This window comes from Halopseudomonas pelagia CL-AP6 (assembly GCF_000410875.1).
GTDB lineage: Bacteria > Pseudomonadota > Gammaproteobacteria > Pseudomonadales > Pseudomonadaceae > Halopseudomonas > Halopseudomonas pelagia.
Genome location: NZ_AROI01000009.1, coordinates 173,015 through 288,357, shown reverse-complemented (window position 1 = coordinate 288,357; position 115,343 = coordinate 173,015). Strand labels below are relative to the sequence as shown.

The window sequence follows — 115,343 nt, the reverse complement described above, 5'->3', positions numbered from 1 at the left end:
GATCGCCACATCAGCCTTGATCACACCCCACCAGTCCAGAATCAGGGCATTGGTTATCAGGGTGTCCGGGGTCTCCGCGCGTACCCGCTGGCTTTGCCCCATACCGTCACGAATCACTTTGCCGCCGCCGAACTTGACCTCTTCACCGTAACGGGTCAGATCTTTCTCGACGCTGATCCACAGCTCGGTGTCACCCAGGCGTACGCGATCGCCCGTGGTTGGGCCGTACATCTCGGCGTAGGCTTCTCTGCTGATCTCCATCTAGCGCTCCTTATTCACTGTTCGCACTTCACAGGCTGCCCATTACCAGGCCGCGAAAACCATAGACCTTGCGCTCGCCGGCCAGGGCTACCAGTTCGATCTCGCGGCTCTGGCCGGGCTCGAAACGCACGGCGGTGCCAGCGGCAATATTCAGGCGAAAGCCGCACGCAGCGTCGCGATCGAAGTGCAAGGCGGCGTTGGTTTCCGCGAAGTGGTAATGCGAGCCGACCTGGATCGGCCGGTCGCCACTGTTGGCCACGCTGATGGTGATAGTCTCGCGCCCTTCGTTGAGCGTCAGGCTACCGGGGCGAGTCTGGATTTCTCCGGGAATCATGGTCAGCTCCTGTCAGGGAATCGGGTTGTGAACGGTGACCAGCTTGGTACCGTCCGGAAAGGTCGCTTCCACCTGCACTTCGGCGACCATTTCCGGTACGCCGGGCATTACCTGTTCACGGGTCAGCAGCGTGCGGCCATAGCTCATCATCTCCGCCACGCTGCGACCGTCACGGGCGCCCTCCATGATCGCGGCACTGATATAGGCCACTGCTTCGGGGTAGTTCAGTATTACCCCTCGGGCCAGCCGCCGTTCGGCCACAAGGGCTGCGGTAAACAGCAGCAGCTTGTCTTTTTCGCGGGGAGTCAACTCCATGCAAACACTCCTGTCAGGTAGTCCAGATACGCGGCAAGCAGGTTTCCCGACCGTTGATCAACGGTCGCAGCTGCTGCCACAGACGAATGAAACTGTTACGCGCATGTTCCGCGTGCTGTCCCAGATAGCGCGCAATCAGCAGACCATGGCGCTGGGTAAAAGCCAGTTGCGGGTAATCGGCAAAGTCTTCGCGCAGCCGGTCGAGTTGATCGCGATCCAACGTCAGCGTGGCTAGCCAGGTACCGCTGACACCCGCGTTGCCAAGACCCCAGCGTGCCGTGAGCAACGGGTCACCGCCTTCGAAGCGGTTACGCTCGATATACAACGGCCGGCCATCGCGCCAGACATCCAGATGCTGATCGACGCGACCACGCTCGAAGCCCTCACCGGACGCAGGACGGCCCAGACAGAGCAAATCCCAGGCGCAAAACCGAGCGCCCGTGACCATATCGATGCGGGTAATCATGCGCGCGTTGCAGCCCTCGAAAGCGATGGTGTCCTGGGGAAGATATTCCAGGCTAGCGCGAGCCGCGACGCTGAAGCGGTTGTGCTGCACCTGCAGGGTGCCGTTGTTCCGAGCTCGGTAGAACTTGCCGGAAGAAGGCGTGGTCAGCAGTACACTGCTGCCCTCTCCCACTGATACCTGGAGGCGCAACGAATCGCCACTGACCATGCCTCCAGGGGGATGCAGGATGTAAAAATGGGGGCATTCTGCCCCTTCAGGGAGCAGCGGCCGCTGGATGCGCAGCGGGCCCCGGTGACTGACATGCTCAAGCACAGAGCGGCCACCCCGGCTGACGATGCCGAGGTTCAGACCTGCCTGCCAGTTAATGGCGCTGTCGTGCTGTTCAAGATGCCAAGCGGCAGTCATGCTCTGCCCTGTCCTTTACCAATGTATCTGGTAAAGCCTGAGCAAAGGACGTGCCAGCCTGAGGGGAACGAGGTTACGGGGATGCACCGCAATCGAGCGCCCCATTTCAGGGCGACGACCGACATCAATCAGATATACGCACCTTTATGGTGCATGCATACTGCAAATATGCCGCAGAGGTAACGCAAAGATCGCCTTTAGCGTGCTTGCAAAGATCCTGCGGCCCTCAGCGATCTTCAGCGGGCACATCGGCTTGATCGCCGCGTTCGTGCCCTAACTCCAGGGCTGCGCGATCGGTCCAGTCTTCGCTTAACTCAGCCTTAACAGACACACCTAACTCTTTGAAATCAGTGATCTGTTTAACCAGATTTCCGCGCCCGTTAACCAGTTGATCGCGGGCCTTCTGATAAGCATCGGTGGCCTTCTCCAGACTCTTTTCAATGCCGTCCATGCTACCCAGAAAAGTGCGCAGCTTGTCATAAACCTTGCCTGCTCGTTCGGCCAGTTCGGCGGTGTGCTTATTCTGATCTTCGAAACGCCAGAGCTGGCGTACGATGTTCAGGCTGGTCAGCAGGGTGGTCGGCGTGGCGACCAGCACGTTCTGTTCGATGGCCTTCTGAAACAGGCTCTCGTCTGCCTTCAAGGCCTCGACGAAGGCGGACTCAATAGGAATAAACATAAAGACCATTTCCGGTGCATTGAGTCCGGGCAATTCGAAGTAGTTGCGATCCGAAAGTTCACGTATGCGCTGACTGATGGCCTGCACATGCTCAGCCAATGCCACCCGGCGCTCGGTCTCATCTTCACTATTGATATAGCGGGTGTAGGCATTTAGCGAGACTTTGGCATCGATGATCAGGTGTTTCTCCTGTGGCAGGTAGACCAGCACGTCCGGACGCTGGCGTTGGCCGTCGGCGTTGGTCATGCTGACTTCGCGCTTGAAGTCTTTGCCGGCGATCAGGCCCGAGCGCTCCAGCACGTTCTCTAGAATCAGTTCGCCCCAGTTGCCCTGGGTTTTCTTCTGCCCGCGCAGGGCGGTACTCAGATCGTGGGCCTCCTGGGTGATCTGCCTATTCAGCTCCTTGAGATGATTAAGCTCGCTGGCCAACGTCGCCTGCTGCTGGGTATCCTTATGGTGAATGTCCTCAACCTTGAGGCGGAACTGATCGATCTGTTCGCGGAAGGGTTTCAGCAGGCTGTCCAGCGACTGCTGGCTCTGCTGGGAAAACGCCTGGCCTTTGGCTTCGAAGATCTTGCCCGCCAACTGTTCGAACTCCATTTTTAACTGGTCACGGCTGTCCTTCAGCAGTTGCTGCTGCTCGGTGAAATGCTGCTGGCGGTGCTCCAGCGTATTTTTCAGGGTGCTGTGTTCCAGCCCTAGCTGTTCGTGAGTTCCCTGCAGGCTGAGTAGGCGCTCATTCAACACCTGGCGTTCCAGGCGCAGTTCGTCGATCTGCCGCGCCTGCTCCTGGCTCAGCGTCTGTGCGCGTTCGGCCCTAAGCTGCCAGTCATGGCTCTGCTGTTCCAGTTGCGTCAACTGTACACTGCGCTGCTCGAGCTGCTGACGCAGCATCTCCAGACTTTCCTGCTGATGCTCCATGCGCACGTCCAGGCCGGCGTGGCGTGCCTGCTGTTGGTGCATCTCCTGCTGCAACTGCTGTGTTTCACCACGCTGCAGCTCGAGCTGCTGGCGCGTCAAATTCAATTCCTTCTGCGCTTGGCTGCCACGGCGCACCGCCAACCAGGCAGTTACGGCCCAACCCAGCAAGAGCGCCAGCGTAATACCAGCCAACAGGGTTTGAGGGTCAGATACGAGCATCGAATTTCTCCATTTAGTGGCCGGGCATTATCGCTTTGTTGCCCGCCCTTTGTAACCCGTGCAACGTCAGCACAGACCCTGGCATCTCCGTTCTAGCACGCATCTCCCCCATTAGGGGGGTGCATCATTTGCCGGCAGGGGAATAGTGTCGATTGGGCTGCAATGGTGGCCGTCTGCACCAGCCAAGGATTCCCAATAACAACAAGCGCTCGGCGCGCGAGGAATACCATGTCCAGAACAACAAAAATCCCGTCACTCAACACCCTGCTCACGCCATTGGCTGTCGCCATCGCTGTGCTGGCAAGTCTTCCCGCAAATGCCGCACGCTTCGATATAGGTGAAATCGAAGGCCAATTCGACTCACAATTGTCTGTCGGCGCCAGCTTCGGCACCAGCAGCATCGACAAGGATCTCATCTGGGTCAATAACGGCGGCACCAACAACGCGGCCAACTCGGATGATGGCCGGCTGAATTTCGAGAAAGGCGACATGTTCTCGCAAATTTTCAAAGGCACTCATGATCTGTCATTCAAGTACGGCAATACCGGCGTATTTCTACGCGGCAAGTACTGGTATGACTTTGAGCTGAAAGACGGCAGCCGCGAGCTGTACGATATTGACGATAGCGGACGCCGTACTGCAGCCAAGACCTCAGGCGCCCAATTACTTGATGCCTTTATCTACCACAACTACAACATCGGCAACCTCCCAGGTTCGGTACGGGTCGGGCGCCAGGTGGTCAGTTGGGGGGAAAGTACCTTTATTCAGAACAGCATCAACAGTATCAACCCGATCGACGTTGCCGCCTTTCGACGCCCGGGCGCGGAGATCAAGGAGGGATTGATTCCGGTCAACATGGTGTTCGTGTCCCAGAGCCTGACCGATAACCTGGGTATGGAAGCTTTCTATCAACTGGAGTGGGACCCTACCGTACTGGATAACTGTGGCACCTTTTTCTCCTTCACTGACTCGGTCGCGAAGGGATGCAATCAGGTAGGTGTTGGCGGTTCGCAGCTCAACAGCCCGGCGGACCCAACCAATCCCTTCGCTTACGTACCGCGTTCCGGTAACCGTGAGGCCAGCGACAGCGGCCAATATGGTGTGGCATTCCGGCTGTTTGTCGATGCCTTGAACCAGACCGAATTCGGTTTTTTTGCGATGAATTACCACAGCCGCACACCCATATTCAGTACCACCGCAGGGACTGGCGCGCCCACAGGCTTCAGTTTCAACGACAATACTGGTGTATTTGAAGTGCCATTGGACGCCAATTACTTTATCGAGTATCCCGAGGATATCCGTCTGTACGGCATGAGTTTCCAGACCAATATTGCCGGTGTCGCGGTGTCTGGCGAAGTGAGCTACCGGCCGAACCAGCCGTTGCAAATCAGCACCAATGACCTGGTTGGGGCCGCGCTTGGCGCTGCTGGCAACCCAGTGTCGCCGGTTAACGCGACCGGCATTGGCGGCACTGTCTTTGGTGTGCCGGCAGCGCCGGGTACCGACCTGAAAGGCTACAAACGCATGCCTGTCACGCAGGCGCAAATGACCGTGATCAACTTCTTTGACAACGTCATGGGCGCCGAGCGTCTGACCCTGATTGGCGAGGTGGGTTACAACCATATCAGCGGCATCAAGGATAGCCCGACCGAACTGCGCTTTGGCCGCGACTCGATGTACGGTTCAGGCCCTCTAGCAGTACCTGGACTGTGCGAAACAGTCGTGAACGCCGCCCAACCCAAATACTGCACCAACGACGGTTTCTATACCCAGCATTCCTGGGGCTTGCGCACCGTTGCCTCACTTGAATACCGTGGTTTCGCCGGCGTCGCTTTGACGCCCAACGCGGCCTTCGCCTGGGACGTCGAGGGTTACGGCCCGAACTTCAACGAAGGCTCCAAAGCCGCCAGCTTGGGCTTGAACGCCGTATACAACAATAAATACAACGCCAGCATCAACTACACCAACTTCTTCGACGGCGATTTCAATACCAACGTTGATCGGGATTTTGTGGCAGTCAGTGTTGGCGTGAACTTCTGATCAGGACGGAGACGACTATATGAAAACAATAACCAATCTGGGCCGTCGCACGCTAAGTGTTTTAGCCCTTAGCAGCCTCGCCTTATCCGTATCGGCCGCGGTTTCCCCTGAGGAGGCAGCCACCCTGCAAACCACCCTGACACCCATCGGCGCCGAGCGCGCCGGCAATGCCGCCGGCACCATCCCGCAATGGACTGGTGGGTTGGCCCGTGACGCCGCCGCAGTGGATGCCAATGGCTTCTATGCTGATCCATTTGCGGCAGATCAGGAGCTGTTTACCGTGACAGCGGCCAACATAGAGCAATACAAGGACCAGCTTAGCCCCGGCCAACAGGCGATGTTTGCCCGTTACCCGGAGACATACCGGATGCGCGTCTACCCTAGCCGCCGCAGCAATACCGTACCCCAAGAAGTGTTCGATGCGGTGGCACGCAACGCGGTCAACACAGTCACCGCCGAGGGCGGCAATGGCCTGGAAAACTTTGATACCGCCTACCCTTTCCCGATCCCCAAGAGCGGCGTTGAGGCGGTTTGGAACCACATCGCCCGTTACCGTGGCGGCAGTTTCGCGCGGACCATTGCCCAGGCCACGCCACAGGCCAACGGCTCAAACACCATGGCTGTACTACAGGATGAGTTCACCTTTGCCACGGCGCTGAATGACTATGGCCCGGCGATCTCCGATAATCTGATGTTCTATTTTACCCAGCGCATTCTTTCACCCTCGCGCCTGGCGGGGGACGTACTGCTGGTGCACGAATTCATCAATCAGGTTCGCGAGCCACGGCTTGCATGGATCTACAACGCCGGTCAACGCCGTGTTCGCCGTGCACCTCAGGTCGCCTATGACGGGCCTGCCTTTGGCTCGGACGGTACCCGCACATCGGACAACTACGACTTTTACAATGGCTCTCCAGACCGTTATGAGTGGAAACTGATTGGCAAGCGCGAGATGTTGATTCCGTATAACAACTACCGCATTGCTTCTAAGGATGTGAAGTACAGCGAAATCGTTCAGGCAGGCCATATCAACCAGGATCTGGTGCGCTACGAGCTGCATCGGGTGTGGGAAGTTGAAGCTGTGCTGCGCGAGGGGCAGCGCCATGTCTATGCCAAGCGCCATCTGTTTATCAATGAGGATAACTGGCAGGCCTCCGCCGTTGATCACTACGATGGTCGCGGCGGACTCTGGCGGGTAGCTGAATCGATTGCCATGCAGCGCTTTGACCATATGGTACCGAGCTACGCGATTGAGACCTTGTATGACCTGCAGAACGGGCGCTATGTGGCGCTGGGAATGACCAACGAAGAGCGCAGGAACTACGACTTCAACTTCAGTGGTGCTTCGGCAGACTTCACCCCCAACGCTCTGCGCGCTTCGGGCATCCGCTAACATCGGGCAGCACGTAAAACCACCATTGGCTATGGCCAGTGGTGGTTTTTTTATGCACGTGATAGCGCCTGCAGCGTTTGTCCATTCTGCAGCATGACTGCAGCCTGTGCTCGGCTGTCGACTTTGAGTTTGGCAAAGATACTTTTCATGTGCGACTTGATGGTTTCCGGCGTGACATTCAAATCCCGGGCGATCTGCTTGTTTGACTTACCTTCGCAGACCAGTTGCATTACTTGCCGCTCTTTGACAGTTAACCCCAGTAGCGCTGCATTACACGCCTGAGCAGACTGCCCATGGCGCTGCCCAGTAGCCGCGAACAACGCATCAACCGCATCCCTCCACTGTTCTGTCACACAATCTGCAAGACGCTCACATGACAGGCCCAAGGGCAAATCCTGCAACACGCTGATCGCACCGGAATGCTGAGTACGCAGTAGCACTTCATCCAGCAACGGTTGGCCTAGTTCAGGCTGGCCGCGCAAGCAATAAAGCGCACCGAGCGCCGAGGCCAGTTCGCAATACATCAGATCCAATTGGCGCTGTTGCAGCTCGCGCATTAACACCTGGCTCTGCTCGGCAAGCCCAGGGGCTTCGTCCAGATCACACAGCGCTAGCCAGAGTCTGCTCAGTTGCGCGTACACGCGGGCGTCCAGGTTCACATCAGACCCGGCACCCAGCGTAAGCTCGCTCAGACAATGGCTGCAGGAAATCGCCTCACGTGATTTGTGCTCCTGCAGGTTTAACCACACGCGTTCCAGTAATACTCTAGCCCGCAAGCGCGGCCAACCGTGACGGTTGGCCAGCAGGTCCAGCTGTTCCAGGCTGCGGCGTGCCCGCGCAGGAGCGCCCTGATACCACTGTAAGCGCGCTTGAGTACAGTAGGCGGCTGCCAGACAATCGAGAAAACCGCCCAGCGCAATATACTCCATGCATCGGGCCAGATAGGTTTCCGTTAAAGCATGATCGCCGCGCCGATAATGCAACTGAGCCAGCAAGGCATTTGGCAGTGCGACAAGCGCCGGATTAGGACCCTCCATCCGCGCATGAACGCCGTTATCGACCCGCACTAGCAGGTCTTCCAGACAATCTTGAGCATCCTGCAAGCGGCCCTGAGCACATTCAGCCAGGGCGTGGATCGAGCGTCGATAGTAGTCATGAAATAGCATGCTGGCTGAATGCCGCCGCTCACTAAAGGTAGGCGGTACTGAATAAAAGGCGTCCCAACGGCTGGCGTGGTAATGGCTACAACTCATCAGGTTGCGCAGCACATTGGTAATCCACGGCCGATGTTCCATCGCTTGGGAGCAACGGGTGGCCAGCTCACCGGAGCGCTCATTGTGATCGGCTAAGCCCAGCAACATAGCGCGCAGTGCCTGCATCTCCCAATATACCCGGGAGGTTGGGCCTTCCTGCTGACGGTCGGCAATGTCCCGTTCCAGTTCATCGAGCAATATTTCAGCGGCCTTGACCTCCAGCGCCAGACCCATAGCCCAAACACGGGCCATTTTCAGCGGTAAAGGTGCTTCTTGCGCCTCGAGCTTCCAGCGTTTCTCCAGCATCACCAGCGTATTGAAGTCGCCTTGTTCGAGTAGCTCCAGGGCACACTGATTAATCCACTCGCGCACCTGCTTGCCCTGCTCTGCTTCAAGCCCAAGCTTTATCGCATCAAGCCAATGACGATGTGCTGCAAACCACTGCGCGGCACGGAAGCGTAACCTTTGTACCGCTTCCGGATACTGCTCAAGGCAGCGTCTCTTCAGGTAGCTACGCAACAGCGGGTGCAGGGTAAACCAGTGATCTTGACCCTCCAGATCTTTTATAAACAGCTGCCTGCGTTGCAATTCACTCACCAACTGTCTGGCTGCAACAGCACCAATCAGCTCGGAAGCCAGACCGATACTAAATTTATCCAGCAGACTCAAGTAGCACAGATGCTCATGGCCGGCATCTTCCAGATTGTTCAGCAACTCCTCAAACAACAGGCAAATACTACGGCTGGCAACACGCGGTACGCCGCCAGTATCAAACTGCGGCGTCAGCAGAAAAGCCCGCAGGGCCGCAACCCAGCCGTCGCTCTCCTGCTGGATGGCGCATAAATCCCCTGCATGCTCCAGTTCCAGACTGGCCTTGCGAAACAGATCACGGGTTTCTTCAAGACAAAATCGCAGGTGGCTGGCATCCAGCTCAAGCAGATCATCTGCGTAGTGCTTTTCCAGCAATGCTGCGGGCAACTCCTGCCGACTGATCAACACCAGATACAAATGCTGCGGCGCACGCTGGATAAAAAACCGCAGTGCATTGACCAGCACCGGATTACTGATGCGCTGGCAATCATCAATAAAGAGAACCAGAGGGCGGTCAAACTGAATCAGCTCATTGATCAGCAGGCTGGCAAGCGTTTCCATGCTAAAAAAAGTCAGCTCTGCCCGCAGGCCAAGGCAACCGCGACCCAGTGCCGGATCGGCATGATTCAGCGCTGCGGCCAGATAGAACAAAAGACGTTGTACCGACGCGTCCTGCTCATCCAGTGAAAGCCAGGCGACGGCGTGCCCTTGCGCAGCCAGACTGTCTGCCCAGATACTGGCCAAGGTAGTTTTGCCGAAGCCCGGCGGCGCCTTCAGTACGGTGATGCCATGCTCGGTGATTTGCTCGGCGAGGCGTTCCAACCGCGGGCGCGGCAGGATCCCACGCCCCAGGCGCGGGGGATTAAGTTTGGTGGCCAGGAGTAGCGGGATATCATTGCCGGACGGCGAAATACAGTCGAGCAAGGGCGGGGTCAGAACACGGCCTTTCATGATCATGGAGTCAATCATCCTGATGCACGCGAGCCAGCTTATTGCTGGCCTCTTGTTATTTGCCGGACATCTCGAGGTGTTAACCGCGACCTGCCTTCAAAGGTCAAGGCAGGCTCAAGAGGATATCCGATCTGACTTGAGCCTAGCATAGGATGCAAAAATTAGAGTAATTACTCTTTAATAAATATGTTACCGGCTGCAGGTCATCTGCAGTACCGCCACCGATTCATTGCCCGGCTGCCTGCAGCGCCTGTATGTGGGTATCGTATTCACGCTTTCTGACGTAGAGCAGAATATTATTCACCTCAGCCTCATTCAGGCTGTGGGCGAAACTCGGCATGCCCAATGACTCCAGTGCCCCACCACGCAGGATCGCCTGATAGGCATCGCGAGTCGCTGGCGATGAGTGACGCAGGTCAGGCAGCACGCCACCACCAATCACACCAGCACCGTGACAGACGGCGCAGTACTGACTGTAGAGCTGTAGACCATTGTCAATATCCTCTTCAGCGGCAAGTACCGGTTCAGGCACTCGCTCGCTAGCCAGGGGCTCGGTCAGTTGAGGCAGGGCAGCCGTGGCCCCAAGTTTGAAGACCAATATGCGGCTAATATTACGCACCCCGGTTGCCACTGCAGCATCACCGCCGAACAGAGCCGCAGCACCTCCCCAGCCAGCCATCAGCGCCACGTATTGCTCACCTGCATGCTCATAGCTCATAGGCGCCGCAATCACCCCGGTTTGCGCATCAAAGCGCCAAAGCGGTTGGCCGGCATCAGCGCTATAAGCGACGAAGTGACCGGCAGCCGTACCCTGGAAGACCAGATTCCCAGCCGTGCTCAGAGTGCCGCCATTCCAGTGATTGGGGTGCTCTACACGCCACGCCGCCGCCTGCCTGACAGGATCCCAGGCGATCAACGCACCGGAGGTATACTCGCGGGGCAACTCAAGAATCTCCGATGAGCCAGAACCGGTATTGAAGGCCTCTCGGCGCACAAAGCTATTGCCTTCGTTACTGTAGGTACCGGGAACTTCCTGATACGGGATATACACCAGACCGGTATGCGGATTAAACGACATCGGATGCCAGTTATGCGCCCCGAAAGGGCTCGGCCACATCACCACCTGCTCCGTCTCGTAACGCGCACCGGGGACCTCCACCGGCCGGCCGGTAGCCATGTCGATGCGCTCCGCCCAAGTTACCTTGCCGAACTTCTCCGCCGACAACAGCTCACCCGTTTCCCGATCGAGTACGTAGAAAAACCCATTTTTTGGCGCTTGCATCAACACCTTGCGCTCTTTACCTGCGATTTCCAGCTCGGCAAGAATCATATGTTGGGTGGCAGTGAAATCCCAGGTATCGCCGGGATTGACCTGGTAATACCAGACCAGCTTGCCGGTATCCGGACGTAATGCCAGGATGGAGGACAGAAACAGATTATCGCCCCCGCCGGGGCTGCGTACTTCACGGTTCCAGGGTGAACCATTGCCGGTACCGACATACAACAGATCCAGTTCCGGATCATAGGCCATGCTATCCCAGGCGGTCCCGCCACCCCCGAATGACCAATCCGTCTGTTCGCTCCAGGTCTTCGCCGCTTCAGCCAACTCGGGATGTTCAATCGGCAGGGAGGGATCCGCGGGCACGGTATAAAAACGCCACTTCATCTCACCAGTCTCGGCATCATAGGCGGAGAAATAGCCGCGCACACCAAACTCGGCCCCACCGTTGCCAATCATGACCATACCTTTGACGACCCGGGGCGCTGCGGTAATGGTGTAGGGCTGGCGGTTGTCGGTGGTTTGTTCGCTCCAGACCAGCTTGCCGGTCTTGGCGTCCAACGCAATCAGCCGGCCATCCAGCGTGCCAACATAGACTTTACCCTGCCATAGCGCCACGCCCCTGTTGACCGCATCGCAGCATGCGTGCCGGCCTTTGGCTTTGTTGACCTGAGGGTCGAAGCTCCACAACAGCTTACCGGTGCTGGCATCCACTGCCAGCACTCGACTCCAGGACAAGGACGTATAAAGGACCCCGTCGCTATACAGGGGCGTGGCTTCCAAGCCGCGGTTATTATCCAGATCGATAGACCAGGCCAGACCCAAGTTTTCCACCGTCTCGGCATTAATACCGGTGAGCGGGCTATGGCGCTGCTCCGACCAGGTTCGGCCATGGCTGAGCCATTGGGCTCCCTCAGATGCCGACGCACGCATGGCCGCGGTATCGACGGCGGCGGCCTGACCAACCTGCCAGCTCAACAGGCCACATATCAGGATGCTTGACCACAGCAGCGAAAATTTCATTGTTATTGTTGTCCTTGTAACAGTTGAGATGACGCATTTGACACTGTTTGAACCTTTATCCTAGGGCCGCGCAGTCAGCTCTTTCACCCCCCGCTTGGGGGATAGCACGCAGGGATGGTGGAATGCTGAGCTGCGTTGCAAAATAATTCCAGTTATTGCAATCCCTGCACATCCATGTGCTAGGCTTTTAACAAGCCACGCTTTTACACCCCCAACATAACGGACCAATCTGGGAGCGTGGAGGGAGCGGTGATGCTCGGCAAAATCGACAAGGTGGTAAGAAGGCTTCTGGTGGTGGAAACGTTCGCCGCATGGACCCGACTGCTGGACAATCTGAGCCAAACTGGCTGGCAGATAGAGAACACCAGCTTGAACCACGCTGCGGGCAGAGAATGCGATGTCGGCATCATTCATTTGCTCGACAGCCATCTGCAGCAACAAGAGGTACTCAAGCACATTATCCGTCAGAGCGGCGGAGAGTGGATTGCTATCGTTGACCCCGAAATTAAAAACGAATCGGCAATGCGTGCATTTATCAGCGAATGGTTCTTTGATTTCTACACCCTCCCCTTTGATTTCCACCGTATGCAAGCGGCCCTCGGCCGAGCCTATGGAATGTCCCGCCTGCGCACCCTCAATTTGGACTCAACGCCCAAAGAGGATCATGAATTTCTTGGCACCAGTAAGCAGGCCAAAGCGCTACGCAAGCTGGTTAGCCGTTTTGCGAGCACCGATTCTCCGGTGTTGATTCGTGGCGAAAGCGGCACCGGCAAGGAATTGGTGGCGCGTGCACTGCATTGGACATCCAGGCGAGCAGACAAACCCTTTATCGCCGTAAACTGCGGCGCCATACCCGACCAATTGATCCAGTCGGAAATGTTCGGCCATGAAAAAGGCGCCTTCACCGGCGCCCACCAGCGCAAAATCGGTCGAATAGAAGCTGCTCATGGCGGCACCCTGTTCCTTGACGAAATAGGTGATCTGCCGCTGGAGCTGCAGGCCAACATGCTGCGCTTTCTTCAGGAAATGCAGATAGAACGGGTTGGCAGTAATCAACCCATTCAGGTTGATGTGCGCGTTGTGGCGGCCACTCATATCGATCTTGAAGCGGCCGTTGCCGATGGCAGGTTTCGCGAAGATCTGTATTATCGTCTGAATGTACTAGAAATCCACACCACCCCATTACACGAACGCCATGCCGACATAGCGCTGCTGGCCCAGCATTTCGCCCAGCTATATGCTGGAGAGGTGGGTCGAAAACCCCGCCCCTTCAGCCATGCGGCAATCAAATCCATGCTCCAACACCCCTGGCCTGGCAATGTGCGCGAACTGGCCAATCGGGTACGTCGAGGCATGGCGCTCGCCGAAGGGCGCACGATAGAGCCAGCAGATCTGGGCCTAGCGGTCGTCCAGGACCGGATCAAGATGGCCGACCGACTGGAGAACTACATCTTGCGTGCCGAGAAACAGGCACTCCATGATGCACTAACGCTCCATCCAAGCAATATGTGCCGGGTAGCCGAGACACTTGGCATTTCACGTCCGACGCTCTACCGCATGCTGCACCGCCATCAGATTATCTGATCGCGTTGCAGCATGCGGACGTTGAAGTTAGTAGTAGTAAGGGAATTTGAGGCTGAAACTAAAATCCGGGGCATCCGGGGTCAAGCCGATGGCCAAACTGGGTACCACAGTCAGCCGATCGCTAGCGGCGAAGGTCATGCCCAGATTGAAATAGGCTGCATTAGCATCACTGCCATTGACCGTCTGCCAAGGGCTCCCATCCGGCTTAATGCGACTGGAGCGGCTAATCAGCTCGGAAAATGACATCGACATGCTCATCCTATCGTTGAGCGCAAAGGCCATACCCGCGCCGAACTGAAAATAGTTACCTAACTGGACCTTGCCCGGCACCTTGACTCCGATCTGCGGGCTAATATCGGAGAAGTCGCCCTCCAGATGGTAAGTGTAGGCAAGGTTGCCAAACAGCACCGCAGGATCAACCGTCTTAACCAGCGCTATACCCGGCGTCACAGCCCAGACGCCGTTTCCTGTGGGTAAGTCGTCGGGGACGTTGAGGTTGTCGTTGCCCGAGACGGCGTTCAACTTGATCCCGTAAGGATCTGTACCGGTGGGCATCCGCACCCGCAAGCTGGCAACAGCGTCAGGCCTGCCTGGTGCCTCATCAAGAAATTTGTAGGATACACCCGCGCTGATATCGCCCAGGCGGGGGTCGCCGGTGACCTTTTTCTCACTGTATTGAGCACTGGAACCACCAGCGCCTGCCGACTGGTAGGTGGTTTCCCGGTAGACCAAAGGCAGGTTGACATCAAATTGCCAACGCTGCCGCCAGTTGTAGCGTCCGGTAAGATCAAAGGTGAAGGTGTCGGCATTGATCTCATCAATGCCCAGGTTGCCCAGAAAAATCGCATCCAGAGCCAAGAAGCCGTTGAGAAATAATTGTCGAGTATCGTAATGGCTGTAGGTTATTCCAGGTTCGATACTGAACCTGCCACCGCCAAAAAAACCGCTGGCTTCTTGGTACAACGCCTCAACACTCGGTGCCGGCTCCGACGAGTCCCTCAGCGACTCGCCATAGCCGGATCCTGCGCTAGCCGAGCGCGTTGCGGGTGATGCCGGCGCGCTGCGTTCACCCGCCTGAGCGAGCGCCTCGGCCCTGCGGCCTTCCACCTGGCGGATACGTTGTTCAAGTATCATAAGCGCATTCTGTTGCGCCTCATAGCGCTGCCGTAACGCCTCCAGTTGCCGACGCAGATCGGTTTCCTCTGGCTGCGCGACAGCCACTGAGCTGATACAAATCAATCCCCATACTAAACCACGTCCAGTCTGGTGCATGATACGCTTCCTTGTTTTAATGAACTGTGCAGATCCTTCAATATCCAATTGGCCGTAACGCTCGCAGCTGCTCCCATGTACAGTTGCCTAGCGTGGCATGCAGCGGGCTGTCACGCAGTGCCACATTCAATGCAGCCAGATTGCGCACGCTGTTCAAGCTACCGCTCATGTTGGCTTGTTGAAGCACACTCCCAGCGCCGATCTGTTGTTGAGCCTGCCCCTGCCCAGCCGCTTGCAGCACAACCTGCAGACCACCGCCATGGGCAGAGATCTGGACATTACCTGTCTCGTTAGCGAACTGAGTCGCTCCATTCCAGGGCTGTCCGCTTTGCGCTGGATAGTCCGTGCCGCCACTGCTAATCGAAATACTCACATCGTTCCACGCATCGTTGAAGTCGCCAGCGCTGCGCACACTCTGACTGACACCCTGGATCTGAGCCAAACCGTTACCGCCGATAATCTGGCCTGTGCCGGACACCACCGAGGTATCGCTTCCAGTCTGATCGATATAGCTAACGTAGAGGCTAGGCTGAGCTGTGCCATCAACCCGCAGAGATACCAGTGCGCCGATGCCTTGACCGGCGCTGTTCTGCCAGAAGGTTTCCATGGTCACACCGAAATGAATGATGCGACCGGGTAGCACGTAACGCCCGCGTAACTCGGCGAGTTCCGCATCGCTGACTTCCACTGGTTTAAAAAGACTGGCGCCATTGACTGGCAGGCTGAGACACAGCACGCCAGCTAGCCACCAAGATTTGTTGTTCATATGCCGCTCCCGGAGCCATTGGCTCCCAGCGCTGTGCGCTAAAAGAAATCACTTTGAATAAAACCGAAATCCAGCAAATCGGCATCGCGCACCGGTCGAAACCGATCCAGTCTGTGTCTGGCGGTCAAGGGTTCCGGTGGGGAAAGCAAAGCATTGTTTCTGTCGTAGCCAGGGCCAATCACAGCAAAGACGATACCGTTCCAACCCTTGGCAAACGCCTCAATAGTCATTTTGTTATGACCGAGAACCGGATCACCGATATAGACCCAGCCGTCACTGCTGGTTTGCATGACCACAAAATGCTTGTAGCCACGTACATCAATCAAAACGATGGCTGGTACCTTCACCTGCTCCAACTGCTCGGGTGCTATACGGTAGCCGCGCGCACGGAGACCAATGGTCTCGGCATAGCGTTTCATATCTAGCATCGAGAAACCCTGAGTACGCACCAACTCTATATCCGCCTCAGCAAGCATGCCGTGAATGACGTCTGCTTCGGTTAACTGCAAGCCATAGGCCTGATTCAGGATGGTGGCAAGCGACGCTGCCCCACAGCTAAAATCGGTTTTCTGCTCGACCAGATTGATAAAGCGCCTTTCGCGCATACTGGTAACCGATTTGTATACCAGCGTGCCACCGGGTAGAGCTGCAAAAGGCTGGGACGTAACAGTTTGCGCCTGAACGGTAGTCAGTGGCGCGGCCAATACCATCAGCACAACTGCCAGCCTGAGCCCATTCATACCGCCTCCTTGTACCCAATGGCTAAAACTAGAAAGAAGAGCCCGGACACAGAGTGCCCGGGCCTGACTTACCGTTACAGACTAGGACTAGGGCAAGCGTTACAACCTGCAGCGATGGCCAGCGAATTGCTTTGCTGGTTACCGCTACCCGCAGCAATGTTGACACCCACGTTGCCGGAAACCCCGCCCAGCGAGCCGCTCATGACCGCGTTGTTAACCACCGGCACTCCGGGCTGGTAGCCCCAATGGCCGTGGCTTCCACCAAGGTCGAGATTGGATACACTGTTGTCGGAGGAGTTCTGATGGACCAGTACATTAGCCCCAGCGGTATAAGCAGTGTCCGAAGACGCAACAGCCATATCGTTCTTCTGCTGGTTGCTGTTACCTGCGGCGATGTTGATGCCCAGGTTACCCGATGTGCCACCCGCCGAATCGGTCAGGCTCGCATCATTAGGCACACCGTAGTTGGTCAGATCGTTGTGCTGGTTGTTCTGATACACATCGATGCTGGCCTGAGCAGAACCACCTAGCAGCCCGAAGCCAAACACAAAGGCCGAATCAGCCGTAGCGATAGCGGCAGCGTTGGCTTGCTGGTTGTTGTCACCAGCGGCAACGTTGACACCGACGTTACCAGATGCGCCACCCAGTGAACCTTCTACCTCAGCGGTGTTTTCAACGGTCTTGTTGAACGAAGTGTTATTTTTGTTCTCCTGGATATCGACAACCGTTGCCGACGCGCCGTCGGAGCCTGGATAACCGGTGGCGTGAGCGCCAACGGACAACAGTGCAACCATAGCCATGGCCAGCGGTGTTAGCAGTTTTTGAGTCTTCATGGTAAATCTCCTTTCGATTGATATATCCTTGCGTTTAGGCAGGCAGTATTGGATCAATCCATGATCCGGATGCCGAGACTATTAACCATACGGTTCCCTGCCCCGGCACTCTGGTTCAGCTGCACCACTCCACGACTGTCGGCAAACGCCTGATCGTCAATGCTGATCACGCGTCGGCCACTCTGAGGTGCTTCCGCTCCCGAGTTGATAGATGACGGCGCGACACTTTGTGCCAAACCGCCGTCATCCAGACTTTCCGGCATCGAGCCAAACTCGATTCGAAAAGCGTTGATTTGCTGATTGCCGCTACCGGCGCTCTGATTGACCCCCAAGACGCCATTGCCTTGGCTGAAGGCGTCGCCGCGAATCTGTGCACTGGCGTCCAGTAGCAGATGTTCCTCAGCGATGATGTCGCGCGTTTGCTCGACCTTGATCCGGATTTCAGCACGATCTCCGATGGCCAACGCCCGTGCGTTGACCTGTTGCTGGTCGGTGCCCGCGGCTTGGTTGATCATCACCACACCGCTGTAACCTTTGCCGCTGGATTGGATGTCAGCATTGACGGCCATTTCGCCTAGGGCGGCAGCGGAACCGAGTAGTAAGCCGACGGCGACGGCAATCACCAGATTGGAGGAGTTCATGTTATGGCCTCTGGAGGATGTGCAAAGGGCGCAGGCCTTGCTCAATACTGCGATTAACCTGCCCATCGATACTGCCGAGTGCGCTACCGGAGTGCCCAACTGGATTGTTGCCAGCAATCGAGGAATGGTTAGCCGCGCCTGAGGTGCTGGAATGATGGCCCTGGCTGAGCGGTGTAAGCATTTGCTGAGTCATTCGCGTGCCGCTGGTAACCGCGGCAAAATCGTTGTCATTCAACTCACCTGGCATACTGCGCATCTGCAGGTCTTCACCGATGTAAGTACTGGGTTTAGGGTTAACAACACGCGGATTGGGGTCAGGTACGACGGGAGGACGTGCGGCTGCGCGGGGCTGTACCTGGCGAATCAGGATGATGTCGCCGTCGGCTGCGACTAACTGGCTAGGGGTGGCCATCACGCCTATGGCAGTTATGGCTATACAGCCTAACCATCCTATGTAATTCGCCTGTTTCATGTCCCTTGTCCCTTTAGCGACTGCATCGTACCGATAGTCAACATAAGGCAGGTTCTATGCCGCTTTGCGTGTAGCTTTTAATAACAAGGGGTTAGCGAATCGAGACAGCCGTTGCTGAGAACAGCTGTTTCAGGGGGGTTACATCATAGGCAAGGCAAACAGCGGGGAAGGGTCTAGTACAGAGCTTCAGTCACAGCACAGAGTGTTGCACAAATGATACAAATAGCGCGGAACCGGCTTTTCTGATCAAAACTGTATCAGAGACGTTACAGATAGCTTTTCGGGAATGAAAAAGCCCCTGAAAAGGGGCTTTTTGCGGGTGAATATCAGCCAAACATGGTCAGCCACACTTGCTGTCACCGCAGTTCAGGCAGGTCATGCAACCGTCCATTTGCACCGCAGCCTGGGTATGACACTTGCTACACATTTGCGCACCTGGAGGGTAGGACGCCGTGCTGTCATCACAATCGGCAGCAACCTGCCCCTGCGGCTTGATCGCCTCAAACTCGGCGCGTTTTTGCTCCAGATAAGCGCGCTGATGCTCGTCCATCTCATCAACCATCATGCCAATGCGCTTAAGATGCTGTTCGAGTACATCGCCGATTTCCGCGACCAGCGACGGCATCCAGCGACCGCCGCGTTTCATATAACCGCCCTTGGGATCAAATACGCTGCGCAACTCTTCCACCAGGAAAGTGCAATCGCCGCCCTTACGGAACACAGCGGAAATAATCAGCGTCAGAGCCGAAATCCACTGGTAGTGCTCCATATTCTTTGAATTGATGAAGATTTCAAATGGACGGCGGATTTCATGATCGCTGCCATGGTTGAGAATGACGTCATTGATGGTGACGTAAATCGCATGCTCGGATGTTGGCGTCTTGATCTTGTAGGTAGAGCCTTCTAGAAACTCCGGCCGCTTGAGCTTCTCATGCATTTCTTCCAACTGGATGGCGGCCTCGGCAGGCTCGCTAACCTGGGCTGGCTCATCGGCCTTGACGACGGTGTAGTCGACAATCTTGCTGCTGATTTTCAGTGCCATGGTGCTGTTATCCTCACCCCGCTTAGCGGGGCTTCTTGCTGTTCATGTTATCGGGATGCATCTCAGAATATACTCGGCTCAAAATTTACCGTAGTAGCCTTCTTTCAACGCATCGTAAAGATTGGCAGCGCTGTGCATCTCGCCGTCATACTCGATCTCGTCTCCGCCTTTGGCCTCGACAAAACTGCCATCTTCCAGCTTGAAGCGGTAGGTGGTGTTGGCCAGATCCTGCTCCTTGACCAACACACCCTGGAAGGCTTCAGGGTTGAAACGGAAAGTGGTGCAGCCCTTCAGACCTTTCTCGAACGCATAGCGGTAGATATCCTTGAAATCTTCATAGGGATAGTCAGTCGGTACGTTGGCGGTCTTGGAGATGGAAGAATCTATCCACTTTTGCGCTGCAGCCTGCACATCCACGTGTTCGGTGGGTTTTACATCATCTGCGGCAATGAAGTATTCCGGCAGGTTACGGCTGGCCGCTTCCATGCTCGGCAATGCCTCGGGGTTGACGAAATGACGATAAGCCAGCAACTCGAAGCTGAACACATCAACCTTTTCCTTGGATTTCTTGCCTTCACGAATCACATTGCGGAAATAGTGATGGGCGAAGCTTGGCTCAATGCCGTTGGAGGCATTATTGGCCAGCGACAGAGAAATGGTGCCAGTGGGGGCGATCGAACTGTGGTGGGTAAAACGGCCACCCTTCTCGACCAGCGCCTTGACCAGTTCGGCATCTTCCCCAGCCACCTGCTGCATATAACGGCTGTATTTGGCCCACAGAACCTTGCCCTTGAGCGTGCTACCAACCTTTATACCGTCCTTGCGCATTTCCGGACGTTTGACCAGCATCGCTTCGGTCACCGTGAAATCTTCATCCATGATCGGGGCAGCGCCCTTTTCTTCCGCCAGTTGCAGCGCGGTACGCCAGCCCTGCACGGCCATTTCCTTGGATACCTGCTCGGTGAAATCCAGCGACTTGGCTTCGCCATATTTCATGCACAGCATGGTCATGGTCGAACCCAGGCCCAAAAAGCCCATGCCGTGGCGACGCTTGCGGAAAATCTCGTTACGTTGTTGCTCCAGCGGCAGGCCGTTGATCTCGACCACGTTATCAAGCATGCGGGTGAAAATATCCACAACCTTGCGGTATTCGTCCCAGTCAAATCGCGCCTTCTCGGTAAAGGGATCGCGCACAAACAACGTCAGATTGATCGAGCCCAACAGGCAAGCGCCGTGCGGCGGCAATGGCTGCTCACCACAGGGGTTGGTGGCGCGGATCTCTTCACAGAACCAGTTGTTGTTCATCTGGTTCACACGGTCGATCAGAATAAAGCCCGGCTCGGCAAAGTCGTAGGTCGAGGTCATGATCATGTCCCAGATACGACGGGCCTTGATCACTTTGGACACCCGGCAGGCTACGCGACCGTCTGCGCGGGTCAGGTAACGCTGAGTGGCGGGCAATTCGCGCCAGATCACCTGATCTTCATTATTCAGATCAAGCTGATCGGCATCTATTTCAGCCTGGGTCAGCGGGAAGGACAGTTTCCAGTCCGCATCGGCAGCCACTGCCGCCATAAAATCTTCGGTGATCAGCAGCGACAAATTGAACTGGCGCAGACGGCCGCCCTCACGTTTGGCGCGAATGAAGTCCATGACATCCGGATGGCCGACATCGAAAGTCGCCATCTGCGCACCACGCCGACCACCAGCAGAGGACACGGTAAAGCACATCTTGTCGTAGATATCCATAAACGACAGCGGGCCTGAGGTGTACGCGCCAGCACCGGAGACGTAGGCACCCTTGGGCCGCAAGGTGGAGAATTCATAGCCGATGCCACAGCCCGCCTTCAGCGTCAGACCCGCTTCGTGCAGTTTGGACAAAATGTCGTCCATCGAATCGCCGATAGTCGCACTGACCGTACAGTTGATGGTCGATGTAGCTGGCTTGTGTTCAAGGGCGCCAGCATTGGAAGTAATGCGGCCAGCGGGAATCGCACCATGGCGCAGAGCCCAGAGGAACTGCTCGTACCAATGTTCACGCAGTTCGGGAGCCTCGACATCGGCAATGGCCCGGGCAACACGCTGGTAGCTCTCGTCAACGGTCTTGTCGAGCGCTACACCGTCCTTGGTTTTAAGGCGGTATTTGGTATCCCAGATGTCCAATGACGCTGGCTGCATGGGAATATCGTTTACCACGTTGTGCAAGCGCTGCACCTTGGCTGTCTGGCTCATTCTTGTCTCCTGAAACACCCATCAACACCCCGCAAAACCGACCATGCAGACAAGGGCGCTGTCATGGGTCTTACGGGAGAGAAACACTAGTTATTGTGCATAGAGGGCAATGCTAGACCCAGATATGGTAAAGATCAATATCCAGACAAGCACAAAAAAGAGGTTTTTTTACTTGACTTGCGAGGGACTGGAAGCACGCTCTGGCAGGAGCCCTTGGGCAGCCCGCCAGGTGGGCATGGTAACAAACCTCAGACCGGATGACCGTCTATCGGAAAGAAACAACCCTGACTCCAGACGCCCAGGCAGCTGTTGCCGTTGTGTTCGCGCTCGACCGCCAGCTCCACGAGCTCATAGTAAAGGTTACGGTTGATCAAGGCTTCCAGGTTGGTGCGCACCAGCACATAGGGTGAGGGTTCCTGGGTTTCAGCATCGACGACCACGCGAATGGGATGCTCCTGCCCGGCGCTGAAGATATCCTGCAGATTGGTGGTAAATATCAGCTTCTGCTGCTCACCCTGCCCTTCGACTTTCAACTGTGTCGCCACAAAGGGCGCATCGTTGACCTTAATTGCCCAGCGCTCAACTGGTGTCACCAGGTAGTAGCGACCATCCTCGTCATAGCGCAGGATGCCGGCGAATAATTGCACCAGTGCCTTGCGGCCAATGGGGTCGCCTTCGTGATACCAGGTGCCATCGCGGGCAATCTGCATATCCATCTCGCCACTCAATGGTGGATTCCACAGATGCACTGGTGCCGGCTCGCGCGCCTGGCCTATCACCCCTCCAGGGATGCTGTCGATCAAGGATTGCGGGGGGTGTTGACGCTTGGACATGAATAACTCCTCAGCGGCCGAGCAGGCGACGGGTGTAGTCTTCCAGTGGAGGCCGCAACAGGTCCTCGGGCTCGGCCTGGTAAAATTGCAGAAAGCCGCCACGGGTTTCGACAACGGCAAAGTCCACCAGTTGCCTTGTTGAGGTTTCCATCAACATCATCTGCAGTACCGCCCGATCCAGCCCCACATCCGCGAGGTCGCGTGATTCATTCCAATGTTCGGCATCGCCGACGGCGTCGTCCGCGCGGGCGAAGCGGGTATAGAGCAAATAATCGGAACGGTGCAGATAAGCTTGCTCCAGCGCCTCTTCCAGGCCCAGCGGCTGCTCGGCCCGACGCGGCATTGGGAATACCTGAACCGCCGCTGCAAAGGCTTCTTCCGCGACCACATTGGGCCTGGCGTAGGGATGGCCGACAGGGACAAAATGGCCCTGGGCAATGTATAGGGTCGAGTCTGGCTGCAGGCGCCAGGTGGCATTGCGCTTGATCTGGTAATGGTTCATCAGCCCGGCATCGCCAAGGTAGTAGCGCGCACTTTTCTGCATATCCGATGGCTTCATACAGCCAACCAATACGCTCAGCACAACCAGTAGTCCAATCCAACGCATGGCGATCCCCCTCAGCAACTTGCTATAAACCGCGCATCCATTCCGGTCGCAGTCGGGCCTGCTCCGGGCGGCTGATCGCAGCACGCACTTGGGCTAGCATGCGCTCTTTGTCAGCGCCCAGCACACCCTTTAATACCAACGCATTGGAAGCATGGTCGCTGCGGAACACGCTGTTGTCCAGCTCAAGCCTGTCGATCAAGCTCGCCAGCTCACGGAACAGACTGGGCTGATCCAGCGGTTCAAAATCCGGAAAGCGCTCACGGTAGCGTTCCAGCCCCTGCGGAAAGCTCACCACCAGGGTCGAGAGGAACTCTGGCTGGGTCGCATTCATCAGGCGTGCCGAGTTCAGCGCGTGCTGCTCACTCAGGCTCTTGCCACCCAAGCCATTGAGAATCATCACCGAGCGCTGAATCCCCGCTTCCCCAGATTTGCTCAGTGCTTCTTCCGTACTGGCATAGGTTTCACCTTTGTTCACCCGCTCAAGCACCTGGTCATCGCCGGATTCGGCACCCACATACAGCATAGCCAGACCCGCCTCGCGCAACTGCCGAAGCTCCGCTACCGATTTACGTTTGAGGTTGCGCGGCAGGCAATAGGACGTCACACGCTCCACGCTGGGCATATGCTCGCGGATCGCTTCAAGGATGCGCAGCAGGCGCTTGGTCGGCAGAATCATGGCATCGCCGTCGGCCAGAAATACCCGCTGGACGATCAGTTGCTCACCGCATTTGCGAATTTCCTCCAGCACCTGATCTTCATCCCGGGCACGGAATTTTTTCTGCGGCGCGGTGTACATCTTGCAGGTAGTTATTCCAGGAACAGCCATTAGTGACTGGCAAAATCAGTGAATGGGCCTCGCTAGGGGGCCGAAACACCGGTTCAATATAGTCAATCGGAAACGCCGCCATCAGTCCTGCTCCTCTTTGCCTGGCAGCACCGCGAGGAAGTTATCCCGCGCGACCTTATGTGCCACCTCTTCGGGCAAGGCATCAAGGAACGGGATAAAGGCATTCAGATACTGGTCCATATTCTTGAAGCTACCCACCACGTCTGAGCCGAGCATGAAGCGGTCCGGGAAGTCCGTCACCAGCTTCACCCACTCAGCGTCAGCTTCACCATCTTTGTTCAGGAGATAGGGGTCCAGTACCGTCCACGACAGATCAATGTACAGGTTAGGATAGCTTTCCAGCATCCGCTTGACCGTGTCGAACAAAAATTCGAGTTTGTCCTGGTGCCGGTGCAGCTCCTTGCTGGTACCCGCATGCGCCCAGATGAAACGCACATTGGGGAAGTAGCGCAGCGGATCTTCGATCTCTTCCAGATACAGCGGCACACGTTCACGCTTGGAGGTGATATTGCTATGCACCATGACCGGCAGATCAAACTCTTCCGCCAGGGCGTAAATGCGATACATCGCCTCATTATTGGCGCGGGGCACGTCACCGCTGATCAGCGCGGTCAAGTCGTCATGACGGGTGAAGACTTCCCCCAGTCCTTTCCACAACCCAGGATCCATCTCGAGCAGCCGGCGAATATGCGCATCGGCGTTCTTGTCGTTGGGATTGAAGCCTGAAAGAAAGGGATGAAAGCGCTTGCGCTGCTTGGGTGTGAGGTGTTGCAGCGCCCTTAGAATGATGAAATCGGTACCGCTGTACCAATAGGCCGCAGCGTCATCACCAGCATAATAGCGGGGACGCTGCGGCTCGTTTTCATGCCACTTCTTGGCCACTGGAATACCGGAAAACATGATGTGATCGATGTTCGACTCGTCCATCTTTTCCAGCAAAGCCTTGATACCCTCACTTTCCTGGAAAAAGTCTACATAATGAAAATGCGCGTCACTGAAGGCATAATCGCGTGCGTGCGCGGTGCTGGCCAGCAGGCCCAACGCCAAAACCAAGGCTAAACGAATTGATGACACAAGATGCCTCTCTGATGAAACCGCAGAATACAACAGACCCCGAGATCGACGAGGCGTTTCCCGATTCAGAGGATTTCTGGATCTTTTCTGCGTTTCGACTTATTGCCCATACGCACACCAATATCCATCAGAAACTGCATATAGCCTTCCTTGTCTTCAATCACGTCCTGCCAGAATGGCGAGTGGTACATGGCCATCGCCCCATGTACCAAGGCCCAGGCGGCGCAATAGTGAAAATAAGCAGGCACATCTTCCAGCTTGCCTTCATCAATACGCTCCTGAATCACCCCGGTAAGGTGATTAAAATTGGACGCGCGAATCTTATGAAGCTCTTCAAGAAGATCAGGTAGCTGGTTGGATTTAACCAATTTTTCTTCGAGACGATCAAATAACCGGTAACGGTCTGGATCACTCATACGAAAGGCAAAGTAATCGCGTGAGAGGGCCTCACGATCCCTTTCAATACCTTCTGAATTAAGTAGCTCGGCAAGGTCTCGCTCGTAGTCGAGCATCAACCTGAGATAAATCTCGGCTTTGGATTTGAAATGCTTGTATATGGTGCCCTTACCAATGCCGACTTCGTCGGCAATCATCTCCACGGTGACGCTGTCTTCACCCTGCTCTAGAAAAAGGCGCAGCGACGTGTCGAGTATTTCCTGCTCGCGGCGGCGGAACTCGCGAACCTTGCGTGATTCTTTCTGCATGTTGATTGTGCTTTCCGTACCGGCAAAGCAAAGCATTATGCCAACATCATGACCAAATGCCCACGCATTGATGCAAAGCTGACCGTTAGGCCTTTTTTTGAACCCGAATGCTGATCAGCGCCAGCAGCATCGAACCGACCATCAATAACAGCGACACAGCATTGAGTACCGGCGTCGCGCCCTCTCGCAAGCGGCTGAACAGCGTGATGGTGAGTGGCGCGTCCGAGCCGACCAACATCAATGTGGTGTTGAAGTTTTCGAAGGACATCAAAAAGCACACCAAGGCTGCGCCGATAATCGCTGGCGCAAGAAAGGGTAAAGTGACCGTTCTGACGGCGGTCAGCGGGCTCGCGCCGAGATTACAGGCGGCCTCCTCCAGTTGCATATCAAACGTCCGCAGCCTCGCCGAAATGACCAGAGTGGCAATGGTAGTCAGAAAGGCAAACTGCCCGAGCACTACCAGCAACAAGCCGGGCCGGAGCATATCCAGCATGATGTCGTGATTGAAGTCGAAGTAATTGGCAATGCGACTGGCGAAGATCAGGATCGAGATGCCAAGGATGACCCCGGGAATCACCAACGGCAACAGCATCAGGATAAACAGCAGATTCTTGCCTGGAAACACATGCCGCTCGAATAAAAAGGCATTCATGGTGGCCAGACTGACCGATAACACAGTGACACAGCTGGCCACCAACGCGCTGGTGCCCACGCTGCGCAGAATAGCCCGGTCATGAAACAGGCCGGTACGTCCGTCGCCGTCAGCGATAAACCAGTCCAGCGTAAAGCCTTGCCAGGGCAGCGCCGGGAAGCGGCTATCGTTGAAGGCAAACACCCCTACCACCAGCAAGGGTGCTGCCAGATAGACAAAAAAGATCAACACGTAGGCGGCGTAAATCCACTGGAAGCGGCGGCTGAGTGGCAAAGAGGCAATCATTTCATTGTCTCCGCAAAAGATTGGCCGCTGAGTTTCAAACCCAGCCAGACAATCAATGACGAGAGCACCAGCAACAAGACGCCGAATGCCGCGCCCTGCTCCCAGTTAAAGCGAGTAATGAACTGGGTAAAAATCTGCTCGGTAAACCACAGGCTATCTTTGCCACCGAGCAATACCGGGGTCAGATAGTTACCTAGCGAGAGCATGAACACTACAATAGAGCCCGAAACGATGCCGGGCATGGCGTGCGGAATAATGATATCGCGCGTGACGGTGAAATGATTGCCGCCCAGATCATAGGCAGCCTCCACCAGGCTGTTGTCGAGACTGTCCAGCGTAGTCACCAGTGGCACCAGCATGAACAGCATGGAAGCGTAGATCAGCCCGACCATGATCGCTACGTCATTGTAGAGCATCTCTACCGGCGCATCGACCAGCCCGCTCCACTGCAGTACACCGCTGATAACACCACTTTCGCGCAGCAGAATCATCCAGCCATAGGTACGTACCAGCTCACTGACCCAGAACGGAATCAGGCAGCCCATCAACAACAGCGCCCGCAGCCTGCCGCGTACCAGTTTGGCGATATACCAGGCAATCGGCAGCGCGATCAGCAAGGTCAATACCGTGGTCAGGATCGACATCACCGCAGTACGCAAAAAAGTGCGCCAATACAGCGATTCGGTAAAGAACAGTTCAAAGTGCATAAAGCTGAAACGGTGTTCACCGAAGCCAATCCGTTCACGCAAGGCCACGGCAAACATGTCCAGGTGAGGCAATAAAATCAGCAGAAAAAGCCAGAGCAGCAAGGGCAACATCAACAGTACCGTGCTTACGCCGATAAGCCGGCGGGCAGCCACCCTATGCGCTGCCATGTTTATGCCGGCTCCGCAGCAAAGTACAGCGCCTGATCAGCCGTCCAGCCGATCTGCAAGCGGTCGCCCTCGCGCAGGCGTGCGTACTCCGGTGTTTGCGGCAGGCGCACCGTCAACTCAGGGCCGCCTTGCAGACCGCTGACGCTGATGCGGCTATTGGCACCATCAAACAGCAATGTGTCTATCTGCACCTCTAGCAGATTGTCCGCCTGCGCAGACGTGCCCGGGAGAAAAGGCGTTATGCTTTCTGGCCGGACATACAAACTGACCGGCTGATTGGCCGTCGCCAGCACCGAACCTGCCGCCCGTGCCCTGAGCTCCTGCCCAGAATCCGCGCTAGCTGAAAGACCAAGGCGGACCACGCCCTCGCGCACCAAAGTACCTTGCAGGCAATTGGAATCGCCAACAAAACCCGCGACAAAGGGCGTCGCCGGCTGATAATAAAGCGTTTGCGGGCTAGCCACCTGCTCGAATCGGCCCTTGTTCATGACCGCAACCTGATCGGACATCACCAGCGCTTCGGACTGATCGTGAGTGATATAGACAAAGGTGGTGCCGAAGGTTTGCTGTAATTGTTTTAGCTCGACCTTCATCTGTTCACGCAGTTTCAGGTCCAGCGCGCCTAGGGGTTCATCCAGCAGCAGTACAGCCGGCTCCAGAACCAGACAACGGGCAATGGCAATCCGTTGCTTCTGCCCACCGGAGAGCGCATCAGGCTTGCGTTTACCAACATCCGGCAGACCAACCCGCTCGAGCATATCGCCGACGCGGCGGCGAATATCTGCCTTGTCCGCGCCACGGCGCTTGAGACCGTAGGCAATATTGTCCTCTACACTCATCATCGGAAACAGCGCAAGATGCTGAAATACCATGTTCAGCGGGCGTTTGTTGGGCGGTATGCCCAGCATCGACTGGCCCTTGATACAGATATCACCACTGTCTGGCTCCAAAAAACCCGCAAGCATGCGCAGCAAAGTGGTTTTGCCGCACCCGGATGGTCCGAGAATGGAAAAGAACGAGCCTGAGGGAATATTGAAGGATACGCCCGCTACTGCGGGCTGGCCGGCAAACTGCTTGTACAGTGCCCGGCACTCAAGGTCGAGGGGCTTGCTTGAATTCAAAGGCATGGACAGTCCATTACCGGTGCACCGCACAGCCACCATAGCTGCGCGGTGCCAGAAAGGCTAAAACAATTAGCCAAGCTTAAGCGCAGTTGCCGGCATGTCACTTGGCGGCATTGATGCGATCAAGTATGCGCCCTTCCAAGTTCTCAAGCCCCGCAGGTACCGGCGGATACCACTTGATATTGTCCAGCGCCTGCTGATTGAAACTGCTTTCAAAACTGGCTTTAAGCTTCTCATCAACAAACTCTTCTGCGCCCTTGGCCGCCGTGAAGTTACCCGCCGACTGGGTGATCTTGGCAGCCACTTCAGGCTGCATGACAAAATTGATCCACTGGTAGGCCGCTTCGTCATTGCTGCCACGGCGCGGCAAGGCGAAGGTATCGATCCAACCCAGCGCTCCACTGGTGGGTGCAACGAAGCGGATCTGCGGATTCTCTGCCTGCAGCTTCCAGCCACCTGCATCCCAGCCCTTGGCCGCCACCACCTCACCGGACGCGACCAGGTTGATCAACTCATCACCGCCGCTCCAGTAGGCCTTGACGTTGGGTTTGCAGGCAATCAGCTTTTCTTCCACCTTGGCCATGATGCTGGCATAGGCTTGTTCATCGTCATACGCAGCGAAGGGATCCTCGCCCATGGAGAAGGCCATACCAATCAGTATGGGTCGGCGCAGCCGGTATGATACCTTGCCTGCCAGCTCCGGTTTGCACAGGTCGGCAAAATCCTTAACCTCCCCGGCAACGCTGTCGTGCACGATCAACCCGGTCGTACCCCACACGTGGGGAACGGCATAGACATCCTCACCCACGCTGGTGTTGCGGCGGGTGGCCGCCAGCATGGAGTCGATAAACAGCGCCGAATCGATCTTGCTTAGGTCCATCGGCTTGTAAATGCGAAACTCTTGTTGCGCACTGGTGATACGATCCTGGCTGGGCTGCACCAAATCAAATCCTGCGCCGCCAGTGGCGCGCAGCTTGGAAATCATATCCTCGTTGTTCGACAGGGTGACCTGAACCTTGATGCCCGTTTCGTCTTCAAACTGGCTAACCACTTCCTCCGGCGCGTAACCACCCCAGGTCAGCAAGCGCAGCTCCTGCGCCATGGCGGTCAACGGAAGGGTGAGGGTCAACACGGCGGGGAGGAGAATCTGCTTCAAGCGCATGGCGGCAATCCTTTTGATGTCAAAGTCTCAACAGAAAATAGGTCGAACCTTAGGTCGAACCTTAGGTTTCACCCATGACAGTATAGTGACAGCTCGCTCGTTTGCTGCCGGACTCGCGCAAACTTAACAACCGATCACGATAAGTTGCGTCTCGCGTATTCCAAATCAGTTTATAAAACGATCTCAATACGCTGGCAACCTGAGCGTTTTCGGCAATACTCACTATGTCAGGCTAGCGGCGTCCCCCCCAGATGCCGCTCCTGTGGGGATGGGGCGTTAGCACGCCGCTCATCCTTGCAACACTCCTAATGGTCTTGGCCCGAATTCTTCCCCCAGAGTTCGGGTTTTTTTTGCCCCAAACGCCCTGCCTCGCCATTAACGCGCTAGAGGGAAAAGCCGGTGGAAATTATCTGTGGTGTTCTGCCAAAGCAGCTCCAGCGGTTCGCCACGCAAGTCCGCTAGAAAGGCCGCCACATCACACACAAATTGCGGCTCGTTGGGTTTGCCGCGATACGGGACCGGGGCCAAATAGGGGGAGTCGGTTTCAACCAGGAGACGATCCGCAGGGACGCGCCGCGCAACCTCGCGTAAAGCTTCGGCGTTGCGGAATGTGACGATGCCCGACAGCGAAATGTAGTAACCCATATCCATCGCTGCGCGAGCCATATCCCAGTCTTCGGTAAAGCAGTGCAGCACACCGGCATTCGGCAAAGCGGCTTCACGCAACAACCTCAGCGTATCGGCACGCGCCTCGCGCGTATGAATGATCACCGGCTTTCCGGTCTGACGAGCCGCCTGCAGATGACACTGCAACGAAAGCTGCTGCTGCGCGGCCATGTCTGGCTGGTAATGGTAATCAAGCCCGGTTTCGCCGATGGCAACCACCCGTGGGTGGTCCAAGGCGTCGAGCAACCAGGCGAGGTCGGTGGGTGTTTCACGGGTCAGATCCAGCGGGTGGATGCCCACGCTGCAAAACACATCGGCGTGTAGCTCGGCAATCCGTTTAACCGTGGGTGCGTTGGCCGCATCGACACCGATGCATAAAAACTTTCCCACGCCACGCTGTCGCGCTGCATCGAGTGCCGCGTCCAGCGAACCAGCATGGGCAGTTAGATCCAGGCGGTCCAGATGACAATGTGAGTCGATCAGCATAGCTAACCCGATTACATCGTATGAGTAGGACGATCTGACTTGAGCGCGCCGGCCAGATAGGTTTCGATCTTGCTACGGGCGGTATTGTCCTGATCGCTGAACTGCACACCGATACCCGCAGCCCGGTTGCCCTGAGCCCCCTTGGGGGTAACCCAGATAACCTTGCCGGCGACCGGGATTTTTTCCGGCTCGTCCATCAGGTTCAACAGCATAAAGACCTCATCACCCAAGCCGTAGCTTTTATTGGTGGGGATAAACAGCCCGCCGTGTTTGACGAAGGGCATATAAGCGGCATACAGAACCGATTTATCCTTGATGGTCAGGGATAAAATGCCGTTACGCGGGCTTGGTGCTGTCGGGTTACTCATAGCTTACTCATTCTGGTCGTTATGCGGGCAGATTAACGCTTTTCCAGTAGTTTTTTCCACTCAATCAACAGCGCTTCTACAAACAGTCCGCGATTCAGGTTGGCCTTGCCCTGCACCATAGCACGGTGGGCCAATAGCCAGGCCTGCCAATCCATCAATTGTCGGGCGCTGGGGAAGCGCACTACATAGCCAAGCACTTTGTCCATATCCTGATTAGTCGCAGCGTCTTGTGCCTTGGTATGCAGTTTGAGCAGATCCAGCGTCCAGCTGCAGAACCAGTCCAGCAGAAGTTCCAGCGGATACTTGGACCAAGACTCGGATACCTGGCCCGGCGAGCGTTCCTGCTTGATCAATGCCTTGACGTCAGCCACTACCTGCTGACGCATGGCAACGGCGTCCAGTGCATGCAATGCCAAAGCACGCAGCGGAGCGCCTCCGGCCATGATTAATAGCGCCTGATGCTGCTCCACTGGCAATTCTGGCAGCGCCGTGGCCAGCCAATCCAGGGCTTCGGCGTTGGACGGTGCCGGCAGAGTCTGCACCCGGCAACGGCTGCGAATAGTAGCCAGCAGACGACTGGGTTGATCACTGACCAACAACAGGTAAGTGTCGCGGGTTGGCTCTTCCAAGGATTTGAGCAGCGCATTGGCGGCATTTTGATTCATCGCCTCGGCAGGATGCAGGACGATCACCTTGTTGCCGCCCTGCTGTGCCGTCTGACCGATAAAATCCACCAGTTGACGCACGGCATCAACCCGAATAGCTTTGCCCTCCTCCTCGGGCTCGAGCAACAACATATCCGGATGACTGCCGGCTTCACGCAGCTGACAGGCCCGGCAACGGCCACAGGCCATACCATGCTGGGGCTGATCGCAGAGCAGAAAAGCGGCAAAGGCATTGGCAAAACGACGCTTGCCAACGCCTGGCAGGCCACTGAACAAATAGGCGTGGGCGTGCTGGGTTTGCGCCGTCAGGTTGCTCCAGATCGGCGCATGCCAGGGGCAGGCTACCTCAAGCATGCCAGCGCTCCAGCACTTCTGTGATCAAAGGCTGCATGCCCGCCTCGACCTGCTCCAGGTCACCACGGGCGTCGATTACCCGGTAGCGTGTTGGCTCGGCGGCTGCGCGCTGCAAATAGGTTGCGCGCACCGCTTCAAAAAAGGATTGCTGCTCGATTTCAAAGCGGTCCAGTTCGCTGCGCGCGCGCGCGCGGGCCATGCCCACTTCGACCGGCACATCAAAAATGACCGTAAGATCGGGCCGCAGATCGCCCTGGACCCAGGTTTCCAGGCTGGCAATACGTTCAACCGGGATACCCCGTCCACCGCCCTGATAAGCATAAGTAGCATCGGTGAAGCGGTCACTGATAACCACGCGCCCCGCTGCCAGCGCAGGCTTGATCAGGCCGTCCAGGTGTTGCGCCCGCGCAGCAAACATCAACAGCAGCTCAGTATCGGCGCACATGGCTTCTTCATGGTGACTTAGCAGCACTTCGCGGATCCGCTCGGCCACTGGGGTGCCACCCGGCTCGCGGGTCAGCAGCGGCTCACAACCGGCGGCGCGCAGCGCCTTGGCGAACACCTGCAAGTTAGTCGATTTGCCCGCGCCTTCGGGCCCTTCAAAGGTAATAAAAAGTCCACTCACTGGTCAGCTTCCTGGTTCTGGACCGCCGGTGCGGGGCTAGAACGATAATCGGCGGCACGTTGCTCGATCTGAAAACGACGTACAGCGCGATTATGCTCCTGCAGATTATTCGAGAAAATATGGCTGCCATCGCCCCGAGCGACAAAATACAGACTCGTTCCGTCTAGCGGGTTAACTGCTGCCATCAAAGCGTCGCGGCCCGGCATGGCAATCGGCGTTGGCGGCAATCCATCAATAGTGTAAGTGTTGTAGGGCGTAGGTTGGCGAAGATGACGCAAGCGAATCCGACCCTCGTAATCATCACCCATACCGTAGATGACCGTGGGGTCTGTTTGCAGCCGCATACCAATCTGCAGGCGCCGAGTGAATACGCCGGCAATTTCCCCCCGCTCATGAGGCACACCGGTTTCCCGCTCGATAATAGAGGCCAGAATCAAGGCTTCGTAGGGCGTGCTGATCGGCAGATTCTCGGCGCGTGACGCCCAGGCCTCTTCCAGCACGCGCTGCATGCGCTCATAGGCCCTGAGCAGAATGTCCCGATCGCTCATGCCAAAGGTGTACTGGTAGGTATCCGGAAAGAACTGGCCTTCAGCATGCACGCCGTCCAGCCCTAGCGCATCCATGACCTGCTCCATCGACCAGTCTGGTTCCAAGCTCTGCTGCAGGCGTTCGGCACGGCTCAGTTGGTCGCGCACCTGCTTGAAGGTCCAACCCTCCACCAGCGTCACGCTGCGCTGCAATACACTGCCGCTCGCCATGCGTTGCAACAGGTCATTGGCGGTCATGCCCGGCTCCATGACGTATTCACCGACCTGCAAAACAGCGCCGGGCTTTTGCCACTGCCAGTAACGCCGCAACCAAACCGAACTATGCAGAACGCCTTGCTGCTCAAGCTGCGAAAAAATACGCGCAGGGCTACTTCCAGAGGGTACGTCCAGGCTTTGCACCAGCTCCACCTGCAAAGGCTGATCAAGCGCCGACTGCAAGGTAAAATATGCCCATAGCGCACCACTAATCGTCATAATTACTGATAAAACAACGACTAATACGAACAACCTAAGAATTGACTTCACTTCATTACCTGCTCTACCAGTGTCTGGGCGTACTCTGTATGAGGCCCTACAGGCCATGCATGCTGCTCAAGTGCGACGATCGGCCAAATGCCATAAAGGCTGTTACAGCAGAATAGTTCGCTAGCCCTGGTCAACATGGGGTAATCCATCTCGGCCTCTTCAACCTGCTCGCCGTGGGCACGCAGTTGGTCCAGTAAATACTCACGCATCACCCCGCGTACACCGCACTGAGTGAGCGCCGGCGTCAGCCATTTGCCGTCCACCCGGACGAAAAGATTGCTCATGGTACATTCGATGGGCAGTCCTTGCGTATCGCAGACCAGCCCTTCGGCGTATTGCGGATCGGCCCACTCACTGCGCGCCAGCACCTGCTCCAGGCGATTAAGATGTTTGATGCCAGCCAACAGTGGCTGACGGGCCAGGCGGGTAACACATGGAAATAAGCGAATACCCGCTTGGGTACGCTCGGCAGGATAACTCGCAGGCGGAAAACATTGCTGAATCCGCACGGCACGGGCAGGCGCGGGAATAGCATAGCCACGTTGGCCGACCCCACGGGTCAGCGTAAGCTTGATAACCCCCGCCTCCATACGCTTGGCCAGATCGCGCCACTCGCCGGCCACCAACGGTATCTCAGCCTGCAACCTCAAAGCCCGCAGGCCACGCTGCAGGCGTGCCAGGTGATAGTCGATCAGCGGAATTTTCCCCTGGCTCACACGTAGCGTTTCAAACAGGCCATCACCATAACTCAGCCCGCGATCGGCGACCGGCAACTGATCGGCGGGCTGACCGTCAATCAGGCACTCGGGCAAGGTGGCGGTGGTCATACCCATCAGATGCGACGGAATACCAGGCTACCATTGGTGCCGCCAAACCCGAAGGAGTTGGACACAGTGACCTCCAGAGCCCTGGGCTGCGCTTCATGGGCAACATAGTTGAGATCGCAATCCACGTCCGGATTATCCAGATTGATGGTGGGCGGTGCCACTTGATCTCTCAACGCCAGGACACTGAAAATGGCTTCTACGGCACCCGCAGCGCCCAACAAATGGCCGGTCATGGACTTGGTAGAACTGATCGCCAAGATGGCGGCGTGCTCACCGAATACCGACTTGACCGCACGAGTCTCGGCTAGATCGCCAGCCGAAGTGGACGTACCGTGGGCATTGATATAGCCCACCTGATCGGCGTTCAGACCCGCGTCGTTAAGCGCGTTCTGCATGCACTTGGCGCCGCCGCGTCCGTCCTCCGGCGGTGCCGTCATGTGGTAGGCATCGCCGCTCATGCCAAAGCCGATCAACTCTGCGTAAATGGTCGCACCGCGGGCCTTGGCGTGCTCGTACTCTTCCAAGACCAATGCGCCGGAGCCATCGGATAATACAAACCCATCACGGTCTTTATCCCATGGGCGGCTGGCAGCCTGGGGGTCATCGTTGCGTGTAGAGAGCGCGCGGGCCGCACTGAAACCGCCTAGCCCCAAGCCGCTGGTGGCCATTTCCGAGCCACCGGTGACCATCACATCCGCTTCGCCGTAGACGATATTGCGCGCCGCCATGCCAATGCTGTGGGTTCCGGTGGTGCACGCCGTGGTCAGCGCATAGTTGGGGCCCTGCAGGCCGTACTGAATAGAGAAGTACCCGGCCACCATATTGATGATCGAACCAGGCACAAAAAACGGAGAGATGCGCCGCGGACCGCTATTAAGCAACAGCTCGTGGTTTTTCTCGATATTGGTCAGGCCACCGATACCCGAACCCATAGAGACACCAATGCGATCGCGATTGGCATCGGTGACTTCCAGGCCGGAATCAGCCAGAGCCTGCATGCAAGCGGCAATCCCGTACTGGATAAAGAGATCGAGTTTGCGGGCTTCCTTGGCGGCCATGTAGGGCTCGATATCGAAGTCCCGAATGGAGCCTCCAAACCGAGTGCCAAACGCGCTGACATCCATATGCTCTATGGGGCCGATGCCACTTTTGCCCGCCAGGGCGGCCTGCCAACTGCTGTCGACTGAATTACCCAGGGGGGTCAACATACCCAAGCCGGTTACCACGACGCGTCTGCGCGACACAGGATGCTCCTTATTCAACTCTTTAGGGACTTCTGATCAGCTATTACAAGCCAGGGAACGAGACCCCGGTTTGCGTCAATCGCGTATTGTCCGCATAAAGGACCTGCTCGGCAATATAAGCCGGGCAGATTACTCCGCCAACGAACAATCTAGACAAACAAAAAAGCCGCAGATCCATTACGGAACTGCGGCTTTTTCAGTACAGTCAGCTAACTGCGTGATTACTTCTGATGAGTATTCACGTAGTTGATAGCTTCCTGAACGGTGGTGATTTTTTCAGCATCTTCATCCGGAATCTCGGTCTCGAATTCTTCTTCGAGAGCCATGACCAGCTCAACGGTATCAAGCGAGTCAGCGCCAAGGTCTTCAACAAAAGAAGCACTGTTGGTCACTTCTTCTTCTTTGACGCCGAGCTGCTCGGCAACGATTTTCTTGACGCGTTCTTCGATGGTACTCATACCTTGTTCTCACTCCTGGTTGCAGTTCCGGGAAGCCGGACTGCGGGTAGTTTATAGAAACAATTTGCGTCATTTCAAGCACGAATCGTTTCTATCTCAAAGAGGTCAAGGCCACTGGGCCTTCACCGCGTAAAAAATACCCCTGCATTCCGGGCCCTAGAGCCCATTCCAGAGGGGCGTAGCTTAACTCATATACATTCCACCATTCACCGGAATGATTGCTCCAGTGATGTACCCAGCCGGCTCGCTGGCCAGAAACTCGACCACTGCAGCGATTTCTTCTGCCTGCCCAAGACGCCCGAGCGGGATTTGTTCCAGCATTGCAGAGCGCTGCCCTTCATTCAAGGCCTTGGTCATATCGGTGTCAATAAAACCCGGCGCTACCGCATTGACGGTGATCGACCGCGAGCCTACTTCGCGAGCCAGTGCCCGGGTAAAACCTTCCATCCCGGCCTTGGACGCAGCGTAATTGGATTGCCCCGCATTACCCATACCCGCGACCACCGAACTGATGTTGATAATACGCCCCCAGCGAGCTTTGGTCATGCCCCGCAGTACCGCCTTGGACAGGCGGTAAACAGAACCGAGATTGGTATTGATCACCTCGTCCCATTCGTCATCTTTCATGCGCATCAGCAAGTTATCGCCGGTGATGCCTGCATTATTAACCAAAATAGCCGGCGCACCGAACTCCTGAGCAACCTGCTCAAGCACCGCGGCAACCGAGGCCGGGTCACGTACATCCAGCTTCATACCTGTGCCGGAATAACCCGCCTGGGTCAGCTTGGCGGCGATAGCCGCAGCGCCATTGTCACTGGTAGCGGTGCCTATTACAGTGGCACCCTTGGCTGCCAGAGCGTGAGCAATGGCTTGGCCAATACCACGACTTGCGCCGGTGACCAAAGCAACTTTTCCCTCGAGACTCATGTTCAGGCTCCTTGTATAAAGTGATTCAGGGTTGCGGAAAAGCCATCAACCGATTCCAGATGATGAGTATTCACGCCCTTTGCGCAGCGCTTGTTCAGCCCGGAAAGCACCTTGCCCGGCCCACACTCGACCAAATCAGTCACGCCCTGTTCCGCCAGCCAGACGATACTCTCTACCCAGCGCACCGGATTATACAGCTGCTCCACCAATAGGTGACGCAGGCTATCCAGATCGGCTGCAGGACGCGCCGAGACATTCTGCACCAGAATCATCTGCGCAGGCTGCCAATCAAGCCCCGCGAAATCCTTGCCCAGCTGTTCGGCAGCCGATTGCATCAAGGCACAATGTGATGGCACGCTGACCGGCAAAGCGATGGCTCGCTTGGCACCAGCGGCCTTGCACCCAGCTATCGCCCGCTCTACCGCGGCTGCCTGACCAGCAATAACAACTTGCCCTGGCGCATTGAAATTGACCGCACTGACCACGTCGCCCTGGGCCGTCTCTGCGCAGATATCGATAATCTGCTGATCTTCCAGCCCGAGAATCGCCGCCATCCCGCCCTGCCCCTGGGGTACCGCTTGTTGCATCAATTGGCCACGGCGCTCAACCAGACGCAGGGCATCGGCAAAGCCGATTACATTTGCCGCCACCAACGCGGAGTACTCACCCAGGCTGTGTCCAGCGACATAGGCTGGCCGTACATCAGTCTGCGCGCACCAGAGACGCCACAAGGCTACAGAGGCAGCAAGAATAGCGGGCTGGGTAATATCGGTGCGATTAAGTTCGGCTTCTGGCCCCTGCTGACAGATTTTCCACAGATCGTAGCCCAAGGCCTCAGACGCCTCAGCGAAGGTATCGGCAATCAGGCCGTGTTGCTCGGCTTGGCCAGCCAGCATACCAATCGCCTGAGAGCCCTGCCCCGGAAATACGAATGCGAGGGTTTGAGTCATACCATCTTCCTCATTTTATTATCAAAACCAGTGTAACCAGCGTGCATGTCTAGCGCCGTACGAATTGCAGGTTGGATGGTCGCGATGACCAACAGGTCACAATAAGGCTTCATCTCAGCGGCCAACTCAGGCCCTCGAGCCTCGCAGCGAGACGCTGCGGCAGACCGGCACGACTCACCTGCACCGCCTGCTGGATAGCAGTGCAGAAAGCCGTCTCATCGGCATTGCCATGACTTTTGACCACTACGCCGTTCAACCCGAGCAAGCTGGCTCCATTGTAGCAGCCGGGATCATGCCGCCGGACCATCGGTTTCAACGCGCCGCGCAGCACCGGCGCCAAACAGCGCAGCAACAGACTACTGCCCAGAGCATTACGAATTTCACCCTGGAGATAGCCAGCAAGCCCCTCACTGGCCTTGAGCACCACATTGCCAACAAAACCGTCACAGACCACCACATCAGCGTCGCCGCGAAAGAGCGCATCGCCTTCAACATGACCGATGTAATTCACCCGATCACTGTCGCGTAGCAGTTGGGCCGCCTCACGCACATTCTGCGACCCCTTGTTCACCTCACTGCCGATATTCAACAGCCCGACACGAGGCCTGTCGATACCGCAGATTTCGCTGGCTGCCTCCGATCCCATGATGGCGAACTCGAACAACTGCCTGGCGGAGCAGTCCACATTGGCGCCCAAATCGAGAAGAAAACAACAGCGGCCGGCTACCGGCAGTGCCGCCATGATTGCCGGACGCTCGATACCTTGCAGCGTACCCAGCAGCGCCCGCGACAGCACCATCAATGCACCGGTATTACCCGCGCTCAGACAGCCATGTGCGCGCCCATCCCTGACTTGCTCGATGGCCACACGCATGGACGCATCCTTCTTGCCGCGCAAAACACTGGCAGGAGGATCATCGGCGAGAATGACTTCAGTTGTGGGAACAAGCTGGAAACGTTCGGGGGGGAGACGATGTTGTTGGCAAAGCGTGAGGACGGGGTCGGCGGAGCCAACCAAAAGAACATGCAGATCAGGCATCATCTGCAAACTGCGGGCAACCGCAGGAATAATGCAACGGGGACCGAAGTCCCCGCCCATCACATCAATCGCAAGACGGACTGACGTGGACAAGACTTACTCGTCGTTGTCCTTGTTGACTATCTGACGGCCACGGTAAAAGCCATCTGGAGTCATGTGGTGACGAAGATGAGTCTCGCCAGTGGTGCTGTCCACTGACAGAGCCGCTGAAGTCAGTGAATCGTGTGAACGACGCATTCCGCGTGCGGAACGAGACTTTTTGTTCTGCTGTACAGCCATGGCGATAAGCTCCTAAGCTTTTCAGGTATCACGTTTTAACGATGCCAACACACTAAAGGGATTAGGCTTCTCAGTCTTTTCCGCTTCAGGCTCCTCTGGATCGGGTTGATAACCCCGAGGATGCTGACATGTTTCCATTGGATGCATTGGAACTGCAGGCAGAGCCAGGAGCAGTTCATCCTCGATCAGCGCATGCAGATCCAGGGGTTCATCATCCATAACAACCGGTTCATAGTGCCGCGGCAGTTGTTTGGCTGCCTCGTCACTGGTTACAAAACCCACGTCACACTGACTATCAAGCGGTACCACCACCTGTTCCAAGCAGCGCTGACAAATCAGTGCTACCTCGACCTGGTAGTGTCCGTGCAGGGTAGCAATACCCTGCTCGTCCCGCGCAAAAGCGAGTTCAACTTGAACGTCCCCGGCAGGAGCGTCCAACAGGGCACTCAGGCGTGGCATCTTGACGGCAGCAACGGTTCCTTTCAGAACGATTTCGCGGTCAACCAGCTTGCGTGGCTCTATGTGTGCAGGTATGGGTCCAGACATAAGCGCGCAATTCTAGGCATCATGCGCCCCGCTGTCAAAACTATTTGCAGTTTAATCACAACCCCGGGTGCCGGGGTTAGAATGCAGCCTCCACTCCCTAGTCAGGTCAATAGCATGCTGCCCATTGTACTCGCCTCCAGCTCGCCCTATCGACGCGCCCTGCTCGAACGATTGGACCTGCCCTTCAACTGGGCCGCACCTGAGATTGACGAAACGCCGAAGCTCGGCGAAAGCGCAAGACAACTGACCCTGCGCCTAGCCCAAGCCAAAGCGTCGGCGCTGATTCACCAGTATCCACAACACCTGCTAATCGGCTCTGACCAGGTCTTGCTGTTGGATGGCGCCGCCGTTAGCAAGCCGGGCACTCACCAGGCAGCGCGCGAGCAACTACGAGCATGCAGCGGCAGGACGCTGACTTTTCTCACCTCACTGTGCCTACTTAATAGCCAGAGTGGTGAAAGCCAGTGCGTAGTCGAACCCTTCGAAGTGGTATTCAGGACGCTGAACGCAGAGCGCATCGAGCGCTACCTATTAAAGGAGCAGCCCTATGATTGCGCAGGAAGCTTCAAGATGGAGGGGCTAGGCATTACGCTTTTTCATGCACTACACGGCGATGACCCCAACAGCCTGATCGGACTTCCATTGATCAGGCTGTGTGACATGCTTATAAAGGAAGGGGTCGATCTACCCTGAGCAGCACAACCTCAGCGTAGCACTGGCGCACTCAAACCCAGGTGCGTTGCCAGGGTATTGCCGATACTCGTACCCAGCTGGCGCGAGAAGCGCTGGAAGGGCGACTCGCGATGGGTAAAGTCAACCAGCTCCTCCACACCAATAATATCCCGCGCCACCGCCGAGGTACTGGCCAGCCCATCAACCAGGCCCAACTCCACGGCCTGCTCCCCAGACCAGACCAGACCACTGAACATATCCGGATGCTCCTTGAGACGATCCCCTCGGCCGGCTTTTACCTGCGCAATGAACTGCTGATGAGTGGTTTGCAGAACGTCCTGCCAGAACGCGCGCTCTTCCGGCTTTTCTGGTTGGAAGGGATCCAGAAATGCCTTGTGCTCACCCGCCGTATAGGTGCGCCGCTCGACACCGAGCTTCTCCAGGGTATCGACAAAACCGAACCCGGCGGCCGTCACACCAATTGAACCCACCAAACTGGCCTTGTCAGCATAGATCTCGTCTGCAGCGGCAGCGATATAGTAAGCGCCAGAGGCACCCAGATCAGTGATCACCGCATAAACTTTCTTGTCTGGATACAAAGCACGCAGGCGTTTGATTTCATCATATACGTAGCCAGACTGTACTGGGCTACCGCCCGGACTATTGATGCGCAAAATGACGCCACGTGTCTTGTCGTCCTCAAATGCGCTACGCAAGCTGGTGACCAGATTATCTGCACTAGCCTCCTGCTGATCGGCAATAATCCCGCGCAGCTCGATGACAGCGGTGTGCGGCTTGCTAGCCGAGCTGGCCCGATCCAACGAGGAAAATGGAGAAAACAGCATGATCGCGCCGAACAGATAAACAAATGTCAGCGTCTTGAAAAAAATACCCCAACGCCGCGAGCGACGCTGCTCCTGCACCGACGCCAGCAAGCCCTTTTCCAGAAGCTCCCAGGCCTTACGGTCTTCACGGCTTTTCAATGCCGCCTCCCGAGTTTGCTCACGATCCTGCTGCGGACTCTCGGTCCACTTATCCGATGACATGCTCTAACCTCTACTGACGGGGACACAGATAGTTTTGCTGACGGGTGCGGAGTTCGTTGACGACATAACCCAAGGATGGAACTCGCTGAAAGCATCAATACAATGCTCCGGCCGGGTTTGCAACAGATGCTCGCGGGACTGCGCACCGTAACTGACAGCCACCGCACGGACCCGGGCGTTATGCGCCATGCGGATATCATATTCACTGTCACCGAGCATCACAGCCCGGCTGGCAGGGGTTTCCAGATGATTGAGAATTTCTTCGAGCATCCGTGGGTGCGGCTTACTCAGACTCTCATCGGCGCAACGAGTGACATCAAAGAAATTCGTCAGATCATGTGACTTAAGTACCCGATCGAGCCCGCGCCGGCTTTTTCCGGTCGCCACGGCAAGCTGGTAGCCGGCCTGCCGAAAATCCGCCAAAGCTTCCAACACGCCATCAAACAAAGGCGACGGCGTGTGTTCCTGCGCGACAAAAAACTGACTGTACGCCTCGGTAAGGCGGCGCGTCAGCGCAGGATCATCAATACCGGGAAACAGAACAGCTACGGCCTCCGGCAAGCCAAGGCCGATGATATCGCGGACCTGCTGCTCTGCCGGCAACGGCACGTCAATCAGCTCGGCGGCGCCACGCATGCATTCGACAATGCGTGAGATGGAGTCCGACAGCGTGCCATCCCAGTCAAAAATAATTGTTCGAATCTCAGACATTAGCGAGTTTTCTCAGCACGTCATCCCACATTTTGCCTGGCTCTGCAGCCACCTCCAGGCGCGTACCATCCGGCAGCTCAGTTGTCAGCGAGGCGGCATGCAAAAACAACCGCTTACCACCCATCTCGCGGATCTGCTGGGAAAAGTCGTCATCACCGTATTTCGGGTCACCGGCAATCGGGTGGCCTGCATGCCGGGCGTGCACCCTGATCTGATGGGTGCGCCCGGTAATCGGGCGCGCCTCGACCAGGGTGGCAAAATCGCCAAAGCGCTTGACCACGCTGAACTCGGTCAAAGATTCCTTACCCTCTGGATTAACCTCGACCATCCGCTCCCCGGAGCGCAGGTTGTTCTTCTGCAAAGGCGCATGTACGCGCTTGGTGGTGGCGGGCCAGTGCCCGCGCACCAGAGCCAGGTAACGCTTGCGCACCCCATCGCCGCGCAAAGCCGCGTGCAAATGCCGCAACATGCTGCGTTTTTTTGCGATCATCAGGCAACCGGAGGTATCCCGATCGAGGCGATGCACCAGTTCCAGTTGCGGGCAATCGGGACGCAGCTGACGCATGGCTTCGATCACGCCAAAATTCAACCCACTGCCGCCATGTACAGCCAGACCCGCTGGCTTGTTGACCACAATCAGGCCTTTGTCCTCATACACAATATTAGTTTCCAACGCCTGCAAAATGCCCTGCCCGACCAATACTGGCTCGTTCGGCTCGGGCAATCTGACCGGTGGAATGCGTACGTTATCGCCTGCCTGAAGCCGGTATTCGGGTTTAATCCGGCCCTTATTCACCCGCACCTCGCCCTTGCGCAGAATACGGTAGACAAAGGTGCGCGGTGCACCCTTGAGGCGGGTCAGCAGATAGTTGTCGATACGTTGACCGGCCTGGTCTTCGGTAATCAGATCAATCTGGACTTTAGGGGGCATATCGGAGGTACTTGTATTCATCCGCGCATGATACATTTTTTCTTGCAATTGAAGCACTTAAAAAATGCTGTTATATTCGGACGGGCTGCGTAACAAGCAGCCGGGGAAACCGCTAGCACAAAATGATGCCGCAGCCCCCAGAAACACCGATATAGAGGCCTCGCCAGGCTATTATAGAACTTGCCAGGCGGCCTTATTGATCGACACGCTGGTTGCCATGTGGCAGCCAGAATATAAACCCGCTCCCCGCATGACGATGAGCGGCACCCGATTAAGATGGGTTTGTGTTAGGTGGAGATGCACAGCTTCAGGATCATGTGACGAGCGTAGATACGTGCCATTTATGTGTCCCCGTTCCCAGTCCGGCTGATTCCTCCCGAAGGAACCTTTGAACATGCCAGCAGGCGATCTGATCTTCTGCCGGTGGTAAGACACCATCCGATGCCGGCATCTCTGGCCAGGATTATTCACCAGGTCGTGCTGTGACCAGATCACGCCAGCCCGTCTTTGAAGGTTTTCTGAAATAGTTTCTCTGTACTCGCCGTAGACAGACGCGGTTGTCACTGCTCAGGCCGTGATAACCACTCTGAACCAGGGCAAGGTTGGCCCAAGCAGAAACACGCCTGACACCTGACATAAGAGTCGCAGGTGCCGTCATTGTGTAATCCGGGAGCACTGGAAACACAACGGTACTTCATGAAAAGAATGCTGATCAACGCAACTCAACCCGAAGAGTTGCGCGTCGCCCTGGTAGATGGCCAGCGCCTGTACGATCTGGATATTGAATCCGGAGCCCGTGAGCAGAAGAAAGCCAACATCTATAAAGGCCGGATCACCCGGGTCGAGCCCAGCCTCGAAGCCGCGTTCGTCGACTTCGGTTCTGATCGTCACGGTTTTCTTCCTCTCAAGGAAATCTCCCGCGAATACTTCTCCAAGCAGCCTGAAGGCCGCGTCAATATCAAGGAAGTACTACGTGAAGGCCAGGAAGTCATTGTCCAGGTAGACAAGGAAGAGCGTGGCAACAAAGGCGCCGCCCTGACCACCTTTATCAGTCTGGCTGGCCGCTATCTGGTACTGATGCCTAACAACCCGCGCGCCGGTGGTATTTCGCGCCGTATCGAAGGCGATGAGCGCAACGATCTGCGTGAAGCCATCAACAGCCTGAACGTACCCGCCGACATGGGCATGATTGTCCGTACCGCTGGCCTGGGCCGCAGCGCCGAAGAACTGCAATGGGATCTGGATTACCTGCTTCAGCTCTGGGGCGCGATCAAAGGCGCCTCTACCGAACGCCCCTCCCCGTTCCTGATCTATCAGGAAAGCAACGTTATCATTCGGGCAATCCGCGACTACCTGCGCCAGGACATCGGCGAAGTGCTGATCGACAGCGAAACGGTCAAGGAAGAGGCGCTGAACTTTATCAGCCAGGTCATGCCGCAGTACGCGAGCAAGGTCAAACTGTACGAAGACACCGTACCGCTGTTCAACCGTTTCCAGATCGAAAGCCAGATCGAAACCGCTTTCGAACGCGAAGTGAAGCTACCTTCCGGCGGTTCCATCGTCATCGATCACACTGAAGCACTGGTATCGGTAGACATCAACTCCTCGCGCGCCACTAAAGGTGCTGATATCGAGGAAACCGCGCTGCAAACCAACCTGGAAGCGGCTGAAGAAATCGCCCGCCAGTTACGTTTGCGTGATATCGGTGGCCTGATTGTCATCGACTTTATCGACATGACCCCGGCGAAGAACCAACGCGCCGTAGAAGAACGCGTCAAAGAAAGCCTCGAGGCTGACCGTGCTCGTGTGCAAGTGGGCCGCATCTCGCGCTTTGGACTGCTGGAAATGTCTCGTCAGCGTCTGCGTCCGTCCCTGGGTGAAACCAGCGGCATCGTCTGCCCACGTTGTAATGGCCGTGGCACCATCCGCGACGTTGAATCCCTGTCCCTGTCCGTGCTGCGTCTAATTGAAGAGGAAGCCCTCAAGGAACGTACCGCCGAAGTCCGTGCACATGTGCCGATTGCCGTCGCCACCTTCTTGCTCAACGAGAAGCGCGATGCGCTGGCCAAGACTGAAGAGCGTACCAAGGTCCGCCTGCTGATCCTGCCCAGCGAACATATGGAAACACCGCACTTCGACGTGCAACGCCTGCGTGATGATCACGAGTCGGTGCTAAACGGCGAAACCAGCTACACCATGAGCAGTGAGATCGTCGCTGAAGAACCTGCGCCGGTCAGCCAGACCAAAGCCATTGTGCGTCAGGAAGCAGCGGTCAAAACCATTGCCCCTTCGCGCCCTGCGCCCTCTCCAGTGGCCGCAGCAGCCCAGGCTATTCAGGAAGCCCAACCGGGCATTTTCAAGGGTCTGATCAAATCACTAGTGAGCCTGTTTGCCAGCGACGAGCAGCCTGTCAGCACCGAAGCCAGCAAGCCGGAAGCCAAGGCCGAAAGCCGTCCAGCCAACCGCGACAACAAGCGTAACGACGAGCGCCGCAATAGCCGCAATCGCCGCCCACGCAATGAGCGCAGCGACCGTCCCGAGCGCGCGGAAAAGCTTGAGCGTAATGAGCGTGCCGACAAGCCTGAACGCGCCGAGCGCCCCGAGCGCAAAACGCAGGCACCACGCAATGAGCCACAGACCGAGAAACGCGATCTGCCACCCGCTGCAGCCATTGATAGCAGCAGCGCTCCTACTACAGAAGCGCCGACCACCCGTCGCCGTCGACGCGGACCTGTAGAAGCAAGCACCGAAGTACGCCAAGCGGACCAGGAAGCCACTAACCCAGCGCGCAGCGAGGCACCAACCGAACGCCGCCCGCGCCGCACTGAAGAAAAGCTGGCCACCGAGGAGGTCACTGATCTCGAGCAGGTAAGTCAGGATGTCACGGAAGAAGGTAACGAGGGCGAGCGTCCCAAGCGGCGTTCACGCAATAGCCAGCGCCGCCGCAACAACCGTCGCAGCCGTGTCAATCAGGACGAAACCCTGAATGCCGATGGCGAACAAAACAGCGAGCAAGCTGAGCAAGCCGACGCTAATGTCGAGCCAAACCAGGTTGCGATCGCCGCTGTCGCGGCTACCGCTGCACTGCCCGATCTAGAAAGCCAGCAACAGGCTGCCGCAGTTGCGCCTGAAGCCGACGACGGTGAGATCAACGCGCAGGTAGAAGCCGGCTTGACCCAGGCTGCTGCCGAACTCGAAGCATCGATTGAGCATGCGGTGGAAGCCTTCAGCCACTCACAACCCAGCGAGCAGCAGGCTGCCGAGGCCGAGCACGTTGAAACACCCGAAGAGGCAATTACGCCGGAAACCGTCACACCCGTAGCCGTTGAAACAACCGAAACCGTCGCCCCCGTTACCCAGTCTGTTAACGAAACCACTACCGAACTGACCACAGTAGAAACGCCGGTAGCACCTGCACCGGAGCCAGAGACTGTTGTGGAGACTGTTGTAGAAACGGTTGCTGAAGTGACCGTGGAGCCGGTCAGCGAAGTACCAGCTGAACCGACCCCAGCCATAACGGAAAGCGGTCGAGCCTATAACGATCCGCGGGAAATTCGCCGCCGCCAACTTGAAGCCAAACGACTTGCCGAACAGGCAGAAGCCGAGCCAGTAACGCCTGTCGTTCAGAACGCGCCAGAGCCAGAGGCAAAGGTAGAAGAGGCCGTTATCGAAGAAGATGTCGCAGCAGAAACACCACAGCCTGCTGTCGAGACTGACGCTGCTGCCACTGCGGTGGAGCCAGAGGAAGCGCCCCGCGCAACCTCAGCACCAGAACAAGCCGCGCTGGCAATCGAGCCCGAGAGTGATGCAGCAGAGCAAGAGGACGCGGCAGAGAAAGCTCAAGACGAAGTGAAAGTTGATTCGTCTGAGGATGCCGACAAGAACCCGCGATAAGCAGGTTCAGAGCAAAAAAAGGGGATGCGCAAGCATCCCTTTTTTTATGCCACCTATTTAGTGTGCGGAGCTTAACGATAGCATCAGCCGATCCGTTGCGGTTCCATCTCCAGCTCCACGCCAAAGCGCATCAATATATCCTGTTTGATGTTATTCGCCAGCGCCGACACCTCCCAACCGCGGGCAGTGCCGAAGTTGACCAGAACCAGAGCCTGTTCACTGTGAACACCCACATTGCCGACTCGATAACCCTTCCAGCCAGCCTGTTCTATCATCCACCCGGCCGCCACCTTGAATTGCCCATCAGGCTGCGGGTAATGCGGCAGTTGCGGATGTTTAGCGAGCAGCTCGTTTAACCTGGCTGCAGACACCAGCGGGTTCTTGAAAAAACTCCCGGCATTGCCCAGAAGCGCGGGGTCCGGCAGCTTACTGCTGCGTATGCGACAGACCAGTGCGCTTACCACCCGCGCATCGGGACGCTGCAGGCCGGTGGCCTGCCATGCAGCCGCCAAGGGCGCATAATCCACTTTCAGTACCGGCTGAGCGCGTAGACGCAAACGAACGCGGAGGATAACGTAACGCCCCGCTGCTTGCTTGAAGAGGGAATCGCGGTAGGCAAAGCGGCAGTCTACCCGGGTGAAACGCTGCACCTGACCGGTTTCCCGGTCCAACGCCTCCAGGCTGTCGAAGCTGTCTTTAAGCTCGACGCCATAGGCACCAATATTCTGCACCGGCGCGGCGCCCAGTGTACCCGGGATCAATGACAGATTTTCCAGTCCGGACAACCCCTGATCCAACGACCAGTTGACCAGTGCATGCCAGTTTTCACCCGCCTCGCCTTCGATCACCACACCTTCAGCGCTGCGCTGCACAATGCGCCGGCCGCGACTACGCATGACGATGACCAGGCCTGGAAGCGGGCCGGCTAGCAACACATTGCTGCCGCCGCCGAGTAACGTGATCGGCCAGTTCTGCGCCTGGGCCAATGCCAGCGCCGCACGCAGCTCCGCCTCACTTTCGACGCAAACCAGATGCTGAGCCTGCTCACGGATACCCAGGGTATTGAGTGCCTGCAGATCTGCGTTCTCGGTCAGCTTCAGCATGAAGGTTTTGCCAGCTGTTCGAGTAACCCGCAACTAGCAGCCTCGAGCATATCGAGCACGCGCTCAAACCCATCATCACCACCAAAATACGGATCAGGCACTTCGCAGGGCCAGTCACCAGACGCAAAGTCCATCATTAAATGTAGTTGTGCCCGCGCCTGCGCTGGTGCGCGAGCGCGCAGATTGTTCAGATTGCTCTGATCCATTGCGAGAATAAGATCGAAGCGTTCAAAATCCTCGTCAACCACTGCCCGGGCACGCAGGGCCCGAATGTCATAACCGCGCTGCAGCGCGGCAGCGCTAGCTCGGCGGTCTGGCGCTTCACCTGTATGGAACCCACCGGTTCCAGCCGAGTCGATGCACACATCATGCATCAAGGTACTGCGCTGCAACTGACTGGCGAAGACCCCTTCAGCCGTGGGTGAGCGGCAGATGTTGCCAAGGCAGACAAAAAGTATGCGCGTCATGGTGCCCCCAACAGTACCCGCACACGCTCCAGATCCGCTTGGGTATCCACACCCGCTGGAGGTGCCTCACAGGCGTCTGAAACCTGAATACGGCAACCAAACCACAGCGCTCGCAGCTGCTCAAGCGATTCCGCCTGCTCCAGAGGGCTCGGCGGCCAGGTGACATAATCATGCAAGAAACTGACTTTATACGCGTAGAGACCTATGTGCCGGCGGAAGGGTACATCCACAGGCAGCGTCTTTGGCTCTTCGCCGAAGGCATCCCGACACCAGGGCATCGGCGCGCGGCTGAAGTACAACGCGAACCCCTGCTGATCGGTGACCAGCTTGACCACATTGGGGTTGAACAGGCTTTGCAGATCCGCCAACGGCTCAGCCAGGGTAGCCATGCTCGCCTGGGGATAAGCCAAGAGATTGGCTGCCACCTGATTGATCAGGGCTGGCGGAATCAACGGCTCATCGCCCTGCACGTTGACCACGCAAGCATCGGCCGCCAACCCCAGCTGGGTTACCACTTCCTGCAAACGATCGGTGCCCGAGGGATGGTCACTGCGCGTCAGTACCACCGCGGCGCCAAAGCGGGCACAGGCATCGGCAATGCGTTGGTCGTCAGTGGCTACGGTGACACTGGCCGCGTTGCTTCTACATGCCTGCTCCCAAACGTGTTGGATCATCGGCTTGCCGACGATATCCAGCAATGGCTTTCCCGGCAGGCGGGTTGAAGCAAACCGGGCGGGAATGATGACGTGAAACATGCTCAGCGATCCAACCGCTCATCAGCGTCCAGCGCCCTTGCCTCACTCTCCAACATCACCGGTATGCCATCACGCACCGGAAAAGCCAATCCGTCGGCACGGCACCAGAGCTCGGTCTTGTCAGCATTAAGCACCAGAGGCCCCTTGCACAACGGGCAGGCGAGAATATCAAGCAATTTGGGATCCATCAGACAACTCCTGAAAGCAATTGGGGGGGCTCAGCGCCGCAGCGTTAATCCGGCAGTCCATCAAGCCGCTGCTGCAAAGCTGAAACAAACGCATCGCCCAGCGATGCATCAATACTCAGATACCACCAGTTATCCCGCGCGAAGCCGGCACATTTGATGGCGTCCTTTTCGGTCATGATCAGTGGCTTGGCCGGGTCACAAGCGGCAAAACTGTCTACCGTATACTGTGCGTGGTCCGGGAAAGCATGCCCGTGTGGTTGCAAGGATAACCCTTCCAAGGTACTAAAAAAACGCTGCGGGTTGCCGATCCCGGCAATGGCTTCGACCTCCCTGCCCGCCCGCCAGCTCTGGGGCGCCAAACGCTCACCGCTGCGCAAATTAACCAACTCGGTCGGCGCCAGTTGCATGGCAAAAGTGCCCGCCGTGTCAGCCGCCAAGCCGTTGCTCACGACCAGGTCCACGGACGCCAGCCGCCGAGCCGGTTCGCGCAGCGGCCCTTCCGGCAGGCAGCGAGCATTACCCAGGCCCCGGGCGGCGTCGAGCATTAGAATTTCCACATCTCGGCCCAGCGCATAGTGCTGCAAACCATCATCGCTGATGATCACGTCGACATCCGCATTAGCCAACAGATGCCGCGCTGCGGCTGGTCGATCGGGATCAATGACCACAGGTACAGCGCAGCGGCGAGCGATCAGTAACGGCTCGTCGCCTACCTCCCCAGGCTGGTCAATCAGCGGGGCGATCAAGTGCGGAAAGCCCACCACCTTATTGGCGCCGTAACCGCGACTGATCACGCCAGGACGCAAACCCAACGACTGCAAATAGCATATAAGCCAAATGCACATAGGGGTTTTGCCGGTTCCTCCGAGGGTGATATTACCCACCACAATGACCGGAACAGGGGCTCGCCAGACCAGGGATGGGTCGCTAAGAAAACGCTGACGACGACGGCTAGCGACCGCCGCGTAGAGCACGGAAAGCGGTCTGAGTAACCTCAGCCACGGGCTTGACTGATACCAGGCCCGCAGCATGAACTGCTCCAGAGAAAAACCACTCACTGGCTATCGCCCGCCTCCATCTCACTGGTGGTCAGCCGCAGCCGGGTAAAGCCCAGCTGGCCAGCCGCATCCATGGCCATAATCACCGCCTGGTGCGGAGTTTGGGCATCGGCAGTGATGATCAGTGGTAACTCGGTATCGCCTGCAGACTCACGTTGCAGCGCGGTTTTCAGAGTATCAACCGAGGGCGCGGCCAAGGCCTTTGCGTTGATGGCAATGTCGCCTGAAGCCGATATGACCAACTCGATCTGCTGCCCAGCGGTACTCTCGGCCTGCTCGCCGGACGCGGCCTGCGGCAGATCGAGCTTGAGCTGTGTTTCGCGGGTAAAGGTGGTCGAGACCATGAAGAAAATCAGTAACAGAAACACCACGTCAATCAGCGGGGTAAGATTTACGCTGGCCTCGTCAGCCTTCTTGCGTCGGAAGTTCACAGTCAGGCTCCCTTGCGTGTGCTGCCAACATGCGACACCTTCACTGGCTGCTCAGCGCCTTCTACTTCACGATTGCCCTGCATAACCTCTACCAGCTTGGTCGCTTCCTGCTCCATGGCAATCACCAGCTCTTCTACCCGGCGGACAAAAAAGCGGTGGAAAAACAGCGCAGGGATAGCCACGGTCAAACCGGCGGCGGTGGTAATCAACGCCTTGGAGATACCACCAGCCAAAACGCCCGTATTACCCGTACCCTGAATCATGATGGCACTGAACACGTCTATCATGCCGATGACCGTACCCAACAGACCGAGCAGCGGCGTGATCGCGGCGATGGTACCCAGGGTATTGAGGTAACGTTCCAGCTCGTGGATGACCTTGCCAGCGGCTTCCTGAATGCACTCTTTCATGATGTCCCGGCCATGCCTTGAATTGGCCAGCCCTGCAGCAAGAATCTCACCCAGCGGCGAGTCGGCCCGCAAGGTTTTCAGCTTTGCCGCGTCAAGCTCACCGTCCTTGACCCAACGCCAGACCTGGCCGAGCAAGCTGGGAGGTGCGACCCGGTCCAGGCGCAACGTCCACAAACGCTCTATCACGATGGCGACAGCCACCACTGAAAATAATACTATCGGCAGCATCAGCCAGCCGCCCGCACTGATCAATTCCCACACACGCGTTCCCTCCCCCAAATGATGGCTAACTCTAGCACAGCGCCTAGCCCTGCCTGCGCAATCTTGTTATTCATGCCAGAAACGCCGAGCCTTTTCACGCCAGGACCATTTCCAGTAGCTGCCGCGTGCGTCGTCCAACACGAAACGCACCGCACCCGAGGCGCTAGTATAAACAGGTTCCACAGCCAATTCGCGGTAGCGATCCACAACCTTGGGATGTGGATGGTTAAATGCATTGCCATGCCCGGCGCTGAACACCACCCAGCGCGGGTCTACCGCACGGATAAAGGCGTAGGACGATGAACTACGGCTGCCATGATGTGGCGCAATAAGAAGCTGAGCATCGAGTGGCTCACGCAGCATCTGGTACTCGCCGCGAATACCCAGGTCACCTGGCAACAAGACACTCGCCCGGCCCACGCCGGCACGTAATACGCAGGAGCGCTCGTTGGCTGGCGCAGGCGGCGGAGCGCTATAAACCACCGCAAAGGTCACACCATTCCAGCGCCACGATTCACCCGGAACACAGGCTCTGGCCTGCAGCGCGTCCGGCAGCGATTCATGCTGGCCGGCCAATACCTGCGCTACCGGCAAGCGGCTGACCAGAGCCATGGCACCTCCGGCATGGTCATTATCCGCATGGCTGATCAGCATCCCGTCAAGGCGCTCGACGCCCAGCTCTACCAGGGCTGGGTGGACTACCGCCTCACCCAGGTCAAACCCGCTGGACAAGCGCGCGCCCGCATCATAAAGCAAGCTATGGTCCCGGGTTTGCAATAGCACTGCCAAACCCTGCCCAACATCCAGCACGGTGACCCACAACTGCTGCTCCTCAGGGCGAGACTGGGGATTGTGAAGCATCACCGGTAGACACACGAGTGCCGGCAGCCACAGCAACCTGGCCAGCGGGCTTAGCAAAGCCAGGGTCGCCAGCGTGCCCAAAGACCAGTTGATCCAGCCGGGGAAAGCCAGGTAGCTGGGGATATGCCACTGTGCGGCCCAGGCCAGTTTATCGAACAGCCATACCAGTGCCTGATCGGCTGCCACAAGCAGCCAGGAAAAGCCGAACAACAGTTCTAATCCAGTACCAAGCAATCCGGCTGGCACCACCAGCACACTGACCCAGGGAATCGCCAGCACATTGATCAAGGGCGCGATCACGCTGCCCGGCATGCCCCATAGCAACAGCCATGGCCAGAGACCGATAAATACCACCCACTGCGCACGCCCCCAACGCCACCACAACCCTCGCTGTTGCAAGCGCCCGTGCATGCCGAGAACCAGCAAACCCACCGCCATAAAAGATAGCCAGAAGCCAGCCAGCAAGGGTGCAGCGGGATCAAACAAGGTGACCGCACATATCGCCATAAGCCAGAATATCCAGGGTCCCGGCTGCCGATATACCAACCGCGCGAGCAATACCAGCGCGACCATCAATAACGCCCGTTGCGTCGGCACGGCAAAGCCAGCAAGCCCGGCATAGACAGCCGCAGCAACAATCGCCAGGGGTGCCGCGAGCCATATCCGCGGCCAGGGGACGGGTAACCAGCCTATACGGCCCAGCAGTGACGCCAGCGCAAAAACGGCCGCGGCGAGCATGCCCACATGCAGCCCGGAAATGACCATCAGGTGGCTGGTGCCCGTGGCCTGCAACACCTGCCAATCGGCCTTACTCAATACGCTGCGATCGCCGACCACCAAGGCTGCGAGCCGAGAACGCTGTGCTGTGTCGGCAAACACCGCATCCAGCCGCTGCCGGATATAGGCCCGCACCGGTCCTAGCCCCGCACTGTGCGGCAGCGCCAGAAGCTCGCCGCTGCGCACGCTGGCCAAAGCGCCAATCTCTCTGGCGTAAAGCCAGGCCTCATAATCGAAACGCCCTGGATTGGCCAGTCCTCTGGGCCGCCGTAGCCGTGCATGAAATCGCCAGTATTCACCCGGGAACACTTGCTCACCTGAATACCAGTGTGTTCGGATCGGCGGCAGAGGTTCGCCGGTATCCGCTATACGCGCATTGCGTAGCATGAAACGCCAGCCCGTATCCGTCGCTTCTGGGAGACCATGGACACGGCCCTCCAACACCACCGTCTGCATATCCAACTCCGCCGGCAGGCGTTGCTCCAGTTGTTGGTGATGGAACAGACAGGCCCAGACGAAGCCTGCGCCGATCAGCGCCACATGCCGGCCAGGAGGCCGGCACAGACCGATCGCGGGCAGCAAAAAGCTCAATAGCAACAGCCAGGGGAGAGGTGGCAGTGAAACCCATGCCAGTGGTAACACCAGCCCGAGCAACAAAGCCAAGAATCGGCTGGCAAGCGAGGATAAAAAACTCACGCTCTGTGCATCTCCTTTGCCGTCAGGCAGTAGTGCCGCCCTGACATTCCATGCATAATTGGTGCACATTTCTCAGGTCGAACATCCGCGATGCCGCGTAGGCTCCTAAAACGCTACATGCCTAGCCCTGAACGCATAAAGCAGAGCACGTCGCTGCGCTTTATGGGCACCATGCTGCACGATCCAAACTTATGGCACCTCAACCGGCACAGTGTCGCTCGTGCCATTGCCATAGGACTGTTCGTGGCCATGTTACCGATCCCAATGCAGATGTTGATGTCGGCCGCTATCGCCGTGCCCTTGCGCGCCAATCTGCCCATTTCAGTCGGCTTGGTCTGGCTGACCAATCCGATTACCATGCCAGCTGTGTTCTTCACCCAATACAAGATCGGCACTCTGCTCCTGGGCGCACCCGAACGCAGCATGCCTATGGAGCTGTCACTGACGTGGCTGATGTCGGAAATACACCATATCTGGCAACCGCTGCTACTCGGCGCGCTGCTGGTCGGTACCGTATTAGCCGCAGTCGGTTACGCTGCGACCATGTTGTATTGGCGAATATGGGTGGGGCGCAACTGGCAAAAGCGCAAATTGCGACGCCGTCGGCACATCTGATTCGGATCCAGGGCGGATGCTGTTCAGCGTACCTAGTCAGCACATTGGAGAGGTGACGCTTGCCTTATCGAGCTCCAGCTTTACTAGAGCTCCAATTTATTAGAGCTCTAATGCGGCCAGATGCCCTTGATTGAGCGTCAGTACACGGTCCATTTGCGAGGCCAACGCAAGATCATGGGTCACCACCATAAAGGCGGTATTAAGACTCTGGCTCAACTCCAGCATCAACTCCTGGACACTCTTGGCCGTGGTTTGATCCAGGTTGCCGGTGGGCTCGTCCAGCAGTACGCAAGCTGGTTGATTGATCAGCGCCCGGGCAATGGCCACCCGCTGACGCTCGCCACCCGATAACTCCGCAGGTTTGTGCCCGGCACGTTCGGTCAAGCCAACGCGGCGCAATATTTCCATGCCCCGCTCCCGCGCCTGGTTAATCGGCGTGCGGCCTATGAGCAAAGGCATACACACGTTTTCCAACGCAGTGAATTCCGCTAACAAATGGTGGAACTGGTAAACGAAGCCCAGCCCGGTATTCCTTAGTTGACCACGCTCGGACTCCTTGAGCGCAGACATCTGACGGCCTGCCAACCAGACCTCACCGTCCGTGGGCGTATCCAGCCCGCCCAGCAGGTTCAACAGGGTCGTTTTGCCGGACCCCGAGCTCCCGACGATCGCTATTCGTTCGCCAGCAACCAGGCGCAAGTTGATCGAGTCCAGCACCCGCAAACGCTGCGGCCCAATAGCATATTCCATACTCAGCTGGCGACATTCCAGCACCACTTCAGTCATAACGCAAAGCCTCCGCCGGCTCGGTTCGCGAGGCCCGCCAGGCGGGGTACAGGGTCGCAGCAAAGCTCATACCTAGCGCCGTCAGGCAGATCAGCACTACGTCGTTCCAAATCAACTGTGAGGGCAGGTAGCTGATGAAATACACGTCTGAACTGAGGAATTGAACACCGAACAGGCTTTCCAGCCCGGCGACCATGGCCGACACGTTTAACGCTGCCAATACCCCGAGAACACCGCCAGCCAGTGTACCGATAACGCCAATGACCGAACCTTGAACCATAAAGATACCCATGATGGTGCCCGGAGAAGCCCCCAGCGTACGCAAAATGGCGATATCAGATTTCTTGTCAGTCACCACCATCACCAGCGTGGAGATAATATTGAACGCGGCCACCGCCACGATCAGCAACAAAAGCAGACCGATCATGGTCTTCTCCATACGGATCGCCGCAAACAGGTTGCCGTGGGTGCGCGTCCAGTCCTGCGCGTAATAATTGCCCGGCAGGGTCAACGCCAAATCCCAGGCGACCTTGGGCGCTTGAAACAGGTCATCCAGCTTGACCCGCAAACCCTGCATCTGGCCCGGCTGCCAACGCGACAGTCGCGCGGCGTCCCCGGCGTGAATCATCGCCAGAGAGCTGTCGAGCTCAGCCCCGACCTTGAATACGCCCGCCACGGTAAAGCGTTTCAGCCGCGGAAATACACCCGCCGGTGTCACCGACGCCTCCGGCAAAACAAAAGTCAGCTTGTCGCCAACCTGAACACCAAAACGCTTGGCAATCAGCTCGCCAATGATGATGCCGAACTCGCCATCCTGCAGATCACTCAGCGCACCTTCGGTCATGTGCTGTTCGATGATCGAAACATGCTTTTCGGCATCAGGTATGACGCCATTGACCAGTACCGGAGCCACGCTGCCGTTATGCGTCAACATGCCTTGCAGCTGGATAAACGGCGCCGCAGCGATTACCTGTGGATGTTCCTCAAGCCGCGTAGCCAGCGTTTGCCAGTCATCCATAGGCTGTTCGGAGCTGATGGTCGCGTGCGGCACCATACCCAGAATGCGGGTGCGTAGCTCACGGTCAAAACCATTCATCACCGACAGCACCAGGATCATGACCATGACCCCCAGAGTGAGGCCAAGCATGGAGATCAGTGATATAAAAGAGATGAAATGATTGCGGCGTTTGGCCCGGGTGTAACGGAGGCCAATAAAGAAAGGCAAAGGTCTGAACATGAAATACCGGTTACCTGATGGGCATTGCCCTGTTGAGTGACGGTTCGGACTGCATGTTACACTGATTCCAGGCGATTGTTCAGCGCTTCAGACCAGCTTATTGCGAGTAATGTCATGCACACAGATGATGGCGAGACGGACGAAAAACGGGATTTCTTTCGCATCCGTGACCAAATGGCGCTGCAGGTCAAGCCAATCGATGGGCCCGAGCTGAACAAGGAGACGCAGGACGACGAGTCTCCTCTTTTTAGTCTGCTCAGCGACCTGCACATGCTGGACTATGAATCTCAGCATTTGCTCCGGCAAATTGCTGAGCGTGACCGAGCCCTCGCCCATTATCTGAAGATAATTAACAAACGCGTTGATCTGGTTGGCAAGGCGCTCGCCATGCAGTTGACTGGGGATCTGAGCGAGCCCCAGGAGGTCACTTTAAGCGAAGGGGGCATGGCTTTCAGTTCTCCACAGGCCTACGCCCTAGATTCCTGGCTGATGCTGCGCATGGTGCTGATGCCCTCACTCCTGGGGCTGGTGCTGCCCGCCAGGGTGATCCGCTGCGAGGCTGAACAAGACACCGGCCAGTGGCAGCTGGGCGTCAGCTTTGACAATCTGAGTGATGCACAACGCCAGCTGCTGGCGCGTCATATTCTGCAAAAACAGGCACAGGAAATCCGTGCCGCTAAAACCACCGAAGGGATGCCGACATGAAATCGATCTGGATAACGTCTTGCACAATTATGTCTTCCACCGCCCTCGCCGGCTTTCTGCTATTAACCTCGCCAACGGTGCAAGCGGACACACTGGTCATCCCGTTAGGCCAGCAGGCAGCTCAGGCCTCAGCGCAGCTACCTCAGCGCGGCCTGAACAGCAGCAGTGTGCGTCAGCGCTACGGCGAACCTGCCAACCGCCATGCGCCAGTTGGCCAGCCCCCTATCAGCCGCTGGGACTACGCTGATTTCAGCGTCTATTTTGAACACGACAATGTTATTCACAGCGTCCGCCAGCATCGGCGCCAGGGCAATTGACACCCTATGACCACTCACCTATGACCTTGATTTACGGCCATCGCGGCGCCCGGGGCGAAGCGCCGGAAAATACCCTGCCGAGCTTTCGTCGAGCCCTGGATGCGGGCGTGCGACGCGTGGAGCTCGACCTGCACCTGTCTGCCGACCGCCAACTGATGGTCATACACGACCCGACGTTACGCAGAACCACTGGCCTGCGCGGCAAGATAGCGCATCACAGCGCAGCCGAGCTGATGCAGATGGATGCGCGCCGTGGCGGCCCGGCCTGGCCCGAAGAGTGCCCGATACCCAGCCTGGAGCAGTTGTTCACTACTTGCCCGGAATTCGAACATTACCAGCTGGAAGTCAAAAGCGGCTCCGCCGGGCAGTCGCGTATTGTGCTCGACGCGGTCACCGAGCTGGTCACCCGCTACGGCTTGCAGGAAAAAGTCGTGCTCACATCCAGCAGCCGGACACTATTGAAAACCGCGCGCGATAGCAGCTTCGGTTTGCCCACCGGGTTAGTGGAAGAATACGGCTTGATTGATTGGATCAAAAGCTGCAAGCGCTATGGTTGCGACTATCTGATCTTGAACTGGAAGCTCTGCTCGACCCAGCGTGTGGCCAGCGCCAAGGCGCACGGCCTCCACGTTTCAGTCTGGACGGTAAACGAGCCCGCATTAATGCAGCGCCTGGTGGAGATGGGGGTCGATAGCATCATCACCGACTTCCCGCAGCTGGCTGTAGAGACCCTGGCCAAAGCACCCGCCTGATTTAGAGGCATTAAAAAGCCCTGCATAGCAGGGCTTTTTAATGCGCAGGCTTGCCAATACCTCAGAACAACCGGTTCAAGCCATCCAGCGCGGCGACGCGATAAGCTTCCGCCATAGTCGGATAGTTGAAGGTGGTGTTAACGAAATACTTGATCGTATTGGCCTCCCCTTCCTGGTTCATAATCGCCTGGCCGATATGCACAATTTCCGACGCCTGGTCACCGAAGCAGTGAATCCCCAGCACCTGCAAGGTTTCGCGGTGAAACAGAATCTTCAGCATCCCTACCGGCTCATCGGTAATCTGCGCTCGGGCCATGCTCTTGAAGAAGGCCTGGCCGATTTCATAGGGCACTTGCGCCTCGGTTAACTCCCGCTCGGTCTTGCCCAGCGAGCTGATTTCCGGAATCGTATAAATCCCGGTAGGCACGTCATCAACAAAGCGCCAGGCGTCATTGCTGACAATATTACCAGCTGCCGAACGACCTTGATCAAAGGCAGCGCTGGCCAAACTCGGCCAGCCAATAACATCGCCCACCGCATAGATGTTTGGCACCTCGGTACGGTAGTTCTCATCAACGCTCAACTGACCGCGACCATTCGGGCGCAAACCGACATTTTCCAGCCCCATGCCATCCGTGTTGCCTGAACGACCATTACACCAGAGCAACGCATCGGCTTTGAGTTTCTTGCCGGACTTCAGATTCAGCACCACGCCACGCTTGTCCAACCCTTCGATGCTCTCGTATTCCTCGTTATGCCGAATCAACACACTGTTGTTGCGCAGGTGATAACTCAGGGCGTCGGAGATTTCGTCATCCAGAAAGCTCAGCAGGCGGTCACGGTTATCAATCAGGTCAACCTTGACCCCAAGGCCACAAAAAATCGACGCATACTCACAGCCGATAACCCCTGCGCCGTAGATAATCAGCGTACGTGGGGTATGGTTGAGCTTGAGGATGGTATCGCTATCATAGATGCGTGGGTGGCTGAAGTTCACATCGGCCGGGCGGTATGGCCGCGAACCGGTAGCGATGATGATCTCTTTTGCAATTAGCTTTTCCACCACGCCGGAGCGGTTGACCAGCTCGATGGTATGTTCATCGGCAAAACTGCCCTTGCCAAAAAATACGTCAACGCGGTTGCGCGCATAATAGCTGGTGCGCGAGGTGACCTGCTTGGCCATGACTTTTTCAGCGCTTTTCAGCACGTCAGGGAAAGAAAACCAGCGCGGCTCGCCAATCGAGCGGAACATCTTGTTGGTATTGAAATGGATGATCTGCTTGACTGAATAACGCAATGCCTTGGAGGGAATGGTCCCCAGATGAGTGCAGTTGCCGCCAACCATGGTCCGCTCTTCCACCACAGCCACCTTGCGGCCATGCTTGGCTGCATTCATCGCAGCGCCCTCACCCGCCGGGCCGGAACCCAGCACCACAACATCGTAGTTATATACAGCCATGCATTGATTTCCTTATGATTTTCGACGGGATACTGACACGTATGGCGTTTTACAGCTAGTCGACCTTGGTCGCGTCATAGCCCAGATTCTTCGGCTTGCGTGGCTCTATTCCGGCATTGGTGCTGGTTTCTTCACACTTGGTGACATCACCTCCACAGATACCACAGGCTTTATCCACACCCGTCGCGCCAATCCCACCGCAGGAGCCGGCAATGGGCTTGCGGCCCATCATCACGCCGACCGACATGCCGATCACAATCAGTACCATTAATGAAAACGCCAAAACCCAAACCATGATCTACTCCTCGCTCTTCGTCAGAGCCGTGAATGTGGGGGTGGCCCTGGAAACAAAACGGGTACCATCGCGCACAACAAAGAGCGCAGCCACCTCATGCTCCAAAGCATAGTCCCAGCCCTTTTCGGGCCCTTTAACCAATAGCACCGTTGATAACCCATCAGCCGTCGCCGCAGAATTGTGCAGCACGGTCACTGCCGCTAGCTCATGCATCACTGGTCTGCCGCTACTCGGGTCAAAGGTATGCGAATAACGCTTGCCTTCGTATTCAAAATAATTGCGATAGTCACCCGAAGTCGACACCGCCTGCCCATCGAGCGCGACAATCAGATGGGCCATGCGCTGATCATCCCGCGGCTCCTCGATTGCAATCTTCCACGGAGTATTATCGGGCTTGACCCCTGCTGCCTTGAGCTCGCCAGTAATCTCAACCATATAGCTATTGATACCACGGGAGAGCAAATGATCGACTACCTTGTCCACTGCATAACCCGCAGCGATAGCACTGACATCAACCTGGACGTTGGCTGACTTGCACAACTGCGTGCCGTTAACCTGTAAATGACGCTGACCTACTTGTTCCAGAGCAGCTTGCAGCTCCTCTGGATCAGGCACCACCTGGCTGCCGTTGCCACCATGAAAACCCCAGATTCGCAGCAGCGGCCCCACCGTCAGATCAAAATCACCACCGCTGTCCTCAGCCAGTATATGCCCCAAGCCAACCAGTTCCAGCAACGATGTCGGCACCTCAGCGCAACTATCGGCAGGCATTGCGTTAAAGCGAGCCAGATCCGAATCATCCCGCCAGGTAGATACCTCCGCATCAAAATCACTGAGCAGCGCTTCGATTTCTCCGTGTAGCGTTGCCGTATCCGGAACGCCCTCGGCATTGACCCACTTGATTGAATAAGTACTACCCATGGCCGCGCCGGTCACTTCCGAAACCGGCTCCATAGAATTGAAACAGCCCGTTAGGGCTGTTGCCATAGCAACAGCGATAACGGGCCGGATGACGCGCAGTAGCATGCTAGCCGCCAAAGTCATCAAGCATGATATTTTCTGGCTCTACGCCCATATCCTGCAGCATCTTGATCACCGATGCGTTCATCATCGGCGGCCCACACATATAAAACTCACAATCCTCAGGCGCGGGATGATCCTTGAGGTAGTTCTCTAACAGAACATTATGGATAAAGCCGGTCGGGCCTTCCCAGTTATCTTCAGGCAGCGGGTCTGACAGCGCCAAGTGCCACTCGAAGTTTTCATTCTCTTGTGCCAGCTTGTCAAACTCTTCAACATAGAAGGCTTCACGCAGCGAACGAGCGCCGTACCAAAAGCTGATCTTGCGCTTGCTCTTGAGCCGACCCAACTGGTCAAAAATGTGCGAACGCATCGGCGCCATACCGGCACCGCCGCCGACAAAGACCATCTCGGCATCCGTATCTTTGGCAAAGAACTCACCGAAGGGACCGTAAACGGTCACCTTGTCGCCCGGCTTCAGGGCAAAGCACCAAGACGACATCTTGCCCGGTGGCAGGTCGTCACGGCCCGGCGGTGGCGACGCCACACGCAGGTTGAACTTGACCACGCCGCGCTCTTCCGGGTAGTTGGCCATGGAATAGGCACGGATCACCGTCTCGTCAACCTTGGAGACAAAGCGCCACATATCGAATTTATCCCAATCACCACGAAATTCCGGCTGAATGTCAAAATCCTTGTAGTGCACGGTGTGCGGCGGGCACTCCAACTGTACATAACCACCGGCGCGGAAATCGACATTCTCGCCTTCCGGCAGCCGCAGAGTGAGTTCCTTGATAAAGGTAGCAACGTTGGGGTTGGCCTCTACGGTACATTCCCACTTCTTGACGCCGAAAACCTCTTCCGGCACTTCGATCTTCATATCCTGTTTGACCGGAGCCTGACAGGACAGACGCCAGCCTTCTTTGGCTTCACGCTTGGTGAAGTGACTCTCTTCCGTGGGCAGCATTTCGCCGCCGCCCTCTTCAATGATGCACTTGCACTGCGCGCAGGTACCACCGCCACCACAGGCAGAGGACAGGAAGATGCCGTTGTCCGAAAGGGTATTGAGCAACTTGTTACCGGCTGGAACGGTAATGGTGCGCTCGCCATTGATTTCAATGGTCACATCACCGCTGGTCACCAGCTTGGAGCGGGCAATCAGAATCACAGCCACCAGCGACAATACGATCGCGGTGAACATGCCGACGCCCAAAAAGATTTCGATATTCATCAGTTACAGCTCCTGTTTACAGTTGCACGCCCGAGAAGGACATGAACCCCAGGGACATCAATCCCACGGTGATGAAGGTAATACCGAGACCACGCAGACCGTCTGGCACGTCGCTGTACTTGAGTTTTTCGCGAATACCGGCCAGCGCAACAATGGCCAGCGCCCAACCTACCCCAGCGCCAAAACCGTAGACGATACTTTCATCCAGGGAATAGTCGCGCTCCACCATGAACAGCGACGCACCCAGAATGGCGCAGTTCACCGTGATCAGCGGCAAGAAGACACCGAGAGCGTTGTAAAGGGCCGGCACGAACTTATCCAGCAACATTTCCAGGATCTGCACCAGTGCCGCGATAACACCGATGTAACTGAGCAGTCCCAGGAAGCTCAAATCCACATTCGGCAAGCCAGCCCAGGCCAACGCGCCGTCACGCAGCAGATAGGTATAAATCAGGTTGTTGGCTGGCACAGTAATGGTCAATACCACAACCACTGCGATACCCAGGCCGAGCGACGTTTGCACTTTCTTGGAGATGGCAATAAAGGTACACATGCCAAGGAAGAAGGCCAACGCCATGTTTTCTACGAAAATAGCCCGCACCAGCAGGCTGATATAATGTTCGATCATGGCTTACATAACCTCCTTCAACGCGCGGCTTTGCGGCGCCATCTTAAATTCGGGCTCTTCCACCTGCTCAGTTTTCCAGGCACGCAATGCCCAGATAATCAGACCGATAATGAAGAATGCCGATGGCGGCAATAGCAGCAAACCGTTGGGCTGATACCAGCCACCCTGGTTAACGACCGGCAGTATTTCGATGCCGAACAGCTTGCCAGCGCCGAGCAGTTCACGAAAAAACGCGACCACAATGAGAATGAAACTGTAGCCCAGACCGTTACCGATACCGTCAAGGAAGCTCATGTGCGGCGGATTTTGCATGGCAAAGGCTTCAGCCCGGCCCATTACGATACAGTTGGTAATGATCAGTCCAACGAATACCGATAACTGCTTACTGATGTCGTAGGCATAGGCCTTGAGCACCTGATCCACCACGATTACCAACGACGCAATGATCACCATCTGTACGATCATACGGATCGCGCTGGGGATTTGAGTACGGATAATCGAAATAAACAGGTTGGACAGAGCCACTACCGAGGTCAATGCCAGACACATGACCAGCGTCACGTTCATGCTGGTGGTGACCGCCAGTGCCGAACAGATACCCAGGATCTGAAGGGCAATCGGGTTATTACTGAAAATGGGTTCGAAGAGCACCTGTTTGGCGCTTGCTTTAGCCATGATTAAGCCTCCCCTGCATCAAGATTGTCGAGGAATGGGCCAAAGCCATTCTCACCCAGCCAGAACCGCACCAAATTTTCAACACCACGACTGGTCAAGGTAGCTCCAGCCAGGCCATCGACCTGGTGTTCGGCATTGGGGTTGCTGCTGTCCACGCTGCCCTTAAGTACCTGCACCGCGACGTCGCCGTCTTCGTCATAGACCACCTTGCCGGTCCATTGCTGGCGCCAGTTAGGGTTGTCTACTTCACCGCCCAGGCCAGGTGTCTCGGCATGCTGGTAAAAGCCCAGACCCACAACCGTTTTCAAGTCACCTTCCAGCGCGATAAAGCCATACAGCGTCGACCACAAACCGTAACCGTGAATCGGCAGGATCATGGTTTCAATGCCATCATCGTTCTCGACCATATAGACAGTCGCGTAGTCTTCACGACGACGGATGCTAGCAATATCGTCAGAAGCCGCAAGACGCTCGGATAGCGCCGGGTCCTTCGCCGCTTTCTGCTGGTCGTAGGTCAGCGGATCCATCTCTTCGCTGAATTCGCCGGTACGCAGGTCAACCAAACGCGCGGTAACTTTCTCGAATTGGGCCTCGACATCAGCACCCTCCTCAAGCAAGCCCGCAATCGACAGAATATTGCGCTTCTTATCCAACAGTTGATTGGTGATCTGCACTGGCTTGAGTGCAACCGCTGCGGCAGACACCACCACGGAGCAAACAAGACAGACCAGCAGCGCCACCATAATGGTGCGGCTGACAGTTTCTTTTTTACTGGACATGGCGGGCAAGCCTCCGCTTGATGTTGGCCTGGACGACAAAATGGTCGATCAGGGGAGCAAAAAGGTTGGCAAACAGAATGGCCAGCATCATACCCTCAGGGAATGCCGGATTGACCACGCGAATCAGCAAAACCATCACGCCGATCAGTGCGCCAAAAATCCATTTACCCTGGTTAGTCATGGAAGCCGATACCGGATCGGTAGCCATAAAGATCATGCCAAAGGCAAAACCACCCACCACCATGTGCCAGTACCACGGCATGGCGAACATCGGATTGGTCTCTGAGCCAATCAGATTGAACAGCAGGCTCATCGCGATCATGCCGATCATCACGCCAGCGACGATGCGCCAGTTGGCGATTTTGGTGGTTAGCAGCACGGCGCCGCCGAGGAAGATAGCCAGTGTCGAGACTTCACCCATGGAGCCATGGATATTGCCGACAAACGCATCCAGCCAGGTGATACCGCCGTTGACGACCGCGTCAATACCGCCCGAAGCAGCCAGGCTCAAAGCCGTTGCACCGGCATAGCCGTCCACTGCAGTCCATACTGCGTCCCCCGAAATTTCTGCAGGGTAAGCGAAGAACAGGAAGGCACGACCGGTCAGCGCCGGGTTAAGGAAGTTTTTACCGGTACCACCGAACACTTCCTTACCAATCACGATACCGAAGCTGATACCCAGCGCCACTTGCCACAGGGGAATATCCGGCGGCAGGATCAGCGCAAACAAGATTGAAGTAACAAAGAAACCTTCGTTGACCTCGTGCTTGCGAATCGAGGCAAACAGCACCTCCCAAAAGCCACCGACAATAAAGGTCACCGCATAGACCGGCAAGAAGTAGGCAGCACCGTGGACAAAGTTGTCCCACAGGCTCCCGGCATCAAACCCGGCAAACATGGCGATCAAACCAATCCGCCAGCTTTCCTGAGCGTCCAGCAGCTCGGGATTGGCAGCGTAGATGCTGTTAGCCTGGAAGCCGATGTTGTACATCCCGTAAAAAATCACCGGGAAGGTACACAGCCACACGGTAATCATCATCCGCTTCAGGTCTAGACCGTCACGCACGTGAGCAGTGGTTTTGGTCACACTACCCGGGCGGTAAAAGAAAGTATCGATAGCTTCATAAAGGGCATAGAACTTCTCATGCTTGCCGCCCTTCTCGAAGTTATGTTCGATCTTGTCCAAAAATGTACGCAAACCCATGGCTTAACCCTCCTTCTCGATTAGGGCGAGGTTATCGCGCAGAATCGGGCCATACTCGTATTTGCCGGCACACACGTAGCTGCAAAGAGCCAGGTCCTCTTCGTCCAGCTCCAGACAACCCAGCTTTTGGGCCATGTCTGTGTCGCCAACGATAAGGTAGCGCAAGAGTTGTGTGGGCAAAATATCCAGCGGCATGACCATTTCATAGTTCCCCAGGGGAACCATTGCCCGCGGGCTGCCATTGGTTGTAGTGGTGAAATTGAACAGTTTGCTGGACTTCAGCTTGGAGACGAACACATTCAGGACAGAGTGCTTGTCCACGCCGGCACGCAGATAGTGCAGCATCTGCCGCTCGCTACCTTCAGCCAGAACCGAAACCTGTGAGTGGAAGCGGCCAAGATAGCCAACCGGACCCTGAGCCTGACGACCGCCAAACACCGAGCCTGAAATAACGCGGTTGCTACCCTGCTTCAGTTCACCCGCAGTCAACTCGTCAAGGTTCGCGCCCAGGCGGGTTCTCAGCAGACGGGGCTTTTCAACCTGAGGTCCACCGAGTGCTACAACCCGTTCAGTCCACAATTTGCCATCGGTGAACAGCTTGCCGATCGCAACCACGTCCTGATAATTGATCTGCCAAACGGTCTTGGTCTCGCTGACCGGGTCAAGCAGATGAATATGTGTACCAGGCAGGCCGGCAGGGTGCGGACCAGCGAAACTTTCGCTGCGCACGCCATCCAGGTTCTCGCCGGGAATACTGGCACCTTCAGCCTTGCACAGCCAAATATTGCCTAACCGTGCCAGCACCTTCAGGCCATTCTCGAACTCAGCAGCGTAGTGGCTCAGCACCACCGCAGGATCCGCAGCCAAGGGATTGGTATCGATGGCCGTGACGAAAATCGAATGGGGCTCGCTGTCCACCGCTGGCGTTTTGCTGTACGGACGAGTCCGCAACGCAGTCCAGAGTCCGGACTGGATCAATTGCTCGCGAACCTTTTGTGGCTCCAGAGATCCGAGAGAAGCGGCGTCATAAGCGTCGAAGCTAACCGCCTCGTCACCGTCCACATCGATAACGACCGATTGCAGAACGCGTTTATCACCACGATTCACGGCACTGACAACACCCGCTGCCGGGGCGGTAAAGATCACGCCAGGTGTTTTTTTATCGCTGAACAGGATCTGGCCAAGTTTGACCCGGTCCCCCTCCTGCACTTCCATGGTCGGTTTCATACCATGGTAGTCGAAGCCGACGATGGCGACGCTGCGCGCAGGGCGGGCGTCTTCGATAGTCTGCTCGGGGGAGCCGGTGATTGGCAGATCCAAGCCCCGTTTGATTTTTATCATACGTATAGCCTAATCACTGGTTAGAATCGTCAAGGGCGGGCCGGCATCCGGCAAACGGAAATCCCAAGAAACAGCTCTGGGCAACAGACGCGGAAACATTGGGAAAGGACCACAAACCCCCATCAAAAATCCCGCTAAGTATAAAGATCATGGCCCGCCAATGCTACTCAAGCACTTGGTTTTTTCAGGTTTTCTGCTGTTACATATTGGTGCGGCAATCAGATTGACGCATCACCGTATAGCGGCGGTAATAACGCTTTACCGGGATGGAAAAGACCATGCTAAGAGTCGTTATCATCGCCCTACTATGCGTATTGCCACTGGTCGCCGATGCGAGCAACAAACGCCTGGACCAGGCCAATTTTCCAGACACCCTGGAGGTCGATGGGGAGCAACTGGTCTTACGCAATGCCAGCGTACTCAAATATCTGTTTGTAGATGTTTACAGTGCCGCCCTGCTGACGCCCGCAGGCGCGCCACTGAAGACCATTACCGAGACCGGGACACCGCTACACCTGGAGCTCTTCTACTATCGAAATATTGACCGAGCAGACGTGATCAGGGCTGCCTGGATAGCACTGGAGCGCCAACATGGTGCTGCCAGGCTGGCCAAGCTGCGCCCGAAGATCGAGCGCCTGCACGACACCTTTACCGACATCCAGCCGTACGATCGCTACAGCCTAACCCTGGACCGCCACCACGCGCTGAGTCTGAGGTACAACGGCCAAGAGATATTTCAAACGGATGACGCAGAACTGGCACGCGCGTATGTGGGTATCTGGCTCAGGGAGAACGGTTTGTCGGACAAACTGCGCAAGCGACTGATAGCCGGAGACTGAACGCCGCAAAGGCGCTTACGGCGCCCACATCTGCCCACAAAAAAGGCGCCGGAGCGCCTTTTTGTTATTGCCTGACAGCCAAGTACAGCCTGATCAATACTCCGGGAACGCCGGTGAATTAACCTGGGCCATATCTTCCAGGATACGCACGACCTGACAGCTGTAACCGAACTCGTTGTCATACCATACGTAGAGAATCAACCGGGTATCGTTGCAGATGGTTGCTTCGGCATCCACCACACCAGCGTGACGTGAGCCGACGAAATCAGTGGAAACCACTTCCTGAGAATTGGTGAAGTCGATCTGCTTGTGCAGGTCCGAGTGCAGCGCCATATACCGCAGGTATTCATTAACCTCTTCACGATTGGTCGCGGCATTCAGATTCAGATTCAGAATGGCCATCGATACGTTCGGCGTGGGTACCCGAATAGCATTACCACTCAACTTACCTTCCAGTTCAGGCAGTGCCTTGGCAACTGCTTTGGCTGCACCCGTCTCGGTGATCACCATGTTCAAGGCAGCACTGCGGCCACGACGGTTACCCTTGTGGAAGTTGTCGATCAGGTTCTGATCGTTAGTGTAGGAGTGAACCGTCTCAACGTGACCATTGGCAATGCCGTATTTGTCGTTGATCGCCTTGAGAATAGGCACGATCGCATTGGTGGTACAGGAGGCGGCAGAGACAATCTTGTCTTCTGGCGTGATCGCAGCATGGTTGATGCCATGCACGATATTCTTGATATCGCCCTTGCCTGGCGCGGTCAGTACGACCTGTGTGGCACCAGGGCACTTCAGGTGCTGGGACAGACCCTCGGCATCACGCCATACGCCGGTATTATCGACAATCAATGCGTTCTTGATGCCGTATTGGGTGTAATCGACACTGGTGGGATCACTGGCGTAAATCACCTGAATGACCGTGCCGTTAGCCGTCAGGGTATTGTTCTCTTCGTCGATCTTGATAGTGCCCTGGAAGGAACCATGGACCGAATCGCGGCGCAGCAGACTGGCACGCTTGGACAGATCGTTGGTCGCGCCCTTGCGCACCACAATGGCACGCAGACGCAGACCATCACCGGCACCGGCCTTCTCCACCATGATGCGTGCCAGCAAGCGGCCAATACGGCCAAAACCGTAGAGAACTACATCACGACCCTGGCGACGCTCGCCCTTGTGGCCAATCACGCTGGCCAGCTCTAACCGCAAAAACGCATCCAGGTCGTCGCCGGGAGATTTGCGGAACTTGTCTACCAGACGCGCCAAATCGATGGATGCCGGACCCAGATTCAGGTCGAGCAGCGCGTTGATCAGAGGAAAGGTATCGTGCACTGAAAGCTCGGTGTCATCGATCTGCCGGGCAAAGCGATGCGATTTAAGAATGCTGATGACAGAGCGATTAACCAAACCCCGGCCATAAATAGAGGTCACTACGTTATGTTCACGGTACAGGCGGCCGATCAGCGGAATCATCGCCTCGGCAGTTGATTCACGATCCGTCCAGTTTTCCAGGCATTGCTCATATTGGGCTTGGTTCACGACTGTTCCTTCCAGGTCTTGGGATCTAAAGGGCCAATATTATGCGGCCGTTAGCATGCTGAGGCAATCATCCGGCAAAAACACATCGCTGCGGCACAGTCCCGCAGACAGGGGTACACTATCGGCTTTTTGCACAGAGACCCTCGCTTTATGCCCGTTAATACGCGCCTTCTTTCCGTCCCTCCGGTCGCCCGCGACCAGGCCAGAAGCGCCTGGGGCAATCTGGCTGGCGCCGCACGGGCCCTGGCGATTGCCGAGGCGGCGGCTGAACATGCCGGCCTTAGCCTGGTGATCACCCGCGACACGGCCTCCGCCGATCAACTCGAGCAGGAGCTGCGATTCTTTTCACCGGCCCTGCCGGTACTCAGCTTTCCAGACTGGGAGACGCTGCCCTACGATCGTTTCTCGCCGCACCAGGACATCATTTCCCAGCGCCTGAAAACGCTGAACCTGCTGCCCCAGGTAACCCAGGGCATACTTGTCGTACCCATGACCACCCTGCTGCACCGCATAGCCCCACGCAGCTTTCTTGGTGGCTCGGTACTGATGCTGGAAGTCGGCCAGAAGCTCGATATTGAGCGCATGCGCCTGAATCTGGATGCGGCCGGGTACCGCTGTGTCGATACCGTTTATGAGCATGGCGACTATGCTGTGCGCGGCGCGCTATTGGACCTGTTCCCGATGGGCAGCCCAGATCCGATCCGCATCGACCTGTTTGATGATGAAATCGAAACCCTGCGCACCTTCGATCCGGATTCGCAGCGTTCGGTCGACAAAGTGGCCAGCATTGAGCTGCTGCCGGCCAAAGAATTCCCGCTGGATAAATCGGCGCTGACCGGTTTTCGCGCGCGCTTTCGTGAACATTTCGATGTCGATTACCGGCGTTGTCCGGTTTACCAGGACCTCAGCGAAGGCATGGTGCCCCCCGGCATCGAATATTACCTGCCGCTGTTTTTCGATGAACTGAGCAGCTTGTTTGATTATCTGCCCGACAACACTCTGCTGTTCAGCCTGCCGGATATTGAAGGCGCCGCCGAGCACTTCTGGCAGGATGTGCGCCACCGCTATGAAGAGCAGCGGGTCGACAAGACACGCCCTTTGCTCGCCCCCGCCAGCCTGTTTCTCAGCATCGAAGACTGCTTTGCGCAGATCAAGCACTTCCCGCGGATCATCTGCCATCAGGAGCCGCTACCCGCCAAAGCCGGCACCACCAACTTCAATGGTCAGCCTAGCCCTGAACTGGCCATCGACAACCGCCTCGATCAACCACTAACCGCGCTGCAGACCTTTATTCAGGGCTTTGAAGGCAAAGTGCTGTTTGTGGTTGAGAGTGCCGGCCGCCGTGAAGCGCTGCTGGAGCTGTTGACGCGCATCGACATCAAACCTGAGGCCGTAGAAAGCTGGCCCGAGTTTGTCGCCAGCGGGGCTCGGCCAGGCGTGATCATCGCCGCCATTGATCAGAGCATGCTCTGCGGCCATCCCGCCGTCGCGCTGATTACCGAGAATCAACTGTTCGGTCAGCGGGTTATGCAGCGCCGCCGACGCGGCAAAGCCACTGACCTGGGCGACGCGGTAATCCGCAACCTCACCGAGCTGCGTGAGGGCGCCCCGGTGGTACATATCGATCACGGTGTCGGGCGCTTTCTTGGCCTGGTGAACCTGACCGTAGAAGACCAGCAGGCCGAATTTCTCACCCTGGCCTACGCTGACGATGCCAAGCTCTATGTGCCGGTTTCCAATCTGCATTTGATTGCGCGCTACACTGGCGGCGAAGACGACAGCGCGCCGCTGCATCGCCTTGGCTCAGAGCAATGGCAGAAAGCCAAGCGCAAAGCCGCCGAAAAAGTCCGCGATGTGGCGGCCGAGCTGCTGGATGTCTATGCTCGCCGCGGCGCCCGCAAGGGCTTTAGCTTTAGCGCACCAGAGCGCGATTACCAAGTGTTCTCCGAGGCCTTTCCGTTTGAGGAAACCGCAGATCAGGAGGCGGCGATCCTGGCGGTGATCGAGGACATGGTCAAATCGCAACCGATGGATCGGCTGGTGTGCGGTGACGTGGGGTTCGGCAAGACCGAAGTGGCGATGCGCGCCGCCTTTCTCGCGGTACATGGCGGCAAGCAGGTCGCAGTGCTGGTGCCCACTACCCTGCTGGCCCAGCAGCACTTCAACAGCTTCCGTGACCGCTTCGCCGATTGGCCGGTCAAGGTCGAAGTCATGTCGCGTTTCAAATCAGCCAAAGAGATCAAGGCGGCCGCCGAAGACCTGGCCGAGGGCAAGGTCGATATCATGATCGGCACGCACAAATTGCTGCAGGGCGATATCCAGTTCAAGGACCTGGGTTTGATGATCATCGATGAAGAGCACCGGTTCGGCGTACGCCAGAAAGAACAGCTCAAGGCCCTGCGTAGCGAGGTCGATGTATTGACCCTGACCGCAACGCCGATTCCACGCACGCTGAACATGGCCATGTCGGGCATGCGCGAGCTGTCGATCATCGCCACGCCACCGGCACGGCGCCTGTCAGTACGCACCTTCGTTATGCAGCAACAGGCCCCGGTAATCAAGGAAGCTATCCTGCGTGAGCTGCTGCGCGGCGGTCAGGTTTACTATTTGCACAACGAAGTCTCGACCATCGAGAAATGCGCTGCTGACTTGGCCGAACTGGTCCCAGAGGCGCGCATCGGCATCAGCCACGGGCAAATGCCGGAACGCGCGCTTGAACAGGTCATGGGCGACTTCTACCACCGTCGCTTCAATGTGTTGGTGACCACCACCATCATCGAAACCGGTATCGACGTCCCCAACGCCAATACCATTATTCTCGAGCGCGCCGACAAATTCGGCCTGGCTCAGTTGCATCAATTACGCGGACGCGTCGGCCGTAGTCACCACCAGGCTTACGCCTATCTGCTGACGCCGCACGGTAAGAAGCTCACCAGCGATGCAGAAAAACGCCTGGAAGCCATCGCTGCAGCTCAAGACCTGGGCGCCGGCTTTACCCTGGCCACCCACGATTTGGAGATTCGCGGTGCTGGCGAACTGCTCGGCGAAGGCCAAAGCGGCCAGATTCAAGCGATCGGCTTCACCCTGTACATGGATATGCTCGAACGTGCGATCAAGGCCATCAAGCAGGGCAAGCAACCCGAGCTGGACACACCACTGGGCGGCGGGCCGGACATTAACCTGCGCTTGCCGGCGTTGATTCCGGACGACTACCTGCCCGATGTGCACAGCCGCCTGATCCTCTACAAGCGGATTGCCAATGCCGCCGATGACGAGGCGTTGAAAGACCTGCAAGTGGAAATGATCGACCGTTTCGGCTTGCTACCCGATGCCGCTAAAACGCTGTTCCGGGTCACCGCCCTGAAGCTGCGCTGTGAGCCGCTGGGCATCAGCAAAGTAGACGTAGGCCCGGAGCACGGACGACTTGAATTTGCCGCCCACACCAGCGTAGACCCGATGACCCTGGTTAGACTGATTCAGGACCAACCCAACCGTTACAAGCTTGAAGGTGCCACGCTATTTCGATTCAATGCACCCATGGGTGCGGCCGAATTGCGCCTGAATACAATAGAAGCACTGATAGAACGGCTGGAAACACCGCAACCCCCTACCCCAGGCAAAGGAAAACGCCCATGATCTCTCTTCGTTCCCTGCAACTACTGGCACTTCTGACTCTATGCGGCTGGATGGGGCTGGCCCAAGCGCAGAGCCAGAACAACTATCAGGTGGAGTTGGTTATTTTTTCCCAGCCTTCTGCCCAACTAACGCCAGGCACCGCCCCGAGTTACGGCTGGGCCGACCAAGCGACCAAGCTCGGCGAAACCACGCGCAGCGACGTACGCATCCTGGACAGCAGCCGCCACCGTCTGAGCAGTGATGCAGGCAAATTGAGTGCACAGGGTTACAAGGTGGTGCTGCATCAGGCCTGGACTCAACCGGACGACAATAATCTGGTGATTGCGGTGCATGAAGGTCAGGAAATGGACGGCGTGTATCCGGTGCAAGCGCTGATCAGTCTTGGGCGAGAGCGCCTACTTGAAGTTGATATCACCGCCTGGATCAACAACCAGACCCAGGAGCGGGAACTGGTCAGCGAACGAATCAAACAGATCCGCCGCCTGCGGCTGAACGAGACCCACTATCTGGATCACCAGAGTATGGGCATGCTGATCCGTATCAGCCGTAACTGAGCGCCCAGCCACGAGCCTGAAGCCGGTCAGGTGCCGGCGGCCACCAGATGGCTGATGATGTTCCGCGCCTGATCCATACCCTGCTGCATGACCTGCTCGATCGCCGCCATGGTAATCAGACCCTGGCCCTTCCCTGCCGCCGGATTGACCACCAACGACAAACTCGCATAAGCCAGGTCCAGCTCGCGAGCCAAGGCCGCTTCCGGCATCCCGGTCATGCCGACAATATCGCAACCATCGCGCTCCAGCAGATTGATTTCGGCGGCAGTTTCCAGCCTTGGCCCCTGGGTAGCGCCGTACACGCCGTAAGCACTGTATGCCACTCCCAACCGGGCTAATATGCCAATCACGCGCTGGCGCAATGCTTCATCATACGGGTGGGTGAAATCGATATGCGTGACCTGCTGCAGATCATCCTCAAAGAAGGTGCTTGAACGACCCCAGGTATAGTCCACGAGTTGATGGGGCACACAAAAATGCCCCACCCCCATGGCCGGATGGATGCCGCCTACCGCGTTGATCCCCAACACCGCATCGGCGCCCGCCTGCTTTAGCGCCCAGAGATTGGCCCGGTAATTGACCTTATGCGGAGGAATCCGATGTGGATCCCCATGGCGCGCCAAAAACAACAATTCGCGGCCTGCCATCAGACCCTTTATCACAGGTGTCGAAGCGGGGCCGTAGGGCGTGTCTGCGCTGGACTCACCGGTCACCTGGAAGCCGGGCAGCCGGGTCAAGCCACTACCGCCAATGATCGCCAATGCGTTCATGCGTGACTCCCTTCATGACGCGTGATTTCTGCGCCTGATCGTTCTGACGCATACTCTGGTCTATCACGCGGCGCCGGATTACGCAGCGCAAGGCCATCAGGAACATGCAAGGTCGAGGTGGGAAAGGCGACCTGCGCCCCGTGCTCATCAACAATAGCCAAAATTTTCAACAGCACATCTTCCTTCACTCGATGGAACTCGGCCCATACCGGACTGGTAAAGCAGTACACGAAAAAATCCACCGAGGACGCTGCGCAGCGATCGAAATACACCATCTGGGTTTGATCCTGGGCAATATCGGGGTGCGCCTTGAGCATCTCGCGCACGGCCTTTACCACCGGCTCCATCTGCGCGATATCGTCATAACGCATACCAATATGCTCGTAAATGCGCCGGTGGCTCATGCGCGAGGGGTTTTGCAGCACCACACTGGTAAAGATCGCATTGGGTACATAAATCGGGCGCTTATCGAAGGTGCGGATCCGCGTCAGCCGCCAACCAATATGCTCCACCGTGCCTTCAATATCCTTGTCCGGCGACCGCACCCACTCGCCCACAGAAAACGGGCGATCCAGATAGACCATCAGCCCGCCAAAAAAATTGGCGAGCAAATCCTTGGCCGCAAACCCCACGGCAATCCCACCTATACCGCCAAACGCCAGCACACCGGATACGCTATAGCCAAGCGTTTGCAGGATCACCAGGCCGGCGGTGATAAAGACCGAAATGCGCAGCAGTTTACCCATCGCGCTGACTGTGGTCTGATCCATCGGCTTTTCCCGGTAGCGCGGATCAACCAGCCGGTCCTCGACCCGCTGCGCCATACGCATCAGAAACCAGCACAACAGCACAATAAGCAGCACGTCCTGAAGCCTATCCAGCACGCTTGCCAGGTCTTCGTCCATCTGCGCAGCGGTGATTTGCGCTGCCCAGAGCAAACCCATGCTCCAGATCAACACCCATAGCGGACGGCGTGCCGAGATCACCAGCGCATCATCCCAGACGCTTCGGGTTTGCTCGGCCCGGGCCTCCAGGCGATCAAGCACCAGTTTGCCGAGATAGGCCACCACCAGGGACGCAAAAATGATTGCAAATACCTGGTATACCCAGAATTCACTGCTCAGCGGCAGATGTTCCAGGGGCAGGCTTTCAACAAATTCGTTCATCATATTACTCAAACCAGCTGTAACTCCTTCATCACATTGAGATGGGCAGCCCAGTCGGGGTTGGCCTTGTAATCAACGCCCGGCTGCCGCCTGGAAAGCATGTTAGCCAGATGTATTGGCGGTTTCATGACAAGCTTCTGGGCATGGATCAGTGCCTCTTCGGCTGCCGCGCGATCGTTACATACCAGCAGCATATCGCAGCCTGAAGCCAGCGCCGCATCCACCCGTTGTGGCATACCGCCCACCGCATGTGCGCCGGCCATAGTCAGGTCGTCACTGAAAATAACCCCATTGAAACCCAACTCCTTGCGTAGAATATCCTGCAGCCAGCGCCGGGAAAAACCCGCAGGCAGCGGATCTATGGCCGGGTACACCACATGCGCCGGCATGATGCCATCTAGCTCTGCGGCCAAACCAGCGAAAGGCACAAGGTCGGTGGCTCGAATCGCCTCTTCACTACGCTCATCCACCGGCAAGGCAAAATGCGAATCGGCTTCAGCCCAACCATGCCCGGGGAAATGTTTACCTGTGGCCGCCATGCCCGCCGCATGCAGGCCGGCAATATAAGCACGGCCCAAACGTATCACCTGCTGCGGATTGCCGCCGAGTGAGCGATCGCCAATGACCTGACTGCGACCGTAGTCCAAGTCGAGCACCGGTGCAAAGCTGATATCAATGCCACAGGACAGCATCTCCCAGGCCATCAACCAGGCGGCGCTAAAGGCTGCACGCTCGGCATGCTCGGCGTCCAGCGCCGCTATACGCCCTAGCGCTGGCAGTTTGAGCACATCACGGCGCAGACGCTGGACGCGCCCGCCCTCCTGATCGATTGCCATCAGCATATCCGGACGCACCGCCCTGACCGCCTTGATCAACTCGCGTACCTGGCTGGGCGACTCGGTATTGCGGGCAAACAGAATCATGCCGCCGACTTCAGGCTGACGGAGCAACTGACGATCAGAGGAGTCGAGCGTGGTGCCGGCGAAATCGAGCATCAAGGTGCCAGTGTTCAACAGAGGTGTCTCCAACAACTTATGGGTTCTGAGGCAGCGCAGAATAAGGCTGCTCGGTAATGGTGACCTGACATCCGGCAGGCGTCAGATCGAAAAGTTCCAGCACATCGAGATTGCGCATACGAATGCAGCCGTGGGAAAGCGGTATCCCCATAGGCTGGTCATCGGCAGTGCCATGGATATAGATATAACGCCGTTGCGAGTCGCAGTCGCCGCCACGGTTAATCAGGGGCTCTTCACCACACAGCCACAGAATACGACTCAATATCCAGTCGCGCTGGGGGTGCAGGGCATTTAGCTCAGGAGTCCATATCTCCCCGGTAGGCCGGCGACCGATAAACACCGCGCCTGGTGGCTGCCCTTCGCCGATCCGTGCCCGCACCCTGTGCCGGCCGCGCGGCGTGCAACCAGAGCCGTTCTGCTCGCCCGCACCATTGAGTGCGGTAGAGACCGGAAAGTCGCACACTACCCCTCCCGCGCTGAGCCCGATTAAGCGCTGCGCAGTGAGTGATATGTGGATGTGATCCAACGCCATATGCCACCCCGTTCAAAGAGTGCACACGATAACGGATCAGGGATTTGCTGGGAACATGCAATATGGAAACATCCAATAGAGCAAGCATCCAATAATGACTGGGCAGCCGACAATAACGCTAGCAATCGCGCACGCTAACTGGCGGGCCAGCCATCTCGTTCACCTAGCCATGGCGCGAACCATGATGATCTCAGACAGGTTCCAGGCGAGTGCTTCTTGCGACCTCGGACGACAAGGAGGGCATACCACTATCTGCGCGCATGCCCGCAGCCAGAAACGGCACCATCAGCTTCAGCACATCGTCAATACCGGTGTGTACGTCAAATTCGGATTCGGCAATGGCCCGCAGTGCTTTCAAGCTGGACATGGTAAAGGCCGCACTCCCCAGCATGAAATGGACCCGCCAGAACAACTCCAGCGCCGGCAGTTGCGGCGCTGCGGCAAGCACCAACTGCATGTAGCGATGAAAGACGCGGCCATAGACTTCACTGAGATATTTACGTAAATGACCTTGGCTCTGGCTGAAAGCCAACCCGAGCAGGCGCATAAAAATCGACAGATCGTTGCCACTGCGTGGCTTTACCGACAGTGCTTGGCGCACCAGCATTTCCAGCAGTTGTTCAAGACTAAGGCCCGCCAAATCACCTTCGCGCTGATGACGGTCAAGCTCCTGCTCTAAACTAGCAACAAAGGGATTGAGAAAACGCACAAACACGGCCTGAATCAGCGCCTTCTTGGAACCGAAGTGATAATTCACCGCGGCCAGGTTAACCCCCGCCTTACTGGTGATCAGACGAAGCGATGTTTCAGCAAAGCCTTTCTCGGCAAAAAGCTGCTCAGCGGCGTCAAGAATGCGCTCTACCGTTTCAGATTGGGCCATGTGTGGGCATCCAGAATAAACAATTGTTTGAAACATACGTTTCAAACGCGGTGCATGTCAAGCGCCATGGCCATCAGCAGGCGTTCGGCCAGTCATTGTTGTAAAACAACCTGGAATTACAAGCAATAGACTTGCTCGATGCAAACAACTGTATATAATCACAGCTACTGTATAAAAACACAGGTGGGATCGGATGCAAAAACTGACAGCACGTCAACAGCAGATACTGGCCTTCATTAAAGAATATATGGACGCTAACGGCTACCCGCCTACCCGAGTGGATATCGCCAAGGTACTGGGCTTTAAGTCGCCCAATGCCGCAGAAGATCACCTTCGCGCCCTGGCCCGCAAGGGTGCAATTGAAATGATTCCCGGGGCTTCACGCGGCATTCGCCTGCCCGACCAGGATGACGACGCGGCCGAAGGCCGGCTACCAGTCATTGGCCGTGTTGCTGCGGGCGCGCCCGTTCTGGCGTTGGAAAATATCGAAGACCACTGCCAGATCGATCCCGGCTTCTTTCAACCACGTGCCGACTATTTGCTGCGTGTTCAAGGCATGAGTATGCGCGACATCGGCATTCTGGACGGCGACCTGTTGGCCGTGCATCGTACGGCCGTCGCCCGCAACGGCCAGATTGTAGTGGCTCGTATCGGCGACGAGGTCACCGTAAAGCGTTTTCACAAGCAGGGCCGCAAAGTCTCGCTGTTTGCTGAAAATCCGGATTTCGCCCCTATCGAAGTTGATCTGGGCGAACAGGAACTTACCATCGAAGGTTTGAGTGTCGGCGTTATTCGCCGCTAAAGGGGTTAAATATGCAGTCCTCCCGTCCTCCTCGTCATACCGGCACCTTGGTTCAGGCAGAGCTGTTTCACAATGCGCTGATGGCCTCACGTTACACCTTGCCGACCAGCACCAAGTCCGCCCGGACACCCACGCCTGAGCCCCTGGTTGAAAGTGGCTTCAGCGAGATTGCACTCAATGGCGCCCCTAGCCAATGCCTGCAATGGCTGGCACCGGTATTGCGTGACCTGAGTCAGGCCCAAGCTCCAGGCTGGCTGACGCTACTTGATCCGCCCGCCGCCGTCAGCCATCTGTGGCTGCGCAACGCAGGGCTTGACCCCGAGCGCATCTTGATAGTGCGCTCGAAAAGCGGCATGAACGGTCTTGAGCTGTGCTGTGAGCTGCTCCGCCTGGGCTGTAGCCACACGGTGGTGAGCTGGATGTCAGACGTTAGTCAGGCGGGCATAACCAGCAACCTGCTGACGCGCGCGGCACGTGATGGCCACTGCCGCAGTTTGAATATCCGTCTGGATACGTGCTTGGCCGCCTAAAAACGCTGTAGGCAGCAAGGGCGGGTTATTCAGGCCGCGCCAGTGATTGGCGCTGGCCGGGCGCCTGCGGGCAGGTAGACAAAGATTATGCGTATCAATGCAGAATGCGGTTTTCGTCCAGCGGCTCGCCGTCTTCCATTACTTGGCCGGCAACCTGCATGCCGGCGCTGATCATGGCCTTGGCAACTTCTATGTGATGCCCCTGCAGGTACTCACGTGCATCGGCAGAAAACTCGATGACTACCAGCGGCTCAGCGTCTTCATCGGAACGACGCAAGGCTACCTTGCCATCTGCCAATTCCACTATTTCGAGAAACGGTGAAGGCATTGTCCGGGCTCCTGTTAAATGGCCGCGCAGTCTAGCACAGACGGTGCTCTGTAGCAGCGCGGGCTTACCATTCAAGCATGCCCTCGCGATAACATCCTAGACGCTCGGTCAGCGTTGCATGAGCTTCACGCGCGTCTTCCAGAGTCCACTCGCGGGCCGCCCTTACCGCGCTACTGGCGATAAGACCAGTGTCCTGCAGTTTGCTCTGTTCGGGCGTAGGCGGCAGCTGCAATTGCTGCCAGCCTGATAACAAGCGGCCAAGCCAGCTATCGCCAGCCTGTGCCAACTCGGTCAATTCCGCCAGCTCCGGGCCAGGAAAACGTTCCGCCACCGGTACCGTTAACACCTGTTCCACAGTACGCGCATCCATTAGCGGCCAACGATATCGGTCAGCCACTTCATGGGTCACGGCGAGCACGCCGCGATACAAGTGGAACAAGGCGTGCTCACGGTGATAGCGCGCCTGGCTTATTGCATTAACCGCATCGGACTCTGCCGCCTCAGCCCAGGACTCTATAGCCATGCGCGCAAAAAACAGCGCCTGATTGGTGCGGGTATAAACTTCATTGGCCATATTCTGTCATCTCAACCTTTGGCTTTAGCCTTGGCTTTCGGCCGGCCATCGTCCTCGATCCAGCGCTTGCCATCATAAAAAGCGCGCCATCCACTGGGCTTGCCCTCTACTTCGCTCTGTACATATTGCTCTTTTGTCTTGCGGCTGTAACGTATCACTGTTGGCAAGCCGTCAGGATCCTTGACTGGCGCATCCAGCAAGAAGTGGTATTTGGGGTCGATTTCCTCGCGATGCGGCAGCAGTTCCTTGACCAAGGGCGCGCGTGTTTCACGGTTCTTGGGGAACTGGCTGGCAGCCAGGAACATGCCCGAAGCGCCATCGCGCAGCACATAGACGTCATCGACCTTTTCGCACTTGAGCTCCGGCATCTTTACCGGGTCCATCTTCGGCGGCGCCGCTTCACCGCTCTTGAGCAGCTTGCGGGTGTTTTTACATTCGCTATTGGTACAACCGAAATACTTGCCGAAACGCCCGGTCTTCAGCTGCATTTCGCTGCCGCACTTGTCGCAGTCGATCAACGGGCCATCATATCCCTTGATCTTGAACTGCCCTTCCTCAATCTCGAAGCCGTTGCAATCGGGATTGTTACCGCACACATGCAGTTTGCGCTTCTCATCCACCAGGTAGCTGTCCATCGCCGTGCTACAAATCGGGCAGCGGCGCTTGTTACGCAGCACTCTCGATTCGCCCTCATCGTCATCGGCGGCCACTTCGTTTCCGGGCACCAGATTGACTGTTGACTTGCAACGCTCCTTGGGTGGCAACGCATAGCCGGAACAGCCCAGAAATACGCCCGTGGAAGCCGTACGAATCATCATCGGGCGGCCACATTCCTTACAGGCTATATCGGTCAGGGTCGGCTCGTTGGAGCGCATACCCTTGCCGTCCTCCGCAGTCTCGGCGGCGCTCAGCTTAAGACTGAAGTCCTTGTAGAAATCATCCAACACTTTTTTCCAGACCACGCCGCCTTGGGCTACTTCGTCCAATGACTCTTCCATGGTCGCGGTGAAGCTGTAGTCCATCAGATTCGGGAAGCTTTCAGCCAGGCGCTCGGTGACGATATCGCCCATTTTCTCGGCATAGAAACGCCTATTGTTCTGCGACACATAACCGCGATCCTGGATCGTGGAAATAATCGAGGCATAGGTAGAGGGCCGGCCGATGCCGCGCTTCTCCAGCTCCTTGACCAGGCTGGCTTCGGAATAACGCGCCGGTGGCTTGGTAAAGTGCTGCTTGGGATCGAGCTTTTGCAGTGCCATGACGTCTTTGACCTTGACGTCGGGCAGCACTTCATCTTCGCCGCCTTTGCCCTGCTGCGGCATAACCTTGGTATAGCCGTCAAACTTGAGGATACGACCCTTGGCGCGCAACTCGAAATCACCTGCAGTAACCGTGATCGAGGTGGACAAATACTGCGCAGGGGTCATCTGACAGGCTAGAAACTGACGCCAGATCAGCTCATAGAGCCGCTCAGCGTCTTTTTCCATGCCTTTGAGGTCGCCGGTCTTGAGTTTGGCGTCCGACGGCCTGATCGCTTCGTGGGCCTCTTGGGCGCCATCTTTACTGCTATAGACATTAGGCTTTTCAGGCAGGTACTTGGCGCCGAAGTTCTTTTCGATATAGTCGCGCGCCATGCCAATCGCATCCGCTGACAGATTGGTCGAGTCGGTACGCATATAGGTGATATAACCCGCTTCATACAACCGCTGGGCCATCATCATGGTTTTCTTCACGCCAAAGCCTAGCCGTGTGCTGGCCGCCTGTTGCAGCGTAGAGGTGATAAAAGGCGCATTGGGCTTGGAGCTGGTTGGCTTGTCTTCGCGCTTGGTAACGCTGTAATCGGCATCCTTGAGCAACCCCAAGGCTTTGTCAGTTTGTGCCTTGCTGACCGGACGGAAAGCTTCGCCGTTCTGTTTGGCGACCTCAAAACGCATGGATTGGCTTTGTGGCGTATTCAACAACGCGTGAACTTCCCAGAATTCCTCCGGGATAAACGCACGAATCTCGCGCTCGCGATCAACGATCAGCTTGGCCGCAACAGACTGCACGCGGCCTGCGGACAACCCGCGGGCGATTTTCTGCCACAACAGTGGCGAGACCATATAGCCCACTACACGGTCGAGAAAGCGCCGAGCCTGCTGGGCGTTGACCCGATTCAGGTCCAGTTCGCCTGGCTTGGCAAACGCATCCTGGATGGCTTTCTTGGTAATCTCGTTAAAGACCACACGCTTGTAGCGGCTCTCGTCACCACCGATGGATTCGCGCAGGTGCCAGGCAATGGCTTCCCCTTCGCGGTCCAAATCCGTTGCCAGATAGATGGTATCGGCGTCCTTGGCCAATCGACGCAATTCCTCGATGACCTTTTCCTTGCCCGGCAGGATTTCGTAATGCGCTTTCCAGCCATTATCTGGGTCCACGCCCATGCGTTTGACCAGTTGCATGCGTGCTTTGGTCTTTTTGTCCACTTCGGGAGCTGAGGCTGCCTTGCGGCTACCCTTGGGCTTGCTCTCGGTCTTTCCGCTGCCGCTGGTAGGCAGATCACGGATATGACCGATGCTCGATTTCACGATGAAATCATTGCCAAGATACTTGTTGATTGTCTTAGCCTTGGCTGGAGACTCAACAATGACCAGTGCTTTTCCCATGGGTAACTGTATTCCTAGCGCTATTAATTCTGGATTGCCCGCATGTGCAATAACCTGGGGACAATAATGGGTGCAGCGGCAATAGATGCCATGTTCAGACTGCCCGGAGGAGCCAGAGCCTACACGTCTTCGCTGATAAAGGTAAAGCGCGGCGTTGGCTCGCCGTCAAGCTCCACCGTTCCAACGAACATCTCCAGGGGCCGCACCCACAGGTCAAACTCACCATAGAGGGTGCGATAAACCACCAGCTTCTCCTCCGTCTCGGAGTGGGTCGCCAGGCCCACAACTTCATAATCCTTTCCTTTATAGTGGCGATAACGGCCTGGGCGTAATGACATGTCGTCCTCCTCATATATGGCGCAGATAACTCTGTGCTTGCTCAACAGGTTAGTGTAATTTTTTGATAACTCAGTTCAGTTGGGTACGTTGTGATTCTGACGCTTACGTATCGGCTGCAGGGTCCCGAGCGCCGTTGCGTGACACGCTCCTGGCCATCCCTGGGGCTCGTCGGTGCACCAGCAGAAAATTGCTCCTGCATTATCTGCACTTCCGCCATCCATGGCGGTCGCCTGTGCACCGACGGTCACACAACGGCGCTCGGAACCCTTTGCTCACAACAAAGTGCATCCTGCCAAAAGCGTTCTACCGTTTTTTGACGTTGAATTTCGCCCAGTAGCTCCGCTGCACAACAGCGCCGGCGGCCATGGGCCTGTGTGAGCGCCGTCGATGGCCAGGGATGGCCATCGACGAGCCCCATGGACGGCTTGTAGCGTGCCGAACACAGGCCCATGGCCGCCGGCGCCAGACACCTATCTCAAACAATCAGCGCACTTAAATAAAAAGCACAAACAAAAACCGGGGCACAAGGCCCCGGTTTCTGGTCACACCACAACCGTATCAGACACGCTCGAACACGGTAGTGATGCCCTGCCCCAGACCAATACACATGGTCGAGACCCCCACAGTACCGCCATTCTGCTTCATCACGTTCAGCAGCGTGCCGGAGATGCGCGCGCCGGAGCAACCGAAGGGGTGACCCAGGGCGATCGCGCCGCCGTGCAGGTTGACCTTGGCTTCCATCTTGTCCAGCAGCTTGAGGTCTTTCAGCACAGGCAGGGCCTGGGCCGCAAAGGCTTCGTTCAGCTCGACAAAATCGACGTTATCCATGGTCATGCCAGCGCGCTTGAGCGCCTTGTGGGTAGCCGGAACCGGACCGTAGCCCATGATCGCCGGATCAACACCCGCCACTGCCATGGAACGGATCACTGCCATCGGCTCAAGGCCCAAGGCCTTGGCGCGCTCGGCAGACATCACGATCATGCACGAAGCGCCGTCAGTGATCTGCGAAGAAGAACCGGCTGTCACGGTACCGCCCTTGGGATTGAATGCCGGCCGAAGGGCCGCCAGGCTTTCCAGGGTAGTTTCGGGACGGATGGTCTCGTCTTCGCTGAAGACTCTCAGGAAACCGTCAGCATCGTGGCCATGCATCGGGATGATTTCATCCTTGAAGCCACCATTGAGGGTTGCCTTGTGCGCCAACTGGTGCGAACGCAGGGCGAACTGGTCCTGCTGCTCACGGCTGATGCCATGCATCTTGCCCAGCATTTCCGCAGTCAGACCCATCATGCCGGACGCCTTGGCAGCGTACAGAGACAGGCTCGGGTTCGGATCAACGCCGTGCATCATACCGACGTGGCCCATGTGCTCAACACCACCTACCACGAACACATCACCGTTACCGGTCTGGATCGCCTGAGCGGCAGTGTGCAACGCGCTCATGGACGAACCACACAGGCGGCTCACGGTTTGCGCCGAACTGGTGTGCGGGATCGGCGTCAGCAGGGAGATCATGCGGGCAACGTTCCAGCCCTGCTCCAGGGTCTGGTTTACACAGCCCCAGATCACATCTTCCACTTCTGCGGGATCTACTTTCGGGTTACGTGCCAGCAGACCGGTGATCAGGTCGGCGGACAGGTTCTCGGCGCGTACGTTACGGTACATGCCACCCTTGGAACGGCCCATCGGGGTGCGGCCGAAGTCGACAATAACGACGTCTCTCGGATTCAGGCTCATAGATTCACTCTCGCTCTGTGCGTTCCGCGGTTAACCGAAGAATTTCTGGCCGTTCTTGGCCATGTCACGCAACTTTTCAGTCGGCGCGTACATGGGGCCAAACTCGGCGTACTTGTCTGCAATGGCCACAAACTCAGCCACACCCAGGGTGTCGATATAGCGCAGCGCACCGCCACGGAAGGGCGGGAAGCCGATACCGTAGATCAGACCCATGTCGGCGTCGGCAGCACTTTCAACAATGCCATCTTCCAGGCAGCGAACCGTCTCAAGGCACAGCGGAACCATCATGATCTCGACGATTTCTTCGTCGGTGAACTCGCGGTTCTCCTGAACCACTGGCTTGATCAGTTCGTACGCCTGTGGGTCGACAACCTTCTTCGGCTTACCCTTCTTGTCAGTCTCGTACGAGTAGAAGCCCTTACCGGTCTTCTGGCCCAGACGGCCTTCTTCGTACATGACGTCGGCTGCGGTACGCACGTTATCAGCCATGCGATCCGGATAACCTTCGGCCATCACATCACGACCGTGGTGACCAGTGTCCAGGCCTACCACGTCGAGCAGATAAGCTGGGCCCATCGGCCAGCCAAACTTTTCCATGACCTTGTCAACGCGCTGGAAGTCAGCACCCATGTTGACCAGGCGAGCAAAGCCGCCGAAGTACGGGAAGAGTACGCGGTTAACCAAAAAGCCTGGGCAGTCGTTAACAACAACTGGCGTCTTACCCATTTTCTTGGCGTAAGCAACGGTAGTAGCAATCGCTTTCTCGCTGGATTTCTCGCCACGGATAACTTCAACCAGGGGCATCATGTGCACCGGGTTAAAGAAGTGCATCCCGCAGAAATTTTCCGGACGCTTGAGTGCCTGGGCCAGATAGGTGATGGAGATGGTCGAGGTATTGGAGGCGATGATCGCATCTTCACGCACGTGACTTTCCACCTCAGCCAGCACAGCGTGCTTGACCTTGGGGTTTTCCACCACGGCTTCAACGACGATATCGACATTAGCAAAATCACCGTAGGACATGGTCGGACGAATCGCGTTCAGCGACTTGGCCATCTGATCGGCGGTCATGCGGCCCTTGGCAACACGGCTACCCAGCAGCTTGGACGCTTCGTCCAGGCCCATCTGAATGCCTTCTTCGCGAATATCCTTCATCAGGATAGGCGTGCCTTTGGAGGCCGACTGGAAAGCGATACCGCCACCCATGATGCCCGCACCCAGTACCGCAGCCAGCTTAACGTCAGCGGCTTGCTTGTCGTACTGCTTGGCTTTGCCTTTCAGTGCCTGATCGTTCAGGAACAGACCAACCAGTGCTTGAGCAACGGAAGTCTTGGCCAACTTGGCAAAGCCAGCTGCTTCTATTTCCAGCGCTTTTTCGCGGCCATGCGCCGCAGCTTTCTGGATGGTCTTGATCGCTTCAACCGGGGCCGGGTAGTTCGGGCCGGCCTGACCAGCAACGAAACCTTTAGCGGTTTCAAACGCCATCATCTGTTCGATGGTGTTGAGCTTGATTTTTTCCAGCTTGGGTTGACGCTTGGCCTTGAAGTCCAGCTCGCCACTGATGGCACGCTTGACCAAGTCCAGCGCCGCTGCTTGCAGTTTGGCGTCTTCGACGACCGCATCCACAGCGCCCATTTTCAGCGCCTTGTCTGCACGGTTTTCGGAACCGCCACAGATCCACTCGATAGCGTTATCAACGCCGATCAGACGTGGCGTACGTACAGTGCCGCCGAAGCCCGGGTAGATACCCAGCTTCACTTCCGGCAGGCCGACTTTGGCGCTGGCGGCCATTACGCGATAGTCACAGGCCAGACACATTTCAAAACCACCACCCAGTGCCAAACCGTTGATGGCCGCTACTGTGGGGACGTTGAGATCTTCAAAAGCGTTGAAGATCTGGTTGGCTTCAAGGTTGCCAACAACCAGGTCAGCTTCGGGCAGTTGGAAAGTGTCAACGAACTCGTTGATATCGGCACCGACGATGAACACGTCTTTGCCGCTGCTGACGATGACGCCCTTGACGCTGCTATTGGACTGAATGACCTCGACGGCAGCTTGTAGCTCCGCCAGAGTGGCACGATTGAACTTGTTGACAGACTCGCCCTGCAGATCGAACTTGAGTTCGACGATGCCGTCTTCAAGGGCTTGAACCGTGATGGCTTTACCTTCGTAAATCATCAACTGATCTCCACGCTATGAAAGCACTTGAGAAACACCTTCCGAGTACGTGCTGTATCGATGATGCAGCCCGACAACCCGGAGGATGCCATGATGGTTCCCGGCGATAGTTTGTTCTGGGATAACCCAGCCAATTCATACGCTTGTTTGATTCGGGTGCGCACACCTTCGTGCAAATTGCTGCCGTTGTCAATCAGCGGCGCCGCGGAGCGGCGTCAACCGCACTTTTCTATAAAGCTGCTTCTCTATAAAAACAATGGGATACGCCTTCCTTCAACAAACAACATAAGGTCAAGTCCAAACACGCCCGCAAACTAAACCGCGCCTGCTTCGGGCAATAGGGCCAGCGCCTGATCGAGCTCCGTCAGCGGCTCCAGCGTTTGCGGCTCAATCCAGAAGACCAGCACCGAGAAGGACTGCCGGTCAATCCGCCGAATGCCTGCTGGCAATGCATCCAGGACCGGCTGGGCACCTGAGCTTTCGGCGCTGCCTAGCAACCAGATCCAGCCAGTGTCGGTCCGCTGGCAGCTGAACTCGCTACTCAAGGGGCAGCGGGCCAGCGACCGACGGTAACCCACGCAATGCTCCAAAAGCGGATTGTGATCAGCCTGCAGTTGCCTTTCGACCCGATAACCGAGCTTGCGCGCCTCCTCCCGCAAGCGCTGTATATGCATGATTCGCCCACGCGGCATCAACTTGAACAGGTTGGCCACCAGGATTGCCGCCACCACCCCGACTATGATCCAGCTCATAGCAGCACGCAGCGGGACCAGGCCACCCGTTCAGGATACTGGACTGATGTGGAAAGACTGTTACTATCAAACGGAAAATCAGGAGAAACCTGCATGCTCTACTCTCACGTGTTAGTCGCCATAGATCTTATAGATGAATGCCGCGCGGTTGCCGACCATGCCAAGGCCTTGGCCAAGGCACTGGATGCCAAGCTGACGCTGCTGCACGTTGTCGAACCGCTGGCCATGGCCTACGGCGGCGACGTGCCCATGGACCTGTCCATGTTGCAGCAGCAACAATTCGAGCAGGCCCGCGAACGGATGGCACTCTTCGCCAGCGAGTATGGTTTGCCGGAAGATCAGTTGCAGATCGCCTTTGGCCATCCGCGCCAAGAAATTCATCGCGTAGCCACCGACCAGCAATGCGATCTGATCGTTGTCGGCAGCCATGGGCGTCATGGCCTGGCTCTGCTCCTGGGCTCTACCGCGAACGATGTATTGCATGGCGCGCCTTGCGACGTTATTGCTGTGCGGTTGGCTAAGAAGAAGAAGGCCTAGGCATCAGCTTCAAGCTCAAATCTGACCGTAGCCTGACTGTGCATCTGTCCTTTTCTGGCCACGCTTAAACCCACAGTCAAAATGGATCCCCGCCTTCGCGGGGATGACGGGCATACCGGGGGGTGACCGGAATACCTGGTGATGACCGGAATACCTGGTGGTGACCGCAATACCTGGAGATGACCGGAGTCTTGGGGTGACGGGAGCGGCAGCGGACCGACGGCTAGCCGCCGGTCATATCCTCCAGCTCGGCCCAACGCTCCATCGCCTTATCCAGTTCAGCCTGTTTTGCCGCAATGGCGTCCAGTACTGGGGTGGTTTGTTCGATGGGCTGTTGATAAAACGCCGGATCATTGACCTTGGCTTGTAGCACAGCAAGCTCACCTTCCAACTTGTCCATTAGCGCCGGCAAGCCGTCAAGTTCGCGCTGAACCTTGTAGCTGAGCTTGACCTTGGTCGGCGCAGCAGCGGCGGGCTCTGCAGCAGGTACGGGTGTGGCTGCAGGCTGCTCAGCGGCTGGCGTATCAGCGGCCATCGCATCGGAATCCCATTCGGCGAGCATTTCGATCTTGCCGCCCTGGCGCAACCAGTCAGCGTAGCCGCCTACGTACTCGCGCACATTGCCGTGACCTTCAAACACCAGGCTGCTGGTCACCACGTTGTCGAGGAATGCCCGGTCGTGGCTCACGATCAGCACGGTGCCGTCAAAGCCCGCCAGCACTTCTTCGAGCAGTTCCAGGGTTTCCACATCCAGGTCGTTGGTCGGTTCATCCAGTATCAGCATATTGGCCGGTTTGCTGAACAGGCGTGCCAGCAGCAAGCGCGCGCGCTCCCCGCCTGACAACGCCTTGACCGGCGTACGTGCACGCTCTGGTGAAAACAGGAAGTCGCCCAGATAACTGATCACATGCCGACGCTCGCCGTTGATCTCGATAAAATCGCGACCTTCGGAAATATTGTCGATTACCGTGGCCTCCAGATCAAGCTGGTCGCGCAACTGGTCAAAGTAGGCCACTTCCAGCTTGGTACCATGCTTGACGGTACCGCTGGTAGGCTCGAGCTTGCCGAGCAGCAGCTTGAGCAACGTAGTCTTGCCCGAACCGTTGTTGCCGATCAGACCAATGCGATCACCACGCAAGACGTTAAGCGACAAGTTGCGCACCAGCGGTACGTGGCCCGGCCAGGCGAAGCTGACCTTGTCCAGCTCGATCACGCGCTTGCCGGAAGAATCTGCGGTTTCCAGCTGGAAGCTGGCCTTGCCTTGGCGCTCAAGGCGCTGAGCGCGCTCGTTGCGCATTTCCTTCAACGCGCGCACACGACCTTCGTTACGGGTACGGCGCGCCTTGATGCCCTGGCGAATCCAGACTTCTTCCTGGGCCAGGCGCTTGTCGAACAGCGCATTGGCGGTCGCTTCGGCGGCTAACTGCTGCTCCTTATGCTCCAGAAAACTCAGGTAACCGCCCTGCCAGTCAATCAACTGACCGCGATCCAGCTCCATGATGCGCGTGGCCAATGCCTGCAAGAACTGACGATCGTGGGTAATAAACAACACGGCGCCGCGGAAATCCAGCAGCACCTGCTCCAACCAAGCGATGGTATGAATATCCAGGTGGTTGGTTGGCTCATCGAGCAGCAACACATCCGGCTCGGAGACCAACGCCTGGGCTAGCAGTACGCGCCGACGCCAGCCGCCGGACAGTTCCGACATTTTCTTCTCGGCCGGCAGACCCAGGCGGGTCAGCGTGGTTTCCACCAACTGATTCAGGCGCCAGCCATCTTTGGCCTCCAGGCGCTCCTGCACCTTCTCCAGGCGCTCCAGCTCGGCTTCGCCCATCTCACCGTGCACCAGGTGGTGGTACTCGGCAAGCAGATCGCCCACACCGGCCAGGCCGGCGGCAACCACGTCATACACCAGGCTGTCATCGGCCTTAGGCAGCTCCTGCGGAAGCTGGCCGATCTTCAACCCCGGCGCATACCAGATCTCTCCCTCGTCACTGCTTTGCTCGCCATTGAGCAGCTTGAACAGGCTCGACTTGCCAGCGCCGTTACGGCCGATCAGGCACACCCGCTCACCCCGGTCGAGTTGAAAGCCGACCTTGGACAGCAGTGGATTCAGGCCGTAGGCCAGGGAAACGTCAGTAAATGAAAGCAGCGCCATAACACACCTTTTGATTAATCAGGGCGGCATTCTACCTGTTGCAGCGCAGCGCTGCCCGTACTTTGCGTGGCGCCCCTATGCCCTTAGCAGACAAACCGCTAAACTGAAATTATCTAGGTGTGCCCAAATGCAGCAGTCCGGCATCGATCCCATGCCCTCACCATTCTACTGATGGCCCTCGGGCCAGGATGAACAATGCCCTTCAAGCGATTGAAAAAACTACAGTTAGCCGCTGGCCTTGCGCTCACCACGCTGCTTGCTAGCCAGAGCCTGCAGGCTGATACGCTGCAGCAACGCCAGCAGTATGATCAAGCAATGGCGGCTCTGAAGGGCGGCCAGATGCAGCGCTATGAATCGCTGAAAGGCCAACTGCGCGATTACCCGCTCTACCCCTATCTGCTACTGGAAGCGCTGAAACAGCGCGGCAATGCTGTCAGCCACCAGGAAATGCAGAACTTCTTTATTGCCCATGGCGACTTGCCGACCGCCCAACGAGTGAAGAACGACTGGCTGCGCCGGCTCGCCCGCGATGGCGAATGGCGGCAACTCAATGAGAATTACGATACGGCTAGCCAGGATGCTGGCATCAATTGCCAGATTGCCTTTCAGCGCTGGCGTGAGGGCAACCAGGCCGAGGCTATGCAACGTGCCGGAGAACTATGGACGGTAGGCCGCTCGCAGCCCAAGGATTGCGATCCATTATTCGACCGCTGGCGCGCCGCTGGCGGGCTGACCGAGGATGTAGCCTGGGCGCGCATCCGCGAAGCCCTGCTGTATCGGCAGGACGCCCTGGCCAGCTACCTGACCCGTTATATGCCGAGTCAGAAAGCGCTAGCAGAGCTGTTTGTAGAGACGGCGACCAAACCCCAAGGCCTTAACCAGTTTGGCAACTTCCGCCCGGGAGCAGGCAAGCCCGCCGATAAGCTGGCTGACATCGCCGCCGTGTCCCTACGCAGGATGAGTCGCGAGGATCCAGCAACGGCCATGGCGCTATGGCCGAATTATCGTGACCTACCCTTTAAGGAAGCGGATCGCCTGGCGGTCACACGTGACATCGGCACACGCATGGCCCGCCGTCACAACGCGGATGCGCTGCCATTCATGGCTGCCAACGATCCGGCAATGAAAGACGACCAGATCAGCGAATGGCGCATTCGCCTGGCGCTGCGCTCCGGCCAGTATGAAAGCGCGCGGACCATGACCAGCAGCATGCCCGAGAGCATGCAGGAGCAGAGCCGCTGGCGTTACTGGAAACTACGTAGCCAGCAACTGGCACAGCCGGACGTCGGTGAACTGACCACGGATTACGCTGACCTGGCCGAACAACGGGACTTTTATGGCTTCATGGCCGCCGAACGCAGCAACAAGCCCTATGCCCTGAATCATGCGCCGGCTCAGGTCGACCCCAAGGTATTCGCCAAGGTCAGCAACACTGGCGGGATACGTCGCGCCCGCGAATTTTTTGCCCGTGGGCAGATCGTCGATGCACGCCGCGAGTGGTATCACGTCGGCCAGTTTTTCAGCCGTGAAGAGTTGATCGCGCAGGCGCTCATGGCCAAGGATATGGAGTGGTACTTTCCAGCGATCCGCGGGATCAGCCAGGCGCAGCATTGGGACGACCTGGATATTCGCTTCCCGATGGCCTACGAAGAGCCCATCCGCGCGCAGGCCCAGGCGCGCCAGCTCAGCTCCCCGTGGGTCTACGCCATTACCCGCCAAGAAAGTGCCTTTATGGCCGATGCGCGCTCACATGCAGGCGCCATGGGGCTGATGCAGTTGATGCCAGGCACCGCACGGGAGACCGCTCAGCGCTACGGTATCGCCCTGCGTAATCCGAATGACGTGTTGATTCCTGAGCGCAATATCGCGTTGGGCACCGCCTACCTGTCGCAGCTGCACGGGCAGTTCCAGGGTAACCGAGTATTGGCATCAGCCGCTTATAATGCCGGCCCTGGCCGCGTGCGCCAGTGGACGCGAGATATGCAGCCACTACCCTCGGACATATGGATTGAGACGATTCCCTTCGACGAGACCCGCACCTACGTACAAAGCGTACTCAGCTACGCGGTGATCTATGGGCAAAAATTGGGTATTCGCCAGCCGGTGATGGAACAGCACGAACGCTACCTGGATTAGCGCTCATATGGCCCGGGGCTACTCGTCCAGTAGCCTCAGGCGCTCGCGGACCACCTCGACCAGTTGATCGGGCTGGAACTTGGAGAGAAAGCCGTCACAGCCGACTTTCTCGACCATGGCCTTGTTGAAGTTACCCGACAGCGAAGTATGCAGCACCACGTACAGGTCTTTCAGACGCGGGTCCTTGCGAATTTCCGAGGTCAAGCGATAGCCATCCATCTCGGGCATTTCTGCATCGGTAATCACCATCAAAAGCCGCTGGGCGATATTCTCGTCTTCATCCGCCCAGGCCTGCAACTGGCGCAGCGCACGCAAGCCATCGGTAGCCACGTGCATTTTAAGATCCAACTGTGAAAGGGTCTCGCGCAGTTGGTTGATACCCGTTGGCGAATCATCCACCAGCAGCACTTCGCGGCCACGCGCCTTGCTCAACAGCTCGTCATCCAGCAAGCCTTCGCTGACTTTGGCGTTGAACGGCACTATCTCCGCCAATACCTTCTCTACGTCGATGATTTCCACCAGACGCTGATCATCCAGACGAGTAATAGCGGTCAGATAATGCGTGCGCCCTGCCCCACGCGGCGGCGGCTGCACGGAGTCCCAATTAAGATTCATGATGCGGTCAACACCACCGACCAGAAACGCCTGAACCGAGCGATTGTATTCGGTGATAATAATAGTGCTGTCCGGCAAGGCCTGTTGCGGACGCATACCGATCGCACCAGAAAGGTCGATGACCGGCAGGGTCTGGCCACGCAAATGGATCACGCCAGCCACATGCGGAGCACGTTGGGGCAGCTGCGTCAGCCTGGGCAGCTGCAATACTTCACGGATCTTGAACACGTTAAGGGCAAATAGCTGCTGACCGGCCAACCTGAACAACAGAATCTCCAACCGGTTTTCACCGACCAGACGCGTTCGTTGGTTGACGGTATCCAGAACTCCAGCCATGGAAAGCCTCGCAGTTGAAATGGCAGATTGATTTCTAACCCAGACTTCTCGCCTAGTCCAAGGTTATCTGCCATCCCAGTAGATTCTGAAGGGCTGCATTGTATTTAATGGCCGGATTTATTAGCCGGGCTCAGTAGTAGGCGTTTTCTTTCACAGTGTGGTCAGTCACATCACGCACGGCGGTAATTTCCGGAATCCGCTCGACCATGGTTTTCTCGATGCCCTCTTTCAGGGTGACATCGACCATGCCACAACCCTGGCAGCCACCGCCAAATTGCAGGATAGCCACGCCGTCTTCCACTACGTCGATCAATTTGACTTCACCACCATGACTGGCCAGCCCGGGGTTGATTTCAGTTTGTAACAGGTAGTTGATGCGTTCATTCAGCGGGCTATCGGCGTTAACCATCGGTACCTTGGCGTTAGGTGCCTTGATGGTCAATTGGCCGCCCATGCGATCGGTCGCATAGTCCACTACCGCATCTTCGAGAAACGGCTCACTGACCGCATCCAGCCAGACATTAAACGGCTCTAGCGGAATCATACGGTCTTCGGGCTTCTCTTCACCTGGCTTGCAGTAGGCAATACAGGTTTCAGCATAGGGGGTACCCGGTTGCGTAATAAAAACGCGAATGCCTATGCCATCGGTATCCTGCTTGGAAAGCAGCTCGGCCAAATAGTCCTGTGCCGCGGTTGTCAACAAAATGCCTGCCATGAATTGCCTCGTGCGCAATGACTTTAATGCCGCTAGTGTACGGGATTGCACCCGCCGAATAAAGTCCTACCTTTCTACTAGGTTATTTCCTGCATTCAAAGCTATGTTTACAACACTACTTACAGATAGCCATACGCTCAGCGTTCAGTGTGCGCTGCGCATCTGCTAGAATGGCGGGCTTTTCCGTGTGTCTTACCCGTGTGTCATAGAGTCCGGAGCATTCATGTCTGTCCGAAAGTCTGAACAAGAGCCTGATCAAAAATCTGGCCGCAACGCCCGCCTGAACGCCCTGAATAGTGCCCTGCGCGAACGCATCCTGATTCTCGATGGCGGCATGGGCACGATGATTCAGAGCTACAAGTTCGAAGAAAGCGACTTTCGTGGCGAGCGCTTTGTCGATTGGCCGTCAGATCTCAAGGGCAATAACGACCTGCTGGTACTGACCCAGCCAGACGCGATTGCGGCCATGGAAAAAGCCTATCTGGACGCGGGCGCAGACATTATTGAAACCAACACCTTCAACTCCACCAGTGTGTCGCAGGCCGACTATGGCATGCAGGACCTGGCCTATGAGCTGAACCTGGAAGGCGCGCGCCTGGCCCGTCGCGTATGCGATGAAAAAACCGCTGAAACCCCCGACCGCCCGCGCTTTGTCGCCGGCGTACTGGGGCCGACCAGCCGCACCTGCTCGCTGTCTCCCGACGTGAATAACCCAGGCTATCGCAATATCACTTTCGATGGGCTGGTCGCCGACTATATCAGCTCGACCAAGGGTCTGATCGAGGGCGGCGCGGATCTGATTCTGATTGAAACTATTTTCGACACGCTGAACGCCAAAGCGGCGATCTTCGCCGTGCAAGACGTGTTCGAACAGTTAGGCGTGGAACTGCCGATCATGATCTCCGGCACCATCACCGACGCCTCCGGCCGTACGCTGTCCGGGCAAACTACCGAAGCCTTCTGGAACTCGGTATGCCATGCCAAACCCATCTCCGTGGGCTTGAACTGCGCGCTGGGCGCCAGAGAGTTGCGCCCTTATCTGGAAGAACTGTCTGACAAGGCTGCTACACATATATCCGCCCATCCGAATGCCGGCCTGCCAAACGAGTTCGGCGAATACGATGAAATGCCCGAAGAAACGGCGGCGATCATTGAAGAGTTTGCCCAGGCAGGCTTTCTGAACATTGTCGGCGGCTGCTGTGGCACCACCCCGGCGCACATTCAAGCGATCGCCAAAGCGGTAGCCAAGTACCCGCCGCGTGCGATTCCAGACATCCCCAAGGCCTGCCGGCTGTCCGGCCTGGAGCCGTTCACGATTGACCGCAGCTCACTGTTCGTCAACGTCGGCGAGCGCACCAACATTACCGGTTCTGCCCGCTTTGCCCGACTAATCCGTGAAGATAACTACACCGAAGCGCTGGAAGTGGCGCTACAGCAGGTCGAGTCAGGCGCGCAAATCATCGATATCAATATGGATGAGGGCATGCTGGATTCAAAGAAGGCGATGGTCACCTTCCTTAATCTGATTGCCGGCGAGCCGGATATCTCCCGCGTGCCGATCATGATCGACTCTTCCAAATGGGAAGTGATCGAGGCTGGTCTCAAGTGCATCCAGGGTAAAGGCATCGTCAACTCGATCTCCATGAAGGAAGGCGTCGAGCAGTTCAAACAACAGGCGCGCCTGTGCCAACGCTACGGTGCAGCCGTGGTAGTCATGGCCTTTGACGAGCAGGGCCAGGCGGATACAGCGGCGCGCAAACGCGAGATCTGCAAGCGCTCCTACGACATCCTGGTTAACGAAGTCGGTTTTCCGCCAGAAGACATCATCTTCGACCCCAACATCTTCGCCATCGCCACCGGTATCGAAGAGCACAACAACTACGCCGTCGATTTTATCGAGGCCTGCGCCTATATCCGTGACGAGCTGCCCTATGCACTGACCTCAGGCGGAGTGTCCAACGTGTCCTTCTCGTTCCGTGGTAACAATCCGGTGCGCGAGGCGATTCACTCGGTATTTCTGCTGCATGCGATTCGCAATGGCCTGAGCATGGGCATCGTCAACGCCGGTCAGCTGGAAATCTACGACGAGATCCCCAAGAAGCTGCGCGACATCGTCGAAGACGTGGTGCTCAACCGTACCCCCGGCGGCACTGACGCGCTGCTGGCCGTAGCCGATGAGTACAAGGGCGATGGCAGTGTCAAGGAAGCCGAGAGCGAAGAGTGGCGCGGCTGGAACGTGAACAAACGCCTAGAGCATTCGCTGGTCAAGGGCATCACCGCCTTTATTCTTGAGGATACCGAAGAAGCGCGTCAGCAGTGCACCCGCCCGATCGAAGTGATCGAAGGCCCATTGATGGCCGGCATGAATATCGTTGGCGACCTGTTTGGCGCCGGCAAGATGTTCCTGCCCCAGGTGGTCAAATCCGCCCGCGTGATGAAGCAGGCGGTTGCCCACCTGATTCCCTTTATCGAATTGGAAAAAGGCGACAAGCCCGAAGCCAAGGGCAAGATCCTCATGGCCACGGTCAAAGGCGACGTGCACGATATCGGCAAGAACATTGTCGGCGTGGTGCTCGGCTGTAACGGCTATGACGTGGTCGATATGGGCGTGATGGTGCCGGCAGACAAGATCCTCAAAACCGCCATTGAGGAAAAGTGCGACATCATCGGCCTATCTGGCCTGATCACCCCGTCGCTGGATGAAATGGTCCACGTCGCCAAGGAAATGCAGCGCCAGGGCTTTACCCTGCCGCTGATGATTGGTGGCGCGACGACCTCCAAAGCGCACACAGCGGTGAAGATCGAACCGCATTACAAGAATGATGCAGTGATCTACGTGACTGACGCGTCACGCGCTGTGGGTGTCGCTACAAGCCTGCTATCCAAAGAAATCAAGCCGGATTACATCGCCAACATTCGCGCGGATTACGAAGTGGTGCGCGAGCGCACGGCCAACCGCAGTGCCCGCACCCAATATCTGAGCTATGAGCAAGCCAAGGCCAGCAAACTGCAATTGGATTGGGACAACTATCAGCCGCCCGCGCCGACTTTTACCGGCACCAAAACGCTGGAGAATATCGATCTGGCGACGTTGGCCGAGTATATCGACTGGACGCCCTTCTTTATCTCCTGGGACCTGGCCGGCAAATACCCGCGCATTTTCGAAGATGAGGTGGTCGGTGAGGCTGCCAGAAACCTGTTTGCGGATGCGCAAGCGATGCTCAAGCACATGATCGATGAGCGACTGATCAGCGCCAAAGCGGTATTGGGCTTCTGGCCCGCCAATCAGGTCAACGATGACGACATCGCACTCTACGACGAGCAGGACCAGCCTATCGCCACCCTGCACCATCTGCGGCAGCAGGGCATCAAGCCGGACAACAAGCCGAGCCAGAGCCTGGCTGACTACGTGGCGCCAGCCGACTCTGGCAAGCGAGACTATATTGGCGGCTTTATCTGTACTGCCGGCATTGGCGCTGAAGAACTGGCCAAGGAATACGAAGGCAAGGATGACGATTACAACGCCATTATGGTCAAGGCCCTGGCCGACCGCCTGGCCGAGGCCTGTGCCGAATGGCTGCACCGCGAAGTGCGGACCCGCTACTGGGGCTATGTCAGTGACGAGCAGTTGGAAAATGACGAGCTGATCAAGGAGAAATACCAGGGTATCCGCCCTGCCCCGGGCTACCCGGCCTGCCCTGATCATACCGAGAAGGAAACGCTGTTCAGCCTGCTTGATCCTGAACAGTCCTGCGGCGTGACGCTGACCGAGAGCTTTGCGATGTTCCCCACGGCAGCCGTCAGTGGCTGGTACTTCTCACACCCTGATGCGCGCTACTTTGCCGTCGGCAAGATAACCAAGGATCAGGTCGAATCCTATAACCAGCGCAAGGGTCAGGAGTTGCGCATTACCGAGCGTTGGTTGTCGCCGAACCTGTCCTACGATAACTGAGCCGTCGATGTCGATCCTGCCCAACCGCGAGCGGCTAAACACCATCGTCTGGCTGGGCCTGCCGATTATCGGCGGCATGCTCAGCCAAAGCCTGCTGAACCTGGTCGATGCGGCCATGGTCGGCAGCCTCGGTAGCGAGGCGCTGGCCGGGGTTGGGCTGGGCAGCTACGCCAACTTTGTCGCCATTGCTCTACTGATGGGTCTGGGGGCGGGTGTGCAGGCGATGGTCGCCCGTCGGCGCGGTGAAGGCAACATCGCCGAGTTAGCCGCGCCGTTGAATGCCGGCCTGCTGATTGCCGGCGTCCTGGCCGTACCGCTGACACTGTTATGTTGGTTCAATGCCGAGCACATCATCACCTTTCTCTCTGCAGACCCGGCCGTAGTAGGCATAGGCACCGACTATTTCCAGTGGCGCAGCCTGGCTATTTTCGCCGTGGGGGCCAACTTCGCGTTTCGCGGCTATTGGAACGGTATCCGCCAGACCGGGCGGTATCTGCAGATACTGGTTGCCATGCACCTGCTGAACGTTACCCTCAGTTATGGGCTTATTTTTGGCCGTCTGGGCATGCCAGAGCTGGGTGCCGAAGGCGCTGGACTCGGCACCTGCCTGGCGATGTTCGCCGGCACCGCCATGTACCTGATCCTGACCTGGCACAGGGGCGGCCAGCATGGCTTTTTGCGCATTCGCCCCCGCGCACGCAGCCTGCAATCGATGTTGCGCCTGTCACTACCCAACTCCCTCCAGCAATTTTTCTTCGCCACTGGCGTCGCCACGCTGTTCTGGATCATCGCGCAGATCGGCACCCCTGAACTGGCCATCGCCCACGTGCTGATCAATTTGGCCCTATTCCTGATCCTGCCGGGCGTGGGGCTGGGCATGGCAGCTACCACGCTGGTCAGCCATAGCCTGGGCGCCGACAAACCCGAGGAGGCCTATCGCTGGGGCTGGGATGTGGTGCGCGTGGCTATCTGCACGCTGTTTATCATGGGCCTGCCGTTCTGGCTGGCGCCCGAGTTCATTCTGGGTTTATTTACTCAGGATCAACAACTGCTGGCGCTTGGCGAGTGGCCTTTACGTATTACCGGCATTGGCATGACCCTGGACGCTACCGCTCTGGTGCTGACCCAAGCGCTGCTCGGCGCCGGAGCCAGCCGCACCGTCATGCTGGTCAATATGGGCAGCCAATGGCTGATTTTTCTGCCGCTGGCGTATCTGGCGGGTCCGGTCATGGGCGGCGGATTATTGCTGATTTGGCTAATGCAAAGTGGCTACCGCACAATGACATCAATCATCCTGGGCATTATGTGGCATCGGCGCAGCTGGGCGAACATCCGTATCTGAAGTCCTGCTCAACCAAAAGGACTCAATGGCACGAGCGCTTGACCGGCTGCCGCCCTGTGCCATTATGCGTACAACACAACGCACAATAATGAGGCAATGATGAGCGAACCGCAAAAGCCGGAAGCGCCGGAAAAGCAGGAAGCACCGGAGCACATGAGCCTGAAAGAAACCCTGTCCAGCGTACTGGCGGCAGCGCTTGGCGTGCAAAGCAACAAGGCCCGCGAACGCGACTTCAGCAAAGGCAAGCCCTCACACTTTATCGCCGCAGGTATCGCGTTCACGCTACTGTTTATATTGATTATCTTCGGGGTAGTCAAAACAGTACTGCACTTGGCAGGTATCTGACACGTCGCTGGCGAGCTGCATAGCGCAAGCCGCCAACGAGTCATGAACAAGCGGCAGAGTTAGCGCGTCAAGTGATGGGCAAGGCCTAACCGGCATAACCGCACAGCGGGGGGGCAATCAGCTATTGCTCACCCAGATCACTGCGGTAATGACCGCTATCAGAATTAACGCCACGGCAGCAAAAGCATCAAGGTGACTGTCGGTGTTTGAGGTTTCCTGCAGGTCATGTTCGTTCATGGTGTGCGATCCTTTTAATTTTTATTTGGGCTCAGACAAACCTACGTTAAGCCTGCCTGCACCTGAGTGTCAAACCCCGCACAGCGCTTTAATACGAATGGGTGATATGGATGCCTAGCTATGTGTATTTTGAGTATAAACATATAGATAAACATTCCTTTTGTGCATATTGAAAATTTGCTATCTTTCCGCCCTTACAACGTTGCCCAATCGGGTGGCCCGCGCCCGCATCTCCGGCCCGCCGCCTGAACTCCTATCGACAGGTTGTCTGCATGTACATTTACGACGAATATGACCAACGGATCGTTGAGGACCGCGTCAAGCAGTTCCGCGACCAGACTCGCCGCTACCTGGCAGGCGAACTGAGTGATCCCGAATTCCTGCCATTGCGTCTTCAAAACGGCCTTTACGTGCAGCGCTACGCGCCGATGTTGCGCGTCGCTATTCCCTATGGCCTGGTATCGTCCAAACAGATGCGTAAGCTGGCGTTTATCGCTCGTGAATACGACAAGGGTTATGCGCACTTCAGCACCCGTCAAAACGTGCAATTCAACTGGCCAGCATTGGAAGATGTGCCAGACATACTCGCGCACCTGGCCGAAGTGCAGATGCACGCCATCCAGACCAGCGGCAATTGCATCCGTAACACCACTACCGACCAATTCGCCGGCGTCGCCGCCGACGAACTGGTCGACCCGCGCCCCTGGTGTGAAATCATCCGCCAATGGTCGACCTTCCACCCGGAGTTCGCCTTCCTGCCGCGTAAATTCAAGATCGCCGTTAACGGCGCGACCGAAGACCGTGCGGCCATCGGCGTGCATGACATCGGCTTGAATGTGGTCAAGAACGACGCCGGCGAAGTCGGCTTCCGCGTGCTGGTCGGTGGCGGCCTGGGCCGCACGCCGATGGTCGGCAGCGAGATCAATGCCTTCCTGCCCTGGCAGCACCTGCTGACGTATCTGGATGCCATCCTGCGCGTGTATAACCGCTATGGCCGCCGAGACAACAAGTACAAAGCGCGGATCAAGATTTTGGTCAAGGCGCTCACCCCTGAAGTATTTGCCGAGAAAGTGAATGCCGAATGGGCGCATACCCAGGATGGCCCCGCCACCCTGACCCAGGAAGAACTGCACCGCGTCGCCAAACACTTCAGCGCCCCTGCCTACGAGCAGTTCAAAGGCGATGATGCCGACTACCTGGCCAAGCGCAATAGTGAAAAGGGCTTCAATAACTGGGCCATGCGCAATATTCAGGCGCACAAGGTGCCCGGCTATGCCGCCGTCACCCTGTCACTCAAGCCGACTGCCGTAGCGCCCGGCGACGCCACTGACCAACAGATGGAAGCCGCCGCCGACCTGGCTGACCGCTTCAGCTTTGGCGAGCTGCGCGTCACCCACCAGCAGAATCTGGTACTCGCTGACGTACGCCAGAGCGATCTGTACGCGCTGTGGGAAGCCTGCAAGCAGCAGGGTTTTGCCACACCGAATATCGGCCTGCTGACCGACGTTATCTGCTGCCCCGGCGGCGATTTCTGCTCGCTGGCCAACGCCAAGTCGATTCCGATCGCCGAGGCCATTCAGCGCACCTTTGATGATCTGGATTACCTGCACGACATCGGCGATCTGGACCTGAACATTTCCGGTTGCATGAACGCCTGTGGCCATCACCACGTCGGTCATATCGGCATTCTCGGTGTGGACAAGAAAGGCGCCGAGTTCTATCAGGTATCCCTGGGAGGCAACAGCGGCCGCAATGCCGCCATCGGCCAGATCCTCGGGCCATCCTTCGCCGCCGACGAGATGCCCAGCGTAGTGAGCAAGGTAGTGGACGTATACCTGGAAAGCCGCACCGCAGAAGAGCAGTTTATCGACACCTTCCAGCGAATCGGCATGGCCCCCTTCAAGGAGCGTGTTTATGCAGCAACTCATTAAAGGCAACGCGCTGGTCAAGGAAACCTGGCACCTGCTGCCAACGGATACCAGCCTCGACGGCCTGTCCAATAGCGACGACCTGATCGTGCCGTTAGCCTTGTGGCTGGAACACGCCCACGCCCTGAAAGCCCGGGACGGCGGGCTAGGTGTGTGGCTGAACAGCGACGAAGAAGTGGAAGCCATCGCAGATGATCTGGAGCACTTCCAGGTCATCGCCCTGAATTTCCCGGTATTCAGCGACGGTCGCAGCTACTCCAATGCCCGCCTGCTGCGTGACCGCTACGGCTACAAAGGTGAGGTGCGCGCCATTGGCGATGTATTGCGCGATCAGCTGTTCTTTATGCAGCGCTGCGGCTTTGATGCCTTCGTGATCCGCGAAGACCGCAACGCCGAAGAAGCCCTGCAAAGCCTCCAAGACTTCTCCGTAACCTACCAGGCCGCCACTGACCAGCCACTGCCGCTGTTTCGTCGCCGCGCCTGAGCAGCAACAACCGGGGCGCCCTGCCCCGGTTGTTTTTCTCCCAACGTAAGCTCCAAAGTAACGGCTAATGACGTAATGCAGAGGGCTAGAGCGCTGATCAAATGAACTCTTCTTTTCACCCGGCAACGGAAGCCGAGTTTCCGGAATCAATTGGTACGAATCGAAGATTCCTGGATTGGGTGGCGCCTTGATAGAGGAGTTTGGGGCCCTGGCAAAATGGATTGGAGAGTATCCGGAAGCCTGGCAGGTTGAGCATAAGCCAGATATTCGCAGAGCGCCCCTTCACCCGTTCCCGCTATCTACCCTGTATCGAGAAACCTCAGTAAAACCGATTAGAATGAGAGTACCTTCCCAGCCTGTTATGACTGGGGAGGCATGCCCTTCTCACTTAGATATTCTGCCCGCCGGACACCTCGATACGCTGCGCGTTGACCCAACGATTATTCTCAGACAGCAGGCTCGCGATCATGGGGCCAATGTCATCCGGCACGCCCACACGTCCTAAAGCCGTCATACCGGCAAAGGTCTGATTGAGATCGGGGGTATCACGCACCGCACCGCCTAAAAAGTCCGTCTCAATAGCACCCGGCGCTACCGTATTGACGGTTATGCCTCGGCTACCCAACTCCTTCGCCAGATACACGCTGAGCACTTCAATTGCGCCCTTCATCGCCGCATAGGCACCGAAGCCAGCCGTTGCCATGCGGGTCAGCCCAGAGGACAGATTAATGATACGGCCACCATCGTCAATAAGCGGTAACAATGCCTGGGTGAGGAAAAACACCCCTTTGAAATGCACTTTCATCAGCGCATCAAATTGACTTTCAGTGGTGTCCGCTATGAGCGCCAATTCACCCTGCCCGGCGTTATTGACCAGATGATCCAGCCTTTCTCGTTGCCAGACCTCACGCAACGCCAGCTGGAGCTGTTCAACAAAACCGGGAAATGAACTGACGTCGCCCGTATCCAATTGCAGCGCAACTGCCTGGCGGCCCAATGCTTCAATTTCCGCCACTACCGCGTTCGCCTTGTCGCTGCGGCGGTGATAGGTGACGACCACATCTCCTCCCTGCTTTGCTATATGGAGGGCCGTATTGCGGCCAAGCCCTCGGCTTGAACCAGTAACGAGTGTAATTTTTGACATGTGTAGCTCCTGCAGTGAGTGAATACGCTTAAATGGTGCACCTCACGCACAACTGAGTCGTTGCCGGAAGCTCGACACGTTTAGCCTATTCCTACAAAAGCGCCTGACCGAATATTGCCGAGCGATTCGTGATCACCCAGAATCAAAACATGAATAATCTCCTATTAAATGCCGTAGACCATTATGCACAGGCACACGCCGACGCTGCAGGCGTGGCTATAACCCCGTTTGATGGCTTGACCATTGTGCGGGTAACTGCACCCAGCGAATTGCAGCATTCAATTCAAAAGCCGTTGGTCTGCCTAGTATTGCAGGGCGTTAAACATGTCGCTATTGGCACCCAGGCTTTGAGCCTGAGCCCCGGCGATTCGATGCTGATCACGGCGGACCTACCTACCGCAAGCCAGATTATCACTGCGAGTGAACAAGAGCCTTACCTGGCGCTGGCACTTGATCTGGACCTGCAAGTGATAACGGATCTGACAACGGCCATGGAAGCGGCCCCGGTACAGGCGGGTGTGTCAGTACAGACCAAGCCCACCGAGAAAGAGATAGCCACTAGCGCGCTGCGCATGATGGAGTTGCTGGCTAGGCCCGAATCCATACCTATTTTGCAGGCTCAGCTGGTGCGTGAAATGCATTATTGGCTGCTGGTCGGTCAACACGGGCCAGCGATCAGACGCCTTGGCTGGCCTGACGCACATATCCGGCGCGTGGCGCGCGCTGTATCCGTACTGCGTACCGAATATGCAAAGCCGTTAACAGTCGAGCAGCTAGCCGCTTCGGCCGGAATGAGCCCTTCATCGTTCTTCAATCATTTCCGCAAGATCACATCGCTCTCGCCGCTGCAATTCCAGAAACAGCTACGCTTAATCGAAGCTCGCCGCTTGATGCTCGCCGAAGGCTCTAGCGCAAGCCATGCTGCGTTTACCGTGGGATATGAAAGCGCGTCCCAATTTACCCGGGAGTACCGCAGAATGTTTGGCCGGCCCCCAGCCCAGGACACCCAAGAGGTCAAACGCAAAACCCATACGGGATAACCGGCAAGAAAGACCCGTCCACTAAGCTATCGCCCGCTCAATGCCCCGCCTCGACTGCCTTTAACGGTATGTTTTCCTGAACGTCACTGGTGAATTTCAGCAGAACCAGACTATGCTTGAAAGCTAGAAAAACTTTAAGGAGGTTTGGTCATGACCCATGCTGGACAATGCTTATGCGGCGCCATTCGCTATCAGCTTACCGGCGCCCCACAGACAGTGGCTCTATGTCACTGCCGTGACTGCCAGCGCAGCGCTGGCGCACCAATGGTGACCTGGGCTATGTACCCGGAAGCCGCTCTTACCCTGACACAGGGGCAGCCCAAGACCATCAACTCATCAGGGACAGCCATGCGTAGCTTCTGCCCCGATTGCGGCAGCGGATTGTTCTACCGGAATGAAGAGATACTGCCTGGCATTGTTGATGTGCAGACGGCGACACTCGACGATCCGGACGCGCTACCTCCCGAGATAACAATTCAGACAGCTGAGCGGATGGGATGGATGCAGCATGTGCATGAACTGCCGGAGTTTGAACGGTTTCCGTCATAAGCCTGCCTACCTGAACCCCTTTGAAAATCGATCAATGGGGTCAGAGACATGGGATCAATGGGGTCAGAGACATTGATCGGCAGGATTACCTTTCATGCAGGCGCTGGAGTCAATCTGACTCCAGCGCTCTAGAATGGCCTAGCAGCCAGACGCTAAACATTAGCTCTGTGGTTTGATCAGGAACTTCTCTCCGGTAGCCTGTTTGCCATAAATCGAGATCGCATCCAGTTGTAAAGCCCCGGCCAGGGATACTTCGTGAGTGTAGTGACTGGCGAACGTGGTCTTAATTTCGGCGGCTATGCGCTTGCGCATGGCGTCGGTGGTTTCCTTGCCCAGTTTGCCCAACGCATTAAACAACAGGAAGCCGTTCACACCCCAGGCAAAACCAAAGCTGCGGTTCAGCGTGATGGGGCCGCGATCAAGGCCGCCATAGATATACACCTGCTTGAAAATGTCAGATCCGTATACGCTGTATTCAGTGATGTTGCGAGAAACGGCGGCTTCCATACAGGTGAGAATGTCACTAGCCAATCGACCGCCACCGATAGGATCGAAGGCGATGGTAGCGCCGGTTTCAATCAGTGCCTGGGTCAGGTCAGCCATAAAGCTGTCGTTACTGGAGTTGACCACGTATTTGGCACCCATGTCGCGCAGCAAGGCTTCCTGTTCCGGTTTGCGGACAATATTGACCAGGTCGATGCCGTCGGCGATGCAGATGCGGTTGAGCATTTGTCCGAGGTTAGAGGCGGCAGCAGCGTGAACGATGGCCTTGTGACCTTCAGCGCGCATGGTTTCTACCATGGCCAATGCAGTCAGCGGATTAACAAAGCTTGAAGCGCCTTCGACTGCAGTGGTGCCCGGCTCCAGTTCCAGACAGCTTTGCACATTGGCACAGAGATATTTGCGGTAGCTACCGCCGCCAATGAACGCAACGGTTTTGCCCATCAAACTTTGCGCAGCGGCTGATGAACCAGCAGCTACGACTGTACCGGCGCCTTCGTTGCCCACGGGTATAGGCTTGCCAACCCGCTTTTTAACGGCACCCATGAACTTGGCCGGGACATCGGCACTGATGACCGGGCGATCGGCGCTACCGGATTGCTTGGCAGTGGTCATATCGGCCGCGCTGAACATCACTCCCAGGTCAGACGGGTTGATAGGGGCGGCTTCGACGCGGATAACCACCTGGTTTTCGCTCGGCTGCGGGATCTCGATCTCGCGTAGGGCAAGTTCCAGTTTGTTGTCTTCGCTAATCGTCGAAGTAAGTTCGATGTTGGTATCTGACACTTTGTTCTCCTGCAATAATTGAGTGGTCTGCTACTTCGCTAACCGGTGTTACCGCGTAAGATGCGGGGCAAGCCCCTAGCGACTGCATGATCAGCGTCGCTTGGTTGTCTGATCGTAGTGATCAATGGGGTTAGAGTAGCTGACTTATTCGATCAGTTCCCCTAAGAACTGCAGGCCATCATCCGCGAAGCCGCCCGCGCCACCAACAAAAAGAAAAGAGCACAGGGTCGGGTCTTGATCCAGCCAACCAAAACCAGGATGCTATTCCTGATAGAACGCCCGGACCAGCCTCTGCCGCTGTTCCGCCGCCGCGCCTGAGCATCACCTTCCGGGACACCCCACAAAATCAGCCTCAGAGTAACGTTGATTAGGGGAACTTTTCTCTGACTCCAAATCTCCTCTTGAGGAGATATAGCATGGCTCTTACCCCGTCTACCTTGGTCAGTCTGGGTAGCATTGCCCCAGACTCAAGCTCCCGGCCCCCAGAAACGGCCAGACCGTTGCGCTGCCTGACCTAGCCTGCGGCAATAGATGCGCTACTGGCCGGTAGGCCACCCTCTACGGATCAGAAGCCGAGCATCGGCTGTAATATCAAGTGGCGGGCTTGATGCGCTCCCTCTCAACATTGCGAATGCTATCGTGCGCCAATAAAATCGCCCGGCTCATTCAGGCGGACCAAAACGCGAGGCCTGAGTAAGCCGGGACAGCTCTATTTTTCTTCTATCCCTTCCCCTGCCTGTGTTCGGGTGGGGCCAACTTTCGTTTGCGCCAGTAATAGCCACCGACACCTCCGGCCAGCACCCAGGCAGCTACCCCCGCCGCTGCACATAGCGGACACATGGTCAGTCTCCGCCGTACTCATCGTGCTTGCACCACCACTGGTACGGTGGCGTTTGCGAAACCCATTCCGGACTGTCTTCCCAGAGTTCCTGGCGCCCCATGGGTGTGAGATCGAGATAGGAAAAGTTACTGCCCAGGTATTCCGCGCCGCGCTGGGTGGTGTGGTAGCTGCGGTAGATAGTGTCGTTATCACGGATGAATACACTGACACCGAACATTTCCCCGTCCTCGCGGGTAGCACCGAAATCCCTGTTGAAATCGCTACCCTCGGAGGAGTACCACGGAGTATCCCACCCCATACGTTCCTGATATGCAGCGAGCTTTGAGTAAGGGGCCAGAGAAACCAACACCAACGAGGTATTACGCGCGTGGATGTGCGCGATATGCCCCATATTGTCGACCATCATGGAGCAGCCGGTGCACGGCGATTCGGCAAACATGAAATGGTAGACGATCAGCTGCTTGCGCCCTTCAAACAGGTCCAGCAGGCTGACTTTGTCATTGGGGCCGGTAAAGTTATAGGTCTTGCTGATTTGTGTCATCGGCAAGCGACGGCGTTCGGCGTTTAATGCATCCCGGATCCGAGTGTGTTCCTTCTCCTTGACTCGAAAAGCATCAAGTGCGCTTTGCCATTCCTGTTCACTAAGGATCTGGTTCATATCCACCTCCGTTTGTTGTCTTCAAGATCAGTATGGTCCTACGCGCTTGTGCGGGCGAGGTGCTGAGAAGACGTTCAGAGGGTGGTTTTGTGCCATATCCTGGCGTAGGCTTTTTTGGAGGGAACAGTACGGAGGGGCACGGCGGTGAAGAATATCTATATCCTGGTTCATGAAGATGTTGTGCTCTCGTCGGCGGCAGCGCCACTGGATATCTTCACGCGTACGAACGACATCCTCGGGCAGATGGGCCGGGCAGCGGCCTTTGATATTTCGTTGGTGACCCGGCATGCCAGCGAGGTCCGCCTTGGCATACCAGCGTCGTTCACCTGTCAGCGCAGTCTGGAAGAGATACCGCCTAAATCCGATGGTCACCATCAGGATCTGATTCTTGTTCCCGCCTTCGCGGGCGAATGGAATGAGGTCCGGGGAAAGAACAGCGCGGCGATTGCGTGGCTGAAACAGCACTATGAGGCCGGCACGGAAGTCGCGAGTTTGTGCAAGGGTAGCTATTTTCTGGCGGAAGCAGCATTGCTCGAAGGTAAACCCTGCACGTCGCACTGGGCCGTTATTGACGATATGCGCCAGCGCTTCCCAAAGGTGGATCTGCAACCGGATTCCGTGCTCACCGATCAAAACGGCACCTATACCGGCGGCGGCGCATTTTCGTCGTTGAACCTGGTCTTGTATCTCGTCGAAAAGTTTTGCGGGCACGATGTCGGAGTACAGGTTGCGAAGAATTTTTCTATCCACCGCGATCATATGAACCAGGCGCATTTCTCGGTCTTCAACGGTCTGAACCGACACGGTGATAAAACAATCCTGAACGCACAGGATTTTATTGAAATGCACTACCGTGAGGACATTAGCGTCGAGCAGGTTGCCTCGCATGTGAATATGAGCAAGCGCAACTTTATCCGCCGCTTCAAACAGGCCATTCAGATTACGCCGCTCGAATACATTCAGCGGGTTAAAATTGAAGCAGCCAAGAAGGCCCTGGAAGGAGGCAAGCAGAATATCCAGGCCTTGACCTACGATGTTGGTTACAACGACAGCAAAACCTTTCGTAGCACGTTCAAGCGTTTTACTGGCGTTACTCCACAGGACTATCGCAACAAATATGGACGTTTGTAGGGTTAAAAGGGAGCAACCGTGATTGAACTGCGCCCCACCCCTTCCCCCAGAATGGCGCGATGAATCGGCCGCACCACCTGTGGGGCGGCTACGAGGCTCGCCGAACTACTTCCCTGGCTCTTTTTTGTCGAACACGCTGACTAAACGCCGGTACCAGGGTGCAGCAAACTGCTCCTCGGGCGTCGGCCAGTTCGTTTTTTTACTTTCGCACTTCACTATCCCGCTCGCCCCCAGCCGTAAACGCCAGCGCTGCGCAGTAGAGAACGCTTTTCCAGCTTCGGTGTACACCACCAGCAGATTGTAATCCTGCTGTTTTTCGATGGGGTGCGCCTCTACGGACGCTAAGGGATCGCTTTCGTCAGCGCAGACAAACAAACGGTGCTTGCTGGCCTGGATCATCTCGCAGAGCTGCTCGCAGTCCAGGCTTAACCGTTCCTGTATTTCGTCCTGCTTGAGGGCATCCTTGTCCAGATTGAGCTCCGAACGGTAACAAATAATCTGCCGCTCCTCGTTGGAAGCCCAATTGCCGGAATAATCGAGTACCTGACGTGGCAACTCGGGGAGCCGGCGGTAGTCGAGCCAGACCCTTTGCTGAGCCAACAATTTTCTGGTGTAGGGCATGAACAAGCGTACCTTCCAGCGCGGTTTGCCCTTACGCAGCCACCGGGTAATTCCGGAGATCATATCTTCACGCAGCAGGTCGCGAATGGCATAGACAAGCGCGATCCCCAACAAGAGCGCCAGAGAAAGTTTTTCGCTGGCATCCCGCGCATTGAACAGGAAGTAGGTGAACAGCGACATGATCAACATAGTCGACGCTGCCTTGACCAGCTTGCGCGTGCCTCCGCCTAGCTCGGTGACCTTCGAGCGCAGCAGTACCGGATATTCGAGCAATCTGTGGTACAGACTCATGCGGTTCCAGACCCGGGTCGGCGAGCCGCGGAAGTCGTTCAGGTACTCCCGTTCCTTGCGGTACCTGTGCTCCTGGCGCAAAAATTCCGCCATTGCACCTTTTAGCTCTTCATCCACCTCGGCGAAGCCTTCATGGGTCATGCACTCCAACAGAAACTGCTCGGCATACCAGGAAAAGTAGATATCCATCTGCCGGAAATAACGTTGCTGGTTGCTCTGTTCCGGACTGGATTTGCGCAGTCGCAGAGCAAAGTGCTGACTCAACCGAAGGGACCGTTTGAGCGGTTCGTCGAGGATCTTGGCGCTATGGATTTGCTGGCGCAGGCGATCAATCGAAGCGCGGTACTGGAACAGCCAGGAGCCGTACATGATTTCGTAGTAGGGCGAGAGGAGCACGAAGGAGCGGTCGGCCTTGCTCACGCGATCCTTGTCCGGCAGACCCAGCAGACCTAGCAGGCCGAAGCGATGCTCAAGGGAAGTGAAGAAAAACTGCTGCTCGCTCAGGGTCCAGACTGACAGATTGCTATCGTGCGGAGTAAACAGATACACCTCGACCTTATGCCGCCCTGGCTTTTTCAGGGTTCGGGTCAATTGCAGACGATAGTCGCCCTTGCGCTTGAGTGAGAACACGCCCCCTCCCCTGACATAAGACCGATAAACCACGAAATCCGATTACCCGGACCGGGTAGCTCTGCGCGCGGAGCAAAGCTGAATTGACCGAAGGATTCAGTCTGTTATTCGGTCGGCACGCACCGCCAGAGCTACCGCCATCCTAGCATAGAGCCGCCCCGTAGACGCGGCCGGCATGGGTCCCGAGCGTCTACGCCACGATGTGGGTGTGCTCAAGCCAGGCGCCCGGCTATAAGCCCAAATATTCCGCTATCAAAAACGCCTCACCGGGACCTTCCTCTTTACCGAAATAACTGACCGGTTCGCGTATCTCATCCTCGATATAACCCACCTCGCAATCAATACCATATTGTCTGGCAAGGCCGTTAAACAGCTCCACCGGGAAGTTGAGGTGAGTGTTCTTGGTCACCGGCTGACTAATACCAAGCTGCCATTCCTGACAATGGTCGCTATCGCACTCATTGATCAGAGTGACATGTCTGCTGTCGTTTGCATCGGTATACGCCTGCAAGGCCGCTTGCAGCTCCGGCAGGTTCTGCCGCAGTTTCTTTTCCTGCTTTTCTTCAAGGCGGTCACAGGCGATGAGAAGGTATATAAGCATCTGAGTTTCCATGGTTGGAGTGGGTAGCAAAAGGGCACAGTTTGAACTGCCCCAGGCTTCACGGTAACCGGCTAAGAGCACGCGGTGCTGAGGCTGAAGAGCCGCCCGGACCCCAGTCAGATGGCCTTTCCGAGTGCCTCGAGTAACTGCGCAATATTCTTCTCGTCGCGCTTGTAGTAAGTCCAGGGACCAATACGTTGGGAGCTGACCAACCGCGCACGCTGAAGGGCCGCCAGGTAGTTTGATACGGTCGACTGGGAGAGCCCGACCCGCTCCTGAATGATGCTTACGCACACGCCGAGTTCCTCGGGATCAGCTTCCTGTTCAGGGAAGCTTTCCCTCGGGTTCTTCAATAGCGTGAGGATGGCCAGGCGGGTTGGATTGTCCAACGCCTTTAGCGCTTCAATAACTTCGATGCTCATGTGCACGTCATATATTGGGTTTTCGCTATTTTACCATGTTCCGCCTTGGCCCGCTGCGCGCCCTCGCATCGAGAACCCGCAGCAGCGTCGCTTAGTGCTGGTAGGCAGGGTAATCGATATAGCCCTGCTCGGTACCGCCGTACACGCTGCCGGCATCGAGCGGATTCAGCGGCCAGTCATTGGCAATGCGGTCCGGAAGATCCGGATTGGCAATGAAGGGTCGGCCGAATGCAATCAGGTCAGCCCAACCCGCGCTGATCGCCCCTTCTGCCCGTTGCGCCGTGTACTTTCCGGCATACAAGATCCGACCGCTAAAGGTTTCTCGGACCGCGCTACGGAATGAGTCTGGCAGCTCAGGGGCGTCCTCCCAGTCAGCCTCCGCCAGTGACAGATAGGCGATGCCTATCTCTTCAAGCATTTTTATCGCCTTGATGTAGGTCTCGTGAGGGTTCTCCTCTACCATGCCAAGGTACACGCGCTCTTCATCGGTACTGGCGAACAAGGGTGCAAAACGCACTCCCAGCCGATCTGCACCTACCACATCGGCGACGGCCTGGGTCACCTCGCGCAGGAATCGGAGACGGTTGTGCAAGGAGCCACCATATTCATCTGTGCGGAAATTGGAGTGTGCCGAGATGAACTGGTTAACCAGATAACCATTGGCACAGTGAATCTCGACGCCATCGAAACCCGCCTCCAACGCATTGCGTGCAGCTTGAGCATAGAGTTGCACTATCTCTTTAACTTCAGCGTTGGATAACGCTCTGGGGGTAGATGGATCTGTCAGGGCGCCAGCCCCAGGTGCAGTTTCGATGAATACTTTGACGTTATTTGCCGGCAGCGTGGATGGCCCTACCGGATCACCGCCGTGCGGCTGCAGCGAAGTATGGGACACCCGGCCCACATGCCATAATTGCGCAAAAATAATGCCGCCTTCACCATGCACCGCCGCGGTGACTTTCTTCCAGCCTTCGATTTGCTCTAGGCTATAAATGCCTGGCGTCCAGGCATACCCTTGGCCTCGCGGCTCAATCTGGGCTCCTTCTGTAACCATGAAACCGGCACCTGCTCGCTGGCGGTAGTAGGTGGCCATCAGGTCATTAGGGATGTTGCCTGGCTGCGAGCTTCTCGAGCGCGTTAGGGGCGGCAGTACGATTCTATTGCGGAGCTGGTAAGGGCCAAGCTGTGTCTTAGTGAAGAGCGTTTTATGTGTCATCGATAGATCCATATATAGCGAATTATAGATATCATGAGGCGTGATCGTGCACCTCGAAAGCGGCTTCCTATTCAGCCGTTTATTTGCAAAACAGTCTGACGCCGGATGGCCGATGGGTCGCTATTCTAACCATCATATCTAGAAATGCAAATATCTAGATTTAAAAGCCAGATTTAAAAGAAAGAAAAACAAGTCCTGATCACGAGCTTACGTGACCCTGCATTCGTTTCGCGGTTTTTGCGGAATTTCTTTCCAATACCGTTGTCGTTTGCAATACCAGAGCTGTAAAACGGCTCCGCTCCGGCGAACGTTCACAACATGACGTTACGTCGATAAGTAGTGGACCATATTGCAGGGGATCGCACGATGGCCGAGCAATCATCCAGACTACCCAGCTTTGACGAAATGAAAATAATGGCGCTGGAGCAACCCGAAGCGCTGGAAAATCTGCGCCAACTGCTTACCGCCGAACTGATCAAAAACGCCCCGCCATGTCGCCGACGCCGGCTCGAGGGCCTGGCCTTCGTGATCGAAGCGGAGCGGCGCAAGGCGCGCAATCCCATGCAAGCCTGCATCAGGCTTTCTCGAATGATGCTCGACTCGTTAGTCGAACTGAAAGAAAGTCTCGATATGCATAGGCCTTGTAACGCACCAGAGGAGCCGCGCACCGCAATTGTGATCCCCTTCGGCAAACGCCAATCAGACTCCTGAGCCGCTCTTCGGGGTCCGCTGTCGCTTCAACAGCCCCGAGTTTTGACCGCTTTTATCAGTTTAGATTGTCCGGTTTTTGAGTGCCAGTGTCGTTAGCCTAATGTCGTTGCCGCGATTGCCTGCGGTGCAGGCGAGCCGATGGTGGCCTGGGCCATGTTTTCCGGAGGCCGCTCTGGCACAGATACGGCGACGCCTGGAAAGCACGGCGACAATCGGGCAGACAATGCGCAGAAAGGTACCGATGAAAAAAACCGGTAGGTCTGCCACCGCTGTCAGTAGAGGCCGATGATCTGCACGGGCATCGTAGCTGAGAGACAGCCCAAGCCATAGCAGCAAGCGCAACGATGCTGATTTGTTAAGGCCAAGAGAAGGGGGATGTCGGCTGCCTGGAAAGCCAAGGCACGGGCAAGATTGACCAATTGCTGGCAATCAACGAAAAATAGCGTTAACTTCGAATCACCAAGGGTTTCCGGCGGCTGGGGTCGCCCCGGTATGGCTCAACTGGCCATTTATGTTGTTTTATGCCCCACTCTTTGCGCCATACAGTATTAGGATGGCCATTATCGCGGTGTTGGTATGGTCCCCACTCATTTTGTATATGTATTCGATGCTTAACCAAGTGATCAATCCCATTACGGGTGCAAAATCGGCGCCTGGTGGCGGCGGTTTTGCAAAGCGCCAGATGGCCATGAACCGAGCCATAGTTATATTTATTTCGCTAGTACTGGCGTCCTGCTCTTCAAATAAAAAGGAGCAGAACGAGACCCTTTCAGCACTATCAACCGTTTCTCCCGTACTTGCCTCCGTGCCGTTAGTGTTCTTCGCGGAGGCCCATAACATAATCAACGACACCGAAGGTAAAAATAAAGAAATAGCGCGCTTGCTCGCCGAGAAATTTGACCCCGTATACAACGAGCG

At 56.8% G+C, this 115,343-nt stretch carries 107 protein-coding genes and 1 pseudogene (2 of these 108 running past the window's edge); 26 read left to right on the top strand and 82 right to left on the bottom strand.

Annotation, left to right across the window (positions count from 1 at the left end; genetic code table 11):
• The 5 genes from ureC to K787_RS22620 form a co-directional block, all read right to left on the bottom strand.
• Positions 1-261, bottom strand: partial view of an urease subunit alpha gene (gene ureC, locus K787_RS0108865; protein WP_022962442.1) — the beginning only. The gene continues 1,440 nt to the left of window position 1, outside the view; only the first 261 of its 1,701 coding nucleotides appear in the window; it begins with the start codon at positions 259-261; the stop codon falls past the left edge of the window.
• A gap of 28 nt (positions 262-289) precedes the next feature.
• Entirely contained in the window at positions 290-595 is a 306-nt protein-coding gene (locus K787_RS0108860; RefSeq protein ID WP_022962441.1) for an urease subunit beta, read from the bottom strand.
• Positions 596-607: 12 nt separating this feature from the next.
• Complete coding sequence (gene ureA, locus K787_RS0108855) at positions 608-910, bottom strand: urease subunit gamma (RefSeq protein WP_022962440.1); 303 nt, start codon at positions 908-910, stop codon at positions 608-610.
• A 13-nt stretch (positions 911-923) separates the two neighbouring features.
• Positions 924-1,781 carry an urease accessory protein UreD gene (locus K787_RS0108850; RefSeq protein WP_022962439.1) on the bottom strand — a complete coding sequence of 286 codons (858 nt, stop codon included), beginning with the start codon at positions 1,779-1,781 and terminating at the stop codon, positions 924-926.
• 226 nt (positions 1,782-2,007) lie between these two features.
• Positions 2,008-3,600 (bottom strand): DNA recombination protein RmuC, encoded by a 1,593-nt coding sequence (locus K787_RS22620; RefSeq protein WP_022962438.1) that lies wholly within the window; start codon positions 3,598-3,600, stop codon positions 2,008-2,010.
• Positions 3,601-3,828: 228 nt separating this feature from the next.
• Here K787_RS22620 and K787_RS0108840 point away from each other — a divergent pair, with 228 nt between their 5' ends.
• Together K787_RS0108840 and K787_RS0108835 are read left to right on the top strand one after the other, a co-directional pair.
• Complete coding sequence (locus tag K787_RS0108840) at positions 3,829-5,640, top strand: DUF1302 domain-containing protein (RefSeq protein WP_022962437.1); 1,812 nt, start codon at positions 3,829-3,831, stop codon at positions 5,638-5,640.
• A gap of 19 nt (positions 5,641-5,659) precedes the next feature.
• Positions 5,660-7,033, top strand: coding sequence for a DUF1329 domain-containing protein (locus K787_RS0108835; RefSeq protein ID WP_022962436.1), 1,374 nt, complete (start codon positions 5,660-5,662; stop codon positions 7,031-7,033).
• A 50-nt stretch (positions 7,034-7,083) separates the two neighbouring features.
• Here the strand turns inward: K787_RS0108835 and K787_RS0108830 are convergent, their stop codons facing one another.
• Together K787_RS0108830 and K787_RS0108820 are read right to left on the bottom strand one after the other, a co-directional pair.
• Positions 7,084-9,834: a LuxR C-terminal-related transcriptional regulator gene (locus K787_RS0108830; protein WP_022962435.1), complete on the bottom strand. Its 2,751-nt coding sequence runs from the start codon at positions 9,832-9,834 to the stop codon at positions 7,084-7,086.
• 220 nt (positions 9,835-10,054) lie between these two features.
• Positions 10,055-12,130: a PQQ-dependent dehydrogenase, methanol/ethanol family gene (locus K787_RS0108820; protein ID WP_022962433.1), complete on the bottom strand. Its 2,076-nt coding sequence runs from the start codon at positions 12,128-12,130 to the stop codon at positions 10,055-10,057.
• Positions 12,131-12,382: 252 nt separating this feature from the next.
• On the opposite strand from K787_RS0108820, the gene K787_RS0108815 reads away from it, so the two are divergent.
• Complete coding sequence (locus K787_RS0108815) at positions 12,383-13,714, top strand: sigma-54 dependent transcriptional regulator (RefSeq protein ID WP_022962432.1); 1,332 nt, start codon at positions 12,383-12,385, stop codon at positions 13,712-13,714.
• Between the two features lie 27 nt (positions 13,715-13,741).
• On the opposite strand, the gene fapF is transcribed toward K787_RS0108815, so the two are convergent.
• The 30 genes and pseudogenes from fapF to K787_RS0108665 all read right to left on the bottom strand — a co-directional run bounded on the left by fapF (position 13,742) and on the right by K787_RS0108665 (position 40,382).
• The gene (fapF, locus tag K787_RS0108810; protein WP_022962431.1) at positions 13,742-14,986 is read right to left on the bottom strand and encodes a fibril amyloid transporter FapF; all 1,245 of its coding nucleotides are present in this window, start codon (positions 14,984-14,986) and stop codon (positions 13,742-13,744) included.
• Between the two features lie 37 nt (positions 14,987-15,023).
• Positions 15,024-15,752 carry a fibril amyloid subunit FapE gene (fapE, locus tag K787_RS0108805; protein ID WP_022962430.1) on the bottom strand — a complete coding sequence of 243 codons (729 nt, stop codon included), beginning with the start codon at positions 15,750-15,752 and terminating at the stop codon, positions 15,024-15,026.
• A 38-nt stretch (positions 15,753-15,790) separates the two neighbouring features.
• On the bottom strand, positions 15,791-16,492 hold the full coding sequence (gene fapD / locus K787_RS0108800; RefSeq protein WP_022962429.1) for a fibril amyloid maturation endopeptidase FapD: 702 nt from the start codon (positions 16,490-16,492) through the stop codon (positions 15,791-15,793).
• A 74-nt stretch (positions 16,493-16,566) separates the two neighbouring features.
• Positions 16,567-17,325: an amyloid-like fimbrin subunit FapC gene (gene fapC / locus K787_RS0108795; protein WP_022962428.1), complete on the bottom strand. Its 759-nt coding sequence runs from the start codon at positions 17,323-17,325 to the stop codon at positions 16,567-16,569.
• Positions 17,326-17,378: 53 nt separating this feature from the next.
• Positions 17,379-17,966, bottom strand: coding sequence for a fibril amyloid subunit FapB (fapB, locus tag K787_RS0108790; protein WP_022962427.1), 588 nt, complete (start codon positions 17,964-17,966; stop codon positions 17,379-17,381).
• 1 nt (position 17,967) lies between these two features.
• The gene (gene fapA / locus K787_RS22615) at positions 17,968-18,438 is read right to left on the bottom strand and encodes a functional amyloid chaperone FapA (protein ID WP_152486806.1); all 471 of its coding nucleotides are present in this window, start codon (positions 18,436-18,438) and stop codon (positions 17,968-17,970) included.
• A gap of 340 nt (positions 18,439-18,778) precedes the next feature.
• Complete coding sequence (locus K787_RS0108780; RefSeq protein WP_022962425.1) at positions 18,779-19,480, bottom strand: TSCPD domain-containing protein; 702 nt, start codon at positions 19,478-19,480, stop codon at positions 18,779-18,781.
• Positions 19,481-19,558: 78 nt separating this feature from the next.
• A complete protein-coding gene (locus K787_RS0108775; RefSeq protein WP_022962424.1) occupies positions 19,559-21,712 on the bottom strand; it encodes an adenosylcobalamin-dependent ribonucleoside-diphosphate reductase in 2,154 nt (717 codons plus the stop codon).
• A gap of 248 nt (positions 21,713-21,960) precedes the next feature.
• Complete coding sequence (locus K787_RS0108770) at positions 21,961-22,545, bottom strand: DUF1285 domain-containing protein (RefSeq protein WP_022962423.1); 585 nt, start codon at positions 22,543-22,545, stop codon at positions 21,961-21,963.
• 10 nt (positions 22,546-22,555) lie between these two features.
• Positions 22,556-23,152, bottom strand: coding sequence for a DUF4823 domain-containing protein (locus K787_RS0108765; protein WP_022962422.1), 597 nt, complete (start codon positions 23,150-23,152; stop codon positions 22,556-22,558).
• A gap of 22 nt (positions 23,153-23,174) precedes the next feature.
• A pseudogene (locus K787_RS0108760) lies at positions 23,175-24,060 on the bottom strand (radical SAM protein).
• A complete protein-coding gene (locus K787_RS0108755; RefSeq protein WP_022962420.1) occupies positions 24,060-25,073 on the bottom strand; it encodes an amidohydrolase family protein in 1,014 nt (337 codons plus the stop codon). The pseudogene K787_RS0108760 and the gene K787_RS0108755 overlap by 1 nt, the downstream one beginning before the upstream one ends.
• A 65-nt stretch (positions 25,074-25,138) precedes the next feature.
• Positions 25,139-25,777: a TetR/AcrR family transcriptional regulator gene (locus tag K787_RS0108750; protein ID WP_028614761.1), complete on the bottom strand. Its 639-nt coding sequence runs from the start codon at positions 25,775-25,777 to the stop codon at positions 25,139-25,141.
• A gap of 85 nt (positions 25,778-25,862) precedes the next feature.
• Entirely contained in the window at positions 25,863-26,714 is an 852-nt protein-coding gene (locus K787_RS0108745) for an ABC transporter permease (protein WP_022962418.1), read from the bottom strand.
• Positions 26,711-27,589 carry an ABC transporter permease gene (locus K787_RS0108740; RefSeq protein WP_022962417.1) on the bottom strand — a complete coding sequence of 293 codons (879 nt, stop codon included), beginning with the start codon at positions 27,587-27,589 and terminating at the stop codon, positions 26,711-26,713. The genes K787_RS0108745 and K787_RS0108740 overlap by 4 nt, the downstream gene beginning before the upstream one ends.
• Before the next feature lie 2 nt (positions 27,590-27,591).
• Positions 27,592-28,716: an ABC transporter ATP-binding protein gene (locus K787_RS0108735; RefSeq protein ID WP_022962416.1), complete on the bottom strand. Its 1,125-nt coding sequence runs from the start codon at positions 28,714-28,716 to the stop codon at positions 27,592-27,594.
• Between the two features lie 97 nt (positions 28,717-28,813).
• Positions 28,814-29,815 carry an extracellular solute-binding protein gene (locus K787_RS0108730; RefSeq protein WP_370736725.1) on the bottom strand — a complete coding sequence of 334 codons (1,002 nt, stop codon included), beginning with the start codon at positions 29,813-29,815 and terminating at the stop codon, positions 28,814-28,816.
• Positions 29,816-30,250: 435 nt separating this feature from the next.
• Positions 30,251-31,027 (bottom strand): TatD family hydrolase, encoded by a 777-nt coding sequence (locus K787_RS0108725; protein ID WP_022962414.1) that lies wholly within the window; start codon positions 31,025-31,027, stop codon positions 30,251-30,253.
• Between the two features lie 11 nt (positions 31,028-31,038).
• Positions 31,039-31,395 carry a PilZ domain-containing protein gene (locus K787_RS0108720; protein WP_022962413.1) on the bottom strand — a complete coding sequence of 119 codons (357 nt, stop codon included), beginning with the start codon at positions 31,393-31,395 and terminating at the stop codon, positions 31,039-31,041.
• A 32-nt stretch (positions 31,396-31,427) separates the two neighbouring features.
• Positions 31,428-32,414 (bottom strand): DNA polymerase III subunit delta', encoded by a 987-nt coding sequence (locus K787_RS0108715; protein ID WP_022962412.1) that lies wholly within the window; start codon positions 32,412-32,414, stop codon positions 31,428-31,430.
• Positions 32,407-33,039 carry a dTMP kinase gene (gene tmk, locus K787_RS0108710; protein WP_022962411.1) on the bottom strand — a complete coding sequence of 211 codons (633 nt, stop codon included), beginning with the start codon at positions 33,037-33,039 and terminating at the stop codon, positions 32,407-32,409. Before tmk ends, K787_RS0108715 begins: the two co-directional genes overlap by 8 nt.
• Complete coding sequence (gene mltG, locus K787_RS0108705) at positions 33,036-34,169, bottom strand: endolytic transglycosylase MltG (protein WP_052185340.1); 1,134 nt, start codon at positions 34,167-34,169, stop codon at positions 33,036-33,038. Before mltG ends, tmk begins: the two co-directional genes overlap by 4 nt.
• Positions 34,109-34,945, bottom strand: a complete 837-nt coding sequence (gene pabC, locus K787_RS0108700; RefSeq protein ID WP_022962409.1) for an aminodeoxychorismate lyase — start codon at positions 34,943-34,945, stop codon at positions 34,109-34,111. The genes mltG and pabC overlap by 61 nt, the downstream gene beginning before the upstream one ends.
• Positions 34,945-36,183, bottom strand: coding sequence for a beta-ketoacyl-ACP synthase II (gene fabF / locus K787_RS0108695; RefSeq protein ID WP_022962408.1), 1,239 nt, complete (start codon positions 36,181-36,183; stop codon positions 34,945-34,947). The genes pabC and fabF overlap by 1 nt, the downstream gene beginning before the upstream one ends.
• A gap of 221 nt (positions 36,184-36,404) precedes the next feature.
• Positions 36,405-36,641 carry an acyl carrier protein gene (gene acpP / locus K787_RS0108690; protein ID WP_022962407.1) on the bottom strand — a complete coding sequence of 79 codons (237 nt, stop codon included), beginning with the start codon at positions 36,639-36,641 and terminating at the stop codon, positions 36,405-36,407.
• 183 nt (positions 36,642-36,824) lie between these two features.
• Positions 36,825-37,568: a 3-oxoacyl-ACP reductase FabG gene (gene fabG, locus K787_RS0108685; RefSeq protein WP_022962406.1), complete on the bottom strand. Its 744-nt coding sequence runs from the start codon at positions 37,566-37,568 to the stop codon at positions 36,825-36,827.
• Between the two features lie 2 nt (positions 37,569-37,570).
• A complete protein-coding gene (gene fabD / locus K787_RS0108680) occupies positions 37,571-38,518 on the bottom strand; it encodes an ACP S-malonyltransferase (protein ID WP_022962405.1) in 948 nt (315 codons plus the stop codon).
• A 109-nt stretch (positions 38,519-38,627) separates the two neighbouring features.
• Positions 38,628-39,650, bottom strand: coding sequence for a phosphate acyltransferase PlsX (gene plsX, locus K787_RS0108670; protein WP_028614756.1), 1,023 nt, complete (start codon positions 39,648-39,650; stop codon positions 38,628-38,630).
• 3 nt (positions 39,651-39,653) lie between these two features.
• A complete protein-coding gene (gene rpmF / locus K787_RS24660; RefSeq protein WP_084671990.1) occupies positions 39,654-39,836 on the bottom strand; it encodes a 50S ribosomal protein L32 in 183 nt (60 codons plus the stop codon).
• A 21-nt stretch (positions 39,837-39,857) separates the two neighbouring features.
• Positions 39,858-40,382, bottom strand: a complete 525-nt coding sequence (locus K787_RS0108665; protein ID WP_022962403.1) for a YceD family protein — start codon at positions 40,380-40,382, stop codon at positions 39,858-39,860.
• Positions 40,383-40,496: 114 nt separating this feature from the next.
• Here K787_RS0108665 and K787_RS0108660 point away from each other — a divergent pair, with 114 nt between their 5' ends.
• A complete protein-coding gene (locus tag K787_RS0108660) occupies positions 40,497-41,075 on the top strand; it encodes a Maf family protein (RefSeq protein WP_022962402.1) in 579 nt (192 codons plus the stop codon).
• A gap of 11 nt (positions 41,076-41,086) precedes the next feature.
• Here the strand turns inward: K787_RS0108660 and sppA are convergent, their stop codons facing one another.
• The 3 genes from sppA to rluC are packed head-to-tail and all read right to left on the bottom strand — an operon-like array spanning position 41,087 to position 43,742.
• Positions 41,087-42,100: a signal peptide peptidase SppA gene (gene sppA, locus K787_RS0108655; protein ID WP_022962401.1), complete on the bottom strand. Its 1,014-nt coding sequence runs from the start codon at positions 42,098-42,100 to the stop codon at positions 41,087-41,089.
• Positions 42,101-42,103: 3 nt separating this feature from the next.
• Positions 42,104-42,811, bottom strand: coding sequence for an HAD-IA family hydrolase (locus K787_RS22610; RefSeq protein WP_022962400.1), 708 nt, complete (start codon positions 42,809-42,811; stop codon positions 42,104-42,106).
• Positions 42,804-43,742, bottom strand: a complete 939-nt coding sequence (gene rluC / locus K787_RS0108645; RefSeq protein WP_235801915.1) for a 23S rRNA pseudouridine(955/2504/2580) synthase RluC — start codon at positions 43,740-43,742, stop codon at positions 42,804-42,806. The genes K787_RS22610 and rluC overlap by 8 nt, the downstream gene beginning before the upstream one ends.
• Before the next feature lie 696 nt (positions 43,743-44,438).
• Here rluC and rne point away from each other — a divergent pair.
• The gene (gene rne, locus K787_RS22605; RefSeq protein WP_022962398.1) at positions 44,439-47,636 is read left to right on the top strand and encodes a ribonuclease E; all 3,198 of its coding nucleotides are present in this window, start codon (positions 44,439-44,441) and stop codon (positions 47,634-47,636) included.
• 83 nt (positions 47,637-47,719) lie between these two features.
• Here the strand turns inward: rne and murB are convergent, their stop codons facing one another.
• From murB to K787_RS0108600, 8 genes are all read right to left on the bottom strand, one after another.
• Positions 47,720-48,739, bottom strand: a complete 1,020-nt coding sequence (gene murB / locus K787_RS0108635) for a UDP-N-acetylmuramate dehydrogenase (protein WP_022962397.1) — start codon at positions 48,737-48,739, stop codon at positions 47,720-47,722.
• Positions 48,733-49,206 carry a low molecular weight protein-tyrosine-phosphatase gene (locus K787_RS0108630; RefSeq protein WP_022962396.1) on the bottom strand — a complete coding sequence of 158 codons (474 nt, stop codon included), beginning with the start codon at positions 49,204-49,206 and terminating at the stop codon, positions 48,733-48,735. Before K787_RS0108630 ends, murB begins: the two co-directional genes overlap by 7 nt.
• The gene (gene kdsB, locus K787_RS0108625; protein ID WP_022962395.1) at positions 49,203-49,961 is read right to left on the bottom strand and encodes a 3-deoxy-manno-octulosonate cytidylyltransferase; all 759 of its coding nucleotides are present in this window, start codon (positions 49,959-49,961) and stop codon (positions 49,203-49,205) included. The genes K787_RS0108630 and kdsB overlap by 4 nt, the downstream gene beginning before the upstream one ends.
• Before the next feature lie 2 nt (positions 49,962-49,963).
• Complete coding sequence (locus K787_RS0108620; protein ID WP_022962394.1) at positions 49,964-50,149, bottom strand: Trm112 family protein; 186 nt, start codon at positions 50,147-50,149, stop codon at positions 49,964-49,966.
• Positions 50,150-50,193: 44 nt separating this feature from the next.
• Positions 50,194-51,180, bottom strand: a complete 987-nt coding sequence (gene lpxK, locus K787_RS0108615) for a tetraacyldisaccharide 4'-kinase (protein ID WP_022962393.1) — start codon at positions 51,178-51,180, stop codon at positions 50,194-50,196.
• A 23-nt stretch (positions 51,181-51,203) separates the two neighbouring features.
• Positions 51,204-51,638: a flagellar polar localization protein PocB gene (gene pocB, locus K787_RS0108610; protein WP_022962392.1), complete on the bottom strand. Its 435-nt coding sequence runs from the start codon at positions 51,636-51,638 to the stop codon at positions 51,204-51,206.
• A 2-nt stretch (positions 51,639-51,640) separates the two neighbouring features.
• Entirely contained in the window at positions 51,641-52,309 is a 669-nt protein-coding gene (pocA, locus tag K787_RS22600) for a flagellar polar localization protein PocA (protein ID WP_022962391.1), read from the bottom strand.
• Between the two features lie 66 nt (positions 52,310-52,375).
• Positions 52,376-54,643, bottom strand: a complete 2,268-nt coding sequence (locus K787_RS0108600) for a DNA internalization-related competence protein ComEC/Rec2 (RefSeq protein WP_028614751.1) — start codon at positions 54,641-54,643, stop codon at positions 52,376-52,378.
• Between the two features lie 90 nt (positions 54,644-54,733).
• Between K787_RS0108600 and K787_RS0108595 the strand changes: the two genes are divergently transcribed.
• On the top strand, positions 54,734-55,258 hold the full coding sequence (locus K787_RS0108595) for a DUF2062 domain-containing protein (RefSeq protein WP_022962389.1): 525 nt from the start codon (positions 54,734-54,736) through the stop codon (positions 55,256-55,258).
• Between the two features lie 99 nt (positions 55,259-55,357).
• On the opposite strand, the gene lolD is transcribed toward K787_RS0108595, so the two are convergent.
• Positions 55,358-56,044 carry a lipoprotein-releasing ABC transporter ATP-binding protein LolD gene (gene lolD, locus K787_RS0108590; RefSeq protein WP_022962388.1) on the bottom strand — a complete coding sequence of 229 codons (687 nt, stop codon included), beginning with the start codon at positions 56,042-56,044 and terminating at the stop codon, positions 55,358-55,360.
• Positions 56,037-57,281, bottom strand: coding sequence for a lipoprotein-releasing ABC transporter permease subunit (locus K787_RS0108585; protein ID WP_022962387.1), 1,245 nt, complete (start codon positions 57,279-57,281; stop codon positions 56,037-56,039). The genes lolD and K787_RS0108585 overlap by 8 nt, the downstream gene beginning before the upstream one ends.
• Before the next feature lie 114 nt (positions 57,282-57,395).
• Here K787_RS0108585 and K787_RS0108580 point away from each other — a divergent pair, with 114 nt between their 5' ends.
• From K787_RS0108580 to K787_RS0108570, 3 genes are read left to right on the top strand one after another with little or no spacing between them, the layout of a single operon-like run.
• Positions 57,396-57,986 (top strand): PilZ domain-containing protein, encoded by a 591-nt coding sequence (locus K787_RS0108580; protein WP_028614750.1) that lies wholly within the window; start codon positions 57,396-57,398, stop codon positions 57,984-57,986.
• Positions 57,987-58,015: 29 nt separating this feature from the next.
• Entirely contained in the window at positions 58,016-58,303 is a 288-nt protein-coding gene (locus K787_RS0108575; protein ID WP_022962385.1) for a hypothetical protein, read from the top strand.
• A 20-nt stretch (positions 58,304-58,323) separates the two neighbouring features.
• Complete coding sequence (locus K787_RS0108570) at positions 58,324-59,055, top strand: glycerophosphodiester phosphodiesterase (protein ID WP_022962384.1); 732 nt, start codon at positions 58,324-58,326, stop codon at positions 59,053-59,055.
• Positions 59,056-59,116: 61 nt separating this feature from the next.
• Here K787_RS0108570 and sthA read toward each other — a convergent pair whose 3' ends face one another.
• The 9 genes from sthA to K787_RS0108525 form a co-directional block, all read right to left on the bottom strand.
• Positions 59,117-60,514 (bottom strand): Si-specific NAD(P)(+) transhydrogenase, encoded by a 1,398-nt coding sequence (gene sthA, locus K787_RS0108565; protein WP_022962383.1) that lies wholly within the window; start codon positions 60,512-60,514, stop codon positions 59,117-59,119.
• A gap of 55 nt (positions 60,515-60,569) precedes the next feature.
• Positions 60,570-60,809 carry a (Na+)-NQR maturation NqrM gene (gene nqrM, locus K787_RS0108560; protein WP_022962382.1) on the bottom strand — a complete coding sequence of 80 codons (240 nt, stop codon included), beginning with the start codon at positions 60,807-60,809 and terminating at the stop codon, positions 60,570-60,572.
• 3 nt (positions 60,810-60,812) lie between these two features.
• Entirely contained in the window at positions 60,813-61,730 is a 918-nt protein-coding gene (locus K787_RS22595) for an FAD:protein FMN transferase (RefSeq protein ID WP_306360947.1), read from the bottom strand.
• 106 nt (positions 61,731-61,836) lie between these two features.
• Positions 61,837-63,063 (bottom strand): NADH:ubiquinone reductase (Na(+)-transporting) subunit F, encoded by a 1,227-nt coding sequence (gene nqrF / locus K787_RS0108550; protein ID WP_028614749.1) that lies wholly within the window; start codon positions 63,061-63,063, stop codon positions 61,837-61,839.
• Between the two features lie 13 nt (positions 63,064-63,076).
• The gene (gene nqrE / locus K787_RS0108545) at positions 63,077-63,685 is read right to left on the bottom strand and encodes an NADH:ubiquinone reductase (Na(+)-transporting) subunit E (RefSeq protein ID WP_028614748.1); all 609 of its coding nucleotides are present in this window, start codon (positions 63,683-63,685) and stop codon (positions 63,077-63,079) included.
• Between the two features lie 6 nt (positions 63,686-63,691).
• Positions 63,692-64,363, bottom strand: coding sequence for an NADH:ubiquinone reductase (Na(+)-transporting) subunit D (locus tag K787_RS0108540; protein ID WP_022962378.1), 672 nt, complete (start codon positions 64,361-64,363; stop codon positions 63,692-63,694).
• Positions 64,364-64,365: 2 nt separating this feature from the next.
• Positions 64,366-65,142 (bottom strand): Na(+)-translocating NADH-quinone reductase subunit C, encoded by a 777-nt coding sequence (locus tag K787_RS0108535; protein ID WP_022962377.1) that lies wholly within the window; start codon positions 65,140-65,142, stop codon positions 64,366-64,368.
• The gene (locus K787_RS0108530; protein ID WP_022962376.1) at positions 65,132-66,346 is read right to left on the bottom strand and encodes an NADH:ubiquinone reductase (Na(+)-transporting) subunit B; all 1,215 of its coding nucleotides are present in this window, start codon (positions 66,344-66,346) and stop codon (positions 65,132-65,134) included. The genes K787_RS0108535 and K787_RS0108530 overlap by 11 nt, the downstream gene beginning before the upstream one ends.
• A 3-nt stretch (positions 66,347-66,349) precedes the next feature.
• Entirely contained in the window at positions 66,350-67,687 is a 1,338-nt protein-coding gene (locus K787_RS0108525; RefSeq protein WP_022962375.1) for a Na(+)-translocating NADH-quinone reductase subunit A, read from the bottom strand.
• 278 nt (positions 67,688-67,965) lie between these two features.
• On the opposite strand from K787_RS0108525, the gene K787_RS0108520 reads away from it, so the two are divergent.
• Positions 67,966-68,526 carry a chalcone isomerase family protein gene (locus tag K787_RS0108520; protein ID WP_022962374.1) on the top strand — a complete coding sequence of 187 codons (561 nt, stop codon included), beginning with the start codon at positions 67,966-67,968 and terminating at the stop codon, positions 68,524-68,526.
• 93 nt (positions 68,527-68,619) lie between these two features.
• Here the strand turns inward: K787_RS0108520 and K787_RS0108515 are convergent, their stop codons facing one another.
• On the bottom strand, positions 68,620-70,062 hold the full coding sequence (locus K787_RS0108515) for a glyceraldehyde-3-phosphate dehydrogenase (protein WP_022962373.1): 1,443 nt from the start codon (positions 70,060-70,062) through the stop codon (positions 68,620-68,622).
• Between the two features lie 150 nt (positions 70,063-70,212).
• Here K787_RS0108515 and mfd point away from each other — a divergent pair, with 150 nt between their 5' ends.
• Both mfd and K787_RS0108505 read left to right on the top strand, forming a co-directional pair.
• Positions 70,213-73,698, top strand: coding sequence for a transcription-repair coupling factor (gene mfd, locus K787_RS0108510; RefSeq protein ID WP_022962372.1), 3,486 nt, complete (start codon positions 70,213-70,215; stop codon positions 73,696-73,698).
• Positions 73,695-74,252: a CsiV family protein gene (locus K787_RS0108505; protein WP_022962371.1), complete on the top strand. Its 558-nt coding sequence runs from the start codon at positions 73,695-73,697 to the stop codon at positions 74,250-74,252. The genes mfd and K787_RS0108505 overlap by 4 nt, the downstream gene beginning before the upstream one ends.
• A gap of 26 nt (positions 74,253-74,278) precedes the next feature.
• Here K787_RS0108505 and K787_RS0108500 read toward each other — a convergent pair whose 3' ends face one another.
• The 5 genes from K787_RS0108500 to K787_RS0108480 all read right to left on the bottom strand — a co-directional run bounded on the left by K787_RS0108500 (position 74,279) and on the right by K787_RS0108480 (position 78,616).
• Positions 74,279-75,022 (bottom strand): S-methyl-5'-thioinosine phosphorylase, encoded by a 744-nt coding sequence (locus K787_RS0108500; RefSeq protein WP_022962370.1) that lies wholly within the window; start codon positions 75,020-75,022, stop codon positions 74,279-74,281.
• On the bottom strand, positions 75,019-76,191 hold the full coding sequence (locus K787_RS22590; protein WP_022962369.1) for a mechanosensitive ion channel family protein: 1,173 nt from the start codon (positions 76,189-76,191) through the stop codon (positions 75,019-75,021). The genes K787_RS0108500 and K787_RS22590 overlap by 4 nt, the downstream gene beginning before the upstream one ends.
• A 5-nt stretch (positions 76,192-76,196) precedes the next feature.
• Positions 76,197-77,183: a beta-N-acetylhexosaminidase gene (gene nagZ, locus K787_RS0108490; protein WP_028614746.1), complete on the bottom strand. Its 987-nt coding sequence runs from the start codon at positions 77,181-77,183 to the stop codon at positions 76,197-76,199.
• Positions 77,184-77,220: 37 nt separating this feature from the next.
• A complete protein-coding gene (locus tag K787_RS0108485; protein ID WP_022962367.1) occupies positions 77,221-77,736 on the bottom strand; it encodes a L,D-transpeptidase in 516 nt (171 codons plus the stop codon).
• A gap of 190 nt (positions 77,737-77,926) precedes the next feature.
• A complete protein-coding gene (locus tag K787_RS0108480; protein ID WP_022962366.1) occupies positions 77,927-78,616 on the bottom strand; it encodes a TetR/AcrR family transcriptional regulator in 690 nt (229 codons plus the stop codon).
• A gap of 193 nt (positions 78,617-78,809) precedes the next feature.
• Here K787_RS0108480 and lexA point away from each other — a divergent pair, with 193 nt between their 5' ends.
• Together lexA and sulA are read left to right on the top strand one after the other, a co-directional pair.
• Positions 78,810-79,418 carry a transcriptional repressor LexA gene (gene lexA / locus K787_RS0108475; protein ID WP_028614745.1) on the top strand — a complete coding sequence of 203 codons (609 nt, stop codon included), beginning with the start codon at positions 78,810-78,812 and terminating at the stop codon, positions 79,416-79,418.
• Between the two features lie 11 nt (positions 79,419-79,429).
• Positions 79,430-79,948, top strand: a complete 519-nt coding sequence (gene sulA, locus K787_RS0108470) for an SOS-induced cell division inhibitor SulA (RefSeq protein WP_022962365.1) — start codon at positions 79,430-79,432, stop codon at positions 79,946-79,948.
• A 94-nt stretch (positions 79,949-80,042) separates the two neighbouring features.
• Here sulA and K787_RS0108465 read toward each other — a convergent pair whose 3' ends face one another.
• From K787_RS0108465 to K787_RS0108435, 7 genes are all read right to left on the bottom strand, one after another.
• Entirely contained in the window at positions 80,043-80,276 is a 234-nt protein-coding gene (locus K787_RS0108465; protein ID WP_022962364.1) for a hypothetical protein, read from the bottom strand.
• A gap of 64 nt (positions 80,277-80,340) precedes the next feature.
• Positions 80,341-80,850: a DUF6586 family protein gene (locus tag K787_RS0108460; protein ID WP_022962363.1), complete on the bottom strand. Its 510-nt coding sequence runs from the start codon at positions 80,848-80,850 to the stop codon at positions 80,341-80,343.
• 11 nt (positions 80,851-80,861) lie between these two features.
• Positions 80,862-83,495 carry a type I DNA topoisomerase gene (topA, locus tag K787_RS0108455; RefSeq protein ID WP_022962362.1) on the bottom strand — a complete coding sequence of 878 codons (2,634 nt, stop codon included), beginning with the start codon at positions 83,493-83,495 and terminating at the stop codon, positions 80,862-80,864.
• 119 nt (positions 83,496-83,614) lie between these two features.
• Entirely contained in the window at positions 83,615-83,833 is a 219-nt protein-coding gene (locus K787_RS0108450) for a DUF1653 domain-containing protein (RefSeq protein ID WP_022962361.1), read from the bottom strand.
• Positions 83,834-84,392: 559 nt separating this feature from the next.
• Positions 84,393-85,568 (bottom strand): acetyl-CoA C-acyltransferase FadA, encoded by a 1,176-nt coding sequence (gene fadA / locus K787_RS0108445; RefSeq protein ID WP_022962360.1) that lies wholly within the window; start codon positions 85,566-85,568, stop codon positions 84,393-84,395.
• 30 nt (positions 85,569-85,598) lie between these two features.
• Positions 85,599-87,746, bottom strand: coding sequence for a fatty acid oxidation complex subunit alpha FadB (fadB, locus tag K787_RS0108440; RefSeq protein WP_022962359.1), 2,148 nt, complete (start codon positions 87,744-87,746; stop codon positions 85,599-85,601).
• A 314-nt stretch (positions 87,747-88,060) separates the two neighbouring features.
• On the bottom strand, positions 88,061-88,498 hold the full coding sequence (locus K787_RS0108435) for a hypothetical protein (RefSeq protein ID WP_022962358.1): 438 nt from the start codon (positions 88,496-88,498) through the stop codon (positions 88,061-88,063).
• A gap of 93 nt (positions 88,499-88,591) precedes the next feature.
• On the opposite strand from K787_RS0108435, the gene K787_RS0108430 reads away from it, so the two are divergent.
• On the top strand, positions 88,592-89,035 hold the full coding sequence (locus K787_RS0108430; protein ID WP_022962357.1) for a universal stress protein: 444 nt from the start codon (positions 88,592-88,594) through the stop codon (positions 89,033-89,035).
• Positions 89,036-89,258: 223 nt separating this feature from the next.
• Here the strand turns inward: K787_RS0108430 and K787_RS0108425 are convergent, their stop codons facing one another.
• Positions 89,259-91,193, bottom strand: coding sequence for an ATP-binding cassette domain-containing protein (locus K787_RS0108425; protein WP_022962356.1), 1,935 nt, complete (start codon positions 91,191-91,193; stop codon positions 89,259-89,261).
• 195 nt (positions 91,194-91,388) lie between these two features.
• On the opposite strand from K787_RS0108425, the gene K787_RS0108420 reads away from it, so the two are divergent.
• Entirely contained in the window at positions 91,389-93,329 is a 1,941-nt protein-coding gene (locus K787_RS0108420; protein ID WP_022962355.1) for a transglycosylase SLT domain-containing protein, read from the top strand.
• A gap of 18 nt (positions 93,330-93,347) precedes the next feature.
• Here K787_RS0108420 and K787_RS0108415 read toward each other — a convergent pair whose 3' ends face one another.
• Both K787_RS0108415 and nfuA read right to left on the bottom strand, forming a co-directional pair.
• Positions 93,348-94,280, bottom strand: a complete 933-nt coding sequence (locus K787_RS0108415; RefSeq protein WP_022962354.1) for a chemotaxis protein CheV — start codon at positions 94,278-94,280, stop codon at positions 93,348-93,350.
• A gap of 130 nt (positions 94,281-94,410) precedes the next feature.
• A complete protein-coding gene (gene nfuA, locus K787_RS0108410; protein ID WP_022962353.1) occupies positions 94,411-94,995 on the bottom strand; it encodes a Fe-S biogenesis protein NfuA in 585 nt (194 codons plus the stop codon).
• Between the two features lie 223 nt (positions 94,996-95,218).
• On the opposite strand from nfuA, the gene metH reads away from it, so the two are divergent.
• From metH to K787_RS0108380, 5 genes are all read left to right on the top strand, one after another.
• The gene (metH, locus tag K787_RS0108405; RefSeq protein WP_022962352.1) at positions 95,219-98,947 is read left to right on the top strand and encodes a methionine synthase; all 3,729 of its coding nucleotides are present in this window, start codon (positions 95,219-95,221) and stop codon (positions 98,945-98,947) included.
• 7 nt (positions 98,948-98,954) lie between these two features.
• The gene (locus K787_RS0108400) at positions 98,955-100,289 is read left to right on the top strand and encodes an MATE family efflux transporter (RefSeq protein ID WP_022962351.1); all 1,335 of its coding nucleotides are present in this window, start codon (positions 98,955-98,957) and stop codon (positions 100,287-100,289) included.
• Between the two features lie 153 nt (positions 100,290-100,442).
• Positions 100,443-100,634, top strand: a complete 192-nt coding sequence (locus K787_RS0108395) for a DUF2970 domain-containing protein (RefSeq protein ID WP_370736724.1) — start codon at positions 100,443-100,445, stop codon at positions 100,632-100,634.
• A 509-nt stretch (positions 100,635-101,143) separates the two neighbouring features.
• The gene (locus K787_RS0108385) at positions 101,144-102,802 is read left to right on the top strand and encodes a nitrite/sulfite reductase (protein ID WP_022962348.1); all 1,659 of its coding nucleotides are present in this window, start codon (positions 101,144-101,146) and stop codon (positions 102,800-102,802) included.
• Positions 102,786-103,283: a DUF934 domain-containing protein gene (locus tag K787_RS0108380; protein WP_022962347.1), complete on the top strand. Its 498-nt coding sequence runs from the start codon at positions 102,786-102,788 to the stop codon at positions 103,281-103,283. The genes K787_RS0108385 and K787_RS0108380 overlap by 17 nt, the downstream gene beginning before the upstream one ends.
• A 388-nt stretch (positions 103,284-103,671) precedes the next feature.
• Here K787_RS0108380 and K787_RS0108375 read toward each other — a convergent pair whose 3' ends face one another.
• Positions 103,672-104,427, bottom strand: a complete 756-nt coding sequence (locus tag K787_RS0108375) for an SDR family oxidoreductase (RefSeq protein WP_022962346.1) — start codon at positions 104,425-104,427, stop codon at positions 103,672-103,674.
• 149 nt (positions 104,428-104,576) lie between these two features.
• Here K787_RS0108375 and K787_RS0108370 point away from each other — a divergent pair, with 149 nt between their 5' ends.
• Both K787_RS0108370 and K787_RS0108365 read left to right on the top strand, forming a co-directional pair.
• A complete protein-coding gene (locus K787_RS0108370) occupies positions 104,577-105,467 on the top strand; it encodes an AraC family transcriptional regulator (RefSeq protein ID WP_022962345.1) in 891 nt (296 codons plus the stop codon).
• Positions 105,468-105,617: 150 nt separating this feature from the next.
• On the top strand, positions 105,618-106,016 hold the full coding sequence (locus K787_RS0108365; RefSeq protein ID WP_022962344.1) for a GFA family protein: 399 nt from the start codon (positions 105,618-105,620) through the stop codon (positions 106,014-106,016).
• A 159-nt stretch (positions 106,017-106,175) separates the two neighbouring features.
• Here the strand turns inward: K787_RS0108365 and K787_RS0108360 are convergent, their stop codons facing one another.
• Together K787_RS0108360 and K787_RS0108355 are read right to left on the bottom strand one after the other, a co-directional pair.
• Positions 106,176-107,303, bottom strand: coding sequence for a zinc-binding dehydrogenase (locus K787_RS0108360; protein ID WP_022962343.1), 1,128 nt, complete (start codon positions 107,301-107,303; stop codon positions 106,176-106,178).
• An 842-nt stretch (positions 107,304-108,145) separates the two neighbouring features.
• Entirely contained in the window at positions 108,146-108,802 is a 657-nt protein-coding gene (locus tag K787_RS0108355; protein ID WP_022962342.1) for a DUF899 domain-containing protein, read from the bottom strand.
• 144 nt (positions 108,803-108,946) lie between these two features.
• Here K787_RS0108355 and K787_RS0108350 point away from each other — a divergent pair, with 144 nt between their 5' ends.
• A complete protein-coding gene (locus tag K787_RS0108350) occupies positions 108,947-109,933 on the top strand; it encodes a GlxA family transcriptional regulator (protein ID WP_022962341.1) in 987 nt (328 codons plus the stop codon).
• A gap of 105 nt (positions 109,934-110,038) precedes the next feature.
• Here the strand turns inward: K787_RS0108350 and K787_RS0108345 are convergent, their stop codons facing one another.
• The 4 genes from K787_RS0108345 to K787_RS0108330 all read right to left on the bottom strand — a co-directional run bounded on the left by K787_RS0108345 (position 110,039) and on the right by K787_RS0108330 (position 113,714).
• Positions 110,039-111,475, bottom strand: a complete 1,437-nt coding sequence (locus tag K787_RS0108345; protein ID WP_022962340.1) for a hypothetical protein — start codon at positions 111,473-111,475, stop codon at positions 110,039-110,041.
• A gap of 229 nt (positions 111,476-111,704) precedes the next feature.
• Positions 111,705-112,076, bottom strand: coding sequence for a hypothetical protein (locus K787_RS0108340; RefSeq protein WP_022962339.1), 372 nt, complete (start codon positions 112,074-112,076; stop codon positions 111,705-111,707).
• Positions 112,077-112,192: 116 nt separating this feature from the next.
• Positions 112,193-112,498, bottom strand: coding sequence for an ArsR/SmtB family transcription factor (locus tag K787_RS0108335; RefSeq protein WP_022962338.1), 306 nt, complete (start codon positions 112,496-112,498; stop codon positions 112,193-112,195).
• Positions 112,499-112,589: 91 nt separating this feature from the next.
• On the bottom strand, positions 112,590-113,714 hold the full coding sequence (locus K787_RS0108330; RefSeq protein WP_022962337.1) for an alkene reductase: 1,125 nt from the start codon (positions 113,712-113,714) through the stop codon (positions 112,590-112,592).
• A gap of 366 nt (positions 113,715-114,080) precedes the next feature.
• Here K787_RS0108330 and K787_RS0108325 point away from each other — a divergent pair, with 366 nt between their 5' ends.
• On the top strand, positions 114,081-114,425 hold the full coding sequence (locus K787_RS0108325) for a DUF3135 domain-containing protein (protein ID WP_022962336.1): 345 nt from the start codon (positions 114,081-114,083) through the stop codon (positions 114,423-114,425).
• Between the two features lie 553 nt (positions 114,426-114,978).
• A protein-coding gene (locus K787_RS0108315; protein WP_152486804.1) for a hypothetical protein crosses the window boundary here: on the top strand, positions 114,979-115,343 show its beginning. 382 nt of this gene lie beyond the right edge of the window; the window shows 365 of its 747 coding nt (coding positions 1-365); the start codon lies at positions 114,979-114,981; the stop codon falls past the right edge of the window.

Bases quoted from the DNA above. Each gene is read 5' to 3' on its own strand.
- ureA (WP_022962440.1), bottom strand. From the start codon at position 910: ATGGAGTTGACTCCCCGCGAAAAAGACAAGCTGCTGCTGTTTACCGCA.
- K787_RS0108530 (WP_022962376.1), bottom strand. From the start codon at position 66,346: ATGGGTTTGCGTACATTTTTGGACAAGATCGAACATAACTTCGAGAAG.
- fapD (WP_022962429.1), bottom strand. From the start codon at position 16,492: ATGAATGGGCTCAGGCTGGCAGTTGTGCTGATGGTATTGGCCGCGCCA.
- lolD (WP_022962388.1), bottom strand. From the start codon at position 56,044: ATGACTGAAGTGGTGCTGGAATGTCGCCAGCTGAGTATGGAATATGCT.
- K787_RS0108665 (WP_022962403.1), bottom strand. From the start codon at position 40,382: ATGTCTGGACCCATACCTGCACACATAGAGCCACGCAAGCTGGTTGAC.
- K787_RS0108340 (WP_022962339.1), bottom strand. From the start codon at position 112,076: ATGCTTATATACCTTCTCATCGCCTGTGACCGCCTTGAAGAAAAGCAG.
- K787_RS0108335 (WP_022962338.1), bottom strand. From the start codon at position 112,498: ATGAGCATCGAAGTTATTGAAGCGCTAAAGGCGTTGGACAATCCAACC.
- nagZ (WP_028614746.1), bottom strand. From the start codon at position 77,183: ATGCTCGATTTCGCCGGCACCACGCTCGACTCCTCTGATCGTCAGTTG.
- K787_RS0108355 (WP_022962342.1), bottom strand. From the start codon at position 108,802: ATGAACCAGATCCTTAGTGAACAGGAATGGCAAAGCGCACTTGATGCT.
- fapC (WP_022962428.1), bottom strand. From the start codon at position 17,325: ATGAAGACTCAAAAACTGCTAACACCGCTGGCCATGGCTATGGTTGCA.
- K787_RS0108770 (WP_022962423.1), bottom strand. From the start codon at position 22,545: ATGTCCAAGCGTCAACACCCCCCGCAATCCTTGATCGACAGCATCCCT.
- pabC (WP_022962409.1), bottom strand. From the start codon at position 34,945: ATGGGTATGACCACCGCCACCTTGCCCGAGTGCCTGATTGACGGTCAG.
- K787_RS0108525 (WP_022962375.1), bottom strand. From the start codon at position 67,687: ATGATAAAAATCAAACGGGGCTTGGATCTGCCAATCACCGGCTCCCCC.
- lexA (WP_028614745.1), top strand. From the start codon at position 78,810: ATGCAAAAACTGACAGCACGTCAACAGCAGATACTGGCCTTCATTAAA.
- K787_RS22620 (WP_022962438.1), bottom strand. From the start codon at position 3,600: ATGCTCGTATCTGACCCTCAAACCCTGTTGGCTGGTATTACGCTGGCG.
- K787_RS0108520 (WP_022962374.1), top strand. From the start codon at position 67,966: ATGCTAAGAGTCGTTATCATCGCCCTACTATGCGTATTGCCACTGGTC.
- K787_RS0108430 (WP_022962357.1), top strand. From the start codon at position 88,592: ATGCTCTACTCTCACGTGTTAGTCGCCATAGATCTTATAGATGAATGC.
- topA (WP_022962362.1), bottom strand. From the start codon at position 83,495: ATGGGAAAAGCACTGGTCATTGTTGAGTCTCCAGCCAAGGCTAAGACA.
- mfd (WP_022962372.1), top strand. From the start codon at position 70,213: ATGCCCGTTAATACGCGCCTTCTTTCCGTCCCTCCGGTCGCCCGCGAC.
- K787_RS0108765 (WP_022962422.1), bottom strand. From the start codon at position 23,152: ATGCGTTGGATTGGACTACTGGTTGTGCTGAGCGTATTGGTTGGCTGT.
- K787_RS0108435 (WP_022962358.1), bottom strand. From the start codon at position 88,498: ATGAGCTGGATCATAGTCGGGGTGGTGGCGGCAATCCTGGTGGCCAAC.
- K787_RS0108325 (WP_022962336.1), top strand. From the start codon at position 114,081: ATGGCCGAGCAATCATCCAGACTACCCAGCTTTGACGAAATGAAAATA.
- K787_RS0108505 (WP_022962371.1), top strand. From the start codon at position 73,695: ATGATCTCTCTTCGTTCCCTGCAACTACTGGCACTTCTGACTCTATGC.
- K787_RS0108780 (WP_022962425.1), bottom strand. From the start codon at position 19,480: ATGGCACTGAAAATCAGCAGCAAGATTGTCGACTACACCGTCGTCAAG.
- nqrM (WP_022962382.1), bottom strand. From the start codon at position 60,809: ATGGTTTGGGTTTTGGCGTTTTCATTAATGGTACTGATTGTGATCGGC.
- fadA (WP_022962360.1), bottom strand. From the start codon at position 85,568: ATGAGCCTGAATCCGAGAGACGTCGTTATTGTCGACTTCGGCCGCACC.
- K787_RS0108740 (WP_022962417.1), bottom strand. From the start codon at position 27,589: ATGGCAGCGCATAGGGTGGCTGCCCGCCGGCTTATCGGCGTAAGCACG.
- K787_RS0108580 (WP_028614750.1), top strand. From the start codon at position 57,396: ATGCACACAGATGATGGCGAGACGGACGAAAAACGGGATTTCTTTCGC.
- murB (WP_022962397.1), bottom strand. From the start codon at position 48,739: ATGCTGAAGCTGACCGAGAACGCAGATCTGCAGGCACTCAATACCCTG.
- K787_RS0108745 (WP_022962418.1), bottom strand. From the start codon at position 26,714: ATGATTGCCTCTTTGCCACTCAGCCGCCGCTTCCAGTGGATTTACGCC.
- mltG (WP_052185340.1), bottom strand. From the start codon at position 34,169: ATGGCCTGTAGGGCCTCATACAGAGTACGCCCAGACACTGGTAGAGCA.
- metH (WP_022962352.1), top strand. From the start codon at position 95,219: ATGTCTGTCCGAAAGTCTGAACAAGAGCCTGATCAAAAATCTGGCCGC.
- rluC (WP_235801915.1), bottom strand. From the start codon at position 43,742: ATGCCCCCTAAAGTCCAGATTGATCTGATTACCGAAGACCAGGCCGGT.
- K787_RS0108820 (WP_022962433.1), bottom strand. From the start codon at position 12,130: ATGAAATTTTCGCTGCTGTGGTCAAGCATCCTGATATGTGGCCTGTTG.
- K787_RS0108485 (WP_022962367.1), bottom strand. From the start codon at position 77,736: ATGGCGTTGGATCACATCCACATATCACTCACTGCGCAGCGCTTAATC.
- K787_RS0108850 (WP_022962439.1), bottom strand. From the start codon at position 1,781: ATGACTGCCGCTTGGCATCTTGAACAGCACGACAGCGCCATTAACTGG.
- K787_RS22610 (WP_022962400.1), bottom strand. From the start codon at position 42,811: ATGTCTGAGATTCGAACAATTATTTTTGACTGGGATGGCACGCTGTCG.
- K787_RS0108450 (WP_022962361.1), bottom strand. From the start codon at position 83,833: ATGTCATTACGCCCAGGCCGTTATCGCCACTATAAAGGAAAGGATTAT.
- K787_RS0108630 (WP_022962396.1), bottom strand. From the start codon at position 49,206: ATGACGCGCATACTTTTTGTCTGCCTTGGCAACATCTGCCGCTCACCC.
- K787_RS0108815 (WP_022962432.1), top strand. From the start codon at position 12,383: ATGCTCGGCAAAATCGACAAGGTGGTAAGAAGGCTTCTGGTGGTGGAA.
- fapB (WP_022962427.1), bottom strand. From the start codon at position 17,966: ATGAACTCCTCCAATCTGGTGATTGCCGTCGCCGTCGGCTTACTACTC.
- K787_RS0108595 (WP_022962389.1), top strand. From the start codon at position 54,734: ATGCCGCGTAGGCTCCTAAAACGCTACATGCCTAGCCCTGAACGCATA.
- K787_RS0108725 (WP_022962414.1), bottom strand. From the start codon at position 31,027: ATGCTGATCGACTCACATTGTCATCTGGACCGCCTGGATCTAACTGCC.
- K787_RS0108660 (WP_022962402.1), top strand. From the start codon at position 40,497: ATGCTGCCCATTGTACTCGCCTCCAGCTCGCCCTATCGACGCGCCCTG.
- K787_RS0108540 (WP_022962378.1), bottom strand. From the start codon at position 64,363: ATGGCTAAAGCAAGCGCCAAACAGGTGCTCTTCGAACCCATTTTCAGT.
- fapF (WP_022962431.1), bottom strand. From the start codon at position 14,986: ATGCACCAGACTGGACGTGGTTTAGTATGGGGATTGATTTGTATCAGC.
- K787_RS0108500 (WP_022962370.1), bottom strand. From the start codon at position 75,022: ATGAACGCATTGGCGATCATTGGCGGTAGTGGCTTGACCCGGCTGCCC.
- sppA (WP_022962401.1), bottom strand. From the start codon at position 42,100: ATGTCATCGGATAAGTGGACCGAGAGTCCGCAGCAGGATCGTGAGCAA.
- K787_RS0108480 (WP_022962366.1), bottom strand. From the start codon at position 78,616: ATGGCCCAATCTGAAACGGTAGAGCGCATTCTTGACGCCGCTGAGCAG.
- K787_RS0108400 (WP_022962351.1), top strand. From the start codon at position 98,955: ATGTCGATCCTGCCCAACCGCGAGCGGCTAAACACCATCGTCTGGCTG.
- K787_RS0108375 (WP_022962346.1), bottom strand. From the start codon at position 104,427: ATGTCAAAAATTACACTCGTTACTGGTTCAAGCCGAGGGCTTGGCCGC.
- K787_RS0108370 (WP_022962345.1), top strand. From the start codon at position 104,577: ATGAATAATCTCCTATTAAATGCCGTAGACCATTATGCACAGGCACAC.
- K787_RS0108415 (WP_022962354.1), bottom strand. From the start codon at position 94,280: ATGGCTGGAGTTCTGGATACCGTCAACCAACGAACGCGTCTGGTCGGT.
- kdsB (WP_022962395.1), bottom strand. From the start codon at position 49,961: ATGTTTCACGTCATCATTCCCGCCCGGTTTGCTTCAACCCGCCTGCCG.
- rne (WP_022962398.1), top strand. From the start codon at position 44,439: ATGAAAAGAATGCTGATCAACGCAACTCAACCCGAAGAGTTGCGCGTC.
- K787_RS0108735 (WP_022962416.1), bottom strand. From the start codon at position 28,716: ATGCCTTTGAATTCAAGCAAGCCCCTCGACCTTGAGTGCCGGGCACTG.
- K787_RS0108365 (WP_022962344.1), top strand. From the start codon at position 105,618: ATGACCCATGCTGGACAATGCTTATGCGGCGCCATTCGCTATCAGCTT.
- K787_RS0108830 (WP_022962435.1), bottom strand. From the start codon at position 9,834: ATGATCATGAAAGGCCGTGTTCTGACCCCGCCCTTGCTCGACTGTATT.
- fabD (WP_022962405.1), bottom strand. From the start codon at position 38,518: ATGACTCAAACCCTCGCATTCGTATTTCCGGGGCAGGGCTCTCAGGCG.
- K787_RS0108395 (WP_370736724.1), top strand. From the start codon at position 100,443: ATGAGCCTGAAAGAAACCCTGTCCAGCGTACTGGCGGCAGCGCTTGGC.
- fapA (WP_152486806.1), bottom strand. From the start codon at position 18,438: ATGAAACAGGCGAATTACATAGGATGGTTAGGCTGTATAGCCATAACT.
- K787_RS0108585 (WP_022962387.1), bottom strand. From the start codon at position 57,281: ATGTTCAGACCTTTGCCTTTCTTTATTGGCCTCCGTTACACCCGGGCC.
- nfuA (WP_022962353.1), bottom strand. From the start codon at position 94,995: ATGGCAGGCATTTTGTTGACAACCGCGGCACAGGACTATTTGGCCGAG.
- K787_RS0108835 (WP_022962436.1), top strand. From the start codon at position 5,660: ATGAAAACAATAACCAATCTGGGCCGTCGCACGCTAAGTGTTTTAGCC.
- K787_RS0108425 (WP_022962356.1), bottom strand. From the start codon at position 91,193: ATGGCGCTGCTTTCATTTACTGACGTTTCCCTGGCCTACGGCCTGAAT.
- K787_RS0108330 (WP_022962337.1), bottom strand. From the start codon at position 113,714: ATGACACATAAAACGCTCTTCACTAAGACACAGCTTGGCCCTTACCAG.
- K787_RS0108380 (WP_022962347.1), top strand. From the start codon at position 102,786: ATGCAGCAACTCATTAAAGGCAACGCGCTGGTCAAGGAAACCTGGCAC.
- sthA (WP_022962383.1), bottom strand. From the start codon at position 60,514: ATGGCTGTATATAACTACGATGTTGTGGTGCTGGGTTCCGGCCCGGCG.
- fapE (WP_022962430.1), bottom strand. From the start codon at position 15,752: ATGAACAACAAATCTTGGTGGCTAGCTGGCGTGCTGTGTCTCAGCCTG.
- fabG (WP_022962406.1), bottom strand. From the start codon at position 37,568: ATGAGTCTCGAGGGAAAAGTTGCTTTGGTCACCGGCGCAAGTCGTGGT.
- K787_RS0108750 (WP_028614761.1), bottom strand. From the start codon at position 25,777: ATGCAGAAAGAATCACGCAAGGTTCGCGAGTTCCGCCGCCGCGAGCAG.
- K787_RS0108575 (WP_022962385.1), top strand. From the start codon at position 58,016: ATGTCTTCCACCGCCCTCGCCGGCTTTCTGCTATTAACCTCGCCAACG.
- fadB (WP_022962359.1), bottom strand. From the start codon at position 87,746: ATGATTTACGAAGGTAAAGCCATCACGGTTCAAGCCCTTGAAGACGGC.
- K787_RS0108385 (WP_022962348.1), top strand. From the start codon at position 101,144: ATGTACATTTACGACGAATATGACCAACGGATCGTTGAGGACCGCGTC.
- K787_RS0108570 (WP_022962384.1), top strand. From the start codon at position 58,324: ATGACCTTGATTTACGGCCATCGCGGCGCCCGGGGCGAAGCGCCGGAA.
- K787_RS22595 (WP_306360947.1), bottom strand. From the start codon at position 61,730: ATGGGTAGTACTTATTCAATCAAGTGGGTCAATGCCGAGGGCGTTCCG.
- K787_RS0108775 (WP_022962424.1), bottom strand. From the start codon at position 21,712: ATGAGCCAGACAGCCAAGGTGCAGCGCTTGCACAACGTGGTAAACGAT.
- K787_RS0108620 (WP_022962394.1), bottom strand. From the start codon at position 50,149: ATGGATCCCAAATTGCTTGATATTCTCGCCTGCCCGTTGTGCAAGGGG.
- K787_RS0108535 (WP_022962377.1), bottom strand. From the start codon at position 65,142: ATGTCCAGTAAAAAAGAAACTGTCAGCCGCACCATTATGGTGGCGCTG.
- K787_RS22590 (WP_022962369.1), bottom strand. From the start codon at position 76,191: ATGATGAACGAATTTGTTGAAAGCCTGCCCCTGGAACATCTGCCGCTG.
- lpxK (WP_022962393.1), bottom strand. From the start codon at position 51,180: ATGCTGCGGGCCTGGTATCAGTCAAGCCCGTGGCTGAGGTTACTCAGA.
- K787_RS0108460 (WP_022962363.1), bottom strand. From the start codon at position 80,850: ATGGCCAATGAAGTTTATACCCGCACCAATCAGGCGCTGTTTTTTGCG.
- K787_RS0108860 (WP_022962441.1), bottom strand. From the start codon at position 595: ATGATTCCCGGAGAAATCCAGACTCGCCCCGGTAGCCTGACGCTCAAC.
- K787_RS0108465 (WP_022962364.1), bottom strand. From the start codon at position 80,276: ATGCCTTCACCGTTTCTCGAAATAGTGGAATTGGCAGATGGCAAGGTA.
- K787_RS0108720 (WP_022962413.1), bottom strand. From the start codon at position 31,395: ATGAGTAACCCGACAGCACCAAGCCCGCGTAACGGCATTTTATCCCTG.
- K787_RS0108420 (WP_022962355.1), top strand. From the start codon at position 91,389: ATGCCCTTCAAGCGATTGAAAAAACTACAGTTAGCCGCTGGCCTTGCG.
- sulA (WP_022962365.1), top strand. From the start codon at position 79,430: ATGCAGTCCTCCCGTCCTCCTCGTCATACCGGCACCTTGGTTCAGGCA.
- K787_RS0108730 (WP_370736725.1), bottom strand. From the start codon at position 29,815: ATGGCGCAGGAGCTGCGCTTGCTGACCTGGGGTGGTTACGCGCCGGAG.
- rpmF (WP_084671990.1), bottom strand. From the start codon at position 39,836: ATGGCTGTACAGCAGAACAAAAAGTCTCGTTCCGCACGCGGAATGCGT.
- acpP (WP_022962407.1), bottom strand. From the start codon at position 36,641: ATGAGTACCATCGAAGAACGCGTCAAGAAAATCGTTGCCGAGCAGCTC.
- K787_RS0108715 (WP_022962412.1), bottom strand. From the start codon at position 32,414: ATGCTTGAGGTAGCCTGCCCCTGGCATGCGCCGATCTGGAGCAACCTG.
- K787_RS0108840 (WP_022962437.1), top strand. From the start codon at position 3,829: ATGTCCAGAACAACAAAAATCCCGTCACTCAACACCCTGCTCACGCCA.